The following is a 113357-nucleotide window of genomic DNA, read 5'->3' on the forward strand; positions in this document are numbered from 1 at the left end:
CATTTAACACCCACCACCAACACTGCCCCCCGCACCTGATACAGGCACCCGGACGAACCCTCCACCACTTAACGCAGGCACCCGGGCGAACGCTCCACCACTTAACGCAGGCACCCGGGCGGACGCTCTTCCACTTACCACGGGAAAATGGGCGCCACCACCCCCGCGCCACCCCGACAGCAGAACAACCCAGAAAGCGTCCCAGGAAACCCCGCACCCGGTGAGAGAGCGTCACAGGAAACCCCGCACCAGGTGAAGGAGCGTCACAGGAAACCCCGCATCAAGTGAGAGAGCGTCACAGGGGGAGGGCCGGCAAATGAGTCCAAGGGCGTCCGCTGGTGGCTGAATCCGGGGCAGAAAACCTCTAAAACGCGGTGATTAACCTCAAAAAGTGCCGGAAACACGCGGAATTTGCGGAACCGGGGGGCCCAAGCTGGTAAGTTTTCGAACAGTGGCTTGTGCGCATGCCGCGTTCAGGCTCCAGAATCATGACCGTCCAGGAGGACATAAATGGCTAAGAACCGTAGTGAACTTGTTGCAGAGGTAGCAGGCAAGGCCGGCACCAGCCAGGCAGCCGTCAACTCCGTCCTCGACGCACTGTTCGAGGTTTTCGAGACTTCTGTCGCCGCGGGCGAGAAGATCACCATCCCGGGCTGGCTCGCCGTCGAGCGCACCGACCGTGCAGCACGTACCGGCCGCAACCCGCAGACCGGCGAGACCATCCAGATCGCGGCAGGCCACAGCGTCAAGCTGACCGCCGGCTCCAAGCTGAAGGCTGCAGTCTCCAACAAGAAGTAAGCTTCTTCCTCCCCGGCACGTAGCCGGCGCAGGAAAAGGAGCGGCAACCACCCGGTTGCCGCTCCTTTTGCTTTTAAGGCCGATTCGCGGGCCGGGCAGGCGTAGCGGACAATGGAATGGTGTCTTCTGCCGCAAAACCACGTTCCACCAACCCCCAGTCCGTTTCCGTCAAGGGAGCGCGGGGCAACGGTGCGCCGGGTCAAGACAGCCGCGCCCTGGGGATCCCCCGGGGCTGGCAGCTGGCCGGGCTGGCCGCCCTGTTCCTGGGCCTTGCAGCGGCGCTGATTTTCTCCGGTGCGGCCGGCGCCCGGGCGGTCTCTGACCCTGGAGCGTTTGTCCGCTGGGGCCTCCCCGTCAGCAAGGCCATCCATAACGTCTCGTTGGCGACTGTTATCGGCGGCCTGATCTTCGCCGTCGGTATCCTTCCCCGGAGTGCCGGGCCCCGCAGCCGCGCCAAAGAGGCTGCCGGCAGTGAAGCGCTGGAGCATCCCGCCTTCAGCCGCGCCCTGGCCGTGGCGTCCGCAGCAGGTGCCGCGTGGACGCTGTCCGCCATCGCCGTCCTGGTCCTGACCTACTCTGACGTTGCAGGGCAGGGACTCTCCGGGGACGCGGAGTTCACGCAGGCCCTGGTCTTCTTCATGACGGACATCGAGACGGGGCGGGCCTGGCTGGCCGTGACCATCATCGCGGCAATTGTGACGACGGCGCTCTTCGGGGTGAGGTCCCTCGGGGGACTTGCGCTGACGCTGGTCCTGGCCTTGGTGGGGCTGGTACCCACCGCACTGATTGGCCACTCCTCGAGCTCCGCCGACCATGAAGGTGCCATCAATTCGCTGGGCCTGCACCTGGTGGGTGTCAGCACCTGGGTGGGCGGCATCATCATGCTGGCCCTGCTGTCCGGAATCCTGACGGGCCCCAAAGCCGCAGCCTCCGCCGACATCACGGAACCCACGCTCCGCCGGTTCTCCTCGCTCGCGGGCTTCGCCTTCGTGCTGGTGCTCGCCTCGGGCATCATCAACGCGAGCATCAGGATCACCAACTGGGCAGACCTCTTTGGTTCTCCTTACGGCCAGCTGATCCTGGCCAAGTCAGCGGCCACCCTTGTCCTGGGCGGAATCGGGTTCATGCACCGGCAGTGGGTGATCCCGCAGCTGGGCCGCAAGGGCTCCACAATGTCTTCACGGCGCGTGCTCTGGCAGCTGGTCCTGGCGGAATTCCTGGTGATGGGCGCAACGTCCGGCGTCGCCGTCGCCCTGGGCCGTTCCGCCCCACCGGAGCCCACCACCTTCGCCCCTGACGCCTCGCCCGCCTTCATCCTCACGGGCTACGAGCTTCCCGCTGAACTGACGCCGGAGCGGTGGCTCACCGAGTGGCGCCTGGACTGGCTCTGGATCGCCGCGGCGCTGTTCGGGCTTGTGGCCTATTTCCTGGGCGTGGCCAAGGTCCACCGGCGTGGTGACACGTGGCAGTGGTTCCGTTCCGTGAACTGGATCATCGGCCTCCTGGTCCTGACCTACATCACTTCCGGCCCGCCGTCGGTCTATGGCCGCATACTGTTCTCGGCACACATGGTGGACCATATGGCACTGACCATGGTGGCTCCCATCTTCCTGGTACTGGGTGCGCCGGTGACGCTCGCCCTGCGGGCCCTGCCCGCCCGGGGTGACGGCTCCAGAGGCGCCCGGGAATGGCTGCTGGTGTTCATCCACTCGAAGTTCTCCCAGCTGGTCACCCACCCGCTCTTTTCGGCAGCCAACTTTGCCGGCTCCATTGTGCTGTTCTACTACTCGGACCTGTTCGGCTTCGCCATGCGCGAGCACGTGGGCCACGAGCTGATGATTGTGCACTTCCTGCTCACCGGGTACATCTTTGTGCTGACCATGATCGGCACCGACCCGCTGCCGCGCAGGGCGCCGTACCCCATGCGGCTCCTCCTGCTCCTGGCCACCATGGGCTTCCACGCCTTCTTCGGCGTCGCCATCATGGGCGGGACCAACCTCCTTGCCGCGGACTACTTCGGAAACCTGGGCAGGGAGTGGGGCCCCTCGGCCCTCCTGGACCAGCAGAAGGGCGGCGCCGTGGCCTGGGGCATCGGCGAGGTCCCCACTCTGCTGGTGGCGCTCGGCGTCGCCATCATGTGGTCCCGGTCTGACCAGAGGGAGACCAAACGCGTGGACCGGGCGGCGGACAGGAATAACGACGCCGATCTCACCGCTTACAACGATATGTTTGCCAAATTGGCCGAACGCGACGCCAGGCTGGCTGAACGCAACAAGCTGGAAGGACGCTGATGAGCGAAACCGTACGCACGCATGCCCGGGTCCGGGCCTCCGAACTGGTGGGCCGCAACTGGTTGAACACTGGCGGGAAGTCCCTGGACCTTGAGGCCCTGCGCGGCAAGATCGTGCTGCTGGATTTCTGGACCTTCTGCTGCATCAATTGCCTGCATGTCCTGGACGAACTCCGGCCGCTGGAGGAACAGTACTCCGACGTCCTGGTCACGGTGGGCGTCCACTCGCCCAAGTTCGAGCACGAGGCCGATCCGGTGGCGCTGGCCGCCGCCGTTGAGCGCTACGAGATCCACCACCCCGTCCTGGACGATCCCGAGCTGGAGACCTGGAAGGCCTACACTGCCCGCGCCTGGCCCACCCTGGTGGTCATCGACCCCGAGGGCTACATCGTGGCTCACCTCTCCGGCGAAGGCCACGCGGACGGCCTGGCGGTGCTGATTCCAGAGCTCATCGCCGAACATGAGGCCAAGGGCACGCTGCACCGCGGCTCCGGCCCGTACGTGGCCCCAGAGCCCACCTCCGGCACCCTGCGCTTCCCCGGCAAGGCACTGTTCCTTCCGCTGGGCCGCGGCTCCACCGCCGTGAATGGAACGTCCGACGACGGCGCAGCGGCGGGTGCCGCAGGAAACGGTGCCGCCGGCAAGGGTTCGTGGCTGGTCACCGACACGGGACACCACCGGCTGGTGGAGCTCGGCACGGACTTCCATACCGTTCTGGGCACCTTTGGCTCCGGCGTGAAGGGCCATGCGGACGGCCCCGCCGCCGGGGATTCCGCCGTGGCACAGTTCAACGAGCCCCAAGGCCTGGTCCTGCTGCCGGAAGACGTGGCAGCCAAGGCCGGGTACGACGTCGTGATTGCCGACTCCGTCAACCACCGGCTCCGTGGACTGTCCCTTGCGGACGGTAAGGCCTCCACCCTTGCCGGCAGCGGCGTCCAGCGGCTGCTGGAGGCCGGACCGGCACGCGTGGACGAGGACGCAGCGGGGTTCACCGGCCAGCTCGGCGGGCACCCGCTGGACGTGGCACTGAGCTCGCCCTGGGACGTCGTATGGTCCAGGAAGCTCAACGCCGTGGTGGTGGCCATGGCCGGCGTGCACCAGATCTTCAGTTTCGACCCCCTCACCGGGGCGGTGGCCATCGTGGCCGGCAACGGACTGGAAGGCCTGCTGGACGGTCCGGCCCACGAGGCCTGGTTCGCCCAGCCCTCCGGCCTGGCCGAGGACGCCGAGGGCAACATCTGGGTGGCCGACTCCGAAACGTCCGCCCTCCGCAAGCTGGCAATTGACGACGACGGCACGGTCACCGTGGAGTCCGCCATCGGCAAGGGGCTGTTCGACTTCGGCTTCCGGGACGGCGCGGCCGCCGAGGCACGCCTCCAGCACCCCTTGGGCGTCACCGTGCTCCCGGACGGCTCCGTGGCGGTGGCCGACACGTACAACGGCGCCGTGCGGCGGTACGACCCCGCCTCCGGCACAGTGTCCACCCTGGCGCGCGGCCTCCTTGAGCCGTCCGACGTGATTGTGGACCACACGCACTCGGCCGGGTCGGAACCGCTGCTGGTGGTGGTGGAGGCGAACAAGCACCAGGTGGTGTTCGTTCCCATCCCCAAGGAAGCCCAGCAGGTGGATGAGGGCGCGGTCCAGACGCACCGGCCCAAGAGCCCCGTGGCGCCGGGCCCCCTGGAGTTGACGGTCCGCTTCACCGCCCCCACCGGGCAGAAGCTGGATGACCGCTGGGGCGATCCCACCCAGCTGAAGATCTCCTCCACACCGCCGGAGCTGCTGGCCTCCGGCGGCGGAACGTCGGTGGGGCTGCTCCGCACCCTGGAGCTCTCACCGGATGTACCGGAGGGAATCCTGCACATCACCGCACGGGCCGCCGCCTGCGACGGCCCCGAGACCGAGGACGGCGAGATCCCGGACCACGCCGCCTGCCACCTCTACCAGCAGGACTGGGGCATCCCCGTGGTCCTGCAGGGCGACGGCGACACCGAACTGGTGCTTGACCTGCGCGGCATGGACTGACGCCCGCCGTCGTCCTGAGTCTGCTTAAGTGGCCCGGTTTTCCACCCCTTGAGGAGTGGGAACCGGGCCTTTTTGCTGCTGCTTCCCCCAAAAGGGGGCCAGCGTGGGCCCCCTTGTTCACATAGCACCGCTCGAGGCTGACGCCAGGCCAGGATGGCGGACATTGTGGCCTGATGGACCCAACAGAAATCCTTAGATCAGCTGGCGGAGTGTTGCTGCGACGGGATGTGCTGGCCGCCGGTGCCACGGATACGGAGCTTCGCCGTGCGGTCCGCACCGGCCAGGTGCTTCGGCTGCACCGGGGACTCCTGGCCGTGGCTGACGCAGACGCGGAACTGGTGGCGGCGGGACGCGCCCGCGGTCTGATTACATGCGTTTCTGCTGCTCCGGTATACGGCCTGTGGCAGCTCCGGCCCCCTGCCAGGCCCCACTACTGGCAGAGCAACGGCCGAAGCGCAGTTCCGTGTATCAGCCACCGTACCGACTTGACGCAGCCGCCCCGCCATCGGACGCTTGCAGCCCTACCTGATGTTCTGCTTCATGCCCTGCTCTGCCTGCCGGAACTCGAGTCCCTGGTAATGGTGGAGTGTGCGTACAACCGCGGAGACATCGATCCGCCATACCTGTTCCGCCACTTGGACGGACCCCGGTGCGGCAAAGCGCGGGATGTGGTGTCCAAGGTTGACCGGGGTGCGGATTCCCTGCTGGAGACCCTGGCCCGGGTGCTGTTCCGGGATGCAGGCATTCTTACCGAAACCCAAGTGTGGATCGATGGCATCGGTCGTGTTGACTTCCTCTTGGAGGGGTTCCTTATCGTGGAGATTGACGGGCTGGCCTTCCATCTTGAGGCCAGGCAGTTCAAGAGGGACCGCCGCAGGGACAACTCCGCAATACTGCAGGGCCTTCCCGTGCTGCGATTCTTCTACGACGACGTGGTTTATTCACCCGAAGCTGTCCTGGCGCAGGTCCGCGAGGTTCTTGCCCGTGGCTCGCTGCGGTGGCCGCAACCAAACCGGCCCGGTTATTCGCCCAGCCGGCGCCACAACGGCTGGTAAACCTGCTGTTTGGCCACCAATACTGGGCCAGTGTGGCGGGAGCAGGGCCTAGAAGCTGAGTACCGGGGTGACCTTGACCGTGTCCCCGGTGACGTCCAGGCGGGTGGTGAAGCTGAAGTCCACTTCCTCGTTGAGGGGGTACCAGGCGCCGGTGAACAGGTTCTGCTGGAGGGCCTCCACCTTGGCTTTGCCGTCGAGGGGAGCCACCACCCAGCGCCCGTCGAAGGGTTCAATGGACACGTTGGGGTATTCCGTCACGGTCCACTTGATGCTGCCGTCCTGCACCGTGTTGTTGCTGGCGTAGTAGAACGGGCAGTCCGGCTGGAGTTTCTGCTCCTTGGCGGCGACGGCAGCGCAGCCGTCCAGGAATTCCCTGACCTTCGCGGACACGTCCTTCTTCAGGTTGTCCGTGGCCTGGGTGAGGAGGTTGAGCGGCGCCACCGGGGCGTCCCGTGCCGTCACCGTGGCACGGGTGGGGGCTGCCGAAAAGTACTCCCCGTTCACGGAGGCTTCGTACTCGCCGGGGTAGAAGACCGCAAAGGAGTTCCGGCCGTTGGGCATGTTGACGGGCACGCCGTTGACGGTGGCCTCACTGGAATTGACCACCGTGATGTCCACCGTGGGCAGCCTGGACGGAACGAAAGCCCAGGTGTTGAAGAAGATCCACTCGGTCCCGGTTTTGCGCAGCAGGAATTCGGTGCGGAGCCGGCTGCCGTCAATGGTGTACTCCAGGGGCACCATGACCTGGTTGTCCGGGCGTTCCTCGGCGTCACCGATATCCACATTCGTGAAGCGGGACGTCGCGGTCTGCAGGGCCGTGCCGTCGAGCATGGCGGCGTTGCTGGGCGGGACAGTGGCGCGGAGCAGCCCCAGCGCCTTCCCGCCGTCGCCGCTCTGCAGCGCGTCCAGATATTCGCGCACGGGCTGCTGCGGGCTGGCCACGGTGTTGTTGACAAGGTTCACCGCCACCACGGCGCCGGCGATGGCAAGCATGAGTCCCAGCAGCCATCCGGCCGCGATCCTCACCAACGCTTGACTCATCTGCACGTTCCATACGTTACCTGCCATGCGTCCGACGGCGGCAGTTGAGTCAGCTGGATGCGGTACCTTTTAGCGGCGGCGGCGCCGGGACGACGTGCCGAACACGCCGCGCAGCAGCTCCCGTCCGAGCTGGGTGCCGATGGACCTGGCCATGCTCTTGAGCCCGCCGCCCAGGGCGCCGCCGAGCATCCCGCCGATGTCGCCCACCATCGAGTCTCCCGCACCCGGGCGCGGGGCCGGGGCGGTTTCGGCGGGCTTGCGGCGCCTTGTTTCGGCTGACGGGGCCGGCCTGCTGCTGGGCCGTCCAAGGATCTCCTCCTCGATCCGGCGTGCCTCGGCGTCAACGTCGTCCTGGCGTGCCCCGCCCGGAACGGTTCCGCCGGGCACAGGCGGCGCTCCAGCTGCTGCGGGTCCGGTGGGCGCGGCGGCCTTCCCTGCCAGTTTTTCGAAGGCCGAGTGGTTGTCCACGGCTGTCCCGTACTTCGCCAGCAGGGCCGACCCTGCCACGGTGCTCCGGACCAGGGCTTCGTCGCTGGGGCCCATCACGGACTCGGGGGCGCGGAGCCTGGTGAGCGCCACAGGTGTCGGGGCACCCTTCTCGTTCATGACCGTGATGACGGCCTCGCCAATGCCTGCGGAGGTGAGCGTCTCCTCGAGGTCGTAGTCGCTCATGGGGAACGTGGACACCGTGGCTTTGAGGGCCTTGGCGTCCTCGGGAGTAAACGCGCGGAGGGCGTGCTGCACGCGGTTGGCCAGCTGGCCGAGGACCTCCGCCGGGACGTCCTTGGGGGTCTGGGTGACGAAGAAAATCCCCACGCCCTTGGACCGGATGAGCCGGACCGTGGTGGTGATGGCCTCCAGGAAGGCTTTGGAGGCGTCGTTGAAGAGGAGGTGGGCTTCGTCGAGGAAGAACACCAGCTTGGGCTTGTCGAGGTCGCCGGCCTCGGGCAGGTCCTCGAAAAGATCGGCCAGCAGCCACATGAGGAAGGTAGAGAACAGCATGGGCTTGGTCTGCAGGGTGGGCAGCTCCAGGCAGGTGATCACCCCGCGTCCGTCCGGGGCGGTCCGCAGCAGCTCCGCGGTGTCGAATTCCGGCTCGCCGAAGAACTTCTCCAGGCCCTGCGCCTCAAGGCTCACCAGTTCCCGCAGGATAACGCCGGCAGTGGCCTTGGACAGCCCGCCGAGTTCCTCGAGCTGGTTCTTGCCTTCAGCCGAGGTGAGGAACTGGATCACCGCGCGGAGGTCCTTCAGGTCGATGAGCTCCAGGCCGTTCTTGTCCGCGAAGTAGAACACCAGCTGCAGGCTCGATTCCTGCGTGTCGTTCAGCTCCATGATCCGTGAGAGCAGGATGGGCCCGAACGAGGACACCGTGGCGCGTACCGGGACGCCGTTGCCGTCGCCGCCCAGGGCCAGGAACTCCACCGGAAACGTCCGGCCCTGCCAGGCCTGCCCGATGCCCTCGGTGCGTGCGGTGAGCTTTTCACTGCCGGTGGCGGCCGTGGCCAGGCCGGACAGGTCACCTTTGATGTCGGCCAGGAAGACCGGCACCCCGGCGGTGGAAAGCTGCTCGGCCATCATGTGCAGCGTGACGGTCTTGCCCGTGCCGGTGGCACCGGCCACCAGTCCGTGCCGGTTCATCATCGAGAGCGGCAACCGAACCGGCGCGTCCTTGTGGAGTTCGCCGTCGATGATGGCGGCCCCCAATTCGATGGTGGCGCCTTCCAGCGTGTAGCCCTTCTGGAGGGTGGCGAGCTTCTCTGCTGTGGTTTTGTTGGCCATGGCGTTAGCTTAGCGGCGCGTGCGCTTCCGGAGCGGGTATGCCGTCAGTTCCATCCCCGCGAGTAAGGTCGACGACGGCACTCAGGTGGGTGCCGCCGTCGACCTTTCCATGGGAACTGCCAGGGTGCAGCTGCCAGTCTGGGAGCGGTTGTTCTAGGACACTTTGGCGTCCGCCACGTCCTGTTCAGCAGGAGCGGCCTGCAGCACGGCACCCGATGATGGATGGGCCGCGACGGCCGCGGCATGCTCGGCGAGCACGCCCGTCTGGTGGCGGATCTTCAGCCGGTAGAGCAGGGCCCCGCCAACGGTGACGGCGGCAACGAAGATCACCCCGCCCCACTGCAGGTACCACTCGAACGGCGGCACCGAGTTGTAGATCTCCGGGCGCGGCCACACCAGGTTCAGCGTCATGGCACCGCCCCACAGGACTGCCAGGATGTTTACCGGCAGCCCCCACTTGCCCAGGGAAAAGCCGGGCTCGGAGCCGTCTGCGGCGAGCGGCCACTTTTTCAGGAGGCGGTTGCGCAGCATGGGCACGGTGACCAGGAGGTAGGAGAGGTAGATCAGGACGATGCTGATGCTGGACATGATCGTGAAAATCGCGGGCTGCGTGACGTTGATGAGCAGTGGCATCACGGCCAGGATGCCGATCACGATCGCCGCAACAGTCGGGGTCCTGCGGACCGGGTCCACTTTGCTCAGCTGCCGGCTGAACGGCAGGTTGTTGTCCCGGGCCATGGCGAACATCATGCGGATGGCGGCGGCATGGACGGCCAGGGTGCAGACCACCACGGCCACAACGATGCACGCAAGGAAGGCCTTGCCGAACGGTCCGCCCAGGACGGACAGCACGATGTATTGCAGACCGCCGTCGGCCGATCCCACCTTGGGGTCCGCCAGGTCCGGTGCGGCCAGGATGCCGAACAGCAGGATCAGCCCACCCAGCACGAACGAGGCCGTGATGGCCCGCAGGATGGCCTTGGGTGCCGTGCGCTTGGGGTCTTTCGTTTCCTCCCCCAGCGAGCTGGCCGTGTCAAAGCCGTACATGACGTAGCCCGATGCCATGGCGCCGATAAGGAAAACGCCGAAGAAGCCGAGGTCGTGGCCTTCGCCGAAGCCGGCCGTGTCAAAGAGAACCTCAGGCCCGCGCACCACGTGCCAGCCCAGCGCGAGGATGAGGAGCACGGCTGCGCTCAGCTCCACGAAAACGCCGATGCTGTTGATCCGGGTCATGAGCTTCACGCCGAACGCATTGATGAGGGTGGAGATGGTGATCATGATGCTGGCCAGCACCACGCCGTTCATGGCGAAATCGTAGGGGCGGGTGCCGTCACCGACGAACTGGAAGCCGGACCAGAGCTGGGGCAGGGTGAGCTGCAGGGCCAGTGCCACGGAGCCCAGCGCCACGATGGAGGAGAGCATCAGCAGCCACCCGGCCAGCCAGGCCGAGGTGCCCCGACGCGAGCCGTTTGGCCCAGTTGTACACCGATCCCGCCACCGGGTAGCGGCCCGCCAGTTCGGCAAAACACAGGGCCACCATCAGCTGGCCGGCGAAGACAAGGGGCCAGGACCACGCGTAGGCGGGGCCGGCCATGGAAAAACCAAAGTAGAACAGTTGGAAAACACCGGTGAGGATGGAGATGTAGCTGACACCAGCTGCGAAGCTGGCGAACTTGCCGATGCTCCGGTCCAGGGTCTGCGCGTAGCCAAACTCGTCCATGCCGCTTGAATCAATACTCTTGCTGGGTTCCGCCATGTGGACTCCTCAATCAAAAAAGCACGATAGTGATGACCGTCCGCACTGCGGCGTACGGAAGGTCGATGGCCTGAAACTCAGGCGAGGGAGGCGCTGAGCTCCAGGTCCGCCGTCAGGGTTTGGCCGTTTCCGCTGGCGCGGATGGGGTCCGCCCGGACTAAATCAGCACAGCGCTCGCCGATCATCATCACGGTGATGTTGGGGTTGACCGTGACGTGTTCCGGCATCACGGACGCATCGGCGACGCGCAGGCCGGTGACGCCCTTGACCCGCAGCTCGGGATCCAGTGGCGACATGTCGTCGTCGGCCGGTCCCATCCGGACGGTGCCCACGGGGTGGTACACGGTGTTGTGGGTCTTGCGGATGTAGTCCCGCAGTTCCTCGTCCGTCTGCGCCTCGACGCCGGGCGAGAGTTCCCGGCCGGTCCATTCGGCCAGGGCCGGCTGGGCCGCGATTTCCCGGGCCTTGCGGATGCCGGCCACCATAACGCGCATGTCGTGGCCTTCAGGATCAGTGAAGTAACGCGGATCCACCATGGGCTTGTCGCGGAAGTCGCGGCTCCGCAGCCTGACGGTGCCGCGGGAGCGGGCGTGCGTGACGTTCGGGGTGAGGCTGAAGCCGTTCTCCGTGGTGGGGTAACCGTGCCGCAGCGTGTTCATGTCGAACGGGACGGAGCCGTAGTGCATCATCAGGTCCGGGCGGTCCAGGCCGTCCACGGTGGGGGTGAAGATGCCGATCTCCCACCACTGGGTGGACGTTTGCACCATGGGCTGCCTGGCCTCGAACTGGACCACTCCTTCCGGGTGGTCCTGCAGGTTCTCACCCACGCCGGGGGAGTCCACCAGCACCTCGATGCCGTGCGCGGCAAGGTGCGCCGCCGGGCCGATGCCGGAGAGCATCAGCAGCTTGGGGGAGTCGATGGCGCCGGTGGACAGGATCACCTCGCGGTGCGCGGACAGCCGGTGGGTCCGGCCGAAGGCTGAGTCCACCACGTCCACGCCGGTGCAGCGCTTGTCCGCGTCGAACACCAGCTGGCGGGCGCGGAGGCCGGTCAGCAGGGTGAAGTTTTCGCGGTCGATGATCGGGTGGATGTAGGAGACCGAGCTGGAGGACCGGGTGCCGTCCGCGCGGCGGTTGATCTGGAAAAAGTTGGCGCCGTTGATCACGGTGTTGCCGCTATTGAACTTGGCACGGGGGATGCCGGCCTGTTCGCAGGCGTCCAGGAGTGCGACGCCGGCAGGATCCGCCGGGGGCACGTTCATCAAGTGCACCGGGCCTGAGTCCCCGTGGTGGGGCGCGTCGGGGCCGGCGTCCTGGTTGGTTTCCAGCTGCTTGAACAGCCGGAAGGCCAGGTCCGAGTTCCAGCCGGTGGCGCCGAACTTCTGCTCCCACTCGTCGATGTCCTCGCGGGGCGCCCAGAAGGCGATGCAGGAGTTGTGGCTGGAGCAGCCGCCCATGACCTTGGCGCGGGCGTGGCGCATAAACGAGTTGCCGTTTTCCTGCGGTTCCACCGGGTAGTCCCAGTCGTAGCCGGATTCGAGCAGTTCCATCCAGCGGTCCAGCTGCAGGATCTCGGGAAGGTTCCGGTCATCCGGGCCGGCTTCCACCAGGGCCACGGTCACGTCCGGGTCCTCGCTCAGGCGGGCGGCCACGGCGGCGCCGGCGGATCCGCCGCCGATCACAATGTAGTCGAAGGCGCGCCCGGTGAGGTCCTCGATGTTGTCGACGTGCATCTAGTTCTCCTTGCTGTGGTCAGCGAACCAGCCCGTTACCTGCGGGCTGGTGTTCTGGTAGATGTGCTTGGCTTCCTGGTACTCCGCCAGGCCGGTGGGGCCGAGTTCACGGCCGACGCCGGACTGCCCGAAGCCGCCCCATTCAGCCTGGGGGAGGTAGGGGTGGTAGTCGTTGATCCAGACTGTGCCGTGCCGCAGCCGGCCGGCCACACGCTGCGCCTTTCCGGCGTCCTGGGTCCAGACTGCGCCGGCCAGTCCGTAGACGGTGTCGTTGGCCGTGGCCACGGCCTCGTCCTCGGTGCGGAACGTCTCCACCGTCACCACCGGGCCGAAGGCCTCGTCCACCACCACGGACATGCCCCGCTGGACGCGGTCCAGGATGGTGGGCTGGTAGTAGAACCCGCCGTCGTACTTCTCCCCGGAAGGTGCCGCACCGCCGGTCCGCAGCCGCGCACCCTCCTGGATGCCGCGCTGGACGTAGGCGTGGACCTTGTCGCGGTGGGCCGCGGAAATCAGCGGCCCGGTTTCGGCGTCGTCATCGAAGGGGCCGCCGAGGCGGATGCCCTGCGCACGGCGGACCAGCTCGTCCACGAAGCGTTCGGCGATCGATTCCTCCACCACCAGCCGCGCCCCGGCGGAGCAGACCTGCCCGGAGTGGACGAAGGCACCGTTGAGGGCATTGTCGACGGCGGCATCGAAGTCGGCGTCGGCGAACACCACGTTGGGGTTCTTGCCGCCCAGTTCCAGCGCCACCTTCTTGACGGTGCCTGCGGCGGCCGCGGCAATGCGCTTGCCGGTTTCCAGCCCGCCGGTGAAGGAGACGAGGTCGACGGCGGGATGTTCCGAGAGCGGTGCGCCCGCCTCCGCACCCGGTCCGGTCACCAGGTTGGCCACGCCCGCCGGCAGGCCGAGGTCCTGCAGCAGCTGCATGGCCAGGATGGCGGTGGACGGCGTCAGCTCGGACGGTTTGAGGACGAAGGTGCAGCCGGCGGCCAGCGCCGGGGCGATCTTCCACGCGGCCTGGAGCAGGGGATAGTTCCAGGGCGTGATCAGGCCGCAGACGCCCACGGGTTCATAGACGATCCTGCTGGCGACGGCGGGGTTCCCGGCATCGACCACGCGGCCGGACTGCTGCCCGGCGAGCCTGCCGAAATACTCAAAGCAGGCGGCGACGTCGTCCATGTCAATGCGGCTTTCCACCATGCGCTTTCCGGTGTCCAGCGACTCGGCGCGGGCAAACTTTTCGCGGCGTTCGCGCAGTCCAGCAGCGACCTTGAGCAGGAAGGTTCCGCGCTCGGGGGCCGGGACCGAGGACCAGATGCCGGAGTCGAAGGCCGCGCGGGCTGCGGCGATGGCCCGCCCGGCATCTTCACGGCCGGCCTCGGACACTGTGGCCGCCAGCTCGCCGTCGGCCGGGTTGCGGATGTGGCGTACGGCGCCGGATGCCGCCGGCTCCCATGCGCCGTTGATGAAAAGGGTGGAGGCTGTTTCGGTCATGCTGTCTCCTGGGGTGTAGGACTGTGGCGGCCCTGGGGCGGGGCCGGGGGCCGCCGCGGGCGCTGGGCTGCAGTTTGTGCTGAGGCCCCGCAGCGCGGGGCAAGGCTTGGCGTGCGCGGAAACGGGCGGCACGGGGGCCGTGCGCTGTCCAGACGCTTTATCGGGGACCGGCGAGCGGAAGGGAAACCCAGGGGCTGGGAGTGACGCCGTGGCGTGGTGTGGCGTATGTCATACGAAGGAGAGTAACCGAGGTTGAACGGGCGTTCAATAGATTTCTTGAACAAGTGTTCAATGTGAAGCGCCCGGGATGCCCGGCTGGCCTGACGTGTGGTGCCTGGCGCCGGAGGCCCGGCCGGAAGTTAGTTGTCCCGCGGCGGGGCAAAGGCTATCTGCTCGGTGCGGGCGATGCTCCGCTCGATGGCTGCCTTGTCAATCCCAAGAAGGGCTGTCAGCCACATACCGTTTTGGACCACGACGATGTCCGCCGCACGATCCCTGCATTCCTCTGGCGGCAGCGCGGGGTGTGCAGCGGACACCAGCGCCGCCAGCCCGTCCAGGTACCGGTCGAAGGCAGCGGCGTTGATCAGGGCAAAATCCTCGTGGGCCTGCGCGAGGGCCCAAAGGTGCAGGCGGAGGGACAGGTACCGCGTGGTCAGCAGATCCGCGCCGGCAACCCGGTGCAGGGCTTTGCGGAGCTGCTCATCCGGGGCCAGCGACGGGTCCGGTGCCACCAGCCTCAGATCGTGCTCGTCTACGCTGTGCAGTGCCGCCCGGATCAGGCTCATCTTGTCGTCGAAGTAGTAGTTGACGAGGCCCAGCGCGACGCCGGCTTCACGGGCCACGGCCCGCATGCTGACGCCCGAGATACCGTGGCGCGAGAGCAGGTCCAGGGCCGCTTCGAGAATGCGCGACTGCCTGTCAACCTGTTCGCCGGAGTTCACGGTATTTGTCCCCATCCGGCCACACTATTGCCAAAGCAGGAGGAGCGCACTTTACGCAGGAGAATCCCGCCCTGCTGGAGCGGGGCGGGGGTTCCCCAGCGGTCCAGGTACACCAAGTAGTGGCGATGACGGCCGCCGTGGGAAAACGAGTACTTAAGCGGAAAGACGGGTGGGGGATTACGCGTGTGCTCCGCCCTGCCGCCGCCTACCGTTAGTCCAGGCAGCGGCCAGAGTGGGCCGCCCGATGGTCTCAACAGGAGCTCGCATGCGCACTTCCCCGTCCAAGTCTGTCCTCTCACGCCGGCTCGCGGCCGCCGTCGTCCTGCCGGGCCTGCTCACTAGCAGCCTCGTGCTGATCCAGCCGGCCGCCGCAGGTACCAGCGCCAACGCCGGGATCTGCAATGGGGTGGTGAACCAGCTGGCGCACCGCGGCCCCGTCCAGGAGAACCTGCTGAAGGCAGCGTCCAAGAGGAATGCTGATGCCATCGCCGTGCTGCAGGCGGAGAAGGAAAAGCTCCAAGGCCAGGCAGACGTGGTGTCCGGTGACATGGCGGCAGTTCAAGAGGCGCTGGACGGCCTTGCGGCCCAGGAAGAGCAACTCGATAAGGACATCGCCAGCACGAAGTCTGAGCTGGCCAGGGTGGAAGCGGAAGCGAAGCTCAAGTCGACCGCCATCGTCGAGGCAAAGGCTGAGCTGGTCAGGCTTGACGGCCAGCAGCTGGACGTGGCGAGCGAACTGGCCCCGCTGGAGGAAGAACTTGACGCAGCCGTGGCTGCGTTGGATGTGTTAAAGGTCGAGGCTGACAAGTTGATTACTGCTCGGGACACCAATGATGCAGCCATTGCCGTGGCACAGGGTCAACGTGAAGCCCTGCAACAGGCAGCTGTTGACGCGGCCAGCGCCGTGGCTGGCCAGGAAGCCCAAATTGTGCTGGCTCAGGAGGAACTGACCATACTGACGGGCAAGGCTGTTCAGGCCGCCGATGCCGTCACCGTGGCGGAGACGGCTGTTGTCGACGCCGAAGCGCAACTCGCCATACTCGAGGCCGCCGGTATCACCGCAGATGGGGCGGTGAAGGCGCAGGAGGTTCTGGTTACCGAGGCCCAGGAGACGCTTGCCGGCATGGTAGCCCAAGCACAAGAAGCGGACGAGGCTGTTACGGACAAGGCAACCCATATCGCTGCTGCCCAGGGCGAACTGACGGTACTGGAGTCAACTGCCGCCGATGCCCAAGCCGCCCTGGATGACAAAAACGCCGCGATCGAAGCCGCGCTCGTCGAACTGGCCACACTCCAGCAGACGGCAGCAGAAGCGGCTGCTGCAGTGACGGCGAACGATGACAGGATCGCTGCGGTCACCGCTGAAATCACAGTTCTGGAGGGCCAAGTTTCGGCCACCGGCGCTGCTATCACGGCCAAGCGGGCGGAGATCAGCAAGGCCAAGGAGGAGCTCACGGCGCTTCAGGGCCAGAAAGCGGCGCTGGATGCCGAAATTGCCGCCCTGACCTCCCAGATCAACGCGATCAACGGCAACTCGCAAAAGAAGCGCGATCTGATCGCGGAGCGTGACCGCAAGGTGGCGGAGCTCACCCCCATCAATACCGCGATCACCGACAAAGCAGCCCACATCTCGGGCCTGCAGGGTGACTTGGCGGCGCTCAACACCCAGATCAACACGTTGAATACCCAGCTGGCAGCCAAGCAGCAGGAAAGCAGCACGTTGCAGCAGAACGTTGCACCGCTTCAGGCGGCATTGACGGCAGCCAATGCCGGTATCACCTCCAAGGACGCCGACATTGCCGATCTTGAGGCCCAGGTTTCCGACCTTGAGGACGCGCTCAACAAGGCAGATTCGGCGGTCAGTGCCAAGCAGGCGGAGCTGTCAGTGTTGGAGGAACAGCGTGTCGTGGCTGAGCAGGCGGCCGCGGATGCAGCAGCTGCCGTTAGGGTTCAGCAGGAAGTGGTGACAGACCTGAGCGTCGCCCTCCAGGGGTTGGAGGGCGACGCTCAGGACGCCCAGCAGGCCATCACCGACCAGGAGGCGGCCTTGGCCGCCAGGAACCTGGAGTTGGCCCAGGCCCGGGATGACCTTGCGGCGGCGGACGCTGCAATTGATGGCAGGGAATCGGAGATCCGGGCGCTGCAGGACGAGCTTTCCGTGCTCCAGGCAGCCCTGGATGACGCCAACAAGGCTGCCGCGGCAAAGGAGGCCGAAGTTGCGTCGCTGAACACACTGGCGGAGAGCTTGGCCGCGCAAGTCACCGCCGCGAACGCCAAAATCACGGCCAAGGAGGCTGAAATCCTGTCCCTGCAGGAGCGGGTTGCACCACTGGCGGACCAGCTTGGCAAGCTGAACGGCGAGATCAGCGCCGTCGAGGCGAACCTTGCGTCGCTGCAGTTGCAGCTGACCGCCCTGGACAAGCAGGTCACCGACGCCCAGGCAACGCTGCGTACGCTGGAGGCCCAAAAGAAGCAGAACAAGGACGCGATCACTGCGCAGAAGTCTACGGTCACGGCCTTGACAGCCAAACTGGGCGAGATTCAGCTCCAGATAAAGGCCATCGACGGAACGATCGCCCTCGGAGGCTGCGCCGTCTGACGGGACAGCGGAGGGGCCAGGTCACCATGACCTGGCCCCTCCGTGTCAGCTTTGTGTGGCCAGGATCAGCCCAGTGCCTTGATGACTTCCTTGGCGACGTCCTCGCTGGACTGCGGGTTCTGCCCGGTGATGAGGTTGCCGTCGCGGACCACGTTGGAGTTCCAGGCGGCCCCGTTCTCAATCACCGCGCCCTTCTCCTTCAGCGCGTCCTCCACCAGCCACGGCGTGTTCTCGCCCGTGCCGCCGCCCAGCTCTTCCTCGTTGGTGAAAACGGTAAGGCGGCGTCCGGCGAAAACGAACGTGCCGTCGTCGTCCGTTGCGCTGAGCAGCCCGGCGGGACCGTGGCAGAAGGGGGCAATGATCTTGCCGTCCTTGTTGGCTGACACCAGCAGCCGGCCCAGGTCGGCGTCCTTGTACAGGTCGGCCATGGGTCCGTGCCCGCCCGGTATCACCACGGCGTCATAGGCGGAAGGGCCGACGTCGGCAAGCACCAGCGGGTTCGAGAGCTCGCCGTCGATGGACGCCAGGTAGTCCCGGAAGCCTTTCGCGCGGTCCTCGCCGCCCGCGGATTCCGCGGCCAGGCTGACCTGGTCCACTGTGGGTTTAGCCCCGCCGGGGGTGGCGAGGTGGACCGTGTGGCCGGCGTCGAGCAGCGTCTGGTGTGCCACCACCAGCTCCTCGGCCCAGAAACCGGTGGGGTGTTCGCTGCCGTCCTTCATGGTGAGGGAATCGGCTGCGGATACAACCATCAGAATGTTTGCCATGGTGTTGCTCCTGTCGTTGGGGACTGTTTTGCCGTGCTGCTTCTCCATCCGCCGCGGTTATCCGGCTGCGGCTTCAAGTTCAGCGTAGGTGTCCTCGTCCAACGTGACATTGGCCGCGGCCAGGTTTTCTTCCAGGTGCTTCACGGACCCGGTGCCGGGGATCGGCATCATCACGGGGGAGCGGCGCAGCAGCCACGCCAGCGCCACCTGCGAGGTGGTGGCACCAAGGCGATTCGCGGCCTCATCCAGCGGGCCGCCCGGCTGGGCAAGCTCGCCCGCTGAGATCGGGGCCCACGGGATGAAGCCGATGCCGTTTTCCTCCGAGTAACGCAGGACATCCTCGGAGCTGCGGTCCGTGAGGTTGTACCGGTTCTGGACGGTGGACACGGTGAAGTGCCTTCCGGCGGCTTCGAGTTCCTCAACGCTGACCTGCGAGAGGCCCAGCGCCCGGACCTTGCCCTCCTCCTGGAGCTCGCGAAGCACACCGAACTGCTCCTCAGCGTCCACCTTGGGGTCAATCCGGTGGAGCTGCAGCAGGTCCAAAGTGTCCACCTTGAGCTTCCGCAGGCTGAGTTCCGTCTGCTGGCGCAGGTACTCCGGCCGGCCCACGGGAATCCACTGGTTGGGGCCGGTGCGGGTGAAGCCCACCTTCGTGGCAATCTTCAGTCCGTCCTTGTAGGGGTGCAGCGCCTCAGCCAGGATCTCTTCACTGATGTTGGGGCCGTAGGAGTCGGCGGTGTCGATGAAGTCCACCCCGAGTTCGACGGCGCGGCGCACCACCTGGACCGCGGTGCTGCGGTCAGCGGGCTCACCCCACACACCGTCACCGACAATGCGCATGGCACCAAAGCCAAGCCGGTGAACGGTTCCCAGGTCCTTCAGGTCAATCGTTGCGGACAGTTCCAGCTGGTTCGACGTATTCAGGCTCATAGGGGCGGCAACATCATAAGTTTGCTGAGTATTCCTGGACGGGCTGAAATAAGCCGGCCCCCGCCGTCGTTATGCATGAAGTGCCTGCCGCGATCCGGCGGGCGCGAACCCAATGAACAGCTTTGAAAGGCCGGCACCCGACGTGACTCTCCCCCTCTCCATCCTTGACCTGGCAACCATCGGGAAGGGCCAGACGGCGGCGGAGAGCTTCGCGGGCAGCGTGGCCATGGCACAGAGCGCGGAAAAGCTGGGGTACCGCCGCGTCTGGTACGCCGAGCACCACAACATGTCCTCGATCGCCTCCTCCGCCACCAGCGTGCTCATAGCCCACGTCGCCGCCCACACCGAAAGCATCCGCCTCGGCGCCGGCGGCGTCATGCTGCCCAACCACTCGCCGCTGACCATCGCCGAGCAGTTCGGCACGCTGGAAACCCTGCATCCGGGCCGCATCGACCTTGGCCTGGGACGTGCGCCGGGAAGTGACCAGAACACCATGCGCGCGCTGCGGCGGGACCCGATGTCCGCCGACAGCTTTCCGCAGGACGTCCTGGAGCTCCAGGGCTATCTCACCGGGCCCACCCGGATCCAGGGCGTGGAAGCCACCCCCGGCAAGGGCACGAACGTGCCGCTGTACATCCTGGGCTCGTCGCTGTTCGGCGCGCGCCTCGCCGCCCAGCTGGGGCTGCCGTACGCGTTCGCCTCACACTTTGCCCCGAACGCCCTGCAGGACGCGGTGGCCCTTTACCGCCGCGAGTTCAAGCCCTCGCCGCAGCTGGACGCCCCGCATGTCATCGCCGGTGTGAACGTCATTGCCGCCGATTCGGCCTCCGAAGCGCAGGCCATGATGCAGGCCACCAAGCGTGCCCGGGTGTCGCTGTTCTTCGGCGGCGGCCGCGAGTTCACGGACGACGAGGCGGACATGATCCTCGATTCGCCGCAGGGGCAGCACGTCTCCCAAATGATGACGTATTCCGCGGTGGGAACGCCCGACGTCGTCATGGACTACCTGGACAGTTTCGGCCGGCACGCCGACGCCGACGAGCTCATCGTGGCGCACCAGAGCACCGGCACGGACGCCCGGCTGCGGTCCGTGGAGCTCCTGGCCGAAGCCGCGGGGCTGGCACGGGTTTGAGCGGGCAGTTATCGCCCGCCTGCGTGCAGCCGCAGGGACCGCAGACTTTTACACATACGCAATACAGGGGACTTTCGGGGGTAACCGCTGAGGCTGACGATGGGAGTGCCCCCTCCGGAGTTCCGGGAACCCCGGGGAGGGGCACCAACCGGTAGCCCGCAGGAGATCCAGCGGCTGTAGTCCCGGCCCGGTCCTGCCTCAAAGGGGTACATGGATGCCAACGCCGTTGAACCAAAGCGTCGCGGATTCCGCACTGCTCACCAGGTCCCTGCCGCTGGGCATGCTCCGGACATTCGTCCAGTCCGACGCCGCCAACGAAGGGCTCACGCCTGCGCTGCTGGCGGAACTGAAGGTGCTGGCCCGGGTACCGGGGCTGATTGTGGCCTGCAATTACGGCGGAACCCTGTGCGACGCCGAAGGCATCTCCACCGAGACGCTCCCGCTGGGAAGTGCCGCCATCGCGCTGCGCGCCCTGGCAGCGCTACCCAACACCCACGCCGCCGTCATCTCCGGGCGGTCGCTGCGTGACCTCGCCGCCGTATCACGCCTGCCGGCGGAGGTGCACCTGGTGGGCTCGCACGGCGCCGAATTCGACATGGGGTTCGCGCACCAGCAGACCCTCGCCACCGAGTCCGTCCTGCAAAAAGTCCACGCCGCGCTCAACGAGGCCGTGGGGTTCCAGAAGGGCATCTGGATAGAGCGCAAACCAGTGGCCGTTTCGGTGCACACCCGGCCCGCCGCCCCGGACATCGTGGCGGCCGTGACGGAAACCGCACGGGAGGTGGCCCGCGCCCACGGACTGCACTTCATTGTGGACGGCTCCGTGCTGGACCTGTCCGTGGTGGAGCCGTCCAAGGCGGAAGCCCTGGAAAGCCTGCGGTCCCGGCTGGGAGCCAGCGCGGCCATGTATGCGGGTGACGCTGACAGCGATGAACTGGCCATGGCCACCCTGCGCGGCCCGGACATGGGATTGCGGGTGGGCCCGGGGGAGACCTCCGCCTCCTTCCGGCTCCGCGACCCGGAATCCTTCGCCCGGGTGCTGGCGATCCTGTTCGAGCTGCGGCGTGCCTGGCTGTTCGGCGAGGACGCCGTGGGCCTGGAACGGCACAGCCTGATCGGCAACGGATCCTCTACCGCCCTGGTGACACCGGACGCGAAAATCTGTTGGATGAGCCACCCCCTGCCTGACTCCGGATCGCTGTTCGCGCACATCCTGGGCGGTGACGCCGCAGGCCATTTTTCGGTGGAGCCGGTCAAGACCTCCCAGGTGTTGGGGCAGCGCTACGTGGACAGCACCATGATTGTTGAAACCCGGTGGGCGGACGTCACGGTGACGGACTACCTGGAGCCGGCCCCGGACGGCATCACCAGCCTGGTCCGGGTGCTCTCCGGCAATGGCGCCGCCAGGATCACCTTTGCCCCCCGGCCGGACTACGCCAACGCCCCGTTCAGCATGGAGGCCCGCGGCGAGGAACTGCACGTGGTAGGAACCTCGGAGCCGTTCATCCTGCTGGCGCCGGGCGTGACCTTCAGCATAACTTCGGACGGGCGCCATGCCACGGCCACCGCCGCCGTCAACCTGCAGGACGGTCCGGTGGTGCTGAATCTGCGCTGTGGAGACACGGAGCACCAGCCCGCGGTACCCGAAAGTGAGGCGGACCGGCGCTCCGCGGTGGCGCTGCATGCCCGGCAGTGGGTGCAGGGGCTCGTCCTGCCGGGCGTCAAACCATCCCTGGTCCGGCGGTCGGCCCTGGTGCTGCGTGCCCTGGTGCATGAGCCCACGGGCGCGGTCCTGGCGGCTCCCACAACCTCGCTGCCCGAAGGGATCGGCGGGACGAGGAACTGGGATTACCGGTACTGCTGGCTGCGGGACGGTTCCATGACGGTCAACGCGCTGGTGGACCTGGGCTCCACCCGGGAGGCCGCGGGCTTCCTGTCCTGGCTGGGCCGGATCCTTGAGCACGCCCCCGGCCCCGAATGGTTGCACCCCCTCTATTCCGTAACGGGCGCACCCCTTTCCACGGAAGCCGTCATCGACAGCCTGCCCGGGTACGCCGGGTCCCGACCCGTGAGGATCGGCAACGCAGCTGACCACCAGGTCCAGCTGGATGTCTTTGGCCCCATCGCCGAGCTGATCCTAGCCTTGAGTGAACGGGAGGGGGCACTCGCCGACGAACACTGGGAACTGATGGTCCAGATGGCGTCAGCAGTCCTGGCCCGCTGGCACGAACCCGACCATGGCATCTGGGAGGCCCGCCGGGCACCGCGGCACCACATCTACACCAAAGTGATGTGCTGGGTGACCCTTGACCGCGCACTCCGCACGGCCTCCCGCCACGGTCGGGCTCCCGAGGCAGCCTGGGCGCCGGTGGCCGCCACCATCAGGGACGAAGTCCTGCGGGAGGGCTGGGACGAGTCCGCGAAGTCCTACACGGTGGCCTATGACAGCCCGGACCTGGATGCCGCCGTCCTGCACATCGGGCTCTCCGGGCTCCTGGACGTCACGGACCAGCGGTTCCTGGATACCGTCACCGCCGTGGAGCGGGAACTCCGGGTGGGTCCCACCGTGTTCAGGTACCGGTACGACGACGGCCTGCCGGGGCTGGAGGGCGGCTTCCACATCTGCACCACCTGGCTGATCGAGGCGTATGTTGCCACGGGCCGGATCGAGGAAGCCTGGGACCTCTTCGACCAGCTGGTGAACCTCTTCGGGCCCACCGGGCTGCTGCCGGAGGAGTACGATCCCGGCACCGAAACGCACCTGGGGAACCACCCCCAGGCCTACTCCCACCTCGGCTTCATCCGCTGCGCCCGGATCCTGGACGAACACCAGGACAAACGATAATCGGCGTTCTTCCTGGGTACCTAGAGTGGAGGTGACACCACCCGGAAACCGAAACGAGACCCATGTCCGCCACCCGCGCCCAGGGAGTGGGCTTCCGTTCTGAACGGGGCCCCATCCTCATTGCCCTGATGCTCGCCACCGGGTTGGTGGCCATCGATTCCACCATCGTGGCCACGGCCGTTCCGTCGATTGTCCGGGACATCGGCGGGTTCGAGTCGTTCCCCTGGCTCTTTTCGGCGTACCTGCTGGCACAAGCCGTCTCCGTGCCCATCTACGGAAAACTCTCGGACATGGTGGGCCGCAAACCGATCATCCTTGCGGGCATCGGGCTGTTCCTCCTCGGGTCCGTACTCTGCGGCATCGCCTGGAGCATGCCCGCGCTGATCGCCTTCCGTGCCCTGCAGGGACTCGGAGCCGGCGCAGTGCTGCCTGTCTCCATCACCATCGCAGGGGACATCTACTCGCTGGAGGAACGGGCCAAGGTCCAGGGCTACCTTGCGAGCGTGTGGGCGGTTTCCTCCGTGGTGGGACCAAGCCTGGGCGGCATATTTGCCGCAGTGGGCTTCTGGCGCGGAATCTTCCTGGTCAACATCCCGCTGTGCCTTCTGGCGGGATGGATGCTCGTCCGGACCCTGCACGAGAACGTGGAAAGAGCCAAACACCGCGTGGACTACGCCGGTGCGGGCCTGTTGGCGGCTTCGCTTGGCCTGTTGATCCTTGGCGCCCTCGAGGGCGGCCAGGGCTGGGCCTGGACTTCACCGGTGAGTCTTGGCATCTTTGCCGTGGGCGGGGTGCTGCTCGCCCTGTTCCTCGTGGTGGAACGGCGCGCGGCGGAACCGGTGCTGCCATCCTGGGTGGTATCCCGCCGGCTTCTTGGCACCACAGCCCTCGTGTCCTTCGGCGTCGGCGCCGTCATGATCGGGCTGACGTCCTACGTGCCCACGTTCCTGGAAGGTGCGCTGGCCAGCTCGCCACTGGTGGCCGGGCTGGCTTTGGCGGCACTCACCCTGGGCTGGCCGATCAGCGCCTCGCAGGCCGGACGCTTCTACCTGCGGATCGGGTTCAAGGCCACAGCGCTCATCGGCATCTCCATCACCGTGGCCGGCCTCGCGGTCCTTGCACTCACCGCTGCTGCTCCCAGTGTGGCGCTGGTCGCCGCCAGCTGCTTCATCGTCGGACTCGGCCTGGGGCTGGTGGCCACCCCCACCCTCATCGCTGCCCAGTCCAGCGTTTCCTGGAATGAGCGGGGCGTGGTCACCAGCACCAACATGTTCGCCCGGTCCATCGGGAGCGCACTGGGCGTGGCCGTCTTCGGCGCCGTGGCCAACGCCATCTATGGGCAAACGTCCGGAGGCGGCAGCAACGGCCCGGCGGTGGTGGCCGCTTCCGGTGCGGTCTTCGTGGCCGCCCTTGCGGCCGGGGTCCTGACGGTGGCAGCAGTCCTGGCAATGCCTGCCGTGCGGGCGGCCACAAAGGACGGCAGTGAAGACGGCGGGGGCAGCGGGGAGCCGGTCCTCACCGACGCGGAGGACAGCTCCCGATAGCCTGCCCCAAGCTAACTTTCGGAACCCAGCGGCGGCGATCAGCGGCCAGCGCGGAAGATCTCCGGAGCGGGCCGGGTGCCGGTGGCCAGGTCCGCAAGGACCCGGCCGATGACGGGGGTGAATTTGAAACCGTGGCCCGAGAATCCGGCGCCGATCACCACGGGGCCGATCCGGTCCAGGACGAAGTCCTCGTCCGGGGTGGTGGTGTAGGTGCAGCTGACCGCCTCGAAGGAGTCGGCGTCCACCCCGGGCAGCCATGTCCGGGCGTACTCCTGGAGGGCGGCGAGCTGCACCGGCTCCGGAAGGAAGGACCGCCGGTCCGGATCCACCACGGGGCCTACTCCGTGCCAGCCGGCCTTGATTCCCTCACCCGGGGTCTGCATCCCGTACACCGGGGAGTACCAGTTCCGGTACCCCGACCCGGTGCCCGGGTAGTGGTTGAAACCAGGCCACGCTGCTCCCGGGTCCTTGACCCGGAAGTGCGCCGGCTGCTCCTGGGTGACGCGCAGCTGAGGAATCCTCAGCCCGGAGCCGTTGGTGACCGCTCCGCCCAGGAGTTTTTCCGTCCAGCCGCCGGCCGTCACCACCACCTGCGCCGCGGCGAGCACCTCCGTTCCCGCAACGGACTCCACCACCAGCCGGACGCCGTCGTCCATGACCTGGAAGTCCACCACCCTGGTGTGGTGCCGCATCTCGGCGCCGCGGGCCACGGCGAGCCGCTGCATGGCGGGGAGCGCAGCGTCGGGGTTGAGCTGGCCGCCGTCGGGCAGATGGAGTACCTGCTGGTCGAAGCGGATGCCGCGCCAGCGTTCCGCCGCCTCTTCGGGGTGGAGGAATTCGGCGCGGATCCCGCCCTGCTCCAGGGCGGCGGCAACGTCGGCGAACAGCGGCTCCGGCCCGTGGTTGACCACCCCCGTGCGCGCCAGCAGCTGTTCGCCGCTTTCCTCCTCAAGCTCGTCCCAGAGGGCAAGCCCCTCGGCCAGCATGGCAACGTACTCGGGTTGGTGGTAGCCCGGGTTCAGGTTGCGGGTGGTGCCGTGGGAGGCGCCGATCCGGTGACCGGGCCCGAACTGCTCCACCAGCGTCACCTGCCGGCCGCGGCGCGAGAGCGCCCACGCGGCCGCCGAGCCCATCGCCCCGCCGCCGATCACCACGGTGTCCACAACAGTTTCCATCAGCCCTCCAGGGTCAGGTCAGCAGCAGCGCCACGCCGATCATGGCCGGCACTGCCACCACGGTGGTTATCAAAACGGTGTCCTTGGCCACGGTAAGGCCGGTCTTGTAGCGGCTGGCGGCCACAAAGACATTCTGCGCGGTTGGCAGCGCGGCGGTCACGACGACGGCGAACAGGATGTGGCCCTCCAGCCCCAGCAGGAAGCGGGCAAAGAGATAGGCAAGTGCCGGCTGGACGCCGAGCTTGAACGCGCTGGCAAGGAGCGTGTCTACGCGGCGGGCCGCGGAGGCCTGCAGCGGGCGGGTGCCGTTCAGGCTCATGCCGAACGCAATCAGCATGGCGGGAATCGCTGCGCCGCCGATCAGGTGGATCGGTTCCATGACCAGGTCAGGCACCTTCCATCCGGTGCCCGCCACCAGCAGGCCCAGCGCCGAGCCGACGATCATGGGGTTCCGCAGGATCATCACAGCGAAGTTCAGCGGCGTGGTGCGGTGGCTGCTGGTGCTCGAGTCCAGGAGCATCAGGAACAGCGGCGTGAAGAAGGCGAGCTGGAAGATCAGGAGCGGCGCCACGTAGCTGGCGTCGCCCAGCACGTAGACCGCGATGGGGATGCCCAGGTTGGCCGAGTTGACCAGCGACGCCGCCATGGAGGACATCAGCGACTCGGGAAGCGAACGTTTAAGCCAGAACTTGGCAATGGCAAAGAAGATCATGGCGGTGGCGGTGGCGGACACCGCCGCTACCAGCAGCGGAGCCGCGAAGACTTCGGCGAGGCGCGCCTTGCTGAGGGTTTCAAAGAGCAGTGCCGGGCTGGCCACGAAAAACGTGAGGGAGCTCAGCACCTGCCGGGCGTTGTCACCCAGGATCTTCTGCCGGCCCACGAACCAGCCCACCAGGATGATGCACCACACCACAAAGAAACCCGCCAGCACGCCTAGCATGGGACAGCCAGCAGGGCGCGGCGGAGCAGGGGACCGGGGCTCACGCTCCGGTTACAGTGCGGCGTTGTTAAGTGCGAAAGGGGGGCGCAGCAAGCCCGGGGTAAGGCCCTCGGCGGGGTCGTTCCCCAACTGGATCACGCGGTTGTTTTCGTCCACGTGGACCACCCTGGGCTCGTAGCTCTTCGCTTCCTCGGTGGTCATCTGCGCGTAGGTAATCAGGATGACAATGTCGTTTTCCTGCATCAGGTGGGCCGCAGCCCCGTTGATGCCGATGACGCCGGAGCCGCGCTCGCCGGCAATGGTGTAGGTCTCAAGGCGGGAGCCGTTGGTCACGTCCACGATGGACACCAGCTCACCCGGCAGGATGTCGGCGGCCTCGAGCAGGTCCAGGTCAACGGTGACCGAACCTACGTAGTGCAGGTCAGCGTGCGTGACGGTGGCCCGGTGGATTTTGGACTTGAACATTGTTCGATTCATAACGGCTTCAGTCTAGCGGCGGGGGCCCTGCCGCGCAGTGACGCAGGAAACACTTGCGCAGGGACGGTCCCGGCGCAGTGACCTCCCGCGTCATGGCGCAGGGAGGACCGGGGTTCCGGATTGCAAGGACACGTTCGACGGCGGCTGGTCACCCGCCACCGCTCCTGCCGTGGCCGCAAGGGTTTCCCGGGCAGCCAGGATGGCCGGGCGCTTTGCGCTGGAGCGGCGGACCGACGTGAAGACGGTGCGCCGCGGCTTCCCCGGCAGGTCCAGGAGCCGGGCCGTGGTGTCCCGGCCGGTCCACACCAGGTCCGGCATCAGCGCCACGGCGTTGCCTGACTCGATCAGCCGGATCTGGGCCTGGAGGTCAGCGGTCTCATAGCGCACGTCGGGTTCGAACCCCGCGCTCCGGCAGGCCTGCTCGGCCCAGTGCCTCGACGCTGCACCCCGCGGCTCCATCACCCAGGCGAGTTCCGCGGTGTCCTCGATCGAGGAGATGGCGGGGCCGCCGTCGGACGCCGGCGGAACGGCGAGCCGGATGGCATCGGTGGTCAGCCTGACCCTGTCCAGCTCGGGATAACGGGGGGCGGCATGGCCCGGATACTGCTCGGCAATGACGAGGTCAAAATCGCGGGCCCAGGTTTCGTGGAGGGCGGTCTCGGGCTCGCGCTGGATCATCTCGATCCGGACCTCGGGGTAGGTGCGGGACATGCGCGTGAGTGTTTCCGGCATGAGGGCAAGGGCTGCCGACTGGAAAACGGCAATCCGGACGGTGCCGGTGACTGTGGTCAACGATGCGGCCAGGTCCGCCTCGGCCTGCTCCATGGTTTCCAGCAGGCTTGCGGTATGCGCCACGAGGACTTCGGCCTGGGGTGTGAGCTGCACCCGGCGCCCCATCTTGCGGAGCAGCTCGACGCCCACTTCCTTTTCCAGCAGGGCAAGCTGCTGGGAGACCGACGACGGGCTGTACTGCAGTGCCTCCGCCACCTCCGCGAGGGTCCCCCTGATGCTGAGTTCACGGAGCAGACGGAGCCGGCGGACGTCAAGCATAGGGTAATCCTTACCGAAACTAACGAATATAGGTTAGAAGTAGTCACTTTATCTAACGCAATCCCGCTTGCATACTGTTGGGACCGAGTTACCCCCGTCACAAGCGATTCTTCGCGCGCGCCGTGACGGGGTCGCACCCCAAGCAGGAGTTCCTGATGAGCACTAGAGATATGACCCAGTCGATCATGCGGCGCAAGCCCATTGACGACATTGAAGAAGAGAACAAACATAGTGGCCTCTTTAAGTCACTCGGGCTTTGGCAGCTTACGGCGATCGGCGTAGGCGGCATCATCGGCGTCGGCATCTTCTCCCTCGCGGGACTGGTGGCCGCCGGCAGCGAGAGCACACCCGGGGTGGGGCCCGCGGTGCTGATCTCCTTCCTGGTGGCGGGCCTTGCGTCCGCCGCCGCTGCTTTGTCCTACGCGGAATTTGCGGGCATGATTCCCCGCGCCGGTTCCGCCTACACCTACGGATACGTTGCGCTTGGCGAGATCATCGGCTGGTTCATCGGCTGGGACCTTTTGCTGGAGTACATCGCCATCGTGGCGGTGGTTGCCATCGGTATCTCCGGCTACTTCGACGCCTTCCTTTCGGGAATCGGCATCAACATGCCCATCTGGATGACCTCCACCGCTGACGAGGGCAGGGGCGGCATCGTCAACATTCCGGCCATCGTGGTCTGCCTGATCGTGACCTGGATCCTGTCCCGCGGCACCAAGGCCTTCGGCCGGTTCGAACTCGTGGCCGTTGCCATCAAGGTCATCCTGATCCTCTTTATCATCGGACTGGGCGTCTTCTACATCGACACCAACAACTACAACCCGTTCATGCCCAGCGGCTTCGGCCCGGTCCTGGCCGGCGCGGCCACGGTCTTCTTCGCCGTCTTCGGCTACGACGCCATGAGCACCGCGGCGGAAGAGGCCAAGGACGGCAAGAAGCACATGCCCAAGGCCATCATTCTTTCCCTGATTATTGCGATGCTGCTCTACGTGGCAGCCACCCTGGTGCTGACCGGCATGCAGAACTACAAGGACATTGACCCCACGGCCGGTTTTGCCTCCGCCTTCACGGGTGTGGGCCTGCCGGTGATCGCCACCATCATCTCGGTGTTCGCCGTCCTGTCCATCCTGACGGTGATGCTGACCTTCCTCCTGGGCGTTACCCGCGTCTGGTTCTCCATGAGCCGCGACGGCCTGCTGCCCGGCTGGTTCTCCAAGACGGACCGCCACGGCACCCCGCAGCGCGTCACGTGGATTGCCGGCGTCGCCTCCGCCCTGCTGGCAGGCGTGTTCCCCATCAAGGCTGTTGCCGACCTGACCAACATCGGCATCCTGGCCGCGTTCGTCGTCGTCTGCTTCTCGGTGATCGTGTTCCGCTACAAGAAGCCGGACGCACCCCGGACCTTCCGCCTGCCGTTCATGCCGTTCATCCCGGCCTTCGGTGTCCTGGCATCGGCATTCCTGATGTTCCAGCTGCACTGGGAAACCTGGGCGCGGTTCGGCGTATGGCTCCTTGTTGGCCTGGCGATCTACTTCTTCTACGGAAAGAAGCACTCGCTGATGAACCCCAACAGCCCCCGGCATGAGGAGATCGTGGAGATGCACCGCCCCCTCGTCTGACCCGCCCCGGGGACGCTCTCTCACTTAATGCCGCTTAAACACGGACGCTCTATCACCTTCCTGTGGAGGGTGATAGAGCGTTTCCGTTTTTCCCGCATCAGGTGGGAGAGCGTCCGGAAATTTGCGGCGTTAAGTGAGAGAGCGTCAGGTGGGGGAAGGGGAGCTCGGCCGGGCTCGATGCTTCATCTTTTCTAACCTGTATTGCTTAGAAAAGATCGCTTTATCTTATGTGACTGGAAGCTCATACTGGTGGATAAGACCTCCTTGAACCCCAGGAAAGAACGAGAAAAAGCCATGACCCACATTGCAATGGAACCGGCAGTCGCCACCGGAACTGCGCCCCGGACTGTCGACGTCGACGTGCCCCAGGCCAAGGCATTGGCCAACGAAGCGGTGGCCCTGGTCCGCCACTGGCTGACGGAGGCGTCAAAGGTTCCCGTGGACGCTTCCGCCCAACAGCTCGCCGGCGTCTTGAAGGACCCCAACGGCCTGGAATTCACCGTTGGCTTCGTGGACGGCGTGGTCCGCCCCGAGGACCTGAACGTCGCCGCACGCAACCTCGCCGCGCTGGCCCCCAAAGTCCCCGCCTTCCTGCCCTGGTACATGCGGAGCGCCGTGGCACTTGGCGGAACCATGGCCCCGATCCTGCCGCAGGTTGTCATCCCCGTCGCGCGCAAAGTCCTGCGCGAGATGGTGGGCCACCTGATCGTTGACGCCACCGACGCCAAGCTGGGACCCGCCATCGCGAAGATCCGCAAGGACGGCATCAAGCTGAACGTCAACCTCCTGGGCGAAGCCGTCCTGGGCGAGCACGAGGCCTCCCGCCGGCTCGAGGGCACGCACACGCTGCTGGCGCGCCCCGACGTCGACTACGTCTCCATCAAGGTCTCCTCCACGGTGGCCCCGCACTCGCCGTGGGCCTTCGACGAAGCCGTTGCGCACGTCGTCGAGAAGCTCACCCCGCTGTTCGAGCGCGCAGCGTCATTTCCCAAGGCCAAGTTCATCAACCTGGACATGGAGGAGTACAAGGACCTGGACATGACCATCGCGGTCTTCACCAGGATCCTGGACAAGCCCCAGTTCAAGAACCTTGAAGCCGGCATCGTGCTCCAGGCCTACCTTCCGGACGCACTCTCGGCCATGATCCGCCTGCAGGACTGGGCCGCTGAGCGCCGCGCCAACGGCGGCGCCGCCATCAAGGTCCGCGTGGTGAAGGGCGCCAACCTGCCCATGGAACAGGTGGAAGCCTCCCTGCACGACTGGCCGCTGGCCACCTGGGGAACCAAGCAGGACTCGGACACCAGCTACAAGAGCGTCATCAACTACTCCCTGCACCCGGAGCGGATCAAGAACATCCGGATCGGCGTGGCCGGCCACAACCTGTTCGACATTGCCTTCGCCTGGCTCCTTGCCAAGCAGCGCGGCATTGCGGATACCGCACCGCAGAGTATCGAGTTTGAGATGCTGCTCGGCATGGCGCAGGGCCAGGCCGAGGCCGTCAAGAAGGACGTCGGCTCGCTTCTGCTCTACACCCCGGTGGTGCACCCGGCCGAGTTCGACGTCGCCATCGCCTACCTGATCCGACGCCTCGAAGAGGGCGCCAGCCAGGACAACTTCATGTCCGCCGTGTTTGAACTCAGCGAGAACGAATCGCTGTTCGAGCGCGAAAAGCAGCGTTTCCTGTCCTCCCTCGAGGCGCTGGACAACAGTGTCCCGCCGGCCAACCGCCAGCAGGACCGCAACCTCCCGCCGCAGCCCCTGCCGCATGACTCGTTCAAGGACACCCCGGATACGGATCCCTCACTGCCGGCCAACCGCGACTGGGGCCGCGCCATCCTGGAGCGCGTCCCGTCCTCCACGCTCGGCAACGCTGCCGTGGAAGCCGCCTTCATCAACGACGAAGCAACGCTGAACGACGCCATCACCACCGCCGTCGACAAGGGCAAGGCCTGGGGGCAACTCTCAGGCGCCGAACGTGCCGAGATCCTGCACCGCGCCGGCGACGTCCTGGAAGCCCGCCGCGCCGACCTGCTCGAGGTCATGGCCAGCGAGACCGGCAAGACCATCGATCAGGGCGATCCCGAAGTCAGCGAAGCGGTGGACTTCGCCCACTACTACGCCGAGTCCGCGCGGAAGCTGGACAAGGTCGACGGCGCCACGTTCGTCCCAGCCAAGCTCACCGTGGTCACGCCGCCGTGGAACTTCCCGGTCGCCATCCCGGCGGGGTCCACCCTCGCAGCACTCGCCGCCGGCTCCGCCGTCGTGATCAAGCCTGCCAAGCAGGCCGCCCGCAGCGGCGCCGTGATGGTCGAAGCACTGTGGGAGGCAGGTGTTCCGCGCGATGTGCTGACCATGGTGCAGCTGGGCGAGCGGGAACTCGGCAGGCAGCTGATCTCGCACCCGGCTGTCGACCGGGTGATCCTCACCGGCGGCTACGAGACCGCCGAACTGTTCCGGTCCTTCCGGCAGGACTTGCCGCTGCTGGCCGAGACCAGCGGCAAGAACGCCATCATCGTCACCCCCAGCGCGGACCTGGACCTGGCAGCCAAGGACGTGGCGTACTCCGCGTTCGGCCACGCCGGCCAGAAGTGCTCGGCCGCCTCACTGGTGATCCTGGTGGGTTCGGTGGCCAAGTCCAGGCGCTTCCACAACCAGCTGATCGATGCCGTCACCTCCCTGAAGGTGGGCTACCCGGAGGACCCCACCAGCCAGATGGGTCCGATCATCGAGCCCGCCCACGGCAAGCTCCTCAACGCGCTCACCACCCTGGGCGACGGAGAAAACTGGGCCGTTGAGCCCAGGAAGCTGGACGGCACCGGCCGGCTCTGGAGCCCGGGCGTGCGCTACGGCGTCAAGCGCGGCTCCTACTTCCACCTCACCGAATTCTTTGGCCCCGTCCTGGGCGTGATGACCGCCGACACCCTGGAAGAGGCCATCGCCCTCCAGAACCAGATCGAGTACGGGCTCACCGCCGGGCTGCACTCCCTGAACTCCGAGGAACTGGGCGTCTGGCTGGACAGTATCCAGGCCGGAAACCTCTACGTGAACCGCGGCATCACGGGCGCCATTGTGCAGCGGCAGCCGTTCGGCGGCTGGAAGAAGTCAGCCGTAGGTGCAGGCACCAAAGCCGGCGGACCCAACTACCTGGCAGGCCTGGGCGACTGGGCCCCTGCCACAAGCACCGCGGAGGCCGGCATCACCCACCCGGGCGTGCGCCGCATCCTCAACGCGGCCGGCTCCGCCCTGGAACCCGCTGAGCTCGAATCCGTCCAGCGTGCGCTCGCCTCCGATGCGCAGGCCTGGGCCGAGGAGTTCGGTACCGCCAAGGACGTCTCGGGACTCAGCGCGGAACGCAACATCTTCCGCTACCGCAGCCTTCCCGTGACGGTGCGCCTGTCCGAGGGTGCGCCGCTGGCGCACCTGGTCCGGACCGTGGCGGCCGGCGTGCTGGCGGGCTCGGAGCTGACCGTCTCCACCGCCGTCGAGCTTCCCGCCCAGCTGCGCCCGGTGCTGCTTGCCCTGGACATCGAGGTGACGGTGGAGTCCGACGCCGACTGGCTGGCTTCCGCGGGCAGGCTCGCCGCGGCGGGCAAGCTGTCCAATGGCCGCGTCCGCCTGATCGGCGGCACCGCAGCGGCCCTGGCGAAGGCCACCGGGGGACGTCCCGACCTGGCAATCTACGCACACCCGGTGACCGAAGCGGGCCGCGTTGAGCTGCTGCCCTTCCTGCACGAACAGGCCGTCAGCATCACCGCGCACCGGTTCGGCACCCCGAACCACCTCTCGGATGCCCTGATCTAGCAGCCCAGGCCCGCAGTAATCCCACACGCTGCAGGAGTACCGCACAGACAAAAGGCCGGGCGGCCACCTTTTAAGGTGACCGTCCGGCCTTCTGCAGTGTGCTGGTGTTATGTGCCTGTCAGCCGAGGTACCAGCCGGGCGGCGTCCAGGTCACCGGCACGCTGTGGGCGGAGAAATCCTCGCACCGGGTGCACGTGTATGCCACCTCGCCCAGGGAAGCGACCGTGCCGTCACGCCGGTACGTAGGCGGGATGTAGGACTCCAGATAGACGAATTCATCGGTACGGCAGGTGTCGCAGGTGGGTTTGCCTACGTAGCCGGTATCGGTTGTTGCGATCCCGGCGCCGAGGGTGGAGCGGCGGGTGGCCGGCGGCCGCGCAGTGTTGAGCGGGCGCGCATGGGCCGAGCTGGCATGGGTGTTCCTGGCTGTCGTCATTGGCTGCCTGTCCCGGGTGGAAATCCTGGCATGCAGGAGCCCCCCGTGCTTGAGAACCGGCCAGCTGCTTGACCCTAGAAAGTCAGCATAGGGGATGCTGCCTTCAGCAATCAATGGAAACTGCGGAATGGCTGCGCCCACCGGGGCGGCGCCGGCGTTATGCTTACCGGTTAATTGTCCTGCCCACAATGGACTGCGTCAGCGCGTCAATGACCTCCGCGTTGGCCAGCGGGTTGCGGATCAGGGTGAAGTCCACGTCGCCCACCGCCGGCAGGTCGAACCGCCGGGTGATGATTTTGAGGTCTTCCGGGACGAGCGATGACGGCATCACGGCCACGCCGATTCCTGCCCTGACGGCCGCCAGCACTCCGCTGATTTGGCGCGTGGTGCAGGTGATCCGCCAGGTCCTGCCATGGGACTCGAGGGCGTCGATGGCGAGTTTCCGGCTCAGGCTGGGTGACGGGTAGGCGATGAGCGGCACGGGAGACGCCGGGTCCAGCGTGGTCTGCTCCAGCCCCACCCAGGAAAAGGAATCATGCTGGACAACTGTTCCGTCCTTGGCTCCGGCCACCCACTTGACGAAGACAAGGTCCAGCTGCCCCGCGTTGAGTTTCCGGTACAGCTGGTCGCTTTGGCCCACCGTCAGCTCCAGGTTGATCTGCGGATAGATTTGCCGGAACTCCCGCAGGATCCGTGGCAGGCCCGTGATGGCCAGGTCATCGGCCGTGCCGAACCGCAGCCTCCCACGCATGGCAGAGCCGGAAAAGTAGCGGGAGGCGGAATCGTGGGCTGCCAGGATGTTCCGGGCGAAGCCCGCCATGGCGTCCCCGTTGTCCGTCAGCCGCACATCGCGGGTATCCCGGCTGACCAGGACCCTCTTGGCAGCCGCCTCGAGCTTGCGGACATGCTGGCTGACGGTGGGCTGGGCCAGGCCCAGCCGTTCCGCGGCCTTGGTGAAGCTCAGCGTCTCGGCGACGGCAAGGAAGGAGCGCAGCTGGGCGGGGTCAAACACAATGGACTCCGTGGGGCATCGGTGCGGACAGCGCGGACATTGCGGTTTGCAATACGAGTTATAGGGACGATACGTATCCATAATCCCAGGTCCCAGCCTAGCGTTAAGGGCATCCCGGACCGCACGCACTTGAGGACACACCTGTGGCACCCCCACCGCCGTCATCGGCAACCGTCACCCAATCCGTCATCGATACCGCCGGCTCCGCGCCGCCGGACCACCAGACCCAGCCGCTCGCCGTCGTCACTGAACGCCTGCCCTGGAAGCACACCTTTATCTCCCTGCGGGTCCCCAACTTCCGCATCTTCGCGGTAGGCCACTTCATCGCCGTCGTCGCCATCTGGATGCAGCGGATCGCCCAGGACTGGATGGTGCTGGAACTGTCCGGATCCGTCACTGCAGTGGGCATCACGGTGGCGCTGCAGTTCCTGCCGTCCCTGCTCCTGGGACCATGGGGCGGGATGGTCGCCGACCGGTTCGCCACGCGGAAGATCCTGATTCTCTGCCAGGGTATGGCGGCGGTCCTGGCGGCCGCGCTCGCGGCCCTCGCCCTGAGCGGGGCCGTTGAGGTGTGGCACGTCTACGTCATCGCGCTGGTGCTTGGCCTGGTGACGGTCCTTGACCAGCCGGCCCGCCAGGTGTTCGTCAATGAACTCGTTGGGCCCACGTACCTGCGCAACGCCATCAGCGTCAACTCCACCACCTTCCAGTTGGGGGGCCTGATTGGCCCCGCGCTGGCGGGGTGGATGCTCACTGCCGTGGGTGCGGGGTGGGCCTTCGCCGGCAACGCCGTGGCGTGCTGTTCCACCGTGGCCATGCTGCTTCTCCTGCGCAAGGACCAACTGTTCGTCAGCGAGCCCGCCCCCAAGAGCAAAGGGATGCTGCGCGAAGGACTGCGGTATGCGCTGGGCAAGCCCACCATTTACTGGCCCTGGCTGATGGCAGGTTTCATCGCGGTGTTCGCCATGAGCCTGCCCGTGGTGCTCGCCGCCTTCGCTGACAACGTGTTCAATGCCGGTGCCGCGGGCTACGGCCTCCTGAACGCCCTGGTGGCGCTGGGCGCGCTGGCCGGCGCGGTGGCATCCACGCGGCGCCGCCGGCTCCGGCTGCGCTCCGTGGTGTTCTGCGCGGGAATGTACGGGGTCATGCTGTGCCTTGCCGCGCTGGCGCCGTCCATGCCGGTGTTCGGCGCGGTCATGGTGCTCTCGGGATTCTGGTGCCTGATGTTCCTCACCGGGTCCAACCAGCTGGTCCAGGTCAGCTCCAACATGGGCATCCGGGGCAGGGTCATGAGCCTGTACATCATGGTCCTGATCGGCGGACAGGCAATCGGCGGGCCCATGCTGGGCTGGATCGCCGAGCACGCCGACCCGCACGTGGCGCTGTTGGTGTCCGGCGGCGTGCCTGCCCTCGCGGCCCTGACGGTCGCAGTGATCCTGGCGCGCAAGGGCTCGCTGTCGCTGAGGGTGGACCTCAAGGACCGGCGGCAGCCCGTGCGGATTGTCCGGCGGGCGGCCGCATAGTCCGGACTACAGCGCCAGGTGCGGGTAGGCTTCTTCGCGCTTCTGGAACTCCAGGACATCCTTATTGCGGATAACGCCGTCGCGGATCTCGATGGCACGGGCAATGGTTTCGTTGCCGTCCCACGCCCCGGGACCGCTGACGACGGTGTCCAGGAATGGCAGCAGGGCCTGGCTGATTTCCCAGCTGGCGGAGTTCCAGAGGTAGGACGGGCTGTGGTCCACGGCGTAGTAGTTGATGTGGTCGCCCACCGTAAACATGGGGTCGGCGAAGGTGGTAGACCGTGCCCAGCTGAAACCCATGCCCTCGTCGCACGAAACATCCACAATGAGGCTCCCGGGACTGAACGCCGCCAGGTCCTCCGTCCGCAGGTACGTCAGCGGGTTGTTGGGGTCCTGCAGGGTGCAGTTGACCACGATGTCGCTCTCGGCCAGGAACGGTGCCAGCGGTACCCTGCCGCGCTCGCTGATGACCTGGCTCAGGAAGGGGGCTTTGTCGTCGTGGTCGAACTGGACGATGTTCACGGAGTGGATCGGCGCCCCGACGGCGGCCACGCCCCGGTTGGTCAGCACCTGGACGTCATGGATCCCGTGGGCGTTCAGCGCGGTGACGGCACCGCGGGCTGTTGCGCCGAAGCCGATGACCGTGGCGCTGAGCCTCCGGCCGTAGTCGCCGGTGGACCCGGTCAGCGCGAGGGCGTGCAGCACGGAGCAGTACCCCGCGAGTTCGTTGTTCTTGTGGAAGACGTGCAGCCCGAAGCCGCCATCGCTGGCCCAGTGGTTCATGGCCTCGAAGGCAATCAGCGTGAGCTTCTTGTCGATGGCCAGCTGGGTGATGGCGCGGTCCTGGACGCAGTGCGGCCAGCCCCAGAGGACCTGGCCGTCCCGCATGTCGGCGAGGTCTTCCGGCTGCGGCTTGGGCAGGAGGACGACGTCGGCCTCCGCCAGCAGCGCCTCCCTGCCGGCCATCCTGCCCACCAAAGGCGAGAGGTGTTCGTCCGAGACGCCCAGCCGCTCGCCGTAGCCGGTTTCCAGGATGATGTGCTCGCGGATGTCGGGTGCGATGCGCTCGAAATGCAGCGGATGGATGGGGAGCCGGCGCTCATCGGGCTTCTTCGTTGAGGCCAGGACGCCGAGGGTCAGTCTTTTCTGCTGCCCTGTCACTTCTTTTTGGCGGCCTTGCTGGAGGTGATGTCCAGGGAGCTGGCCGGGGCGGAAGCGGCCTTCTTGTCGGCCCGCTTTTCCTTAATGGACTTGCCGGATTTTTTGGATGCTGTTTGACGCGGGGACTTGTCAGCCATGAATTGCTCCTGTAGCGGAACCGAAGAGGTTCCTGACTTCTGACGATACACGCCGGCACCTAATGGGCGCCGGGGTGGTTTATCTTCTGTCCCGCTGCAAGCAGTGGAGCGGCTGACGGGAATCGAACCCGCGTATCAAGCTTGGGAAGCTAGCGCTCTACCATTGAGCTACAGCCGCGCTGCCCCGCCGTGGAGGGGCAGAACATAGCTTAGCGCAGAACTTTGCCTGCCCTGCCCACACACGCTGCGCGCCGTTCGTGTCCCGGTCAGGGGCACGTCATCCAGTAACTCTTCAATAACGTCGCCTGCCGTGGCTAGGTGGGCCTGCGGAGCGCTGGCTAACCTGAACCGGGTAGCTGCGGGGCCGGGGGGATTGCAGCTGCTGCGGCAGTTGAACCTCAACCACAGGAAAATCCCCATGGCATTCGCAGAACACGAGCTCCTTATCCGGCGGGACGCCATGGCCGTGTATCTGTACCTGCTTGATGCGACCAACCTGCCCGCGTGGAACGACTCGGTTCGCAGCGTCAGGCTGCTGCAGGGCGCGTCGGCCTCCAAGGGAGCGGTGTACCGGAAGATGGTGGCCGGACGGTCCGGGCTGAGCATCCCCGCGGAGCTGGAAATCACCCACGCCCGGCCCGGAGCCGAAATCCAGTTCCGGGCCATTTCCGGGCCGGCCCACCGTTCGGGCGGGTACTACCTCAGCACGGAGGCTGCGGGAACTCGCGTCAGGTTTGCCCTTGAGGCCCGGGCAGAAGGGACGGCCGGCGTCCTGCACAGGCTCAGGTTCCTCAACCGGATCGGATTCCTGAACAGGATGCTTCAGCGGAGTGTCTCCACCGAGGTGGCCCAGCTCGAACGGCTCAAGGACGTCCTGGAGCTCCAGCCGGCCATCTAGGAGTGACGTCCCCCCAGCAGCGGCTGCCCTGCGTAAACCGCCTACTGCGGCTGCCCTGCGTAAGCCGCCTACTGCGGCTGCCCTGCGTAAGCCGCCTACTGCGGCGGGCCTCCTACGGTGCCGGGGCGCCTACTGCGCCAGCCGTTGCCCGGTCCACGGGCCCGGAATGTTCGACGGCGACGCGAGGCTTCCGGAGGTCAGGTCCCAGTACTGTACGACGTCGGACGCCCTTCGCAGGGCCAGTCCGGTGGAGTTCAGTCCGGTAACGTCCCGCAGCGGCCTGAGGCCCGTGACGTCTCCCCAACCGGTGGCGACGGTAGCCCTGCCTTCCGCGCGCAGTGCGGTGGTGCCCCAGCCGCGGTGCAGCTGGACGGAGCCGTCAGTCCGGAGTGCAAGGATGTCCTGGAACCCGTCGGCGTCGTAATCCACCATGGACAGCTTCCGTGCGGCGCCGATGGAGCCGACGAGCGCCCGCGCGGAGAGGTCGCCCAGGCCCTTGTTGGGATACAGGTAGAGGTTTCCCGCCCCGTCCAGGGCAAGAATCTGGGGAAGCCTGTTGTTGGCACACCATCCGCCGACGGCGAGGGTAAGGGTTTCCCACCCTCCGCTTCCCAGGGTGGCGGGCGGCTGGAATCCGCCGGCGGCAATGCCGCGGTGGAGGGTCAGGGTGCCGCTGTTCCACTGCGTGACGAGGTCATAGGCGCCGTCCCTGTCCCAGTCGGTGGTGAATACTTCCTTGGCGCCGGCAAAACCTGAGCCGATGACCTTGGCAGCGGCAAAGGTGCGCGCGCCGGTGGCTGCGCGTGCCAGGAGCTGGCCGGAGGAGTCGACGGTCACCAGGTCTCCGGGCCCCTTGATGGCCGCTGCGGAGAGGTCAAGCGTGGGCGGCATGTGCCGTACCGGGGCATCGCACACGGTGGGCGGCGGCGCCGGGAAGGGTGTGCTGGACCCGGTTCCGCCGGGGGAATTGGTGGTACCGGCGGGAAGGGTGGTGTAGCCGAAGAAGTTCACCACGCCCCAGATCTTGTACGTGCGGTCCGTAAAGCTGATCCCGGCCCCCATGACGTTGAAGCGCGGGTCGAGGAGCATGGCGTTGTGGCCGGGGGAGCCTTTCCACCATTCCACCAGCAGCGCCGCGTCCCGGTCCGTGCGGATGGCGATGACCTCGCCGGCGCCGTTGTTGGGACTTAGGGCGCGCTGGTCCGTCCAGAAACTGGCGCGGTGCTCGATGACCTCGCGGGTTGCGATGCTGTCCGACCATTCCTGTGCCAGCGCCGCCACTGTTGCGTTGTATTTCACTGGGTTCAGGCCCTTGGACGCCCGGTACTCGTTGATCCGGTTGAACACCGTGAGGATGGCGGCTGCGTTGCTGTCCGGAATGAGGGCTTCCGGTGCGGGAACGGCCGCAAGGGATTCCGGAGCCGCCTGGCGGGACGCCGGGGGGGAGGCGAGTTCGTCGTCCGGTGCCCAGAGGGGAGGTATGGACGGGACCTCGGGTGCCGGCTCCTCGGAGGCCGGAACGGGTGCCGGTGCTGCGGGCTCGGGGGAATCCTCAACGGTGCCGGCGGACGGACTGGTTGCCGGAGCGGATGCCAGGGGTTCCGCCGCCACAGGTCCTACCGCAACTGGTTCCGCCGCCAGGGGGTCCGTGGGTGATGCCGGCCGGATGTCCGGTTCAACCGCGGGGGCGAGCGGGGACCCGCCGGAGTCCGCGCCGGAGGATGACCCGGCGCTGTCGTTTATGGCCGAAGCGCCCAGGGTGACGCTGCTGGGCCCTGTTGCGCTCACTGGCGGCCCTGCGGCCGGGACCGGGGGCGTGCCCGCCGATGAGGAGAGCAGCGCTAACGCCAAGAACACGCCAATAAAAGAGGGCGCGGCCAATCTATTCACAACATCCCCAGCTCTGTTGGGCCATCCGGGAGACCATCCGGCGCCTGAATCACTGCTGTAACAGTAGCCCCACCAGGGCTCTGCAACAACGAAAAAATGTTGCTGTGGATAACTGCCCAGGAGTGGCCATACGGTAATTTGGGACGGTGCTGATCTCTGACCGCGATATTCGTGCCGAAATAGACTCCCAGCGGATCGTGCTCGAGCCGTACGATCCGGCGATGGTTCAGCCGTCGTCCGTGGATGTTCGGATCGACAAGTTCTTCCGCTTGTTTGATAACCACAAGTACGCCCACATCGACCCCGCCGAGGAACAGCCGGAGCTTACGCGGCTTGTGGAGGTGGAACCGAACGAGCCTTTCATCCTGCACCCGGGCGAGTTCGTCCTGGGGTCCACGTATGAGACCGTCACGCTGCCGGACGACATCGCGGCGCGCCTGGAAGGCAAGTCCTCCCTGGGCCGGCTGGGCCTCCTGACCCACTCCACGGCCGGGTTTATCGACCCGGGATTCTCAGGCCACGTAACCCTGGAACTGTCCAACATGGCCACCCTGCCCATCAAGCTGTGGCCGGGCATGAAGATTGGCCAGCTGTGTTTCTTCAGGCTGACGTCCTCTGCGGAGCATCCCTATGGTTCGGGCGAATACGGCAACCGGTACCAGGGCCAGCGCGGCCCTACCGCGAGCCGCAGCCACCTGAACTTCCACCGCACGGAGATTTAGCAGGCAGCGAAGCGCCCGCGCCGGGCCCACGCAGGGGCAACGGCGGCCTCAGGCGTTGGCGGCCACGCCAGCGGGCGGCTGGGCGGCCCTGACAGGCCCCACAAACCGGGCGGCCAGCGGACCCACAACCGCCATCAGCAGGACATACGCGGTGGCAAGCGCCGCCAGTTCGCCGGGGACCGCCCCGGAAGCAACCGCCAGCCCCGCAATGACGATGGAAAATTCACCGCGTGCGATCAGCGTGGCTCCGGCGCGCAGGCGGCCGGGCCGGGCAATGCCGGCGCGCTTGGCCGCCCAGATGCCCGTCGCCATTTTGGTGGCGGCCGTGATGACGGCCAGCACCAGGGCCCAGCCAAGGACCGGCGGGATGGATGCGGGATCCGTATTGAGCCCGAACGCCACAAAGAAGATGGCGGCAAACAGGTCCCGCAGCGGCTCGAGGATGCGCGTCGCGTTGTGCGCCGTCGCGCCTGAAATTGCGATGCCGAGCAGGAACGCACCCACCGCGGCGGAAACCTGCATGGCCGAGGCTATCCCGGCCACCAGCAGCGCGGCGCCCAGCACGTTAAGGAGGAATACTTCCGAGTTCTCGCTGTGGACGGCCTTGGACACGTGGTGCCCGTGCCGCAGCGCCACCATCAGCACCACACTCACCACTGCCAGGGCGATGCCAACGCTGGTGAGTCCGCCGAGGAAGCTGACGCCGGCCAGGATGGTGGTCAGCACGGGAAGGTAGACGGCCATGGCCAGGTCCTCGAACACCAGGATGGACAGCACCACCGGTGTTTCCCGGTTGCCTATCCGGCCCAGGTCGGTGATGACCTTGGCTGCAATCCCCGATGAGGAGATGTAGGTGACGCCGCCCAGCACCATGGCGCCCACCCCGCCCCAGCCCAGCACATAGGCCAGGGCAGCACCGGGCAGGAAGTTCAGGACCAGGTCCAGCACGCCGCCCTGCCAGGAGCGGCGCAGTCCGGTGAAGAGTTCCGTCGCGGTATATTCCAGCCCGAGCATAAGCAGGAGCAGGATCACCCCGATCTCACCGGAGACGTGCGCAAATTCCTTCATGCCGTCGAGCTTGACGATGCCGCCGGCACCGAACGCGAGTCCGCCCAGGAGGTAGAGCGGGATGGGGGACATTCCGACCCGTCCGGCCAGCCTGGCCAACAGGCCAAGGCAGAACACAACGGCCCCCAGTTCAATGAGGGTCAGGGCCAACGGGTCCATGGCGACCTATCCGTGACGCAGGATATCGGCCGCCGCGTCGAGGCCTTCCTGGGTACCCACTGCCACCAGCAGGTCGCCGGTATGGAGGACGACGTCGGGTCCCGGCGACGGGAGCACCTCGCCTTCGCGCATGATCGCCACGATGGAGACGCCGCACCGGGTGCGGATGCACGCCTTGCCCATGGGCTGGTTCTGGAAGGGGGAGTCCGGAGCGATGGAGAACTGCCGGGTGACGATTCCCGGCACGTCCTTGTGCTCCTCTGTAAGTTTCATGGCCAGGTGCTGCCCGCCCAGGAGATTGCCGAGGGTGGCTGCTTCCTCGGTGGTGAGGGGAATGGATGCCTGGCAGGTGTCCGGATCATCCCAGGCCGAGACAATGAGTTCGGTCTGGCCCTCTCGCCGCTCCACCACGCCGATCCGGCGGCCTGAGGCGGTCATGAAATCCTTGCGCCGGCCCAGACCGGGAAGGTTGGTTTCGTCCACGTTCATGGTTCCAGACTAGTCTGCCTGGCCATGGTTGGGCGCGGGCCCCGAGGATTCCCGCAGGACCAGCCGCATGCCCGGAGGACCGGGCTCCGGAGCGGGCGCGCTTCCCGGGTTCAACGCTGCGAGCAGCTGTTCCATGGCCCGGCTGCCTTGGGCCTCCAGGTCCATGTGGACGGTGGTCAGGGACGGGACCAGGAAAGCGGATTCGGGATGGTCGTCCCAGCCGACGACGCTGATATCGGCGGGAACCCTGAGGCCATGATCGTGCAGGGCACGGATGGCCCCGATGGCCAGGTGGTCGTTCGCGGCGAAGATGGCAGTGAAGGAGGGTTTGGCCAGGAGGATTTGCGCGGCGGCGTATCCGGAGGCGGCGCTCCACTCCGCTTCGGCCACCCCGCCGTCTTCAAGCCCGGCGTCGTGCACCGCCTTGCGGTAAACGGCCAGGCGGTTGCGGGCTGCGGGCCATTCCTGCGGGCCCGCGATATGGGCGATCCGCCGGTGGCCGAGGCCGGCAAGGTGCTCCACAATGGCCTGCGCCGCAGAGCCGTCCGAAATGCGGCCCTGGCCGCGCATCTTGTCGTCATACTCGCCGGCCACCACCACGGGGATGCGTTCCTGCGCCTGCAGGAGGTCCGTCCCGGGAATGGGCACGAAGGACAGCGCCCCCGCGAAAGGCCCGCCGTCCAGGATGCGGCGGAGCCGCTCCGTCCGCTCCGGACCGGCCCCTTCCAGGGCGACGACGTCCAGGTGGTATCCGGCTTCCCGGGCGGTTGCGGCCGCGCCGTTGAGCATCCGGGATGGAAAGTATGGCGAGGATCCGGGCACCAGTGCCAGGAGCCGGTAGGCAGCCTTGGTCCGCAGCGATCGGGCGGTGAGGTTGGGCGAGTAGTTCAGTTCCGCCATGGCCCGTTCCACCTTCTCCGACGTGGAGGCCTTCAGCTTGGAGCGGTCAGCCATGTACCGGGAGACAGTCTGGTGCGAGACGCCGGCCAGCCTCGCCACTTCGTAGATCGTTGCTGCACGGGCAGGCGGCCGGGTTTCGGCGGGGGACGGCGTCACAGCCTGGAATCCTCCCACGTGGTGAGGCGCCCGCACATACCGAACCCCTCACCCGCGCGCTGTTCGGAACTGGCTACCGCTGCCCCGGCCAGGGACACGGCCGAGCCGTCTGCCAGTTCGCGGAGTGCCTGCTCCGTTGCCAGGACCTGGCTTTGGACGTTCGCTGCCCAGAGTTCCTTCCACTGCCCGACGCGCGGACGGACCAGGCGGGCGGCCGCACGGTGGAACTCCTGGAGCGCCGGAGTGCCCTCCCGGAGCACGGATGTATGCAGTTCGGCGTATCCTTCCAGGGCGAGGTCGCGCCGCCTCCGCGCTGCCGCGGCAACGTCGCTTTCCTCCGCATCCCGGGGCAGCAGGGCGTGCGCCGCGTACAGGTCCGGGTCCTGGAGGATGCGGCGTGGAAACGTCAGGACGGCGTCTCCGGCCTCAGGCAGGCCCGCGTTGGACATGATCACGTTGAGCGTGAGGCCGCCCCTGTTCACCAGCCGGTGGATGGTGCCGGGGCTGAACCACACCAGCGATCCTGCCGCCAGCCCATGTTCCTGGACGCCTCCCATCGAAAGGGTGTGCACCTCTCCCGTGCCGGCCGTGACCACGTACGCCTCGGAAGACACCGTGTGGAGGTGCGGGGATCCGCCGCACAAGCCGTCGGCGGATTCCCAGTCGTACACCCGAAGCCCGGTAACTGCAGTGCCGCCGGGAAAGCCCGGCGCCGGGGGGAGCTGGTCCATCCGGTCCACCGGCCAGCCGTTCATGTCACTGCCGGGGACGCCGGGGCAGCCACCAGGATGCCGCGGGCGGCCGTTGCCAGTGCTTCCGCCCTGTCCTGGTCCGATGCGCCGTCCGCAACCACAACGCCGTACCGGAAACGCAGTGTGGCTCCTGCCTGGAACAGGACTTCCTTGCTGAAGAACGGGGCAGGGCCCATGCAGGCAAACGGCTCGGACCGGGCGAACCACTCAGGCTCCGGATGCACGCTGCCGGGATCGTCAACCATCACCAGCGTTGAATAGCGGCAGGTTTCATCGTGCTGCCCCACGAAGGAAAGCCAGGGGGCCCGCTGGCCGCGGAGCTCCTCGCCGGTGGCGCCGCCGGGTCCCATGATGGTCCCGCCCGCGAAGGAGCGGGGGCCGCGCCAGAACAGCCCGCCGTATCCTGCGTTCCCACGGCCCTCCGTGGTGGGGGAACCGATGTGGATGTCCTCGCCGGACACGTTGGTCATGGCGGTGTCGAAGACGAGGGTGTAGCTGGCGTCCGTCCCCGGCACTACCCGGAAGGACCGCTCCTCCTCGACCACGAGCGAGTCCTGCTGGGTCATCCACTGCAGCCTGTGCGCAAAACTGAACGTGCCGTCGTCGTCCGCTGCCTTGGTGGTTTCCAGGTGCCGCATGGCGCCGTTGTTGGGCAGCCACTGGTAGTCCTGGCCGCGCCGGTAGCTGGGGCCGCCCCAGAAGTTGTCCGGGCCAAGGTGCGGCAGGGACCAGGCGATGCCTTTGTGCCACACATGGTCGTGCGGGCGGTAGGCGCTCACCAGGTCGCCTCCCCTGGTGCGGACCGGATGGAAGTACGGCCGGGGCGATTCCGCGTGGGGATCGTCGGCGGCGTAGGTGTAGGTAAGGACGGGCACACCGTCCAGCGAGATTTCGACGGCGGCGCCATTGTCCGTCCAGCCGAGCTGGTGGGCGGGGGCTGGGGCGGCAGTTGTTCCGGGGGCGGTGCTCATGCGTGGCTCTTTTCCAGTTTCCAGGGTTCCAGCCGGCCGTCGGCACGGTCGAAGAACGGGTTTCCTTCAGTGATGTCGCCGCGGCGGACGGTTTTGCCGGTGATCGCGGAAGCGTAGATTGCGGCGGCGAGCTCCATGGTGGGGTAGGCGTCAGCGAGCGTGACCGGTGGAACGGTCCCGGTGCTGACGGCTTCGATGATCCGGGCATATTGCGCGGAGTGGCCGCTGGGTGCGCTGGCCGGGCCGTCCGCCCACGCAGCGGTGAGGTGCTCCTGGCCGGGTGCCGGGGTGAAGCGCCAGTTCGAGTCGTCGTAGCCATAGAGGTGTTCGAGTTCCACGGTGGCATGCTCGTAGTCGAACCGCAGCTGGGAGGTTTCCCGGGGCGAGATCACGGAGTTGATGACGGTGGTCAGCGCGCCTGATTCGAACCGCACGATGGCGGTGGAGACGTCCTCTGTCTCCGTCCGGCGGGCCAGCTTTCCGGCGAATGCCGTCACTTCCTGCCAGGGTCCCCACAGGTGGAGAAGGAGATCGAACTGGTGGATGCCGTGCCCCATGGTGGGTCCGCCGCCCTCAACGTCCCACTGGCCGCGCCACGGAACGTCAAAGTACGCCTGGTCCCGGAACCAGAGAGTGTTGCAGAACCCGGTGAGCGGGCTGCCCAGGGCTCCGGACTCCTGCAGGTCCGCCAGCTTGCGGGCGCCCGTACCAAAGCGGTGCTGGAAGATGCAGCTCACCCGCCTGCCCGTGGCGCGTTCCGCTTCCTGGAGCTCCCGCAGCTGCCGGAGCGACAGGGCGGGCGGCTTCTCCAACACCACGTCCATGCCCAGCGCCATGGCTTCCAGGGCCACGGGGGCGTGCGACGACGGCGGCGTGCAGACGGCGACCAGGTCCAGTCCGGTTTCCGCTGCGGCGGCCAGGGTGGGGGCGGTCTGGCCGACACCCACCTTTTCCGCAAATTCTGTTGCCCTGTGGGGGTCGATATCCACCGCCACCACGAGCTCCGCGCCCGCCAGCTTCAGGGCCTCCGCATGGGCATGGGCAATGCCGCCCGTGCCGATGATTCCAACGCGGGGGCGATGTTGGGCCTGTGTCATGGTGCTCCTCGTCATTGAAAGGATTCATGTTATCGATCACAATTATGTGATCGATAACATCAGGCGTCAAGAGGTCAGCGGGGAGCCCCACGCAGAGCCTGCGGGATGTCAGGCGGCAGGCACGACGGCGATGGGCGCCTGGTCCGGCGACTTGACGGGCAGCAGGACGAGCAGTCCGGCCAGCAGCACTACCATGATGCCCAGGATGCCCCAGCGCTGCGCCTCGCCCGGCGCCACCAGCGGAGCCGCCAGGGTGATGCTGAGGGAGAAGAGCGCTGGTGCCAGGAAACTGACGGCGCGGCCGGTGGTGGCGTAGAGGCCGAAGAGTTCGCCGGACTCGCCGTGCGGGGCCAGCCTGGCCAGGTAGGCGCGTGATGACGCCTGGGCGGGCCCCACGAACAGGCACAGGAATAGCCCGAACACCCAGAAGGTGGTGCTGCCGGCCCAGGCCATGCCCAGGAAGGTGTAGTCGCCGTTGCCGAGCACCAGGATGACGCTGCCCGCAACCAGGAGGCCCACCAGCGAGCCGATGATCACCCGCTTGGGGCCGATCCGGTCGTCCAGCAGGCCGCCAAGCACTGCACCCACTGCGGCCACGACGTTGCCGAAGATGGCGAAGAAAATGACCTCGGACAGCTCAAAGCCAAAGGTTCCCGCAGCGATGATTCCGCCGAAGGTAAAGACGGCGGCCAGTCCGTCCCGGAAGACTGCGCTGGCCAGCAGGAAGTAGATGGTGTGGGGGCTGGTGGCGTAGATGGCCTTGATCCGGCGGAAAAGCAGCCCGTAGCTGGCTGGCAGGCCCAGCCGCTTCGCCTGGGCGGCGCGGGGAAGCTCCGGAACGGCGAACAGCACGGGAAGGGCGAAAACGAAGAACCAGAGGGCCGAGAAAACAGCCACCAGCCGGATGTTCAGGCTGTCCTCGGTGGACGCGCCGAACCAGTCGAAGCTGGGCTGGACGAACAGTTGGAGGACGATCAGCAGGGCAACGATCCCGCCCAGGTAGCCCGCGCCCCAGCCGAATCCGCTGACCTTGCCGATGTTCCGCGGCGTGGAGATCTGGGCGAGCATGGCGTTGTAATTGACACCCGCGAACTCGAAGAACACGTTGCCCAGGGCTATTAGGGATACTCCGAGCAGCAGGAATTCCGGCCGCGGGAAGACGAAGAAGCACAGGGCAGTGAGGATGGCGACGGCGGCCGTGTTGACTCCCAGCCACAGCTTGCGCCGGCCGCCTGCGTCGGAGCGCTGGCCGGTGACAGGAGCAAGCAGGGCAATCGCCAGGCCGGCAACTGCCAGCGCACCTCCCAGGACCGCCGAGGCCTGGTCTTCCCCGCCGAAGGCGTTGGAGGTGAGGTAGACGGTGAAGACGAACGTTGTCATCACGGCGTTGAAGGCTGCGGATCCCCAGTCCCATGAGGCCCACGCCAGGATGCGGCCTGTGCTGGTGCGCTGGTTCCCGGACTCAAGTTCCGAGGACGGCTGCGTTGCCCCTGGAGCGCTGGCGCTGTTCATAGGATGCATCGTATCCGCCCGTGGCGAACAGGAGGCGGAGCGAACCCCCGGGGATACCGGGCTCCGCGCCGGGCGGGGCATCGTGCGGGGCGGGTCGGGTGCCGGGGCCTTGATAAACTGGACCCTCCCGGACCCAACGAATGAACCGCCTGCTCCAACTTTGACAATCGAATCCCTGACGTTGCGGAGATACCAGTGATAACAGTCCTTGCCGTGCACTTTTCGGTGGCTGTGCTGGCTCCGTTCCTCTTCAGGGCCTGGGGCCGCAACGCGTTCTATGCACTGGCAGCTGTTCCTGCCGCGTCCTTCATTTGGCTGCTGCTGCAGCACGGTCCGGTCTACGCCGGAACGGGGTCCATCAGCGAAACGGTCCCCTGGATTCCCGGGCTCCAACTCGAACTCGCCTTCCGCATGGACGCGCTGGCCTGGGTCATGTCCCTGCTGGTGCTGGGCGTCGGGTCGCTGGTGCTGGTTTATTGCGCCAGGTACTTCAAGAAAAAAGACCAGGACCTCGGTGCCTTCGGTGCGCAGCTGCTGGCCTTTGCCGGCGCCATGTTCGGCCTGGTTGCCGCGGATGACCTGCTGCTGCTGTTCATTTTCTGGGAACTGACCACCATCCTGTCCTACCTCCTGATCGGATTCGCCCGCACCAGGTTGGCGGCGCGGCGGTCCGCCCTGCAGGCACTCATGGTCACCACTGCCGGCGGGCTGGCCATGCTGGTGGGACTCATCATGCTGGGCCACACGGCCGGCACCTACCGCATTTCAAGCATCCTGGAGCAGGCGCCCGCCCTCACAAGCGGAGCCTCCGGCGCCATGGTGAGCGCCGCCGTCGTACTGATCCTGGTGGGCGCCATTACCAAGTCCGCCCTGGTCCCGTTCCACTTCTGGCTCCCCGGCGCCATGGCGGCGCCCACGCCGGTCAGCGCCTACCTGCACGCCGCTGCGATGGTGAAGGCGGGAATCTACCTGGTTGCCAGGCTTGCGCCCGGGTTCTCCGAAACGGCGTACTGGCAGCCGGTGGTGCTGGGCCTGGGCCTGGCCACCATGCTGGTGGGCGGCTACCGGGCGCTGCGCCAGACCGACATCAAGCTCATCCTCGCCTACGGCACCGTCAGCCAGCTGGGCTTCCTCACCATGGTGGTGGGCCTGGGCACGCCGGACGCGGCGCTCGCAGGGCTCGCAATGCTCCTGGCCCACGGGCTGTTCAAGGCCACCCTGTTCCTGGTGGTGGGCATTATCGACCACCAGTCAGGAACGCGCGACGTCCGGAAGCTGTCCGGCGTGTTCCGGTCCTCCCGCGCGCTCGGAGTGGTGGCCGCCATTGGCGCTGCTTCCATGGCCGGAGTTCCCCCGCTGGCCGGGTTCGTGGCCAAGGAATCGGTGCTGGAGTCCTTCGTCCACCACGCCGGAGACGAAGCAGCCGGGCCGTGGGGCACGGTGGTCCTGGCCGGCCTGGTCCTGGGATCCATCCTTACCTTCGCCTACAGCGCTCGCTTCATGTGGGGCGCATTTGCCGTCAAGCCCGGCGTGGAGCCCACGCCCTTCAAGGCCATCAGGCCCGCTTTCCTCGCAGCGCCGGCCATCCTCAGCCTGTTGACCATCGTCTACGGGCTGTGGCCGGCACCAGTTGACTCCTGGATCCAGCCGTACGCCGCCCTGTTTGCCTCCACCGCTCCCGACGCCGGAACGGCCGCTGAACAGGCCGGGTACCTTGCGCTGTGGCACGGCTTCACGCCGGCGCTCGGCCTGACGGCCCTCACGTTCGCGCTGGGCCTGGCGATGTACTTTGGCCGCGACGCAGTCTCGCGGGCACAGTCCCTGGTCCCGCCGTGGGTGGACGGGGACAAGGCGTACCAATACACCATCGGCGGGCTGGATGACGCAGCGGTGTGGATCACCGGACGCACGCAGCGCGGTTCGCTGTACTACTACCTGGCCGTCATCCTCAGCGTCGCCTTCGTCCTGCCCCTGTCAGTGATCCTGGTGACCGGAAAGCCGCTTCCGGACGGCATCTACCTGGTTGACCCCGGCTCCCCACTCCAGCTCGTGGTGGGTGCGGGCATCGTGATCGGCGCCCTGGCAGCCGTCAAGGCCAACAAGCGGTTCCTGGCTGTCCTGATGGTTTCCGTCACGGGTTACGGCATCGCCCTGATGTTCGCGCTCCAGGGTGCCCCGGACCTGGCACTGACGCAGATGCTGGTGGAAACCATCATCCTGGTGGCTTTCGTGCTGGCGATGCGAAGCCTGCCCCCCGAGCTCCGCGACCGGACCGGCGGCAAGTACCGGGTGGTGCGCGTGATCATCGGCCTGGGCTTCGGCGTCACCATGGTGTTCGCCGCGATTTACGCCATGGGAGCACGGATAGCAACACCCGTGTCCCTGGAATTTCCGCGGCTCGCGTACGAGGGCGGCGGCGGATTGAACATCGTCAACGTGACGCTCGTGGACATCCGCGCCTGGGACACCTTCGGTGAAATCACCGTTCTGGCGCTGGCAGCCACCGGCGTAGCGAGCCTCATCTTCGTCCGCGGCCGCGGCGACAGGATCCTCAACTCCGCCACCGTTGCGGAAGGAACCGTGGGCCGCCATCGGGGGGTTGACCCGGGAAGCCGGGACGCGGCGGCGCTGGCCGTCAGCCGGAAGTTCGCGGCGTCTGCCCGGGATGCGTGGATCGTGGCCGGCCGGACCCTGGCCCCCGAACGCCGGTCCATCATTTTCGAGGTGGTCACCCGGCTGATCTTCCACTCCATGATCATGTTCTCGCTGTACCTCCTGCTGGCCGGCCACAACCTTCCCGGCGGCGGCTTCGCAGGCGGGCTGACAGCCGGCCTGGCCCTGACCATCCGGTACCTGGCCGGAGGACGGTTTGAACTCCGCGAGGCCACCCCGGTGAGCGCCGGTGCCCTGCTGGGAATCGGGCTGGCCGTGGCTGCAGCCTCCGGCGCAGTGCCGCTGCTGCTGGGCGGCCAGGTGTTCCAGACCGCCATCATCGAGCTGTGGCTTCCGGTGTTCGGCGACATCAAATTCGTCACCTCCACCATTTTCGATATCGGCGTATACATCGTGGTGGTGGGCCTGGTGCTGGACGTCCTGCGGAGCCTGGGCGCCGAAATCGATGAACACTTTGAACAGCGTTCCGCTGTGGGTGGCCGAACTCCCGGCGAGGAGCAGGAATTCGCGGGCGACGACTCCGCCTCACCGTCCGCACGGGAGCAGGGGCCTGACGGCGTCGCCTCCGAGACCACCGCAAAGGGCCAACCATGAGCGTAAACCTGACCCTCCTGATCGTGATGGGGGCCCTGTACGCCTGCGGGATCTACCTGGTGCTGGAACGCAGCCTCACGCGTGTCCTGCTGGGGCTGATGCTCCTGGCCAATTCCACCAACCTGCTGATTCTGGCCACCGGCGGATATTCAGGGCTCGCGCCCTTGTACTCAAAGGACACTGCCGCCGGGGAATACAACGATCCCCTTCCGCAGGCCCTGATCCTGACGTCCATCGTCATTTCCTTTGCCGTCACCTCTTTTATGCTGGGCATCATTTACCGCACGTGGGTGCTGGCACGCCGTGACGAGATCCAGGACGACGTGGAAGACCTCCGCGTTGCCGAGACTCCGAGCTTCGATGCAGAGGACGACGCCGAGGTCCCTGCCGAGACCTCAGAGTTCCCGCTCACCATGCTGGGCACCGACGGCCACAGCGTCTCCAACCACAGCGTTTCCGACGACGGCGCCTCCGGCCAGGGTTCCTTGAGCGGCGGCACCTCGCAGGACGGCGCTGCCGGGCATGCCACGTCCGACGACGGCGCTGCCGGGACAACGCTGCTGGCCGGCGGCCGCGAGATGGCGGCCGAGCAGGCAGCCTCCGAAGAAAAACCCGGCTCCACCAATGTGGCCCCTGGCCCGGAAGGAGGCGGAAAGTGAACCTCGCAAGCCTTGCCCCGCTCGCCGTCGTACTTCCCATCCTGGGCGCCGCCCTGACCTTCATGCTGATCCGCCATTCACGGGCCCAGCGCGCGATGAGCATCGCCCTGCTCTCCCTCACGCTTCTGCTGGAATGCCTCCTGCTGGCCTCCGTCTGGGACGGCGGCACGTTTGCCGTAACGCTGGGCGGCTGGCTGCCGCCGTGGGGCATCGTGCTGGTGGTGGACCAGTTCTCGTCGCTGATGCTGGTGGTCTCCTCGGCGGTGAGCCTTGCCGTGCTGGTGTACGCCACCGGGCAGGGCATGGCCGACGGCGACCAGGATGCGCCCGTCTCGATCTTCCACCCCACCTACCTGATCCTGGTGGCGGGCGTCTCCAATGCGTTCCTTTCCGGGGACCTCTTCAACCTTTACGTCGGGTTCGAGATCCTGCTGACGGCAAGCTACGTGCTGATGACGCTGGGCGGCACCGGACCCCGCATCCGGGCAGGCGTCACCTATGTGGTGGTGTCCGTGGTGTCCTCGGTGCTGTTCCTCATCTCGATCGCCATGGTCTACGGCGCCACCGGAACCATCACCATGGCGGACCTGGCCATCAAGCTCGGTGAGCTGGACCAGGGCACCAGGACGCTGCTGCACGTGATGCTGCTGGTGGCGTTCGGCATCAAGGCCGCCGTTTTTCCGCTGTCCTTCTGGCTGCCGGACTCCTACCCCACGGCGCCGGCTCCGGTCACTGCCGTGTTCGCGGGCCTGCTCACCAAGGTGGGTGTCTACGCCATGGTGCGCACCGAGACGCTGCTGTTCCCCGGGGACTCACTGAACACCCCGCTGATGGTTGCCGCATTACTGACCATGGTGGTGGGAATTTTGGGCGCCCTGGCGCAGAGCGACATCAAACGTCTGCTCTCGTTCACCCTGGTGAGCCACATCGGCTACATGGTTTTTGGCCTGGCCATGTCCTCCGTGGCGGGGCTTGGCGCGGCCGTCTTCTACGTGGTGCACCACATCACCATCCAGACTTCCCTCTTCCTGGTCACAGGGCTGATCGAACGCCGGGGCGGCAGCTCCTCCGTGGACCGGCTGGGCGGGCTCGCCAAGCTGTCCCCGCTGCTGGCACTGCTCTTCTTCGTGCCCGCCATGAACCTGGCCGGGATCCCGCCATTCTCCGGATTCCTGGGGAAGGTGGGGCTCATGCAGGCCGGCGTTGAACTGGGAACACCGCTGGCATACGTGCTGGTGATCGGCGGGGTGCTGACCAGCCTGCTGACCCTGCTGGCCGTAGCAAGGGTGTGGAACCGTGCGTTCTGGCGCAGGCCTTCCGACGCCGAACACCCGGATCCTGTGCTGCTGGCCACGCCTGCCGCCCGCGTTACCGGGCCGGGAGCCAAACCGAACACCGTCACCCTGCTGCCGCGCACCATGGTGGGCTCCACCATCGGGCTGGTGGTCCTGGGCGTCGGACTGACTGTGTTCGCGGGGCCGCTGTTCATGGTCTCTGACCAGGCCGCGCACGACATGCTGGACAGGTCCTCCTACATCCAGGCAGTCCTGGGCGAGGACACCGACGTCCCACTGGTCCTTACCGCAGGGGGAGGGAAATGAGCCGCCGGCGCATTTCACTGCGCCAGGAGCTTCCGCTCCTGGTGTGGCTGGTCATTGTCTGGGGGGCCCTGTGGCAGGACTTCAGCCCGGGCAACCTCCTGTTCGGGGCCCTGCTGTCAGTTGCCGTGGCACGGCTGTTCTACCTTCCCCCGGTGGAGCTCAGCGGACGCTTCAACATCCTGTATGCCATTCCCTTTGCGCTGATGTTCCTGGCCAAGGTGGTGATGGCCAGCATGCAGCTCCTGTACCTTGCCGTGCGGCGGGGTCCCAGGGTGAAGAATGCTGTTGTGGCGGTGACCCTGCGCAGCCACCAGGACCTCCTGGTCACAGCCACGGGCCACGTGATTTCACTGATACCCGGATCACTGGTGGTTGAGGTGGACCGGTCAACATCCACCCTCTACCTGCACGCGCTGAACATCAGCTCCCCGCAGGAAGTCGAAAACCTGAAGAACGAGGTGCTGTCCATCGAAGCGGGACTGATCAGGATCATGGGTACCAGGGATGAGCTTGAGATTTTGCGAACGGAGGCGGCCGCATGATGCAGGTTGTCCTGGCAGTGACCGCCGTGATCTTCTCGCTCGCAGCCGTCGGCGCCATCATCAGGATCTCCCGCGGCCCGTCGCTGCTGGACCGGGTGCTGGCCACGGATGTCCTGCTGGCCATCCTGGGTGGGGCCCTGTGCGTGGACATGGCCGTCAACCGGCACCTGAACAACCTGATGCTGGTGGTGGCCATCTCGATCATCGGCTTCATCGGGTCCGTGACGGTGGCCAGGTTTGTGGCAGACCGGAGGGAGCAGCCCAATGAGTCCTGATTCCACTGGCCTGGATGCCTGGGTGGACGTGCTGTCCGCGGTGTTCATGATTGTTGGGGCCACCATGTCACTGGGGGCGGCCATCGGCCTGCTGCGGTTCCCCGACCTCCTGAGCCGCATGCATGCCGCCACCAAGCCCCAGGTACTGGGGCTGTTCCTGCTCCTGGCATCCATCGGACTGCAGATGCGCACCTGGTGGGTGTGGCCCGTGCTGCTGGTGGCCTGGATCTTCCAGCTGCTCACCGTGCCGGTCTCTGCGCACATGGTGGGCCGTGCGGGTTACCGTACCAAGCACCTGCACCGCGAACTCCTCACCTCCGACGAGCTGGAGGCCGTGGTGCAAAAAGCCGCCGCCAAAGCCGCCCGTGAGGACGGTTCCGGCGACGGCTGAGTGCTGGTGAGGGTGGCCCCGCGAGCGGGAGCGGTAGAAACAGCCCGGTTGGCCGGGGCTATTGGGGCTGGACTGCGTGCTAGACGATGTCCTGGCTCTTGGCGAACCTGGTGATGGCCCGCTGGGTGCCGCGGTTGGCCAGGACCTGGATGATGGTGCTGACAGAGGCCGAGATCAGCGCGAACGTCAGCGCGGACTGCAGGCTCGTGGGGACGTCCTCGTCCTTGCCGGTAGGCGGCTTGCGCCCGGTGGACTTTTCCCAGATGGTGTTGACCAGCTTGGTGCCGACGAAGCCGGCGCCGAGGCTCACGCCGGTGCCGAGCAGCTTGATGAAAAGGTTCATTCCTTAGTACTCCTTGCGGGCGGAAAACGGGCTGTTCCTAGCCTATCTGGCGTTTGCCGGGTCCCTTGCCCAGCGTGCCGCGTCGCTTGTTCAGTCTGACGGGGGTTCGGTGCGGAACTTGATCATCTTGTGGGTGCCGTCGCAATAGGGCTTGATGGCTGAGGCGCCGCACCGGCACAGCGCCACGGTTTTGCGGTCACGGGGAACCGGTTCGCCGGAGGGCGTGACGAGCTCAAAGTCGCCGCGCACAATAAGGGGCCCGTCGGGGCAAACCACAATGGAGCTCTCGGTGGGTTCCTGGTTCATCTTTGCTCCTGCTGCGGATTGCTGGGAAATTTGGTGGAAGTCTTTGTTGCTGCCTGCGTAGGGCCTTCAGTGGTGTTCATGGCCTGATGCTCAGGCCGCAGCAGGCAATGCCTGCCTCAGCGAGGTCCCGCCGTTTTCCCAGGACTGCAGGATGTGCGCGGACAGCCTGCCGTCCACGGCCATGACCGCGGTGGCTCCGAACAGGACGTCCGCCAGCAGGTGGGGTTCGGCCTCAACCAGCCCGCCCGCAAGGTCCCGGCCGGCAATCTGCTCGTGGACGGCGTCGGCCTCCACGTGCTCGTCGAAGTAGTGGGTGACGTCCGTATCGAATCCATGCCGTCGGAAGCCCCTGCCGTACAGGCGGTTGGGCTGGGAGGACGTCATCTCATAGATGGCCAGATGCCCCGTGATGGCTCCCCGCAACCGGCGGTTCAGGCCGAACAGGGACATCAGGTTCACAGCAGCGAGGGAGACCGCGGGGACGGCGTCCACGTATGCCCCGTACCGGTCCTCCATTCCCAGGCCCCGCATGGTGCGGGCAAAAAGGGCGCTGTGCATCCGCTCGGGCCGTCCACCGCCGTACTCGTCCGCCTGGATTTCCACCAGTGCCGCTTTCGGCCTGCCGGAGAGCCGCGGGATGGCGAAGGTGTGCGGGTCGGCTTCCTTCAGCTGGTAGATGGACTTGTGGATCAGGAATTCCTTGAGCTGGCCCAGGCTGGCCTTCCGGGCCACATACCGGGAGAGGCTGGGGCCGGTGTCGCGTGCAGCCAGGCCGAACAGGATGTCTGCCACTGCGTCGCTGGTGACACCGGGTCCGGCGGGAAGGTCCAGGTCACCGGCGGCGGCCGCGGCAGCCTCCCGGAGCGCGGCTTCGAACGGTTTTTCCAGCAGCTGGCGCACCCGGATCAGTTCCGGGGCCCACTCCCATTCGTCACCCACGCCCTCAAGGCCCGAGTAGTGGAGCTCGTAGAGGCAGAAGAGCGTCAGCTGGAGGTCGTCGTCGCCAATGATGTCCAGGGTTTCGGGAAGATGGCCGGCCACCGTCCGGTGCAGGGCCTCAAGGGCGCCCCCGTCCGTGCGCGGCAGCTCCGCGAGGGTGCTGAATAATGCGGCGCTGACGGGACCCCGTGCTGCTGGGATTTTCATGGTGCTCCTTCAGGTCTGGCGTGTGCCGGTTCCGTGCCCCCTGCACTGGGGGCCGGAAGATGGTGGTCAGCGGCCGCTGGTGCCGGGCGCTGGAGACGAGGCGATGCTGGAGGTGCCGGCGTCGGAGCCGTCTCCCGCAGCGGCCGGGTCTGGTCCACGGGCGAGCATGATGGCCAGGGCAATCATGGCCAGGCCAAGAACCAGGTGGAGCCAGTTGTCGGCATCGTTTGCGGGGAGGAAGTTCGCCGGAGTGGTGTCACCGACCAGGAGGCCGTACAGCCAGAGGATTAGGTAGATGACGCCTCCGTAGATGAGGAAGTTCCGTGCCTGCGGGTGCGAGCGCGACATGAGGACGCCGGTAAGTCCAAAGAGCAGGTGCACGGCGTTGTGGAGGACGGACACCTGGAAGATCCCGAGCAGCAGCGCTCCTGATCCGTGCCCGGCCAGGTGGAGCGCGTCATAGTGTGAGGTGACGCCGGGAATGAATCCCAGGATGCCGGCCAGGCAGAACACGGCGCCCGTTGCGAGCGCAGCCTTCTGCAGGCCTGTTCGGGCGCCTACCCGGCGGATGCTGGCTGACATGTGCTGTACTCCTCAAACCCTGGAGACAACATAGTAAGCATGATTACTAAATAATTGCTAAGCAGGCTTTGTATTCTGCCGGTGTTTGTGCGCCGGCCACTAGCCTTCCGGGCCGGCCCATGAGTAGGGGTTTGTGTACGGACCTCCGCGGCGGCCGTGGTCGTAGCCTTGCTGCCAGGACTTCCCGACGGCGGACACCAGTTCCGCCAGCAGGGAATAGTAGGGGTGGTCCGGGCCGATGAAAATCATCTCGTCCCAGGCTTTGTCCAGCGCCGCCCGGACCTGGTTCTCGGTTGCTGGACCGGTCACGACGCCCTCCTGGATTGATCACCCGCCACTGCGCTCGAATGTACTCCCGGCCTTGCAGGGGTGTCCATGCCAGGAAAAACCTGTCATCCCTGGCCGGCAGGGCGCCGCGCGGTGCAGGCTTTCAGGGCGTCACTCCGCGCCAGCCGACCGGAGGATGTCGCGGAGTGCCTCGACCACCAGGTCATGGTCCTGCACCTGCGGCAATCCGGACACGGTGACGGTTGCTACGGCGCCCACCCCGGTGACGTACACGGGGAAAGAGCCGCCGTGCGCGGCGTAGAGGGCCTGGTCGAACCAGGCGTTGTCTTCAATACGTCCGCCGCCGCGCCGGGCGCGCAGCCCCACCAGCAGGGAAGGAACCTCGTACCGGGCGGCGGTCCGCTTCTTTGCCCGGATCCAGTGCCCGTTGTCCGGCGTTGCCCCCGGCAGGGCCACGTGGAAGAGGACCTGCTCGCCCTTGGTGATGTCGATGGCGATGGGGAGCCCGCGCTCCTTGCCCAGCTCCACCAGGAGCAGTCCCAAGTTCAGGGAGTCGTCCAGGGAGAAGCCGGGAAATTGGAGCTCCCGGATCTCCGCCTCGATCCGGGCGATCAAGGCTTCAAGGGATCCCTCCGGCTGGGCATCGCGGGAATCCGGATCGTACTCGGTCACATCTGGTGGATTCGCAGTCATGGCCCACAATCTACCCCTCCCTGCGGTAAACTGGACCACGCCCAACAGGGCGGATATTTCACCAAACAGAATCATTCAACGACAGGGGAGCGCCGCCGTCGGCATCACTGGCCATGCCAGGGACCGCAGGTGGGCGCTGAGAGTGCGGACAGCCGCAGACCCTCGAACCTGATCCGGTTAGTACCGGCGCAAGGGAGTCGAGTTCTCGAAGTGCGCGCAGCGGCAGCAGTGCCGGTAGCCGCGTCCACTTTCCCCTCCTGTTCCTCAGGAGGATCACATGGCAACAACAGCAGTCAAGAAGCCCGCCCGCAAGTCCTGGCGCGTCGTGGACATCGTGGTGGCGGCCCTTATTGCCGTTGCCGGCGGCGTCATTTTTTGGGCCTGGTCCCAGGGGGCGGCCGCAGTCTCGGGACCCATGAACGCCGTCTACCCGCCCCTGACCGGCCTGATCGCCGGCGGCTGGATGATCCCGGCCGTCCTGGGCATGCTCATCATCCGCAAGCCAGGCGCCGCGCTCTTCTGCGAGACGGTGGCCGCCACAGGTGAACTGTTCATGGGCTCCCAGTACGGGGCGTCCGTTCTGTTCTCAGGATTCGTCCAGGGCCTGGGTGCCGAGATCATCTTCGCCATCTTCGTGTACCGGAAGTTCAACCTGCCCGTGGCACTGCTTGCCGGCGCCGCCGCCGGCCTTTTCTGCGGCCTGAACGACTCCTTCGCGCCGTGGGGCTGGAACATCGCCTACGCCGCCGGCGACAAGCTGGCCTACATCATCTTCACCGCCATCTCCGGCGCCATCATCGCCGGAGCACTGTCCTGGATGGCCACCCGCGGCCTGGCCAGGACAGGGGTCCTGAGCTCCTTTGCATCACGCAAGGCGGCAACGGAGCCCGTCTTCTCCTGATGGGCGCCCCTTCGCGGCACGAGGCATCCGTCGCGGTGCGTCCGGCTGCCGTCACAGCCCGCGGCTGGGGCTGGCGCCATGCGGGGCGCGCCAAGCCGGCCGTCCGTGGCCTCGACCTGGAGATCCGCCCGGGGGAGCGCGTGCTCCTCCTGGGGCCATCCGGCGCGGGCAAGTCCACGCTCCTGCATGCCCTGGCAGGGGTACTGGGGGACATAGACGACGGCGGCGACGCCAGCGAGTCCGACGAGACGGGTTCGCTGCTGGTTGACGGTGCCGTGCCCCGCGAGCAGCGCGGCCGGGCCGGACTGATGCAGCAGGACCCGGAGACGCAGGTTGTCCTCTCCCGCGTTGGCGACGACGTCGCCTTCGGCGCCGAGAACCTCGCCGTGCCCCGCGAAGCCATCTGGGCCCGCATGCACGAGGCGCTGGACGACGTCGGACTTTCCCACCTGCCGCTGGACCACCCGACGTCGGCCCTGTCCGGCGGGCAAAAACAGCGCTTGGCGCTGGCAGGAATCCTCGCCATGCGGCCTGGCCTGATTCTGCTCGACGAGCCCACGGCGAACCTGGACCCTGCCGGTGTGCTGGAAGTCCGCGACGCCGTGGGCCGCTGCCTGGACAAAACCGGTGCCACGCTGGTTGTGGTGGAGCACCGGGTGTCCGTGTGGAAGGACCTGGTGGACCGAATCGTGGTGCTGCAGCCGGGCAGCGCCACTGATGATGCCGTGCTGCTTGACGGTCCTCCGGACCGGGTGCTCGCGGACGCGCGGACCATGCTGGCGGCGGCCGGTGTGTGGGTGCCCGGGTATGTTCCTGAGACGCGTGCAAGGTCGGGCAACCCGGCTGCCGGCTCCGGCGGCCTCCTGCTGGCGGCCGAACACCTTGCGGTTTCCCGGGAACGTCCGCGCCGCAGCGGCTTTCGGAAGGTGCCCCCAGCGCCCGTCCAGCACGATATTTCCGCGCAGGTCCGGGCAGGGCAGGCGCTGGCCATCACAGGCGCCAACGGCGCGGGCAAGTCAACGTTTGCGCTGACCCTTGCGGGACTCCTGGAGCCCGTGGCTGGAAAGGTGTCCGCCACCCTGGACCTCAGCCGTGGCGCCGGGATAGACCCTTATAAGTGGAAAGCCGAGCAGCTCATCGAGCGGATTGGCACCGTGTTCCAGGAGCCAGAGCACCAGTTCGTCACCGGGAAGGTGCTGGACGAACTCCTGTTCGGTCCGCGGCACCTGGGGCACGGTGAGGAGCGCGTGGACGAGCTGCTGGAGCGGTTGCGGCTGACCCACCTCGTGGACGCGAACCCCTATACGCTGTCCGGCGGCGAGAAGCGGCGCCTCTCCGTGGCCACGGTCCTGGCGGCACATCCCCGCGTGCTCGTGCTGGACGAGCCGACGTTCGGCCAGGACGCCAACACCTGGGCGGAGCTGGCCTCGTTCCTGTCCGAGCTCCTGGATGGCGGCACCGCCGTGGTGTCCGTGACGCACGACGCCGAGTTCACCGCCGCGCTGGGTGGAACCGAGCTGCGGATGGCTGCCGGGGAACCGGTGGCGCCATGAGGCAGGAACTGAACCTGCGGGGCAACCAGGCCCTGCTGACCCGCGCCAATCCCCTGAGCAAGTTCGCCGCCGTCTTCCTCATCACGGCAGTGCTGGCGCTTTCGATCGACTGGGTTTCCGCGTCGGTGGCGCTGGCCTTCGAATTCCTGCTGTTCCCGCTCGCAGGCCTGACGCTGACGCTGCTGTGGCAACGCGGCTGGCCGCTGATCCTCGCAGCGGCCGTGGGGGGCTGGAGTACCTCAATCCTGGCTCCGGACAGCGGAAGGACGCTGATCGACGTCGGCATCTGGACCATGAGCGAAGGCTCGCTGGAACTGGGGATCGGCTTCATGCTGCGCGGGCTGGCCATCGCCCTTCCGGCGGTGCTGCTCATGAGCTGCACCGACCCCACGGACCTGGCCGATGCCCTGGCACAGAAGGCCCGCCTGCCGCACCGCTTTGTGCTGGGGACCCTTGCCGCCATGAGGCTGGTGGGCCTGATGGCGGAAGAGTGGCAGACCATCGGCATGGCGCGCAGGGCCCGGGGCGTGGGTTCGCGCGGCAACGCCGTGCAGCGGTTGAAAGCGACGCTGGGGCAGAGCTTCGGGCTCCTGGTGCAGGCAATCCGCCGGGCGTCACGGCTGGCAGTGACCATGGAAGCGCGCGGTTTCGGCGGCGGACGCCGGACGTGGGCGCGCGAATCCACCTTCAGCGCGCTGGATGCCTGGGTGCTTGCCGGGGGCGTCGTGATGGCGGGAACAGCGGTGGTTGCAGCAGTGTCCTTGGGGACATGGAACATGGTGTGGCTGGGAAGCTGATACCTGGGCCGGCCTAGGGGCAGGCATAGTTGTAGTCGAAACCCTTGGACACGAACTGGGCCAGCACCACCCTGCCGCCGCCCGTCAGCGGCTCCTGTGAACAGGAGCTCGCCGCCCCGGAGGCGTTGAGGGACCCGGCCAGCCAGCTGGGAAGCGAATAAAGGTTGCTCGAGCTGCTGACTCTTCCGACAATCCGGTCCCACTGCTGGCCGGTAGAGTAGATCCCCACCTCGGCTCCGATGCTGTGGAAGAAATCAGTCATGCCTTCGAGGACGGTCCGGTTGGCATCCTTGTCGGTGCGGGACCAGCTGTTCTCCGTCTCAACGTCCAGCCACCAGAAGTACGAGGAGGGGTTGCTGATCCCGCGGAAGTACGCGTCGTCGTACGCCTTGGCGAAGCCGTACATATAAGCGCAGGCCTTGCCGTAGTCCCCGGCCTTGCAGGGGCCGTAAGGGTTGTGGACTTCCTTGCCGGGCGGGTACTCGTCGTTTTCCGGCCACCAGGAGCCGGCGGCGCCGGGATTGGCGGTGTTGACGTACAGGGAGACTGTGGGCTGGCCGGGATGGCCAGCGGAATCTTCCGCCCACCTGAGCTGCTCGGACAGGCAGGGATTCGTGGTGTTGGCCAGGCCATTGTTGACGCCCACAATGGCAAACGCCTGTTCCGAGGGAAAATCTCCGTTGCACTGCGGCCACGAGATGTCGTTACCCAGAAATGACTGCTGCCCCTCCCCGGGTGAGGGAACGGCGTAGGCGGGGGCGCCGGTGACCAGGAGCAGCGCGGCAAGAAGCAGGCCGAACATTCCCGGCACGGCCCGTGGGTTTCCGGCGGGCAGTACCCGGTGTGACTGCGCCCTGCCCCGCTTTGTGGTGCTTGGCGGCGCCTCGCTGGCTGGTATGCGGCGCATGCTGCCTCCGTTGCCGCTGGACGAAGAGGTCCTCATCCAGTGTCCCGCCGTTGGCACGAAGAGGTCAAGGTGCCTCGATTACCGGTTATATCGCATGGGATGGGTAACGAATCGTTATATCGGCCCGCTAGGGAGGTCGGCCACTGTCGAATAGCTCATCTGTGATATAAATTTGATTATGACGCAGGAAACCGCCGAACACGTTGCCGCCATGTTGAGGGACGCCCGCAGTGAGAAGGGCTGGACCCAGGGCCAGCTGGCTTCCGAGCTGGGTACGAGCCAAAGCGCCGTTGCCCGGATGGAGCAGGGCAAGCAAAACCTGAGCCTCAGAATGATCCAGCGCCTTGAAGCGATCTTTGGCAGGAGCATCGTGAACGTGGGCAAGCCGCAGATGACGCACCTGCGGGTTGAGGGCGGACACACCCTTTCGGGTTCTGTGGACGTCAACAGCAGCAAGAACGCCGGAGTGGCACTGCTCTGTGCCAGCCTGATCAACCGGGGGACTACTATCCTTCGCCGCCTGGCGCGCATCGAAGAGGTAAACCGGATTGTTGAAGTCCTGACCAGCATCGGCGTGGAGTGCACCTGGCTTAACGACACCGATCTGCAGCTTCGGCGTCCGGCTGTGCTGGACCTGGACGCCATGGACGTTGACGCCGCACGCCGCACGCGGAGCGTCATCATGCTTCTGGGACCCCTGCTGGACGAATCGGCACAATACCGGCTCCCCTATGCCGGCGGCTGCGACCTCGGGACCCGCACGGTTGAACCGCATATGCAGGCACTCCGCCAATTCGGACTCTCCGTGGAGGCCACCGCAGGTTTCTACAGCGTCCAGGCCCCGCCCGCGGACACCCGGGACCGCTCGTTCGTCCTCACCGAACGCGGCGATACTGTCACCGAGAACGCCATCATGGCAGCCGCCCACCGCAAGGGCACAACCGTGATCCGGAACGCCAGTCCCAACTACATGGTGCAGGATCTTTGCTTCTACCTGCAGATGCTGGGCGTGGAGATCGAGGGCGTAGGCACCACCACCCTGAAGATCACGGGGCGCCTGTCCATCGACGCCGACATCGAGTACTTCCCGTCGGAGGACCCCATCGAGGCGATGAGCCTGATCACCGCGGGCATTGTCACCAACTCCGAGGTGACCATCCGGCGCGTGCCCATCGAGTTTATGGAAATTGAGCTGGCAACGCTGGGCCAGATGGGCCAGCAGCTGGAGATCTCGGGCGAGTACATGGCCCGGAACGGCCGGACGCGCCTGGTGGACGTCACCACCAAGCCTTCGGAGCTGCATGCTCCGGAGGACAAGATCCATCCCATGCCGTTTCCGGGGCTCAATATAGACAACCTGCCCTTCTTCGCCGTCATTGCCGCGAATGCCCAGGGCCAGACCATGATCCACGACTGGGTCTACGAAAACCGGGCGATCTACCTGACGGAACTCAACCGGCTGGGCGCCCAGGTGCAACTGCTGGATCCGCACCGGATCTATGTCAACGGGCCCACGAAATGGCGTGCCGCGGAGGTGGGTTGCCCGCCTGCACTGCGCCCTGCGGCCTGCCTGCTGCTGGCGATGCTTGCCGCACGGGGAGTGTCAGAGCTGCGGAACATCTACGTCATTGAGCGCGGCTACGAGGACCTGGCGGAGCGGTTGAACGCCATCGGCGCGAAGGTGGAGTACTTCCAGGACTGACCATTCACGGTTCGTCATGAATGGCGGAGCCCCTCCAAAATCTTCCTGCCTGCCGCAGAATGACAGTATGCGTACATTCGGCGTCGAGGAAGAGCTCCTGATTGTTGACCCCACAACGGGGGAGCCGCTTGCGCTGGCCGATGCCCTGTTGTCCGGGCACAGGATGGCGGCCGATGATGCACCCGATGCCCGCTCGCTGGAAACCGAAGACAAGACCGTTTACGACGACGACGAGATGGGCTTGAGTGCCGAGCTTAAGCTTGAGCAGATCGAGACCCAGACGCGGCCCTGCCTGGAGTACGGCGTCCTTCTGGACCAGATCCGTGCCGGCCGGACGCTTGCTGACCGGGCTGCCCAAAAGAACGGCGCCAGGGTGGCGGCGCTGGCCACCTCGCCCTTGGCCTCCACCAGCCATACGACGCCGGACCCCCGGTATGCCCGGATGCTGGAACGCTTCGGCCTCACGGCGCAGGAGCAGCTCACGTGCGGCTTCCATGTGCACACCTATATCGAATCGCCGGAGGAAGGCGTGGCGGTCCTGGACCGGATCCGGGACAAGCTTGCCGTGCTTACCGCGTTGAGCGCGAACTCCCCGTTCTGGAACGGTGTGCCGACCGGCTTCGAGAGTTACCGGACCCAAGCCTGGAACCGCTGGCCCACCTCAGGACCCGCGGGGATCTACGGGACCTACCCCGCGTACCGGCGGGTGGTCACGCGGTTGCTGGACAGCGGAGTGATGCTGGACGAGGGGATGCTCTACTTCGACGCCAGGCTTTCGCGGAACCATCCCACTGTGGAAGTTCGGGTGGCCGATGTCTGCCTCCGTGCCGAGGATGCCGCGCTCATCGCACTCCTGGTGCGTGCACTGGTGGAGTCGGCCAGCCGGGAGTGGCGGGACGGGGTGGACCCTGCGCCGGTGCCCACTGTGCTGTTGCGCATGGCTGCATGGCAGGCGAGCAGCAGCGGGCTTAGTGGGGAGCTGTTGGATTTCGGCACCTTCCGGCCGGCCCGGGCCGCGGATGTGGTGCGTTCGCTGGTGGACTACCTGGCGCCGGTTTTGGACGAACAGGGGGAGCTCGCCATCGTGCGGCAGGGGGTGGAGGACATCATCGCCCGCGGCACCGGGGCAGCTGAGCAGCGCCGGGTCCGCGACAAGGCCATGGAAGGTTCCCCGCCCGAGGACCTCGGCCTGGGCGCCGTGGTTAACCACGCGGTGAATATCACCATGCGTGGTGCCATGGACCTCTCGGAAGTGGAAGCGGCCCCGGACCTGCTGCGCGTCCGGCAGTCATAGGCAGTCCTGGGTAGACGAGGATCCTGCGCGTACGGCAAGTCATACGCTTCGGGAACCTCGTCAATTTTGGTGTTCGGTGGCGCTGGGCAGACCGCGGTATCCGGCGATCCTGCTCTGTCCTAAAGAGGCGATGTTTGCTCTCTCCTAAAGGACAGAAAGGGACGCTTCCAGCAGTAGGTGCCACTCAGGGAACGGGTCCTTGGGGAGTTCATCCTCGGTGGGTCCGGGGTCTTCCGGCACGTCCACGTCTGGCGGATCGAAGTCATCGGGCAGGTCCAGGTCCTGGGGCATCCCAAAGTGCTCAACAAAGCCCTGGAGAGGCATGCCTTCGAGCGCCAAAATCGGTTGTCCTTCCGGTTTCGTTGCCGCACTCCACGTTTCAGTAACCCAGTCTGGCCAGTGGGGTGGTTGCCAGTCCTGGTGTTCGCTTTTGTAGTGGCGTCCGGTGGGTGAGGTCCAGCCGGGTGGTTGGTTTTTGGTGGCTGGTGTTGGTGTCCAGCCGGTGGTGTGCCGGAGTTTGTGGTGTTTGGGGCAGGGTTGTCCGAGGTTGCTGATTCCGGTGGTTCCGCCGTTGTGCCATGCGAGGAGGTGGTCTGCCTCGTTGTCCAAAGACGGGTTGCTGCAGCCGGGGAAGGGGCAGGTGCCGTCGCGCAGCCGGAGCCAGTTCCGCATGGCTTTGGTGACCCGGTAGCTGGTCCGGCCGATTTCCAGCGGGGCGCCGTCCCGCGGATCGATCAGGACGCGGTGGAACGCGTCGGCGCCGTTGGCGACCAGGTCCCTCGCCATGGAGGCTGGGATGGGTCCGTATCCGTCGAGCATTGCGGGCTCGTCGGTCAGGCCCATGAGGGTGACGACCGGCACGGTGACGAGAACTTGCGCCCGGATCGGCGACGACAGCCCGGCGGGATCCGTTCCGGCACCTGCACCGGCGCTGGTGTCTGCAGGGACGCAGGGACTGTCGGCTCTCCCGTGGGTGGAGTCTGTGTGTCCGGTGCCGCTGGTGAGGATGGCTTCGGCGAAGGTATCGGCCCGGATCTGGGTGAGGGTGCGGGCCTCGTGGGGTCCTTGTGCGGCGCGGGCGAGGGCGTTGAGCCGGTTCCAGCCTGCCATGGCCTGGTGGGCGGGGAGGTAGGCCGAGAGCCAGGCCATCCCGTCCTGGTCAGGTGCGTATTCGACCCGCCGGTCCGCCACCCCCTTGGCGTGGCGTTTCTCCAGCGATTCGGGATGGTGGCGTTCCCGCCAGGTCCTGGCTTTGGCCTTGAACCGGTACGCGGGCATCTCCCCGATCGTCGCCGCACCGTCAGGTCTCGGTGTATCCGGATCGAGGAAATACTCCTCCAAAGCGGCGGCCCCGGCCCGGTCAAGGCCCACGGTCTGGTTCACCATTTCCCGGGCATGGGCCCAGGAAATCGTCCCGGACCCCAACGCGGCAAGGGTCCGGGGCAGGGCCGTGGTCAGGGCGTGGGACTCGGCCAACAAGGCGCCGGCGGCGCGGTCACCGATGGCCAGTGCACAGCTGACCTCGGCCACTAGGCTCCGGCCCTTGGCTGTGGCCTCCTGCGGGGAGGACGGCGGACCGTTCAGCACACTCGTGGCGGCAGCCAACACCTGAACCGCCTGCGCCTTCACCGCCGCCAGCTTCGCCTCCGACCGGGCCACCCCGGCAAGGACATCCAAAGCCCCATCAGCAACCCGCTGCAACGGATCATCATCAACCCCGCCAGCAAGACCGGAAGCAGGCGACCCGGGAACAGCAGTTCCAGAACCAGGCGACCCGGCAACAGCAGCGCCAGAACCGGGCGGGCCGGAAACAGCCGCACCGCCGCCCGCGAGCACGGCCGTATAGGCAGCCACAGAAGCGTCAACCGCTGCCTCCGCCTCCACCACCACCGGATTGCTTTCCATACAGACATCATCCTGCGGGGGTCTGACAAAAAGAGCCGTGCAGCAGGGGCTATGGATAACTAGTGGACTGCTAAATATCCACATCCCTGGCGGCACCACCGCAGGCGTGCCATACTCGGCGCGTGACGTCGTCGTACTCCTTTACAGCCGAACTGTGGCTGTACCCGGGCGAGGCCGGCTGGCATTTCCTTACCCTGCCGCCGGACGTGGCGGACGATATCCAAGCACGAAACGCAGGGCACAAAAAAGCATTCGGCTCAATCCGGGTGACAGCGGAAATTTCCGGTCACACCTGGCAGACTTCACTGTTCCCGGATGCCCACAAGGGGACGTACCTCCTGCCGGTCAAGAAGGCCGTCAGGGCCAAGTCCCGGATCAGTGAAGGCGACGCCGTGGAAGTCCGCCTCTCCGTTATCAGCGCCTGAAGCCCACAGAATTCCTGCCCACACAGCCCCTTCCCACAGAATGCCTGCCCACACAGCCTCTTCCCACATAGCGCGGCACCGCCCGCCGGTACTCAGCGAACGCCCCACCGAAGGAAGCGGCGAGGCTGGCCTCCTCCCGCAAAACCTGGCGATGGACGGCAGCGGCCGCCACCGGAAGTGCGGCCAGGGTCCATGCGTTGTGCCGCACCAGCCCAGTGCCCAGATGCAGCAGCGTCCAGCCCACATACATAGGGTTGCGCGAGAATGAGTACGGGCCGGACGTCACCAGCTCAGCCGGTCGGGCGAGGAAAGTGCGGCGGGCTGCCCACCATGACCAGGCGACGAGGACGCCACCGGCGGCGAGCGATGCGCCGCCCGTTATCCGCAGAAGCCTCTGCCGGCGGCCGGTTACCCGCGAAAGCCGGATAGGAACCAGGCGCTGAAGGGCCGCGCCGGCGGCGATGCCCAGCAGGTTCTGCTCAGGCAGGGGGATGTTGGACAGCAGCAGCTGCCAGCCGGGAGCAGCGACCGTTCCAGGCATGCCCACCACCGTCCGGAGTGCTAGATCTGCTTGAGCGCCTGCTCCAGGTCGCCGATCAGGTCGTCCACGTCTTCCAGGCCGACGGAAAGCCGCACCACGCCGTCGCTCAGGCCGATCGCCGCCCTGCCCTCGCCCCCCATGGCGCGGTGCGTGGTGGTGGCCGGGTGGGTGATGAGGGACTTGGCGTCGCCCAGGTTGTTGGAGATGTCGATGATCCGCAGCCCGTCCAGCAGCGCGAACGCTGCTTCCTTCCCGGAACGGCCCCTGGATGGCGCAAGCTCGAGGGTGAGGACGGTGCCTCCGGCGCCCATCTGCTTCGCGGCCAGCTCGTATTGCGGGTGCGACTTCAGGAGCGGGTACTTCACCCAGCTGACGGCGGGCTGCTCCTCCAGCCATTCCGCGAGCCGCAGGGCGGTGGCCGAGGAATGGTTGACCCTGAGCGACATGGTCTCAAGGCCCTTGGTCAGGACCCAGGCATTGAACGCGGACAACGCCGGTCCGGTGTGGCGCATCAGCTGCTTCACCGGTCCGTCGATGAACTCCTTGGTGCCCAGGATGGCGCCGCCGAGCACCCTGCCCTGGCCGTCGATGTGCTTGGTGCCGGAGTACACAATGACGTCCGCGCCAAGCTGCCCGCAGCGTTGCAGCAGGGGAGTGGCAAAGACATTGTCGACGACGACGGTCGCCCCGGCCGCGTGCGCCAGTTCGCTGACCGCGGCGATGTCCACGATCTCCTGCATCGGGTTGGACGGCGATTCAAAGAAGACGGCGGTGGTGGGCTTGGACAGGGCCTCGCGCCACTGCTCCAGGTCAGGCCCGTCCACGAAGACGGTTTCCACGCCCCACCGCGGCAGGATCTCGTTGAGGATCACAAAGCAGGATCCGAACAGCGAGCGGGCGGCAACCACGCGGTCGCCGGCTGCCAGCAGGGCACCCAGGGCGGTGAACACGGCGGACATCCCGGACGCCGTCGCAAAGCACGCCTCGGTTCCTTCCAGCAGGCGGAGACGCTCCTGGAACGTGGCCACGGAGGGGTTGCCGTAACGGGAGTAGACAAAGCGCTCGTCCTCGCCCGTGAAGGCACGCTCGGCGGCAGCCGCGGATTCGTAGACAAAGCCCGAGTTCAGGAAGATGGCTTCGCTGGTTTCCTGGAAGTTGGTGCGGTCCAGCCCGCCGCGCACGGCCTGGGTATCGGGGCTCCAGCCGGCGGCGTCTTCGTTGAAGGTCACTTAGATCTTTCCCAGGTTGGTTGGCAGGCCGCGGTTCTTCCAGCCGTTGACGGTGCGTTCGCCGAAGCGGTCCGGGTCGCCTTCAAAGCCCTCCAGCACGTTGTAGGAGGTGAAGCCGGCCTGGGTGGCCGCTCTGGCTGCCGCGATGGACCGCTGGCCGGAGCGGCACAGGAACACCAGTTCGGTTGAACGGTCTTCGGGCGCCTGCTGGTTGAGGTCGTTGATGAAGTCAGGGTTGGGGATGCCGCCGGGGAAGGTCCACTGGATGAACAACGGATCGTTCTCAGTTGCCTTGGTGTCGGGAATACCAATGTGGGCCCACTCGCCCTCGGTGCGTACATCCACCAGGATGGCACCCTGTTCCAGCTTGTCCCAGGCCTCCTGCGGCGTCAGGTCCCCTGCGTAGCTCATGCGTGGCCCTCGCCGTCGAACTCAAGGTCGTCGCCCGTGGACTCAAGGCTGTCCACGGCGTCCGCCACTGCGGCATCCGCGGAAGCGATCGCCTCCGGAAGGACCACCGCCTGGGCCACGATGACGCTGCTGCCGTTGAAGGTCGCTGCCGGGCTGCCATGCAGCACATAGCCCTCTGCCAGGGCGGCCGAGATCCGCTCGCAGAATTCACGGTTGTCCGGGCCGCTGATGAGGCGGTAGGACAGCTTTTCTTCAGGGGCAGGTGCGTCAGACACGACGGATCTCCTTCTCTCACGCTTGCAGCTCGAATGGTCGATATGCCGAGTATTCACCTGAGGCACCCCGCCGTGGAAGGAGGGTTGCCGACCGGCCAGTCAGGGCTTGGCGCCGGTACTCATTACTCCCCAAAAACGTAACACTTGCCGCCCGGCGCCGCACCGCCGTCGTCGTCATGTTGCGTAACTGAAGGATGCAGGGCGGGCCGCGGCGCAAAAGAAACGTCCGTCACCGCTCTTGAACGTACGACGGCGACACCACCTTGGGTGCGCGGGCGCCAGGTGCCTGCCGCCGGCGTCAGGCCGATAAAGTTTCTGCAGGGGCCGCCGCCCCGTTACTGGAGAAATCAGTCCCTGGGGGGTCTTCATCAGCACGCCATCCGCCGCCGCGCCCACACGTCCCGCCCGGAGCCGCCGGCTGCGGCACCTCCACAAAGTGGCTTCGCTCCTCGCCGCCGTGATGATGGCCGTCCTGGCGGTGGTGGTACCCGCCGGCTCAGCGCAGGCCGCCCGAAACTTCCCGGAGGAAGGCAAACCGCTGCTGGGCGCAGTCCTCGAATGGGGAGAGGACACCGCCGGCGGCTTCTCCGAAAGGCTCGGGGCATCCCCCGCAATCTTCGGACACGACATCGCCTTCCCGTTCCGTGCCTCGGAGGAGGACGATATCCGGGAGTTCCTGGAGCAGTCCGCCGGGCAGGGCGCCCATGCGATGCTGACGGTGAGGCCTGCTGTCCCGCTGGACCAGGTCACCGCTGACGCTGCCGCAGCCTTTGCCGGGGAAGTGCGCCGGATGCAGGGGAATTTCAAGGGCCAGCTGCTCATCCGCTTTGCTCCGGACATGAATGCCAGCTGGGTGGAATGGGGCCAGCAGCCGGGCGACTACCGGCAGGCATTCCGGGCGGTGACGGCCGCGTTTCGGGATGCCGGCGCCAGTGGCAGCCATGCCATGGTGTGGGAACCGTACCTGGGCAAGGACTACCCCTTTGACCGGAACCGGAATGCGCCCGGGCCCGGCAGCGAAGGCTTTACCCTGTTGGATACCAATGGCGACGGCACCTGGAATGGCTCCGACAAAGCCTACGAACCCTACTATCCGGGAGACGACGCCGTGGACTGGGTGGGCCTGACGGCCTACCACGATGACACCGCAGGGGGCTCCGCCGTCAATACCGTGCCCCGAGCCGGTGAGCTGCAGGAGATGCTGACGGCCTCCGGCGGGGAGAACTTCTACGGGACATATGCCGCGGGGCGGGACAAGCCCTTCATGCTGCAGACGTCAGCCTTCTACAGCCCGTCCTCCGGAGGCGCCGCGGAAGCGGAGATCAAGAACGGCTGGTGGGACCAGGTCCTGGGCGTTGCCGCATCACCCGACTTCGCACTGACCGGGGCAGTGCTCTGGGACGAACGCACCAGCACACGGGACACGGGGGTGGCCAGCATCGACTGGCGGCTCACCGGAAACGCCGGTATTGCGGACGCTGCCCACACCCGGCTTGAGGAGGCGCCTGTGCAGACGGGGCCCGTTACCGATGTCAGCTCGGGTCCCGGGTTCGTCAGGTCCAACACGCTTTCGGGGGCTGCCGCCTGGACCGTTGGGGCCGCGCTCATCATCCTCCTGGTGGCGCTGTGGCAGCTCCCCGCCAGGTTGAGTGCGGTCACGGCGTGGGGCTACAGCGATCCGTCCGGCAGGGACTCACGCGTGGACCTGCTCCGTGGCCTGGCCATCGTGTTCGTGGTGGTGAACCACCTGGGCATGGTGTCGCTGTTCCAGCTCCTGACCCAGGAAGCGGTGGGCTTCGTTTCGGGTGCCGAGCTGTTCGTTCTGTTCTCCGGCCTGGTGGTTGGCATGGTGTACGGGCCCAGGGCGAAGGACGATTTTGGAACGGTGGTGGACCTCACCTCGCGCCGGGCAGGCAAGCTCTATGTAACGGCACTGGTGGTGCTGGTGGGCGTCTTCCTCCTGTCTCTGCTGCCTTTCTTCCGGACCGAGGCGCTTACAACCTTCGTGGACCAGGGCACCGGCGGGGCAGGGCACGAAGGCGCCGGACGCACTTACGATCTTTACGCGGGCATGGAAACACTGTTCCAGTTCCCTGTGCCGGCGCAGGTGCTTCCCGCCATCCTGCTGCTCCAGTTCGGGCCCTGGCAGTTCAACGTGATGGGCCTCTACGTGGTGCTGCTGCTGGCCAGCCCGCTGATCCTGGCCGCCCTCAACCGCGGCAAGGCTGTCTGGGTGCTGGCGGCATCGCTGGCCGTGTACGCGGTGGGAACGGTGACGCGCTTCAGGATCCTGCCGTCGCAGTTCGAGGATTCCTTCCCTTTGCTGGTGTGGCAGGTGCTGTTCGTCATCGGCCTGGCGGCCGGGTTCCACCGGCGGAGCATCGTGGCCTGGCTTTCATCGCACACCGGGGTGGTGGTGGCCTGCACTGCGCTGGCCTTCGCGTTCGCCTTCGTATCCTGGGGCAACCCGTACCTCGCCAACGGGTTTGACGTCCGCCTGGCGATCATCCCGGACACCGCCTACCGGGCCATGTACGACCTCTTCTTCGGGCGCACCTACCTTGCCCCGGGCCGGCTGCTTAACGTCCTGGTCCTGGTGGTGGCGGCCTATGCCTTCCTCACCGCCTACTGGAAACCGGTACAGCGAGCCCTGGGCTGGTTCCTGGTCCCGGTGGGGCGCGCCACCCTCTACGTGTTCATCATGCATGTGGTCCTCATCGCCGTCATCGCCAACATCCCGGCTCTCCAGCAAGAGAACATCCTCATTAACACCCTGGCCTACGCCGTGGTGCTGGGGCTCCTCTGGCTGATGGTGCGGACGCGCTTCCTCTTCAAGATCATCCCCACCTGAGGACGCGCCCCGGCGGAGCCCATGCGCTCTTGCCTGGAGGCCGACGCGCAGGGCTCAGGGGTGCGGCAAGATCAGCTGGTGGAGCAGGTGGTCCTGCCACTGCCCTGCGATCTTCAGGTATTCCGGCGCAACCCCGATCTCCCGGAACCCCGCCCGCTGCAGGATCCGCCGCGATGCTGTGTTGTGGAGCAGGGTTGCCGCCTGGATACGGTGCAGCCCAAGCGACGTCCGGGCGTAGTTGGCTGCGTGGCGAACCGCGGCAGTGCCGATCCCCTGCCCGGTGAGTTCGTGATCCACCCAGTAGCCCAGGTTGGCGCTGAGGAAGGGGCCGTGCACGATTCCCGTCAGCGTGACCGCCCCAACCACGCGCCCGGCTCGGTGGCCGGCGCACACTGTGCCTCCGCCGTCGTCCTCTTCTTCGACCAGGACCCAAGGGACTTCGGTGCCCAACGCGTGCTGGGCGAGCTTGGTGCGGATGATGTCCGCCTGGTGCCCGCTGGTGAAGAACCTGTCAGTGCGTTTCGGCTCCCAAGGAGCCAGGTGCTCCCGATTGCGCTGAAAGGCCCCGGCAAGGGCGGCCGCATCCGAGTCCTCGAGCAACCGGATGAGGAGCCGTTCGCGCAGGTAGGCACTGCTGCCAGTCATGTACCAGGCACCTTTCAGGGGGGCGCTCCATGGGCGGGAGCAGGGTTTACGTGACCGAAACGCAAACGCCACAACACCGATACCGTCACAGCATTTGACGAAACATTTCATCCCTACGCTCACCATGTAACACTCCGGTGAAAGGGAACAACATGACAGATGCTACTCGCAGGAACTTCCTCCGCTATGTGGGAATGGTGGGGGGAGCCGGGGTGATGTACCAGACGATGGCAGCCATGGGCCTTGCCCCTGATACAGCAGCTCCTGCGTTTGCCGCTCCCCGTGCCGACGACCTGCAGGGCAAGGGCAAGAGCGTGGCAATCCTGGGCGGGGGAATCGCAGGCCTGACGACGGCGTACGAACTGGGCAAAGCCGGCTACAAGGTCACGATCCTCGAGGCACGGATGCGTCCGGGCGGGCGCAACTGGACCGTGCGCGGCGGGACCGAAGAGACGGACATGCGCGGGATCACCCAGCGGGCCACGTTCTCGAAGGACCAGTACATGAACGCGGGGCCGGGCCGCATCCCGCAGCACCACATCGCCCTGGACTACTGCAAGGAACTCGGGGTGGCCATCGAGCCCTTCACCAACCAGAACGCGGACGGCTACCTTTTCCGCGAAGGCAGCAGCAAGCTCTCCAACACGCCCGTCCGGCACCGCGCTGCCAAGGCTGACGTCTACGGCTACGTCTCCGAGCTGCTGGCCAAAGCCACTGACCAGGGTGCCCTGGACAGCTACATGAGCGCAGCGGACAAGGAGAACCTGATTTCCTTCCTGAAGAACTTCGGCGCCATTGGCAATAAGGTGCCCGGAGATGCCGCGGCGAGCTTCAAGTACACCGGCACGGGCCGTAAGGGGTACTCCGTCGCCCCGGGGGCCGGCCTGGAAGTCGGCACGCCCCTGGCACCGGATGCCCTGTCCGATGTTTTCGCCAGCGGTGTGGGCAACTACTTCTCCTTCGAATTCGGCTGGGACCAGGCCATGATGATGTTCCAGCCCGTGGGCGGCATGGACCGCATCCCGTATGCGTTCGAGGCCGCCATCGGCAAGGACAAATTCGTGTACGGCGCCCAGGTTCTCTCCATGAACAACACCGCCGCCGGCGTTTCGGTGGAGTACACCAACCCGGGCGGCCAGGCCAAGATGATCGAAGCAGACTTTGCCGTCTGCACCCTTCCGCCGCATATCGCAGCCAAGGTCCCGGGCAACCTCCCCGCGGACGTCATCGATGCCCTGAAGTTCGCCAGCCCCAGCGACGCCGGCAAGATCGGCATCGAGTACTCCCGCCGCTGGTGGGAAGAGGACCACCGGATCTACGGCGGCATCACCAACACCAACATCGACCTCGGCAACATGTGGTACCCGTCCACCGGGTTCCATGGGCAGCGCGGCACCATGGTGGGCTACTACAACACAGGTGCCAGCGCGCGCGTCTACAAGGAACTCAGCCCGGAGAAGCGCCTGGGCCGCGCCCTCGACCAGGGTGCACGGATCCATGGTGACGTGTACCGGAAGGACGTTGCGGCGTCGTTCTCGGTGGACTGGGGCAGCACCGCCTTCTCCGAGGGCGCCTGGGTGGGCTGGCCCTCACAGACCGATGCCAGATACGCCAAGCTGCTGGAGCCGTCCGGCAACATCTACTTCGCCGGCGACCACCTCAGCCACGCCATCGCCTGGCAGCACGGTGCCATGACCTCCGCCCGCGCCGCCGTCACCTCCCTGCACACTCGGGCAGCGGCGATGGTGGCCGGATGAGCGCCGCAACCCCCGCCAGCCCCCGCACCTCGACAGAAAAGAAGACCATGCTCCGCCGCAGACTCGCCCTGATCGGTGCCGGTATCGCCGGCATAAGCCTCACCGCAACCGCCGCCTTCGCCGCGCCGGCAGTGTTCCAGGACCTCACCGCACCAAAACCCGGAACCACAGTGTCCAACCTCCCAGCCGGCCAGGACAACCCAATGATCGCCAGCGGAGTGGCCATCGGTGCGAACACCGCCATCTACAAGAGCAGTGGACTGGGGCCGTCCGCCTTGAATACAGCCGCGCCCGCCGGAAGCGAGCAGCGCTACGTGGACCCGGGCGTCTTCCCGGGAGGCGTCCTTCCGCCCGGCGTCACCATCACCGAAGCGCAGGGCATCAACGCCCTCCGCCGGATCGGCGAGAACCTGGCCCAGGCCGGATTGGATTACGACGACGTCATCACCATGCGCGTTTTCCTCCAGAACCCTGCGGGTACGGAAAAGGCCGACTTTGACGGCTGGAACCGGGCGTACCGGCAGTACTTTGCGAACACCAGCCTCGCCGACGGTTCTGCAGTGAAGGTTCCGCTGGGCTCCGCGGCACCCGCAGAACCCTTTGTGGTGAACCCTGCAAGGCCTTCACGCTTCGCCCTGGAAATTGAGAACCTGCCGGTCAACGGCTGGCTGGTGGAAGTGGAGGTGGACGCGGCCTACCCGGCTTCCGGCGGCAGGTAGGAGTCCGCGGATGCAGGAACGGCGTGGACCCCGTGCCGAAAGCACGTGGTCCACGCCGTTACCCGTCTACTGCGGCTTGCTATACGAGTCCTGGGTAGCTTGCCAGGATGTAATCGGCGGCAGCGGGGCCCTTCATGCGCAGCCCGTTGTGGCCGGAAGCAATCCTGCGGTGGCTCATGGCGGCCCAGAACTCGGATTCCGGTCCGGGCTTCTGCTGGTTGATAAAGCACCAGCTGGTGTACAGGCCGTACAGGCGGTCGCGGTCCAGCGTGGATTCCGAGGCCTGGTCGAGATAGGTGGCTTCTTTGAGAAAGAGGTCGAACTGCGAATGTGCCAAGACGGCTTCCCTTCGCTAAGTGCGGTGGTACTGCCGTTCGGCTACAGCAGCTAACCTCAATGCCGTGCACGGGGCAATGGAGTGTGGATGAAGGTGTCACTGCCGCATCTACAATGTAGACTTTACCCGTAGACAACCAATCAGGCAAGCGTCTGGATTATCCATTCCCGCGGCCCCCGAACTGCCCATCCGGCGTCGGAAATTTCCTGCCGCCGGGGAGCCTTGGACGCCACTATTCGAAGGAAGCGCGGCGCCTGTCCTGCGCCCGGGTGGCCCAGACGTCCGGGCGGTTCACCTTGAAGCGGCGGCCCGTCAGCGCGCGGGCTGAGAGCCGGATGTAGTTCGCCTTTTCGCCCGGCTGCCACGGCTCAAGACCCAGGCTGTCCACGGCATCTTTGTCCGCCTGGTCCTCGATGACCTGGGTGTCTCCGCGCAGCACCACGCTCCACGCCTCTTCGGTGTGGGGATCGTAACCGTCGATTTCCAGGGCGGCGGGCCGTTCGGACAGGGCGCTCCACAGCTTGGTGACGCCGGCCGTCCTGAAGGCGATGCTCCTGCGGTGCACCACGTAGTTGATCGGGAAGATCTCCGGATGGCCATCAACCACCACGGCAAGGCGGCCGACGGTGTCATTGGCCAGGAGTTCCCAGCATTCGTCAAAGGTCAGGGTGCCATCCGGCTGCGTCTGCGAGTCCATGAACCACACCTTACGGCCACTGTCCCTGCGGAACCTAGAGTGCAACGGCCCGAATCACAGGCCGGCCTACTGGATGCCCGCGAACAGCTCGTTCAGTTCCGCCGTGAGCTCCTTCTGCACCGACGGCGTCCCGACCTGCTTGCCGTCGATGTGGTTGACCGGTGCCAGCAGGCGGACGCTGGAGATCAGCCACACAGCATCGGCGTCCAGCAAATCCTGGGGCTCCAGCGGGCCGTAGCCCAGTTCCCAGCCCGCTGCCTTGGCTGCGGTGAACAGCGCCCCCTGCGATGTTCCGGGCAGGATGCCGCTGTCCAGCTGCGGTGTGATCAGGCGCTTCACGGACGTGCCGTCGTCGGCCTTTTCCACGTGGGCCAGCAGCACGGTGGACGTGGGACCCTCCAGGACCCTGCCGTCCGAGGAGATGAAGATGACGTCGTCCGCGCCCTGTTTGTGCGCGTGGCGCAGTGCGGCCATGTTGACGGCGTAGGAGAGTGTTTTGGCGCCGAGCAGCAGCCAGGGTGCGCGCTCGGCGGCGTCGCTGTCATAGCCGCGGTCCAGGAGGATCACGTCGATCCCGGTTTCGCGCTGGCGCCGGGCGCCGGCGCCTACGGGCGAGACCTGGACCCAGCAGTTGGGGGCAGTTGCGCCCTCGACGCCGCGGGTCACCACGAGTTTCACCACCAGTTCGTCCCGGTCCCCGGCCCCGGCCTCGGGAGGGTTCTGGACCCGGTGCTCGGACAGCGCGGTGGCAATGGCGCGGCGCCACTCGTCCTGGCCCGGAATAACGAGGTCAAGCGCGTCTGCGGAGCCGGCAAGGCGGTCCAGGTGGGCCTGGACCTTGCGGACGTTTCCGCCCACCGCCAGCATGGTCTCGAAGACGCCGTCGCCCCGGGTGGCGCCCTGGTCCGTCACCATCAGCTGAGGCTGCGAGGCGTCGGCCAGCCGGCCGCCAGGGAAGGTGGGGTCGAGGAAAACGAGAACCACGGGCGCAGGAGAGGTCATGGGTCCAGCTTAGTGCGGTGCCCCACCGATAAGCTGGGCGGAGTGCCCCGGCTGGAAACCGTCCGCCGGAGCTCATTTTTCCGGGGGTTATTGCACGTGTTGTGGCCATTTTCGCTTGCCGGCACCGCTCCAGGGTGGGTGGTTGTGGTGCTGGGTATCGCCGACCTGGTGATCAGGGTGCTGGCTGTGGGCATCATTCCGGGCAACAGGCGGCCCACCACGGCCATGGCCTGGCTGCTGGGCATCTTCTTCGTCCCGTTCGTGGGCATCATCCTGTTCCTCCTGTTCGGCAACTTCAAACTGTCCAGCCGCCGGCGGGAGCAGCAGCAGCAGGTCAACGAAAGGGTGCGGGCCGGGATCTCGTCCCTTGCCGACGTCGAAAGCGACTACCCGGGACCGGAGTGGGTCAAGTCCGCCGGGGAATTGAACCGCAGGCTGGGGTCCCTGCCCATGGTGGACGGAAACTCGGTGGACCTCATCCCCGGCTACCCGGATTCCCTGCTTGAAATGACGAAGGCCGTCCGCAAGGCGAAGAAGTTCGTCAACGCCGAGTTCTACATCATGAGCACGGACCACATCACCGACGAGCTCCTGGAAGCCATGGAGGAAGCCGCGGAACGGGGCGTGGAAGTCCGCGTGCTGTTCGACCACATCGGCACGCTCCGGGTACAGGGCTACCGGAAGCTGCTGAAGCGGCTGCGCGCGGGCAAGATCCAGTGGAAGCGGATGCTGCCGCTGCTGCCCATCCACGGCCAGTGGCGCCGGCCGGACCTCCGCAACCACCGGAAGATCATGGTGATCGACGGCGAAATCGCCTTCACGGGGTCACAGAACCTGATTGAGCCCTCCTACAACAGCCCCCGCCACCGCAAGGCAGGCCGGGAATGGGTGGAGCTGATGGCTTGCCTGCGCGGGCCCATCGTCACCACGCTGAACGTTGTTTTTGCCACCGACTGGCTCAGCGAGACCGACGAATCGCTGGAGCACCAGCTGCAGCTCCCGGCCAACACGGAGCCGGGGAACGTCACCGCCCAGGTGGTTCCCAGCGGCCCGGGGTTCATCACCGAGAACAACCTGCGCCTGTTCAACACCCTGATCTACTCGGCCCAGCACCGGATTTCCATCTGCAGCCCCTACTTTGTGCCGGACGACTCCCTGCTCTATGCCATCACCACGGCTGCCCAGCGCGGCGTGGAGGTGGAGCTGTTCGTGTCCGAGAAGGGCGACCAGTTCCTGGTGCACCACGCCCAGCGGTCCTACTACGAGGCCCTGCTGGAGGCTGGCGTCCGGATCTACCTCTACAAGGCCCCGTTTGTGCTCCATGCCAAGCACTTCACCATCGACGACGAGGTGGCGGTCCTCGGCTCCAGCAACATGGACATGCGCTCCTTCTCCCTGAACATGGAGGTTTCCGTGATGCTGCTGGGCGAGGACATCGTCACCAAGATGCGGGCGGTGGAGGACACCTACCGGGACATCTCCCACGAGCTCAAACTGACGGACTGGATCAACCGGCCCCTGGCGGCCCGCTACGTGGACAACGTGGCGAGGCTGACCGCCACCGTCCAGTAGAACCTGGGAGTTTCCGGGGTTCAGGCGTCCGGGAAGTCCGCTCCCAGCGTGGAGAGGACGCCGAACGCCTTGGTGCGGATTTCCTCGTATTCGTCCTCCGGATCTGAGTCCGCGGTGATGGCACCGCCGACGCCGAGCGTCAGTTCCGCCGTTCCTTTGCCCCCGGCGTTGATCACCAGGGTCCGGATCGCGACGGCAAGGTCCGTGGCCCCGTTCAAGGAAAAGTAGCCGATCGCTCCCGAGTAGACCCCGCGGGCGCCCGCTTCCAGGTCATCCAGGATGGCCATGGTGCTGATCTTGGGTGCGCCGGTCATGGATCCGGCGGGGAAGCAGGCGGCCACGGCCTCGGCCCGGGAGGAACCCGGCTTCAGCTGCGCGTCAATGGTGCTCACCATCTGGTGGACGGTGGCGTAGCTTTCAATGGCGCAGAGCCTGCTGACGGTCACCGATCCGGGGACGGCGAAGTGGCTGAGGTCATTGCGGAGCAGGTCCACGATCATGATGTTTTCGGCGCGGTCCTTCAGCGCGGTGGCAAGGTCCGTGCGCAGCCGGGCGTCCTCTGCGGGGTCTGCAGCCCGGCGGCGGGTTCCCTTGATGGGCTCGGCGCGCATCCCGCCGTCGGCCGCGATCTTCAGGAACCGCTCGGGCGAGGTGCTGGCCACCGTGAGGCTGCCCAGGCGCAGGTAACTGGCAAAGGGCGCGGGATTCCTGCGGCGCAGCGCCAGGTACGTGGTCCATGGATCCAGGGCATCAGCCGGTATGTCCGCGGACAGGGCGGTGGTCAGGCAGACCTCGTAGGAGTTCCCCTCGCCGATCTGGTGCTGTGCCGCAGAGATTTTGGCCAGGTATTCCGCGCGGGTGTCCCGGCTGCGGAAGGCCGGCGCTGCCGGGAGGGCGACGCCGGTGCTGCCGCCGGCTTGCGCTGCCGGACCGGCGGTTTCCACGGCGGCCCGCGCCTGGACCAGCCAGTCATCGGCATCGGGGGCGTCGAGTGCCAGGAGCCAGGCGGCTCCTTCCGCGTGGTCCAGGACCACGGCCCTTCCGGCGAAGATGAGCGCGGCATCTGGGGTGGGGGAGGGGAGATCGGTCCCGCCGGTCTCGCGCTTGAGTTCGTAACCCAGGCAGCCTAGCCAGCCGAGCGCGAAGCCGCCGGGGTACGCATCGGGAATCTCGACGGCGGAAAGCCCCCACACGGTGTCCAGCCAACGGAAGAAGGGGCCTTGAACGGTGGCGGTGGCGCACCCCGCGCTGAGCAGGCTGTGGCCTGAACGGTGCGTTACCGACTGGCCGAATGTGCCGCCGTCGTCCGCCATGATGCTGAAGCGGCTGCGCTCCGCAGCTTCCCCGGCATCCGTGTCCGGGGCAGCTCCTGCGTTCGAGGAGTCCAGCCAGACGGCGTTGGGCGAGCGTCCGTAGAGGGCGCCGAAGAGTCCCGCGGCGTCCGGACGGACGTCCAGGCGTTCCGCGCGGAGGCGCAGTCCCCGGCGTGCTGACAACTCAGGTGCCAGGGCGGGGGCCAGCGCCGGAAGGTAGGGGAGGACCTGCAGCACGTCGGCCGGTGCCGAGCCGTCGGCGGGGTTACGCACGCGGATGTCGGCATCGAGGGGGACGTTGTCCGCCGCGAGCCACTCCTCTTCCTGCGCCGCCCACTGGTCCCAGAACGGCTCATAGGTTTCGCCGTCCCGGTCCAGCGCCCGGGTCCGGCGCACGTCGTCCGGGGCCTCGGCCCAGATCACCGCGCTCAGCCGGGGGCGGGCCGCTGCTGCTGCCGCCCCCACGCCCTCCACGATGACGATCTCTGCCGGAAGCGTCACCCGGGGTTCGCCGTCGTAATGTTTCTCCCAGTCCCAGCAGACCCAGGAGGCAGCCTCCCCGCGGCCCAGGGGGGTGAGCACCGTGGAAACATACCTCTCGATGCCCGCCGCCAGTCCATTCCATCCGGGGTATATGTCCTCGAGGTGGAACAGCGACACCTTGTGGTGGGCGCGCAGCCTGGCGGCCAGTTCGACGGCGAGCGTCGTCTTCCCAGCGCCGGAGCGTCCGTCAATGGCGATGATGACGGGGGCTGGGCTCATGGAGTAGAGCGTACCTTTATCCCTGCCGGGCTTTCATCCGCGGGTTCTTCTTGTTGATAACGAACGTCCGGCCGCGGCGCCGGACAATCTGGGCTCCCGGGATCTTCTTCAATGCGCGAAGTGAGTTGCGGACCTTCATGGTGTGCTCCTTGTGGGTTGATTGTTTGGTTGGTACCGGTTGCGGGATTGAAGCTCAGCTGGCCTGTTCGAGGCCGAAGGGGTCGTGCAGGCCCTTGCCGGACGCCAGTTCCTCGTCGGTGAGCTGGCAGGAAGTGAGGAGGTGCTCGAATTCCGCCGCGTCGAGGTCCTCGCCGGTGGCGGTGATGACCGTGGCGGCAGGCGCCGGCATTCCGCGGCCGGCAGGGACCTCCGTTGGAGGAACGTCGTCCCACGCCCCGGTATTCTCAAGCCAGATCCGGGGTCCGACGCCCTGGATGGCAATGCGGCATTCGGGCGCCGAGGCAATCCAGAGGTTGCCGCGCACCACGCAGCAGCCTTCCGCCAAAGTTGCCAGGGCTTGGCGGAAACGTCCGGGGTGCAGCGGCCGTTCAACGCGCTGTACCACAGTCATGAACGGTGAAGCATCGCTCGTTCCTGCGCCCCCGGGCCGTTCAGCGTCCGTCCGATGCACCGTTTCGGAGGGAACTTTATCGGAGGGCACTGTTCCGGGTGCCGTCCGGGCCAGCGACCCCAGGTAATGGTGACGTCCCGGGCGGACCTCACCTGCGCTGGACGCCAGGTCCGCGTGGGGTGCAAGCTGCCGGGCCAGGTGCAGACCCCGCTCCCGGGCCGCCGGATCCGGTGGCACGATGTCCGGTTCCGTCACCAGGACGGTGTCGGCAAAGGCCAGCTCGCCGATGAGGCATTCGCCGGGCGTCCGCTCATCCTCCACCATCGTAGTGAAGCCGGATTCGAACAGTGTGTGGGAGTCCCAGATATGGTCCTCCAGCGCATCCGGAGCCAGCGCGAGGATCACGGAAGAGACGGTGGCGCGGTCCGCCAGTTTTCCGTTCAGCGCGGTAACGGCCGCGTGCGCAGGGGTGGCCGGTGCCAGTCCGATGATGATGGGACCGGGGATTCGCTTTCCCCGGCTGTCCTGGATCAGCCGCTCAATACCGGGCACCAGGTCCAGGCGCACGGCGCAGCTCAGGCACCCGTGCTCCAGGAAGGACTCCCCGCGTTCAATCTCGCCGGCCCCGGTGAAAGTCCGCCGGACCACCACCCCGTTTTCCAGCAGATCGTGAAGGACCACGAGGCTTCCGGGGCGGGCGGCCGCCAGGTCCTCGCAGGCCTGCTGGCGGCAAAGGGCATCCAGGGAAGTGACAACGATGAGCTCCATATGCCCAGCCTAGTTGAGAATCATTCTCAACTACAAACCTAAGTGCGCCGAACCTCGGGTCAGCGGTTCTGCCGCTGCAGCTCCGCGCTGCGAAGCACGGCTGACTTGATGTGGTCCACGATGCCGGGGAGCGCTGCGTGGATTTGATGCCAGACGGCGTCAAAGTCCGCGTGTCCGCCGTACCAGGGGTCCTCGATGCCCTGGTCCAGGAGGTCCAGGCCCGCCACTGAGGGATCGAAGCTGCGGAACATGCGGATCTTTTCCAGTGACTCCTGATTCGGGGCGGCTTCGCTGAGCCAGGCATAGTGGTCGATGTCCAGCGCAAGGATCAGGTCCCTGGAGTGGAACCAGTCCGGCTCCCATTCGCGGGCGATGTGCTGCTCCGATAGAAGCTGGGTGGCGGCGAGCCTGCGGGCGGCCCGGGGATCGATGGGGCGGCCGGCCTCGTAGCCCGTGGTTCCTGCCGAGTCCACCGCCACGAGGTCGTCCAGACCCTCGCGTTCAAGGGCCGCAGCGAGCATGAGCTCAGCCATGGGGGACCGGCAGATGTTGCCGGTGCAGACGGCGATGACGCGGTATGGGCTCGACGCTGAGTTCATGAAACTAAGCATGCGCGCTATCGTCCCGATTGGCCAGAGAAGTGATTCATATTGCGTGACAGGCTTGTAAAGAAGTTTTCCCGTTAGTCACGGACGGTGGGGTGAGTGGGCCGCCTAGTGCATGACGGCCAGGAGGATGCCGACGCCTACGAAGAGCACGCCAAAGACCTTGCTGAGGACCATCTGTCCACGAGCTGAATGCGTAAACCGCTGGAAGGACCGGGCGGCTGCCGCGAAGAAGAACCACATCACCAGGATGTCGATGGCAATAATCGTGGCCGTCAGTACGGCGTATTGGGCGAGGAGCGGCTGTTCAGGCCTGATGAACTGGGGCATGAACGCCAGGAAGAAGATGATGGCCTTGGGGTTGAGCAGGTTTACCCACAGTCCCCGGCGGAAGATGGACCAGGCAGGTTCGTTCCGGAGGGAAGCGGTTTGTTGCTCTTCGAGATTCGGTTTGCTCAGGAATTGCCTGATGCCCAGGTATACGAGGTAGGCGGCGCCGGCAAAGCGGATGACGTTGAAGGCGACAGGAGAGCTTGCCACCAGCACTCCCACACCGAGCGCCACGATCACCACGTGGATCACCAGTGCTGCCTGTTGTCCCAGGATGCCCCAGATGGACCGGCGGAACCCGGCGTTCAGGGAATTGCTCATGGTGTTGATGGCTCCGGCGCCGGGCGTGAAGCTGATGAGGGTTCCGGCGCCCACCAGGGCGAGCCAAAGGGAGAATTGCACCATCCAAGTTTAGTGGCCGTTGACGCTACTTAATCACCCTGTTTGCCCTGCTTGCGGGCCACGGCTGCCGTACTGCGAGTACGGCCCCTGGGCATGTGCGGGCTCATGCCCGGGCAATGACCTCACCGTTGGGGATCAGGAACCACCCGTCGTCGGTGGAGCCCCAGCGGTGCCACCCGGCCGAGATCCGGGCAAGGTCCGCGGGATTGGCGAAGCCGTATTCCAGCGCCTGCTCCGCGAAGGCGGAATGAAGCACGCGTTCCCCCCACACGCGCGCCTGCCACCGGCGCTGCTGGCTTGTGGCATAAAGCCAGTTGCTGCTGGAGGGTGCCACATCGGTAAATCCGGCCGCCTGCGCCCAGCTGACCAGCCGCCGGCCGGCGTCGGGTTCCGCCCCGTTCCGCCGCGCGATGCGCTGGTAAAGCTCCATCCACTCGTCCAGTTCCGGAATGGCGGGGTACCAGCTCATGCCGTGGAAATCGGCGTCGCGCACGGCAACGATGCCGCCGGGCTTGGCAACGCGCCGCATCTCACGCAGCGCCTCCACCGGATCCGTAAGGTGCTGGAGCACCTGGTGGGCGTGGACGACGTCGAAAGTCTCATCCTCGAAGTCCAGGTCGTAGATATTCCCGGCCACGAACTCCACGTTGGACACCTCGCGTTCCATGGCGAGCGCCTTGGCCTGGGCGATGATGTCCGGTGACCGGTCCAGGCCCGTCACCTTCCCCGGCGCCACCAGGACGGCGAAGTCGCACGTGATGGTGCCCGGGCCGCAGCCGACGTCGAGCACGCTGGCTCCGGGTGGGAGGTGCGGCAGGACGAATGCTGCCGAATTCTCGGCGGTCCTGGCGGCATGGGCGCGGACCACGGACTCGTGGTGGCCGTGCGTGTAAACGTCGTCTTCAGGCTGCTGCGCACTCATAACCAAACGCTACCCCTAGTTGGGTGGGGCGGGTGTGTCCGGCAGGCCAGCGGAAGACTCTTCGCGCGCAGCAACCGTGGCCTCCACCATGGCGGTCATGAACCGGGTGACAGTATCGAGCTCGTCAGCCGAGAACCCGGCCATGGCGCTGCCCATCTGGCGGGCGAGCGGAGCGAAGATGGCGCCGCCCTCCTGGAACGCCTTGGGCGTCATCCTGAGCTGGACCTGCCGGCGGTCCGAGCTGTGCCGCTCACGGGTCACGTGTCCGGAATGGTCCAGCCGGTCGATCAGGGCGGTGGTGGCGGGGGAGCTGAGGTGCAGTTCCTTCCGCAGGAGCCCCGGAGTGACCACATTTCCCTTGGCCGTGTGGCGCATGATCACGGCCAGCGCGTTGAGGTCTGTCCGGTGCATGTCCTTGCGGCCGCCTGCTGTGTCCACGTAGCGGTTGGCCTCGAGCGTGAATTCCTGCAGGAGGCGGACCAGGGGATGGGGCCCTCCGGCAGTTCCGGGAGGGCCGCCCTGGGGTGCCGGGCTGGTGCCGTCTGCCATGTCCACCTCCTGGTCATCCCGATGCTTGGCCGCTTGCAGTGCAACCGCGCGTTGCGTACTGACGGATATTACTTCAGCGGCTGAGGCCCCTCAGTATCGGCGGCATAAAGAAAAAGCTAGCCTGACGCTTATCTCCATGATGGAGATACTCTAATATGGAGCCAATGTTACTCCCCGCCCGTCGTCCGGAAGGCATCATGAAACACAAATCCGCAGGAACGGAACGCGTCCCGTTCTGGCTGCGCTGGCTGCTCCCCGTCATCCTGGTCCTCACGTGGCTGGCGCTCGCCGGCGTAGGAGGCCCCACTTTCGGCCGCCTTGAAGAGGTATCGTCCAACGACCAGGCCTCCTTTCTTCCCGCCAGCGCGGAGGCCACTGCCGCCCAGGACTGGCAGGCGAAGTTCCGGGACTCGGACGAGGTGCCCGGCGTGATCGTGATCGAGAGCAATGAAGCCTTCACCCCGGCCCAGTTCGGCGAAGTGGCGGGCCTCAAGACGGAGCTGGAAGGGCTGCAGCTTGGCAGCGCCGTTGTGGGCCCGATTCCTTCCGAGGACGGCAAGGCGGTCCAGTTCATCGTGCCGATCGATTCGTCCGCGGAAGTCAAGGAGGCCGTCCAGGAGCTGCGGGACACCGTGTCCGAGTCCGCGCCGGCAGGAATGCAGACCTTTGTGACCGGCCCGGCCGGGCTCGCGGCGGACCTCACGGCCGCCTTCGCCGGGATTGACGGAATCCTCCTCCTGGTGGCCCTGGCCGCCGTGTTTGTGATCCTCCTGATCGTGTACCGTTCCCTCCTGCTGCCCATGATGGTGCTCCTGACTTCCGTCTTTGCGCTGTGCGCGGCCATCCTGCTGGTGTTCGGCATGGCCAAGGCCGGATGGATCCAGCTGAACGGCCAAAGCCAGGGCATCCTGTCCATCCTGGTCATTGGCGCCGCAACGGACTATGCACTCCTCTACGTGGCACGGTTCCGCGAGGCCCTGACCCACACCACCAACCGCACCGCGGCCGTGCTCACCGCCTGGAAGGCATCCTTCGAGCCGATCCTGGCCTCCGGTGCCACCGTGATCATCGCCCTGCTGTGCCTGCTTTTCTCCGACCTGAACTCCAACAAGGCCCTTGGCCCTGTGGCTGCTGCCGGCATTCTTTGCTCCCTGTTCGCGGCCCTCACACTGCTGCCGGCCCTGATGGCGCTCCTGGGCCGGGCGGCTTTCTGGCCGTTCCGCCCCAAGCTGGTCCCGGCGGAAGACCGCGAACCCGAACTGGTGACCGGGCTGGAGGGCCAGAAGGGTCTGTGGCGCGCCACCGGATCTCTGGTCTCCCGGCGTCCGCGTGCCGTGTGGATCGCCTCGGTCCTGCTGTTGCTGGTGGCCTCGGCCGGCGTCCTGCAGCTCAAGGCCAACGGCGTTCCGCAGACAGACGTCATCCTCACCGCCTCCAACGCCGTCGACGGCCAGGACGCCCTGGCGCGCCACTTCGACGCCGGCAGCGGCAGCCCCGCCGTCGTGGTTGCGGACCAGAGCAAGGCGCAGGAGGTGCTTGACACAGTCAAGGCGGCCGACGGCGTAGGGGACGCCTATCTGCTGGCCCAGGGCAGCGTGCCCATCACCGGAGCCCCCGGCGCTCCCAGCGCCCCCGACGTCCGCGACGGCAAGGTGCTCATCAACGCCACCCTGAACTCCGCCGCAGACTCCCTGGAGGCCGAGGAAGCGGTGAAAGCCCTGCGCGAGGACGTGAAGGCCGTGGACCCGGACGCCCTGGTGGGCGGCGTGACCGCGACCGCCCTGGATACCAACACCACCGCCCAGCGTGACCTGGTGATCATCATCCCCGTGGTCCTGGTGGTCATCCTCTTCATCCTGATGCTGCTGCTGCGCTCCGTCCTGGCGCCGGTGCTGCTGGTGCTCTCGGTGGTGCTCTCCTACGCGGCAGCCATGGGGGTCTCGGCCTTCGTGTTCAACAACATCCTGGGTTTCCCGGGCGCTGATGCCACCGTTCCGCTGTTCGGTTTCGTGTTCTTGGTGGCCCTCGGGGTGGACTACAACATCTTCCTGATGAGCCGGGTCCGTGAGGAATCGCTGAAGCACGGCACCCGTCCCGGCATCCTTCGCGGCCTGGGCGTCACCGGCGGCGTCATCACCTCCGCCGGCGTGGTCCTGGCTGCCACCTTCGCAGCCCTCGGTGTCATCCCCATCATGTTCCTGGTGCAGCTGGCATTCATTGTGGCCTTCGGTGTGCTGCTGGACACCGTGCTGGTGAGGTCCCTGCTGGTGCCCGCCCTGGCGTACGACATCGGCCCCCGTATCTGGTGGCCCAGCAAGCTCGGGCGGCAGGAGGTTGAGGAACGGCCGGACCGGGATGAAGCCCTGTTGGCCAAAACACCTGCTGGATAGACTGCACTTGCGCCCGCATGGACGCGGAACTCAAAGGAGAGATGCACCATGACCGAGAACCAGGAATCCCCGGCCGAGCAGCCCCGCAAGGGAAGCACAGCCCCCGGGCTGGAAGGCGAGGGCGGGCAGTACGTGGACGGCGACTACGGTGATGCCGGGACGGTGGGAGAGCCCGCCGGGAACCCTGAGGACGGCGAGTACCCGGACGGGGACTACGGTGACGCCGGCACCTCCGGCGCAGCCCGCGAAACCGATGCCCTCCAGGACGGGCTCGCGGACGGCCAGGTGAACACCACCTCGAAGGAGGGCGGTCCCCTGCACGGCGGCCGGGACAGCGACAGGTAGCGCGGCGGCAAGAGCAGCCCCGCAACGCGAAGCAGAACGGCGGCGGGTTCTCCAACAGCGAAAACGGAGAGCCGCCGTCGTCCGCGTTTAAGCGCTGTTAACCGCGCCAATGCTGACAGCCGGGCGGATCCATGGAGTTGCCCGGACGCAAAGTTGAGCGTACCTCGCTCAACTCCGTGTTGACATCAAAGGCGACCTGAGTAAAGTTGAGTGCAGAACGCTCAATAGCGGGCGCCAACCAGTTTCCAAGGAAAGAAGGAAGCAACACATGTCACGTGCAGTAGGTATCGACCTCGGAACCACCAACTCCGTCGTCTCCGTTCTCGAAGGTGGCGAGCCCACCGTTATTGCCAACGCCGAGGGTGGCCGCACCACGCCGTCCGTCGTTGCGTTCTCCAAGTCCGGCGAAGTCCTGGTGGGTGAAATCGCCAAGCGCCAGGCCGTCAACAACATCGATCGCACCATCGCCTCGGTCAAGCGCCACATGGGCACGGACTGGACCGTCAACATTGACGAGAAGAAGTACACCCCGCAGGAAATCTCCGCGCGTATCCTCATGAAGCTGAAGAACGACGCCGAGTCCTACCTGGGTGAAAAGGTCACAGACGCTGTGATCACCGTTCCGGCGTACTTCAACGACGCCGAGCGCCAGGCAACCAAGGAAGCCGGCGAGATTGCAGGCCTGAACGTCCTGCGCATCGTCAACGAGCCCACCGCGGCAGCGCTGGCCTACGGCCTGGACAAGGGCAAGGAAGACGAACTCATCCTGGTCTTCGACCTCGGCGGCGGCACCTTCGACGTCTCCCTGCTGGAAGTCGGCAAGGACGAAGACAACTTCTCCACCATCCAGGTCCGCGCCACCGCCGGTGACAACCGCCTGGGCGGCGACGACTGGGACCAGCGCGTCGTTGACTACCTGCTCAACCAGCTCAAGGTCAAGGGCATGGACCTGTCCAAGGACAAGATCGCCCTCCAGCGCCTCCGCGAAGCCGCTGAGCAGGCCAAGAAGGAACTCTCTTCCTCCACCAGCACCAACGTCTCCCTCCAGTACCTGTCCGTCACCCCCGACGGCCCGGTCCACCTGGACGAGCAGCTGACCCGCGCCAAGTTCCAGGACCTCACCAAGGACCTGCTGGAGCGCACCAAGAAGCCGTTCCACGACGTCATCAAGGAAGCCGGCATCAAGCTCTCCGACATCGACCACATCGTGCTGGTGGGCGGTTCCACCCGCATGCCCGCTGTCTCCGAGCTGGTCAAGGAACTGGCAGGCGGCAAGGAGCCGAACAAGGGCGTGAACCCGGACGAGGTTGTGGCTGTTGGCGCAGCCCTGCAGGCCGGTGTCCTGAAGGGCGAGCGCAAGGACGTCCTCCTGATCGACGTCACCCCGCTGTCCCTCGGCATCGAAACCAAGGGCGGTGTGATGACGCACCTGATCGAGCGCAACACGGCCATCCCCACCAAGCGGTCCGAGACCTTCACCACGGCTGACGACAACCAGCCGTCCGTGGCCATCCAGGTCTTCCAGGGCGAGCGCGAATTCACCCGCGACAACAAGCCGCTGGGCACATTCGAGCTGACCGGTATCGCTCCGGCTCCGCGCGGCGTCCCGCAGGTTGAGGTCACCTTCGACATCGACGCCAACGGCATCGTCCATGTCTCCGCGAAGGACAAGGGCACCGGCAAGGAACAGTCCATGACCATCACCGGCGGTTCCAGCCTCTCCAAGGAAGACATTGACCGCATGGTCAAGGATGCCGAGGAGCACGCAGCCGAGGACAAGGCCCGCCGCGAGGCAACCGACACCCGCAACACCGCCGAGCAGCTCGCCTACTCCGTGGACAAGCTGATCGCGGACAACGCCGACAAGCTGCCTGAAGAGGTCAAGACCGAGGTCCAGGCCGACGTCGACGACCTCAAGAAGGCACTCGAAGGCACCGACGACGCCGCCGTGAAGGCCGCCTTCGAGAAGCTCCAGGCTTCCCAGGGCAAGCTGGGCGAGGCCATCTACGCCCAGGCCGGTTCACCGGACGGTGCCACCGGCGCTGCAGGTGCTGAAGGCGCTGCGGGATCAGCTGCCGGTGACAAAGCTGGCGACGAGGACATCGTTGACGCCGAGATCATCGACGAAGACGAAGCGAAGAAGTAGCCATGCCCCATCACGGTAACGAGGAAGAACACAACACTTCCACCGACCACGACCGCGCGGGCCAGAAGGGTGACAGCCATGAGCCGGTCATCCGGGACAACCGCAAGGTTGACCCGGTGACCGGGCAGGCCCGGCACCCTGAAGGGGGCAGCACCTCCCACGGTGCAGGTGCGGCTTCCGGCACGGATTCCGACGGCGACGCCCTGGCCCAGGCTGAGGAGATCCTCAACGGCGTCGAGGTGCCGGCGGAAGAATCCGTGGCGCAGGGTGCCGCTGGAACGGGTTCGGCCAACGCTGAGGCGGCCGAGCTGCGGAACGACCTCCTCCGGCTGCAGGCCGAGTACGTCAACTACCGCAAGCGCGTTGAACGCGACCGCGCCGTGGCAGGGGAAATGGCCGTCATCGGCGTCCTGAACTCCCTGCTTCCGGTCCTGGACGACGTCGACGCAGCCCGCCAGCACGGCGACCTGGCCGACGGGCCGTTTGCCGCGATCGCCACCAAGCTGGAGAACGCACTGAAGACGTACGGCCTGGTCCGCATCGACGAGACCGGAGTGGAGTTCGATCCCACGATCCACGAGGCCCTGATCCAGCAGCCCGGCGAGGACATCGAGGTTGACACCGTCAGCCAGGTGCTCCGCTCAGGCTACAAGTCAGGCGAACGCGTCCTCCGGGCAGCACAGGTCATCGTCGCAGTACCTGCGTAGCATTACTTTCGGTGGTTGAGCCGGCCAGTTTCCGGTTGGCTCAACCACCGACCCATAACTTTTTGAAAGGAAACGCCATTGGCTAGCCAGGATTGGGTGGACAAGGACTTTTACGCGATCCTTGGTATCGCCAAGGACGCTTCCGACGCCGACATCAAGAAGGCATACCGGAAGCTCGCCAGGCAGCACCACCCGGACACGAATGCGGGGAACGCTGCTTCGGAGAAGAAGTTCAAGGACATCTCCGAGGCCTATTCCGTGCTCTCGGATCCCGATGAGCGCCAGCAGTATGACGCCATCCGGGCCATGGGCGGCGGCGCCCGGTTCGCGCCGGGCGGAGCCGGGGCGGGCAGCGCCGGGTTCGAGGACATGTTCGGTGGCCTGTTCACGGGCAACACCGGCCGGCACGCGGGCGGGTTCAACCCCTCCGCGGGCGGCATCCCGCCGGAGTTCGCTGACCTCTTCGGCGGCGGCTTCGGCCAGACCGGATTCCAGCGGACCCCGCAGAAGGGCGCGGACCGCACGGCCTCCACGAGCATTTCCTTCGCCGGAGCCATCCGCGGCACCACCATCGGCTTGCGGGAACCCAGCGGCGAAGTGATCGACGTCCGGGTGCCCGCCGGCATCAAGGACGGCCAGAAGGTCCGCGTCCGGGGGAAGGGCCAGCCTGGCGCCGCCGGTTACGGAGACCTGGTGGTGTCCGTCGCCGTCCAGCCGCATGCGTTCTACACGCGCGACGGCGACAACCTCCGCATCCACGTCCCCGTCACCTTCCCCGAGGCTGCTTTGGGAGCGGACATCGAGGTGCCCACCATCGACGGCGAAAAGGTGCGGGTCCGTGTGCCGGCCGGTACGCCGTCGGGCCGCACCCTGCGGGTCAAGGGCAAAGGCGTGAAGACGTCCAAGGGAACCGGCGACCTGCTGGTGACCATCGACGTCGCCGTTCCCAAGAACCTGAACAAGGAAGCCGAAGCCGCGGTCAAGGCGTTTGCCGAGGCCACGGCCGGAGCCGATGTCCGTGAGGGCCTGGCCGCCAAGGCCCGGTTGTAGCAGGGGAGGTGTGCTGTGGACGTCAGTGCTGACCAGCCTATCTTCGTGATTTCGGTCGCGGCTGAACTCGCGGACATGCACCCCCAGACGCTCCGGCAGTACGACCGGCTGGGCATCGTCTCGCCCAGCCGTGCGCCCGGCAAGTCCCGCCGCTACTCGCAGCGGGATATCAACATGCTCCGTGAAGTGCAGCGGTTGTCGCAGGAAGGCGTCTCGCTGGAAGGAATCAAGCGGATCCTGGAACTGGAGAACCAGGTGGCCGCCCTGCAGAGCAGGGTCTCGGAACTGACCGAGGAACTTGGCCGGCGGCGGCAGCCGCTGGACGCCCGGATCTTCGCGGCGGGCGCTGCCGGCGACGTGGTGAGCCTGGCGCGCGGCCAGCGCCCGCGCCCGCGGTCCCAGGCCGTGGTGCTGTGGCGGCCGCGTGCCATCGGCAGGTAGGTGCTGCGCCTGAAGGAACCGCCGGTGGACCCTGGCCATCAACGGTCCGCTGGTTTATGTCCGCCCAGCGGGCCAAGATTACGGCCCGGAACGTTTCCCCCACGTTAACTTTCATTCCATCCCTTCCCTGCAATCAGGCCGCTTTTCCCGCAGACACCCTGCATCTGGCGGCAACCATGAGCCGGGACGAAACGGTTCAGAAACCAACCGCCGCGAAACCGAAACAATCCGCTCCTACATTCATCGCAAGGGGTCTCTTCCCGGGACCTCGGAGGCGAGCCGCTGCCCCAGGCAGCGGCGGAGTGAGAAGCAGGTACACATGAAGGTTTCGGTTCACAAGCGCGCTTTCCTTCCCCTTGCGGCGGCCGCCGTGGCCACAGCTTTGGCGGGCTGCGGCAGTCAAATTGCGGATCCGGCATCCGCGGGCTCCACAGCCAGCACCGGCACGTCCTGTGTGGACACGTCGGGCGACAGCATCAAAGTGGGCTTCATCAATTCCTTGTCCGGCACCATGGCCATCAGCGAGAGCACAGTGTTCGACTCCCTGACCCTGGCTGCCGAGGAAATAAACGCGTCCGGCGGCGTCCTGGGCAAACAGCTCCAAGTGGTCAGTGAGGATGGCGCCAGCGAACCGACGAAGTTTGCCGAGCGCGCCGGAAAACTGATCCAGCAGGATTGCACCGCGGCCGTATTCGGCGGCTGGACCTCGTCAAGCCGCAAGGCCATGCTTCCCGTCTTCGAAGCCAACGACGCACTGCTGTTTTATCCGGTGCAGTATGAAGGCCTGGAGTCATCGAAGAACATCTTCTACACCGGGGCCACCACCAACCAGCAGATCATTCCGGCCCTTGACTACCTGGCCGAGCAGGGAACAACGTCGCTTTTCCTGGTAGGCAGCGATTACGTCTTCCCGCGGACGGCCAACAAGATCATCCAGGCCTATGCCGCCGCCAAGGGCATCGAAATCCTTGGGGAAGAGTACACCCCGCTTGGTTCCACGGAATTTTCCACCATTGTCAACAAAGTCCGGGATTCGAAGGCCGATGCAGTCTTCAATACCCTCAATGGCGACAGCAATGTGGCGTTCTTCCGCCAGTACAAGAGCGTTGGCCTGACAGCGGACACCATGCCCGTCGTCTCGGTTTCCATTGCCGAGGAGGAAGTCCCCGGCGTCGGCCTGGACAACGTGGAAGGGCAGTTGACCGCGTGGGACTACTACCAGACCCTGGACACCCCGGCCAACAAAAAATTCGTCGCCGCCTTCAAAGCGAAGTTCGGCGCTGAGCGGGTGACGAGTGACCCCATGGAGGCTGCTTACACCTCGCTGTACCTCTGGAAAGCCATGGTGGAGAAGGCCGGGTCATTTGAGGTGGACCAGGTGCAGGCTGCGGCGGACGGCGTCACCTTCGAAGCACCCGAAGGCCTTGTGACGGTAAACGGGGAGAACAACCACATCACCAAGACCCCCCGGATCGGAAAGATCAATTCTGAGGGCCTCATCGACACGGTCTGGTCCTCGCCCGAGGCCGTTGAACCGGATCCGTTCCTGGCCACCTACGACTGGGCCAAGGACCTGGCCAAGTAGCAACTGGGGACATAGCGAAGAAAGGCCTGCTGGAATGGAACTCCTGATAGGGCAGATGTTCGCCGGGCTCAGCCTCGGTTCCGTGTTGCTCCTCGCGGCACTGGGACTGTCGCTGACGTTCGGCCAGATGGGGGTCATCAACATGGCCCATGGCGAGTTCATGATGGCCGGGGCCTACACGGCCTTCGTGGTCCAGCAGGCCATCGCCGACGCCGGCGTATCACTGCTGGTTTCCATTCCCGCGGGTTTCCTGGTGGGTGGTGTCCTGGGACTGGTTCTGGAAGCGGTGCTGTTGCGCCGCATGTATCACCGGCCCCTGGACACGCTCCTGGTCACCTTCGGGGTGGCGCTCGTCCTGCAGCAGGCAGCACGGGACATCTTCGGCGCACCCAGCGTTGATGTGCGCGCACCAGCCTGGCTGCAGGGAAACATCGAGGTGCTGGGCGCGCCGATCCCGCTGACCCGGCTCTTTATCCTGGCGCTCTCACTGTTGTGCCTGGCCGGACTGGTCCTTCTCCTCAGGGGCACGCCGCTGGGCCGCCGCATCCGGGCTGTGGTGCTGAACAGGGACCTGGCAGAAACCAGCGGCATCTCAACCCGGCGAAGCGACCAGCTGACGTTCTTCATCGGCTCCGGCCTGGCCGGAGTAGCCGGCGTGGCCGTTACCCTCATAGGTTCAACCAGCCCCTACCTCGGCACCAGCTACATCGTGGATGCCTTCCTGGTGGTGGTGGCCGGCGGCATAGGCCAGGTCAAGGGGGCTGTCATCGCGGCGTTCGCCCTGGGAGTGCTGCAGTCCGTCTTCGAGTATTCGACGACAGCAAGCATTGGCAAGGTCCTCATCCTGATAGTGATCGTGGTGTTCCTCCAGCTTCGGCCGCAGGGCATCTTCAGCCTCAAGACGAGGAGCCTGGCATGATGGGCCTGCTGCGCGGACGGTTGGGTACCACAGCCGGATTCACTCTCGGCGCGCTCCTGCTGCTGGGAGTTGCCCCCGCGGTGCTTCCGGTGTTCAGCCTGGGCCTGCTGGGGAAGTTCCTCTGCTTCGCGATCGTGGCAGTGGGGATAGGCCTGGCGTGGGGACGGGGCGGCATGCTGACCCTGGGCCAGGGGGTGTTTTTCGGGCTTGGCGCCTACATCATGGCCATGCACATGAAGCTCGCAGACGCTTCGCTCTTCGGCGGGTCCGGAGTGCCGGACTTCATGTCCCTGTACGGCAGCGGCGAGGTGCCGGGCTGGTGGGAACCGTTCCGGAGTCCCGTTGTGACGCTGATGGCGGTGGTGCTGGTACCGGGGCTCGTAGCCCTCGTCCTGGGCCTGGCAGTCTTCAAGCGCCGCGTCAAAGGCGCCTATTTCGCAATCCTCAGCCAGGCCCTTGCGGCCGCTTTCGCGGTGTTCCTGATCGGCCAGCAAGCCACCACCGGTGGTTCAAACGGGCTCAGCGGGTTCCGGTCGTTTTTCGGCTTTGACCTGAAGGACCCGAACAACAAGGTAATGCTGTACCTGATCGCGGCAATTGTCCTCCTGCTGTCCATTGCCCTTGCACGGCAACTCATGCACAGCAGGTTCGGGGAGTTGCTCGTTGCAGTCCGGGACCAGGAGGAACGTGTCCGCTTCCTGGGCTATGACCCGGCCACCATCAAAACGGTCACCTACGTGGTTGCCGCTGTCCTGGCAGGCATTGCGGGCGCGTTGTTCGTACCGCTCGTCGGCATCATCTCCCCGGCGGATGTAGGCGTGATTCCTTCCATCGCATTCCTCATCGGCGTGGCAATCGGCGGCAGGGCCACGCTCCTCGGACCGGTGCTTGGTGCCGTGAGCGTCGCCGCCGCCCAGTCCGCCCTGTCCTCTACCTTTCCCTCCTTCTGGGTGTACTTCCAGGGCCTGCTGTTCATCCTGGTCATCGGCTTCATGCCGGGCGGGCTGGCCTCGTTGCCGTCGCTGATCGGCAGGCGGGGCAAGCTCAGCACGGCAGCATCAACGCCGGCGCTGCCGGCTGCCCCGGTGCCGGCGTCCCTGGCAACACCACCTAAACCCGAAGAGGAAGCCGCCATGCCTGAGGAGGCCCGCAGATGACCATGCCCACCCTGCTCCCTGACGGTGAGCCGCGCGCCGGAGGGCTTCGCCATGGCCGGCCGAAGTACCTGGAAGTCCGCGATCTGTCCGTTTCCTTTGACGGATTCCTCGCCGTGGACAAGGTCAGCCTGGACGTAACCCAGGGCGACCTGCGGTTCCTGATCGGTCCGAACGGCGCCGGGAAGACCACCGTGATCGATGCGATCACAGGGCTGGTCCCCGCCACGGGATCAGTGAACCACACGGGCACGGAGATTCTCGGACGCAAGGTGCATCAAGTCGCCCGGCTGGGCGTAGGGCGCACGTTTCAGACCGCCAGCGTGTTCGAGAACCTTTCCGTCCTCCAAAACCTGGACATCGCTGCCGGTTCCGGCCGCGGGCCGCTTCGAATGCTCCGGCGCCGCAAGACCGTGGACGCGGCCGTGGAAGAAGCGCTGGAGATCATTGGACTCGAAGGTGCGGCCGGGAAAATGGCGGGTATCCTCGCCCACGGACAAAAGCAATGGCTGGAGATCGGGATGCTTCTGGTCCAGAATTCGGACGTCCTCCTGCTGGACGAGCCAATCGCGGGGATGAGCCAGGATGAGCGCGGGGAAACCGGGGAGCTGCTGCGCCGGATCGCCGCCAGCCGAATCACCGTAGTGGTTGAACACGACATGGACTTCGTCAGGGAGTACGCAACGTCGGTTACCGTCCTCGCAGCGGGCAAGGTTCTCAGTGAAGGAAGCGTGGCGCAGGTGCAGGCTGACAAGAAGGTTCAGGATGTCTATCTGGGGTCCTCTGGAGTGGAGGCCTCCGATGCTTGAGATTGAAAATCTGCAGACCGGGTACGGCCGAACCCAGGTGATCTCCGGGGTCAGCCTGACCATCCCGGACGGTGCCGTTGTCTCTGTCCTGGGGCACAACGGCGCCGGCAAGACAACGCTGCTGCGCGCCGTCGTCGGGCTTCTCAAACCTATGGCGGGGCGCATCTGCCTTGACGGCGAGGACATCTCAGCGCTCCCCCCGCACCGGCGGGTAGACCGTGGAATGGCCTATGTGCCGCAGGGCCAGCAGTCGTTCGGGCAGCTGTCCGTCATGGAAAACCTGCAGCTCGTGGCAGACGGGCGCAGGAACGGCGCCGAGCGTGTTGCTGAGGCCCTGGACATGTTTCCGGCGCTCCGGCCATTGCTGGCCCGGCGGGCAGGGCTGCTCTCGGGCGGTCAGCGGCAGCAACTTGCCATCGCCCGGGCACTCATCACAGACCCGCGCCTGCTGATCCTTGACGAACCCACCGAGGGCATCCAGCCCAACATCGTGGCCGAGATCGAAGCGACCATTATCCAGCTGTCCCAACGCAACAGAATGAGTATCCTTCTGGTGGAGCAGCACATCGGCTTTGCCTTGCAGGCCGCGGACAGCTACTACGTCCTCTCAGCCGGAAGGGTCTCCTCTTCAGGGGCTGGCGGTGCCGGATCGGCGGCTGACGTCCGGAAGGCGATGCTTATTTGAGTACCGGACACTGTGGGCCGGCCGGAAATAGAGTACCCACTACTCGTGACCACCGGAGCCCCCGGAAACTTCAATGGAACCACTGCTGGATCAGCAGCAGTGGTCCAAGTTTCTGGGGGTTTTTCCATGTGTGGTTTCATTTTTTGCCGCCCTGCCGTTGAGGGGCGCCGGTGAGCCCGGGGATGGAGTCGGTGGCAGCGTTCAGCGGCTCGATTCCCGGCCAGATGCTGCTGGCCATCGGACAGACGGTAGTGGTGGTGTGTGTCTGCTTCGATATGGTGCGCGCATTGTCCGTCCCCAGGTCCCACCGGCGCTACCTGGCCAGCACGGTCTTCCGCACCCTCGCGATTCCGTCCATCATCGTCAACGGCCTGACGGTACTCATCGCCCTGGTGCTGTGGTCTTGGATCGACGTGGTCATGGGCATGTTCGTGCTGGTAGCCATCATCTTCCGCCTGCACCACGACAAGGACGAGGACAACTGGTGGAAGGGCAAGGGCAAGAAGCTGGCCCGCTGGGCACGCCGCCAGTCTGCCGGACGGACCGCCGCCGCACCCGCGATGGGGTAGCGCGGGAGGCTGCAGCCGCTCGGGCCCTGGCTGCCGGAAGGCTCTGCTGCTAGCCGGCAGTCAGCTCTTCATAGAGGTTTAGGACGCGGGACCTGATGTCGTCGCGCACCAGGCGCATGCGCTCCATCCCCTCGACGCCGCGCTCCGACGGCTCGTCGGTCTCCCACACTTCGAAACGGGTACCCTCGCGGGGCTCCAGTTTCGCTTCCGTCCCCAGCACGATCACAGCGTCCACGGCGTCCAGGACTTCCCCGGTAACAGGCTTGGGGTGTTCGCCGCTGATGTCGATGCCCAGCTCGGTGAGTGACTCCACGGCCTGGGGGTTCAGGGACTTTCCCGGTGTGGTGCCGGCCGAGTACACGGTGACGCTCCCGTTGGCCACCTGGTTCATCAGGCCGGCGGCGAGCTGGGATTTGCCGCCGTTCTTGCTGCAGACAAAAAGGACGGCGGGTTTGTTGGACGTGGGTGCCTGGTGGCTCGGGTTGGACATGGCGCTGCTCCGGAGGTCGATGGTCAGGGATCTAGTTGCCGCCGGAGCGGCCGTGGGAAAGTCCGGTGGGAAAGCCCACCAGGACGGGCTCGGGGGCTGAGCAGCAGCCGGCATCTGGCCCGGCTGCCGTTGCTGGGGACGGGATGTCGCAGCTGCTACCCGCGTCCGTGGAGCAGACGCCGGTCTCGGGAAGCTCCAGCTGGACGGTGTCGGCGGCCTCGCGGTCCCCGGCCAGCGCGGCCACCACCGAGCGGACCTGCTCGTACCCGGTGGCGAGGAGGAAGGTGGGTGCCCGGCCGTAGGACTTCATGCCCACGATATAGAAGTCCTTGTCCGGGTGGGCGAGGAGCCTGGCGCCGTGCGGAGGGACGGTGCCGCAGGAGTGGAATTCCGGGTCGATCAGGGGGCCGAGCTCACGGGGAGCCTCGACGGCGGGATCGAGTTCCAGCCGGATTTCGCGGAGGATGTCCAGGTCGGGGCGGAAACCGGTGCAGGGGACCACGACGTCGGCTTCAAGGGTCCGGCCATCTGCGGCTTCCACCGTCACATGGGAGTCGAGGGACTTCAATGAGCTGATGCCGAAGCCGGTGTGGAGTTCGATTTTTCCTGCCTCCACCAGGCGCCGGACGCGGCCGCCGAGCTGCCCACGGGCGGGAAGGCCGTCGGCGTCGCGGCCGCCGTAGACTTTCGCCGCCGAGGCGCCACGGACGGTCCAGAGGATCCGGGTCTCCGGCTCTTCCCTGGTGAGGTCGGCGAGGCTGGTCAGCGTGTTGGCGGCGGAGTGGCCAGCGCCCACCACCAGGACGCGGCGTCCGGCGAACGCCGCCCGGTCCCGGCCTGTAACGTCCGGCAGCGGAGCGGAGATCCGGTCCGCTGCAGTGTTTTCGCCGATGGCGGGAAGGCCGGAGGTGCCCAACGGGTTGCGGCGGGACCAGGTTCCGGACGCGTCGATGACGGCGGCGACGGTGTGGTCACGTGTTTCGCCGTCCGCGTGCTCCACCCGGACGGTGAAGGGTGTGGTGTCCCGGTTGCGGGTGTGGGTCTTGTCCATCCCCGCCCGGGTCACGGCGACCACGCGGGCTCCGGTCTGCAGCCGGGATGCAATCTCCGGCAGCCCAGCCAGCGGTGCCAGGTAGTTGTCCACGAGTTCCCCGCCGTACGGCAGCGCGGTGGGGCGGGGGGCTTCCCATCCGGCGGATTCCAGCAGGCGCACCGCGGCGGCATCGAGGTTGAACCGCCAAGGCGAGAACAGGCGGATGTGCCGCCACTGGTCAATGGCCGCTCCCGCCGTCGTGCCTGCCTCAAGGATGAGCGGCTCAAGGCCGCGCTCCAGCAGGTGGGCCGCCGCGGCCAGGCCCACGGGTCCGGCGCCGATCACGGCAACGGGAAGGTTCTGTGCTGCGTCCATGGTGTCCTCTGTTTCATCCGTAGGTTTGCGCGGTGGGCGGCCCAACTAGGTAGCAGTAGGTGTCGTTTTGAGGGCTCATAACGACACCTGCTGCTACCTAGTTGGGGGGAGGGGGCGTGCTGGGTTTAGCAGCAGTCCTGGTCAGTGCAGGAATCGTCGTCGCAGGAATCGTCGTCGCAGCAGCATCCTGTACGCATTCAGCTCACCCCCTCCCTTGAGAGTGCTTCTAGGCGTGGGTTGGTTCTTCCACCAGGGCGGTGGCGATGCTGTCCGCGTCCTTGAGCGCTGCGAGGTAGCGTTCCGCGTCGAGGGCAGCGGCGCAGCCGGTGCCGGCGGCGGTGATGGCCTGCCGGTAGCGGTGGTCCACGGCATCCCCGCAGGCAAAGACGCCTGAGAGGTTGGTGACCGTGGTGGGGGAGTCCACCTTGATGTACCCCTCCTCGTCCAGGTCCACCTGCCCGGCCACCAGTTCGGTGCGGGGGACGTGGCCAATCGCGACGAAAATGCCCGTGGCGGCCTGTTCCCGCGTTTCCCCGGTGCGGGTGTCAGTGAGCGTGACGCCGGTGACCTTGCTGTCACCGTGGATGGCGGTGATGGCCGAATTCCACGCGAAGCTGATCTTGGGGTTGTCCTTGGCCCGCTGCGCCATGATGCGGGAGGCGCGGAGTTCACCCTTGCGGACGACGACGGTGACGGACTTGCCGAACCGGGTCAGGAACATCGCCTCCTCCATGGCGGAATCCCCGCCGCCCACCACAATGATGTCCTGCTCGCGGAAGAAGAACCCGTCGCAGGTGGCGCACCAGGACACACCGTGGCCGCTGAGCTTCTTCTCCTCGGGCAGTCCGAGCTCCTTGTAGGCGGAACCCGTGGCGAGGATGACGGCGGGCGCCTCGTGCACGTCGCCGCCGCCGGTGACCACGCGCTTGAGGTGGCCTGACAGCGCAACCTCCGTGACGTCGTCGAACACTACCTTTGCGCCGAACTTTTCCGCCTGCTGCTGCAGCCCGTCCATCAGTTCGGGGCCCTGGATGCCGCCCGGGAAGCCGGGGAAGTTCTCTACTTCCGTGGTGTTCATCAGTGCCCCGCCGGCGGTGACCGAGCCGGCCAGGACCAGGGGCTCCAGCCCGGCGCGGGCGGCGTAGATGGCGGCGGTGTAGCCGGCAGGGCCGGAACCGATGATGATCAGCTGTTCTGTGGTCACGGTCTCTGCGTTCGCGGTCTCGCTCACGGGAATCTCCTGGGGTCCGGAATCTTGGGGATCTACTTGGCGGCTGGGGTCAGGGACGCGATCAGGTCCTCGATCCGGCCCCTGATCTCGTCGCGGATGGGGCGGACGGACTCCACGCCCTTGCCGGCCGGGTCCTCCAGGACCCAGTCCTCGTAGCGCTTGCCCGGGAAGTACGGGCATTCGTCGCCGCAGCCCATGGTAATGACGACGTCGGATTCCTTCACGGCCTCGGTGGTCAGGACTTTGGGGACCTCCGCGGACATGTCGATGCCCACCTCCGCCATCGCCTCGACGGCGGAGGGGTTGATCCTGTCCGCAGGCTGGGAGCCTGCGGAGCGCACCTCGATGGCGCCCTTGGAGAGGCTGGTGAGGAAGGCGGCGGCCATCTGGGAGCGGCCGGCGTTGTGGACGCAGACGAACAGGACGGAGGGCTTCTTGGCGGATTCGGTGGTCATGGTGTTCTCCCGGGGTGTGGCGGTGGTCAAAGGGAAGCGGTGGCGGGGGTGAAGAAACGCTTTCGCGCCCACAGTGCGGCGTATACAAGTGCAACAAGTGCCGGCACTTCAATCAAGGGGCCGACGACGCCGGCCAGGGCTTGCCCGGACGTCACGCCGAAGGTGCCAATCGCCACGGCGATGGCCAGCTCGAAGTTGTTTCCCGCGGCAGTGAAGGCGAGCGTGGTGGTTTTGGCGTAGCCGAGGTCCAGCCATTTGCCGATCAGCATGCCGGCACCGAACACCACCACGAAGTAGACCAGCAGCGGAAGGGCGATCCGGGCAACGTCCAGCGGGCGGGCGGTGATGGTTTCGCCCTGCAGGGCGAAGAGGAGGGTGATGGTGAACAGCAGCCCGTAGAGCGCCCACGGGCCGAGCTTGGGAAGGAAGGTGCCCTCGTACCAGTCGCGGCCCTTGGCTTTTTCGCCGAGGGTGCGGGTGAGGAACCCGGCGAGCAGCGGGATGCCCAGGAAGATCAGCACCGAGAGGGTGATGGCCCAGAAGGAAAAGTCCGCGCTGGTGGTGGGCAGGCCAAGCCAGGATGGCAGGAGCTGCAGGTAGAACCAGCCGAGTGCACCGAAGGCCACCACCTGGAAAACGGAGTTGATGGCCACCAGGACCGCGGCGGATTCCCTGTCCCCGCAGGCGAGGTCGTTCCAGATCATCACCATGGCAATGCAGCGGGCCAGGCCCACGATGATCAGGCCCGTCCGGTACTCGGGAAGGTCCGCGAGGAAGACCCAGGCCAGGACGAACATAAACGCCGGGGCCAGGAGCCAGTTGATCACCAGGGAGGAGATCATGAGCTTCCTGTCACCGATCACGCGGCGGGTCTGGTCGTAGCGGACCTTCGCCAGGACCGGGTACATCATGACCAGCAGGCCTGCGGCGATGGGCAGCGACACTTCGCCCACCTTGACGGCTTCCAGGGCTGTGTTGAGGCCGGGGACCAGGTTTCCGAGCAGGAGGCCGAGGGCCATAGCGGCGATGATCCATACGGGGAGGAAGCGATCGAGGGTGGAGAGTTTGCCGACGACGGCCTCTTCCCCTTGGGTGGGCGGTATCTCGGTCCGGGTGCTCACGGGTCTCCTGCGCTGCTCGGTAATAGATTGATGAAAGTCGATATAGGAAGTATTGCCAGCTATATCGATGAATGTCAATCTATGTGCATAATGGGTGTCATGAACCTCCTCCACACTGCTGCTCCCGCCGTCGACGCTTCATGCTGCGTTCCCTCGGACAAGCCGGTGCTGGGCAGCGAAGAGGCCCAGCGGAAAGCCCTGGTCTTCAAGGCCCTGGCCGATCCCAACCGCCTGCGTTTGCTGTCCATCGTTAGGGCGGAGGAATCGGGGGAGTCCTGCGTCTGCGATCTGACGGAGCCCCTGGACCTGGGGCAGCCCACCGTTTCCCACCACCTGAAGATCCTGGTGGAAGCCGGGATCCTGCACCGGGAAAAGCGCGGCACCTGGGCCTACTACTCACTGGTGCCCGGCGTGATGGACGACATCGCCGGCATTCTTTCAGCGCTGTAACGGCGCCTCCGGATGAACTGCGCTGAACTCAGCCGCGCCGGTGGTGGTCCGTCCGGCGCATTCGCACGGCCACCAGCACGCCGGAGGCCGCGGTGATGGCAGCAACCGCAAGCACAGCCGCCGGGATGCCGTAAGCATCGGCAAGCACCCCGGAAAGCAGGGCCCCCACAGCGAAGCCGCCGTCGCGCCACAGCCGGTAGATTCCCACGGAACGTGCCCGCCAGAGTGGATGGGCGACGTCGCCAATCGCCGCGAGGAGCGTGGGATAGACCATGGCCAGTGCCGCGGCTTGGACCAGCATGCCTCCGGCGATGAGCGGTTTGCGGCCGATGCGGTCCGAGAGGGGGCCCGTGACCATTTGCCCCGCACCCCACACGGCCGGGTAGGCCGCGGCGAGGATGCCGATGTGTTCAATACCGAGTCCCGCCGCGGCGAAAAGGACAGGAAACAGCCCCCAGGTCAGGCCGTCGTTGAGGTTGTTCACCAGGCCGGCCTGGCTGATGGAGGACAAGGACCTGTCCCGGAAGCTGGTGAGCGTAAAGACTTCCCGGGTGCCCAGGCCGGCCCCTGCTTCCGCATGGATGGAGACATGGCCCGCGGCCTCGGCCTTGGCGTGGTGGTGTGTCTCGCGCACTGTCAGTACGGACAGCCCCAACCCTATGGCGATGAAGGCTGCGCCAAGCAGGAACGGCCAGGGCCGCAGGCCGAAGCTTGAGGCGATGTAGCCGGTGGCCAGCGCAGTGCCGGCAACGCCGAGGTAGCCGGCGGCTTCGTTGAGTCCCATGGCCAGTCCCCGGCGTTCGGGGCCCACAAGGTCCATCTTCATCATCACCGTGGTGGACCACGTGAGGCCCTGGCTGATGCCCAGCACCACGTTGGCCGCGACGATCAGGCCCCAGGAATCACCAAAGATCAGCAGGAGCGGGACCGGGAGTGCAATGAGCCAGCCCGCCACAAGCACAGGTTTCCGGCCGTAGCGGTCCGAGAGTGTTCCGGCGAAGTAGTTGGTGGCAGCTTTGGCCACACCGAACGCAACGATGTACGTCAGGGCTGCCGTGTACTGGCCCAGGCCAAAGACCTGGTCTGCAAGCAGTGGCAGCACAGTGCGCTCTTGGCCCAGCGTGCCGCCCACCAGGGCGTTGACTGCCACCAGGAGCATGAACTGGGCCAGGTTTTGCCTAAGCCCCAGCACGGTACCGGCCGATCCCCGGCCATGGCGCGGGAGGATGCTGCCCTCCATGCGGAGTGCTCCGTTCGTCGTGGGGACAGAATTCGGGGGGACATAAGGTTGCCCGGGTGCGCGCGGGGGCGCGCACCCGGGCTGCCCGGGCCGGAGGGGGGACCAGCCCGGGCGGTCTTAGGGGTTTACTTAGCTGAGACGGCGTTCTGTCGCGTCTGCTGCCAGGCGTTCCAGGCGGCGTAGCTGCCGTCGAGTTCGACGACGTCGTACCCGGCCCGGCGCAGGGCGCTGGCTGCCACGGAGTTCCGGACGCCGGACTGGCAGTAGGTGACGATTGTTCCGTTGGCCGGCAGTTCGTCCAGGTGCCACATGACGCGGCCGCCGCTGAGCTGGTGGGAGCCGGGGATGTGCCCGGCGGTGTGCTCGGTTTTGTTGCGGACGTCCAGGACCATGGCGGCGTCAAATCCGTCGAGTTCCTCGGGCTGGATGAGCTTGGGGGTTGCCGTGGGGAGCCCGTCGATGCTGGTGAGGTAGCCGGCCACGTTGTCGATGCCGATGCGGACCAGGTGGTCCCACATGTCCATGGCGGCTTCCTGGTCCGGTGCCAGCAGTACCAGCGGGTTCTTGTCCGTCTCGGGGTTCACCACCCAGGCGCCGTAGCTGGCCACGGACTTGCCTGCCGGCACGTTCAGGGAGCGGGCTACCGTGCCTTCGTGGACCTCGCTGTTGGAGCGGGTGTCGATGAAGGTCAGGGTGTCCTCCGCCAGGCCTGCAGCAACGATTCCGGGTGCGAGCTCGGGCAGCGGGGTGCGTTCGCCCATGATGGCCGGGCCTTCACGGTTCTCGCGCTTCATCCGGCCGAAGTAGGCGTGGGCGTCGGGCTGGCCGTCGAGGAGTTCGTTGATGAAGCCCTGTTCGTCGTTGGCGGCGAGGTAGGGGCCCCACCAGGCGTAGAGGCGCTCGTAGCCCACGGTGGAGGAGGGGATGGCGCCCAGGGCCTTGCCGCAGGCGCTGCCGGCGCCGTGGGCGGGGTGGACCTGGACGTAGTCGGGGAGGGTGAGGAACTTGTCCCGCAGGCTGGCGAAGAGCTGCTTGGCCCCTTCGAAGCGGGTGTCGATGCCGCCGGCTGCCTCGTCCAGCAGGTCCGGCCGGCCCAGGTCGCCGGAGAAGACGAAGTCGCCCGAGAGCAGGTAGCCGGGCTGGTCGCTGAAGGCGCCGTCGGTCACCAGGAAGGACAGGTGCTCGGGGGTGTGGCCGGGGGTGTGGAGGGCCTTGATGGTGATGTTGCCCAGGGTGATGGCGTCGCCGTCGTAGAGGCGTTCGCCGTCGAATTCGTACTGCCAGTCCGGTCCGCCCTCGCCGGAGACGTAGATCTTCGCGCCGGTGGCGGCGGCCAGTTCACGGGTGCCGGAAAGGTAGTCGGCGTGGATGTGGGTTTCGGTGACGGCAACGATCTTCATGCCGTTCTTTGCGGCAAGATCCTGGTACACCGCGATGTCGCGGCGGCCGTCCACCACGATGGCTTCACCCTTGGCCTGGCAGCCAATCAGGTAGCTGGCCTGGGCGAGGTCTTCATCGTAAATACGCTCGATAAGCATCTGGTGCTCTCCTTCGTGGAGTAGGTGTTTGGGGGAGGTGTTGATTCAAGTGTAATACCCCTGGGGGTATACCGCAACGAGGGATATGCGCGGGCAATCCGTGCCTGGGTCAGGCGGGCTGCTGGGCTGTATCAGCCCGGAGTTTGTCCATATCCAGGTTCTTGACGGCCTGGATGACTTTTTCCAGGCCGGTGGCGTTGAGGGCTCCGGGCTGGGAGAAGACCAGTGTCTTGTCCTTGAAGGCCATCAGCGTGGGGATGGAGGTGATCTTCGCTGCTGCGGCAAGCGCCTGTTCGGCTTCTGTGTCCACCTTGGCGAAGGTGATGTCCGGGTGCCGTTCGGCGGCCTTCCCGTAAGTGGGGGCGAACATGCGGCAGGGGCCGCACCAGGCTGCCCAGAAGTCAACGAAGACGATCTCGCTGTTCTCCAGGGTCTCGGCGAAGCTCTGTTCGGTGACGTCGATGGTTGCCATCGTCTTTCGTGTCCTTTCGGGCGTTGTGGTGGCGGGAGGTTGCAGAATTGCAGGGGTCAGGCGGTGGGGAGGCCGGCGCGGGTCCAGGCGATCATTCCGCCGGCCATGGTGTCCGCGGTGAAGCCAGCTCCGTTGAGGGCGTCGGCCACGCGGGCTGAACGGTTGCCGCTGCGGCAGACCGTAATGACGGGGACGGCGGGGTCCAGTTCGGACAGGCGTGCCTGCAGCTGGCCCATGGGGATGTGCAGGGCGCCGGGGATCATGCCTTCCTCGACCTCGAAGTCCTCGCGGACATCGAGGATGCGGGCGGTGGAGCGACGCTGTTCTGCTTCGGTGATGGTGATTTCAGCCATGGTGTTTCTCCTTTGGCGGGGTCAGGCGGGTGAGGGGACGTTGCTGCGCCGGCCGGTGCGGTTGCGCAGGGGGCACGAGCTGATGAAGAACCAGCAGACGCCCGCGGTTGCTGCCGTCAGGGCTGCGACTCCGGCGGCGATGAACCACCGCAGGTCGGCAGGGGCCTGCTGGATGAGGACGAAGGTTCCCATCGCCAGGACGAACCAGCCGAACGCCTTGCGCAGGGCGGCTTCGGGGATGCGGCCGGCGAGTTTGGAGCCGGCCAGGGTGCCAACGATGGCAGCCGCGGTCACGCCGAGGGTGATGCCCCAATCGAGCTGGACCGTGGTGAGGTATCCGGCGAGCCCGGCGAAGGACTTCATGGCGATGACCACCAGGGAGGTGCCCACGGCAACGGACATCGGCAGGCCGCCCAGGAGTGCAAGGGCCGGGACCACCAGGAACCCGCCGCCCGCGCCCACCAGGCCGGTGACGAGCCCGACCACGGCGCCGTCCAGCAGCACCCTGCCCAGGGGCAGTTCGTGCTTGACCGGCGGCGCGCCGTCGTCGTTCTTCTTTTTCCGGCCGCGGAGCATGGCCACGGACGTGGCCACCATCATGATGGCGAAGGCGATGAGCAGGATCTGGCCGGGGATGTGCCCGCCCAGCAGCCCGCCGACGAACGCGCCGGCCATGCCGGCGGCGCCGAAGATCAGTCCGGTCCGCCACATCACCCTGCCGCCGCGGGCGTGGCTGAACACGCTCACCGCGGAGGTGACGCCGACGACGAACAGCGAGGCTGCGATGGCTTCCTTGGCCTCGAACCCGGCCACGTAGACCAGGATCGGGACTGTCAGGATCGATCCGCCGCCGCCCAGCACGCCGAGCGAGAGTCCGATGACCACCGAGAGGGCCAGGACCAGGATGAGGGTGAGGGTCATGATGCCTTGGCCTCGGCATTCACCTCGGTGTTGACGGGCAGGGCAAGGATGGCGCTTTCGCGGGTGGGCTCCTTGGCGGCCTTATTCCACGGCATGGCCGAGATGGCCTGGCCCATGGCGCAGGTGTTGGTGGCTGCGGAGAAGGTCAGGCCCGTGCCGATGACCCCGGCAAGCGTCCGGATCTTCGGGGAAACGAACTTGCCGCCGGCCAGGCCCAGGACCACCAGGGAGCCGGCCACAAGGCGGACCTGCCGCTCCAGGTCCCAGCGGTCCTTGCCCTTGACCACGTCACCGCCGGCAGCGGCGAAGCCGGGTGCGCCGCCGGTCAGGACGTAGGCGGTATCGATTCCGGCCTTGGCAAGGCGCTGGCGGGCCTGCTCGGCGCGCACGCCGGACTGGCAGACCAGGACCACGCGGGACCCCAGCCGGGCGGCGAGCTCATCCGTGTGCTCGGACAGCAACGGCAGCGGCACGTTGTAAGAGCCGCGGATATGCATGGACTCGAACTCCGCAGCCGAACGCACGTCGATCACCACGAGGTCCTGGTGCTCTTTGAACCAGGACTGGAGGGTTTCAGGGGCTAGTGCGGTAACGGCGGGTGCGGTGGAAGGGGAAGTCATTGCTGGCCTCTCGTTGGGGGAAGGTGAATACCCCACCGAGTATTACAGATACCCCGGGGGGTAGTCAAAACACCCCGAGGGGTATATAGTTGGAGGCACGAACCCACCTACGGAGACCTCATGGAACTCGACTCGACTGAACTGGCCCCAGTGGTCAACCGCCTCAAGCGCGCCCAGGGCCAGCTCGCCGCTGTGACGCGGATGCTGGAGGAGGGCAGGGACTGCAAGGACATCGTCACGCAGCTCGCCGCCGTATCCAAGGCGCTGGACAGGGCTGGCTTCGCGATCATCGCCAGCGGCCTGGAGCAGTGCATTGTCCGCGAGGACAGCACCATGGACAGGAAAGAGCTGGAGAAGCTCTTCCTTTCCCTGGCGTAACCACACTGGCCCCGGCCCGGGCCTTTAGGCTGGCTGATCCCCGCCACCGCGGGCAAACGCAAGAGGGGCACTGCACGCGTCGGCGTGCAGTGCCCCTCTTGCCGTGTCAGGTTTCAGCCGTTGATGACCTGCGGTACACCGAGGGCTTTGAGGCCCTCGACGCCGAACTCCAGTCCGTACCCGGACTGCTTCGCGCCGCCAAAGGGGATCCGCGGGTCCACGGCGCCGTGCCTGTTGATCCAGACGGTGCCGGCCTGGATCCGGCTTGCGACCCCGCGGGCTGCTGAAACATCCGAAGACCAGACGGAGGCGCCGAGTCCGACCTCCAGGGCGTTGGCCTTTTCCACCGCTTCATCGATGGTGCTGTAGCGGATGATGGGCAGTGCGGGGCCGAACTGTTCCTCGGCAACGAGCGGGTTGTCGTTGTCGATGTCCGCGACCAAGGTGGTGGGGTAGAAGTAGCCGGGCTGGTCCGGCTTTGGATTTCCGCCCAGCAGGACGCGTGCGCCGGAAGCCTTTGCTGCCTCCACGAGGCCTGCAACGACGTCGTACTGTGCCTTGTTCTGCAGGGGACCCAGGACGTTGTCCTCGTCGAGGCCGTTGCCCATGGGCATTGCGGCGGCGACGGCGGTGAGTTCTTCGCAGACGGCATCATAGATGTCGGTGTGGACGTAGAGGCGCTTGAGGGCCGCACAGGTCTGGCCGGTGTTCAGGAAGGCGCCCCAGAAAACATCTTCGGCGATGGCCTTGGGGTCGGCGTCGGGCAGGACGATGCCGGCGTCGTTCCCGCCAAGTTCCAGGGTGAGGCGCTTGACGGTGTCGGCGGAGGATTTGATGATGGCGCGGCCGGCAGCAGTGGAGCCGGTGAACATGATCTTGCCGATGGCGGGGTGGTCCGTGAGCCGGGCTCCTACTTCCCGGCCGCAGGAGACCACTGAGAGGATGCCTTCCGGGAGTTCCTCGTTCAGGACGGTGGCCAGCGCCAGGACGGAGAGCGGGGTGTTGCCGGAGGGCTTGACCACCACGGCGTTGCCCATGCGCAGGGCGGGGGCGATCTGCCAGATGGCGATCATCATGGGCCAGTTCCACGGGCCGATCGCGGCCACGACCCCGATGGGCTTGTAGTGGAGTTCGGCGCGGGTCTGGCCGTCGTCCACGATCGTTTCGGGCTCAAGCGGCAGGTTGGCTGTGGCGCGCAGCCAGGCCACGCAGGCACCCACTTCGAACCGGGCGTTGGGGCCGTTCAGGGGTTTGCCCTGCTCGCGGGAGAGCAGCTGGGCGAGTTCCTCGGCGGAACGTTCGACGGCGTCGGCTGCTTTGAGGAGCGCGGCCGACCTCGCGCTGTGGCCCAGCGCCGCCCACGCCGGCTGCGCTTCCTGTGCGGCGGAGACTGCCGCCTCGAGGTACTCGAGGCTGTGGACGGGGGCTTCGCCTACGGGCTCTCCCGTGGCGGGGTCCAGGATGGTCCGGCCGGTACCGGGTTCGGCAGAAACGGACGCCAGAAGCGCATCGTAGGTTTCCATGGTGTACTCCACTTCGAGTAGGCAAGGACGCCGGCCGGTTGGCCTGGCGGGTTGCTTTCCAGTGTGCTGTACGCCCGATCCGGGCCTCTTGTGTTTGGGCGCAGGGCCCTTGACGTGGAGGGAACAGCCTAGAGCCGGCGTCAGCTCCTCCCCCCTGCCCCCGTCAGGAGCGGCGGCCCGGAGCGAAGTCCAGCAGGACCTTGCCGGAGCCTGCCGAGTTCCTGGCGGTCTCAAAGGCCTCGAGCCCGCGTTCCAGCGGGAACACGTGCGTGATGACCGGGTCCACGAAAAGTGACCCATCGCCCAGCGCGGAAATGACGCCATCGATCTCGTCGTTGAACCTGAATGATCCCAGAAGTTCGAGTTCCCGTGTGATGGCCAGTGAAATAAGTACAGGCTGGGGACCGGACGGCAACAGCCCCACCATCACCACTTTGCCACCACGAACCGTTCCCTTGATGGCCGTAGCCAGTCCATGGTGGGAGCCGGAGGACTCGATCACCACATCGGCTTGGACCTCTGCCAGTGCTTCGCTGTCTGTTGCTTCCAGGACTTCGTCAGCGCCAACTGCCTGTGCTATCTCCAGGGGTTTGCGGTGCAGGTCGGTGGCAACAATGCGGGCTGCACCAGCGCGCTTAAGCACGGCGACGGCCAGCGCTCCGATGGGACCGCACCCCACCACCAAGGCGGTCTTTCCCCTAACGTCACCGGCGCGGGCCACGGCGTGCCAGGCAACGCTGGCCGGTTCAATCAACGCCGCTGTCTTCAGATCCAGGCCAGGGGGCAGGGCCCGCAGCATCCGCGATGGCAAGGTGGCGTAGCGGCTGAAGGCACCGTCCGTATGCGGGTACCTTGCGGCGCTGCCCAGGTAGGTGCAGCCGGGGGACAGGTTCGGCCTGTCGTGGGGATACCTGGCAGGGTCCGGACCGGTTCCCGGGCCAGGGGTGGCCGGATGCACGGCCACAGCTGCCCCCTCGGGTGGACCTGAACCGTCCGCTGCCGCGCGTACCACCACGCCAACAATCTCGTGTCCCAGCACCATCGGTGCCTTCAGGACGGATTCTCCGGCGGCGCCGTGCAGCCAGTAGTGCAGGTCGGAGCCGCAGATGCCGCCGTAGGCAATCTCGACGACGGCCTGGTCCGGAGTGGGTGAAGGGAGCGGAATGTTGTCAATGCGAAGGTCGCCTGCCGCGTGGGCGACGACGGCGGGACTGGCCGCGGGAAGTCCGGACGGGTAGCGCCGGCCGGCTGCAGGAGCATCAGGAACGGCGTGCATCAGACCACCACCGTCATTCCGCCATCAATGAAGATTGTCTGTCCGTTCACGAAGTCCGAACCGCTGGAGGCCAGCCAGACTGCGGGTCCGGCGAGGTCGCGGACGGTGCCCCAGCGGTGCGCGGGGGTTCTCCCCAGGATCCAGGAGTTGAACTGTTCATCGTCCACCAGGTTCTGGGTCATTTCGGTATGGATGTACCCAGGGGCGATGGCATTGACCTGCAGGCCCGAAGCCGCCCATTCCGCCGTCATGGCGCGGGTGAGGTTTCGCAGGCCGCCCTTGGCGGCAATGTAGGGCGCGATAGTGGGCCGGGCCAGGTCGGCCTGGACGGAGCAGATGTTGATGATCTTGCCGCGGCCGCGGGGGATCATGAAGCGCGCGGCCGCCCGGCCCACGAGGAAGGCGCTGGTGAGGTCCGTGGTGATGACCCTTTCCCAGTCCTCGACGTCCAGGTCAAGCATGGCCACCCGGTGCTGGATTCCGGCATTGTTGACCAGGATCTCCAGCGGACCGACGTTCTCCTCCACCCACGCCACCGCACGGCCCACGTCTGCGTCCTTGGTCACGTCGAA

General features: G+C 66.4%; 103 protein-coding genes, 1 tRNA gene, 2 pseudogenes and 2 riboswitches (1 of these 108 running past the window's edge). Of the genes and pseudogenes, 44 read left to right on the plus strand and 62 right to left on the minus strand.

What is annotated here, in order from left to right; translation table 11 throughout:
- Window positions 1-510 precede the first annotated feature (510 nt).
- The 5 genes and pseudogenes from IEX33_RS13315 (at window position 511) to IEX33_RS19375 (ending at window position 6168) form a co-directional block, all read left to right on the plus strand.
- Window positions 511-798 carry an HU family DNA-binding protein gene (locus IEX33_RS13315; protein ID WP_009358243.1) on the plus strand — a complete coding sequence of 96 codons (288 nt, stop codon included), beginning with the start codon at window positions 511-513 and terminating at the stop codon, window positions 796-798.
- A gap of 116 nt (window positions 799-914) precedes the next feature.
- Window positions 915-3089, plus strand: a complete 2175-nt coding sequence (locus IEX33_RS13320; protein WP_188730939.1) for a cytochrome c oxidase assembly protein — start codon at window positions 915-917, stop codon at window positions 3087-3089.
- On the plus strand, window positions 3089-5113 hold the full coding sequence (locus IEX33_RS13325) for an NHL domain-containing thioredoxin family protein (protein WP_188730942.1): 2025 nt from the start codon (window positions 3089-3091) through the stop codon (window positions 5111-5113). The genes IEX33_RS13320 and IEX33_RS13325 overlap by 1 nt, the downstream gene beginning before the upstream one ends.
- A gap of 173 nt (window positions 5114-5286) precedes the next feature.
- Window positions 5287-5370 (plus strand): annotated as a pseudogene (locus IEX33_RS19370) (hypothetical protein); the annotation flags it as partial.
- A 228-nt stretch (window positions 5371-5598) separates the two neighbouring features.
- Window positions 5599-6168, plus strand: coding sequence for an endonuclease domain-containing protein (locus IEX33_RS19375; protein ID WP_229675411.1), 570 nt, complete (start codon window positions 5599-5601; stop codon window positions 6166-6168).
- Window positions 6169-6216: 48 nt separating this feature from the next.
- Here IEX33_RS19375 and IEX33_RS13335 read toward each other — a convergent pair whose 3' ends face one another.
- From IEX33_RS13335 to IEX33_RS13360, 6 genes and pseudogenes are all read right to left on the minus strand, one after another.
- Window positions 6217-7209, minus strand: coding sequence for a hypothetical protein (locus IEX33_RS13335; RefSeq protein ID WP_188730945.1), 993 nt, complete (start codon window positions 7207-7209; stop codon window positions 6217-6219).
- Window positions 7210-7278: 69 nt separating this feature from the next.
- The gene (locus IEX33_RS13340; protein WP_188730948.1) at window positions 7279-8988 is read right to left on the minus strand and encodes a helicase HerA-like domain-containing protein; all 1710 of its coding nucleotides are present in this window, start codon (window positions 8986-8988) and stop codon (window positions 7279-7281) included.
- Window positions 8989-9141: 153 nt separating this feature from the next.
- Window positions 9142-10744: pseudogene (locus IEX33_RS13345) on the minus strand (APC family permease).
- Window positions 10745-10821: 77 nt separating this feature from the next.
- Window positions 10822-12477 (minus strand): GMC family oxidoreductase, encoded by a 1656-nt coding sequence (locus tag IEX33_RS13350; protein ID WP_188730950.1) that lies wholly within the window; start codon window positions 12475-12477, stop codon window positions 10822-10824.
- The gene (locus tag IEX33_RS13355; RefSeq protein ID WP_188730951.1) at window positions 12478-13974 is read right to left on the minus strand and encodes an aldehyde dehydrogenase family protein; all 1497 of its coding nucleotides are present in this window, start codon (window positions 13972-13974) and stop codon (window positions 12478-12480) included.
- 359 nt (window positions 13975-14333) lie between these two features.
- On the minus strand, window positions 14334-14930 hold the full coding sequence (locus IEX33_RS13360; protein WP_188730954.1) for a TetR/AcrR family transcriptional regulator: 597 nt from the start codon (window positions 14928-14930) through the stop codon (window positions 14334-14336).
- A gap of 475 nt (window positions 14931-15405) precedes the next feature.
- Here IEX33_RS13360 and IEX33_RS13365 point away from each other — a divergent pair, with 475 nt between their 5' ends.
- Complete coding sequence (locus tag IEX33_RS13365) at window positions 15406-17514, plus strand: coiled-coil domain-containing protein (RefSeq protein WP_229675381.1); 2109 nt, start codon at window positions 15406-15408, stop codon at window positions 17512-17514.
- Window positions 17515-17579: 65 nt separating this feature from the next.
- Here the strand turns inward: IEX33_RS13365 and IEX33_RS13370 are convergent, their stop codons facing one another.
- Window positions 17580-18278, minus strand: a complete 699-nt coding sequence (locus tag IEX33_RS13370) for a type 1 glutamine amidotransferase domain-containing protein (RefSeq protein WP_188730958.1) — start codon at window positions 18276-18278, stop codon at window positions 17580-17582.
- A 57-nt stretch (window positions 18279-18335) separates the two neighbouring features.
- A complete protein-coding gene (locus IEX33_RS13375; protein ID WP_188730960.1) occupies window positions 18336-19208 on the minus strand; it encodes an aldo/keto reductase in 873 nt (290 codons plus the stop codon).
- Between the two features lie 142 nt (window positions 19209-19350).
- Here IEX33_RS13375 and IEX33_RS13380 point away from each other — a divergent pair, with 142 nt between their 5' ends.
- The 3 genes from IEX33_RS13380 (at window position 19351) to IEX33_RS13390 (ending at window position 24729) form a co-directional block, all read left to right on the plus strand.
- Complete coding sequence (locus tag IEX33_RS13380) at window positions 19351-20340, plus strand: LLM class flavin-dependent oxidoreductase (protein WP_188730962.1); 990 nt, start codon at window positions 19351-19353, stop codon at window positions 20338-20340.
- A 214-nt stretch (window positions 20341-20554) separates the two neighbouring features.
- Complete coding sequence (locus IEX33_RS13385; protein ID WP_188730964.1) at window positions 20555-23185, plus strand: trehalase-like domain-containing protein; 2631 nt, start codon at window positions 20555-20557, stop codon at window positions 23183-23185.
- A 62-nt stretch (window positions 23186-23247) separates the two neighbouring features.
- The gene (locus IEX33_RS13390; protein ID WP_188730966.1) at window positions 23248-24729 is read left to right on the plus strand and encodes an MFS transporter; all 1482 of its coding nucleotides are present in this window, start codon (window positions 23248-23250) and stop codon (window positions 24727-24729) included.
- Between the two features lie 38 nt (window positions 24730-24767).
- Here IEX33_RS13390 and IEX33_RS13395 read toward each other — a convergent pair whose 3' ends face one another.
- The 4 genes from IEX33_RS13395 to IEX33_RS13410 form a co-directional block, all read right to left on the minus strand.
- A complete protein-coding gene (locus IEX33_RS13395) occupies window positions 24768-25904 on the minus strand; it encodes an FAD-dependent oxidoreductase (RefSeq protein WP_188730968.1) in 1137 nt (378 codons plus the stop codon).
- A 13-nt stretch (window positions 25905-25917) separates the two neighbouring features.
- The gene (locus IEX33_RS13400) at window positions 25918-26844 is read right to left on the minus strand and encodes an AEC family transporter (RefSeq protein ID WP_188730971.1); all 927 of its coding nucleotides are present in this window, start codon (window positions 26842-26844) and stop codon (window positions 25918-25920) included.
- A gap of 51 nt (window positions 26845-26895) precedes the next feature.
- Window positions 26896-27321, minus strand: coding sequence for an aspartate 1-decarboxylase (panD, locus tag IEX33_RS13405; RefSeq protein WP_172801470.1), 426 nt, complete (start codon window positions 27319-27321; stop codon window positions 26896-26898).
- A 90-nt stretch (window positions 27322-27411) separates the two neighbouring features.
- Window positions 27412-28371, minus strand: a complete 960-nt coding sequence (locus IEX33_RS13410) for a LysR substrate-binding domain-containing protein (RefSeq protein WP_188730973.1) — start codon at window positions 28369-28371, stop codon at window positions 27412-27414.
- A 155-nt stretch (window positions 28372-28526) separates the two neighbouring features.
- Between IEX33_RS13410 and IEX33_RS13415 the strand changes: the two genes are divergently transcribed.
- Window positions 28527-29990 carry an amino acid permease gene (locus tag IEX33_RS13415; protein ID WP_188730975.1) on the plus strand — a complete coding sequence of 488 codons (1464 nt, stop codon included), beginning with the start codon at window positions 28527-28529 and terminating at the stop codon, window positions 29988-29990.
- A 294-nt stretch (window positions 29991-30284) separates the two neighbouring features.
- Window positions 30285-33791, plus strand: a complete 3507-nt coding sequence (locus tag IEX33_RS13420) for a bifunctional proline dehydrogenase/L-glutamate gamma-semialdehyde dehydrogenase (protein ID WP_188730976.1) — start codon at window positions 30285-30287, stop codon at window positions 33789-33791.
- Between the two features lie 118 nt (window positions 33792-33909).
- Here IEX33_RS13420 and IEX33_RS13425 read toward each other — a convergent pair whose 3' ends face one another.
- Window positions 33910-34227, minus strand: coding sequence for a hypothetical protein (locus IEX33_RS13425; protein WP_188730978.1), 318 nt, complete (start codon window positions 34225-34227; stop codon window positions 33910-33912).
- Between the two features lie 163 nt (window positions 34228-34390).
- Window positions 34391-35239, minus strand: coding sequence for a LysR family transcriptional regulator (locus IEX33_RS13430; protein ID WP_188730980.1), 849 nt, complete (start codon window positions 35237-35239; stop codon window positions 34391-34393).
- 143 nt (window positions 35240-35382) lie between these two features.
- Here IEX33_RS13430 and IEX33_RS13435 point away from each other — a divergent pair, with 143 nt between their 5' ends.
- Window positions 35383-36762: an MFS transporter gene (locus IEX33_RS13435; protein WP_188730982.1), complete on the plus strand. Its 1380-nt coding sequence runs from the start codon at window positions 35383-35385 to the stop codon at window positions 36760-36762.
- Window positions 36763-36768: 6 nt separating this feature from the next.
- On the opposite strand, the gene IEX33_RS13440 is transcribed toward IEX33_RS13435, so the two are convergent.
- The 3 genes from IEX33_RS13440 to IEX33_RS13450 form a co-directional block, all read right to left on the minus strand.
- A complete protein-coding gene (locus tag IEX33_RS13440) occupies window positions 36769-37923 on the minus strand; it encodes a N(5)-(carboxyethyl)ornithine synthase (RefSeq protein ID WP_104188480.1) in 1155 nt (384 codons plus the stop codon).
- Window positions 37920-38060 carry a hypothetical protein gene (locus IEX33_RS13445; RefSeq protein WP_172801468.1) on the minus strand — a complete coding sequence of 47 codons (141 nt, stop codon included), beginning with the start codon at window positions 38058-38060 and terminating at the stop codon, window positions 37920-37922. Before IEX33_RS13445 ends, IEX33_RS13440 begins: the two co-directional genes overlap by 4 nt.
- Before the next feature lie 104 nt (window positions 38061-38164).
- Window positions 38165-38238, minus strand: a tRNA-Gly gene (locus IEX33_RS13450).
- 240 nt (window positions 38239-38478) lie between these two features.
- On the opposite strand from IEX33_RS13450, the gene IEX33_RS13455 reads away from it, so the two are divergent.
- Complete coding sequence (locus IEX33_RS13455; RefSeq protein WP_188730983.1) at window positions 38479-38958, plus strand: SRPBCC family protein; 480 nt, start codon at window positions 38479-38481, stop codon at window positions 38956-38958.
- Between the two features lie 129 nt (window positions 38959-39087).
- Here the strand turns inward: IEX33_RS13455 and IEX33_RS13460 are convergent, their stop codons facing one another.
- A complete protein-coding gene (locus IEX33_RS13460; RefSeq protein WP_188730985.1) occupies window positions 39088-40815 on the minus strand; it encodes a CAP domain-containing protein in 1728 nt (575 codons plus the stop codon).
- A 179-nt stretch (window positions 40816-40994) separates the two neighbouring features.
- Between IEX33_RS13460 and dcd the strand changes: the two genes are divergently transcribed.
- Entirely contained in the window at window positions 40995-41570 is a 576-nt protein-coding gene (gene dcd, locus IEX33_RS13465) for a dCTP deaminase (protein ID WP_104188486.1), read from the plus strand.
- A 48-nt stretch (window positions 41571-41618) separates the two neighbouring features.
- Here the strand turns inward: dcd and IEX33_RS13470 are convergent, their stop codons facing one another.
- From IEX33_RS13470 to IEX33_RS13500, 7 genes are all read right to left on the minus strand, one after another.
- A complete protein-coding gene (locus IEX33_RS13470) occupies window positions 41619-42797 on the minus strand; it encodes a cation:proton antiporter (protein WP_188730987.1) in 1179 nt (392 codons plus the stop codon).
- Window positions 42798-42803: 6 nt separating this feature from the next.
- Window positions 42804-43286, minus strand: a complete 483-nt coding sequence (locus IEX33_RS13475; protein ID WP_104188492.1) for a cation:proton antiporter regulatory subunit — start codon at window positions 43284-43286, stop codon at window positions 42804-42806.
- 9 nt (window positions 43287-43295) lie between these two features.
- Window positions 43296-44342 carry a LacI family DNA-binding transcriptional regulator gene (locus IEX33_RS13480; protein ID WP_188730990.1) on the minus strand — a complete coding sequence of 349 codons (1047 nt, stop codon included), beginning with the start codon at window positions 44340-44342 and terminating at the stop codon, window positions 43296-43298.
- Complete coding sequence (locus IEX33_RS13485; protein WP_229675382.1) at window positions 44339-45097, minus strand: cupin domain-containing protein; 759 nt, start codon at window positions 45095-45097, stop codon at window positions 44339-44341. The genes IEX33_RS13480 and IEX33_RS13485 overlap by 4 nt, the downstream gene beginning before the upstream one ends.
- Complete coding sequence (locus IEX33_RS13490) at window positions 45094-46065, minus strand: DUF6807 domain-containing protein (protein ID WP_188730994.1); 972 nt, start codon at window positions 46063-46065, stop codon at window positions 45094-45096. The genes IEX33_RS13485 and IEX33_RS13490 overlap by 4 nt, the downstream gene beginning before the upstream one ends.
- Complete coding sequence (locus IEX33_RS13495; RefSeq protein ID WP_188730995.1) at window positions 46062-47162, minus strand: Gfo/Idh/MocA family protein; 1101 nt, start codon at window positions 47160-47162, stop codon at window positions 46062-46064. The genes IEX33_RS13490 and IEX33_RS13495 overlap by 4 nt, the downstream gene beginning before the upstream one ends.
- A gap of 108 nt (window positions 47163-47270) precedes the next feature.
- Window positions 47271-48674 (minus strand): MFS transporter, encoded by a 1404-nt coding sequence (locus tag IEX33_RS13500; RefSeq protein ID WP_188730998.1) that lies wholly within the window; start codon window positions 48672-48674, stop codon window positions 47271-47273.
- Window positions 48675-48869: 195 nt separating this feature from the next.
- Between IEX33_RS13500 and IEX33_RS13505 the strand changes: the two genes are divergently transcribed.
- The 6 genes from IEX33_RS13505 to mnhG are packed head-to-tail and all read left to right on the plus strand — an operon-like array spanning window position 48870 to window position 55409.
- Complete coding sequence (locus tag IEX33_RS13505) at window positions 48870-51941, plus strand: Na+/H+ antiporter subunit A (protein WP_188730999.1); 3072 nt, start codon at window positions 48870-48872, stop codon at window positions 51939-51941.
- Window positions 51938-52600, plus strand: coding sequence for a Na(+)/H(+) antiporter subunit C (locus tag IEX33_RS13510; RefSeq protein WP_188731001.1), 663 nt, complete (start codon window positions 51938-51940; stop codon window positions 52598-52600). Before IEX33_RS13505 ends, IEX33_RS13510 begins: the two co-directional genes overlap by 4 nt.
- The gene (locus tag IEX33_RS13515) at window positions 52597-54201 is read left to right on the plus strand and encodes a Na+/H+ antiporter subunit D (protein WP_188731004.1); all 1605 of its coding nucleotides are present in this window, start codon (window positions 52597-52599) and stop codon (window positions 54199-54201) included. The genes IEX33_RS13510 and IEX33_RS13515 overlap by 4 nt, the downstream gene beginning before the upstream one ends.
- Window positions 54198-54743, plus strand: coding sequence for a Na+/H+ antiporter subunit E (locus IEX33_RS13520; protein WP_188731006.1), 546 nt, complete (start codon window positions 54198-54200; stop codon window positions 54741-54743). Before IEX33_RS13515 ends, IEX33_RS13520 begins: the two co-directional genes overlap by 4 nt.
- Window positions 54740-55018, plus strand: coding sequence for a monovalent cation/H+ antiporter complex subunit F (locus IEX33_RS13525; protein WP_104188512.1), 279 nt, complete (start codon window positions 54740-54742; stop codon window positions 55016-55018). The genes IEX33_RS13520 and IEX33_RS13525 overlap by 4 nt, the downstream gene beginning before the upstream one ends.
- Complete coding sequence (mnhG, locus tag IEX33_RS13530) at window positions 55008-55409, plus strand: monovalent cation/H(+) antiporter subunit G (protein WP_104188514.1); 402 nt, start codon at window positions 55008-55010, stop codon at window positions 55407-55409. Before IEX33_RS13525 ends, mnhG begins: the two co-directional genes overlap by 11 nt.
- Window positions 55410-55488: 79 nt before the next feature.
- Here mnhG and IEX33_RS13535 read toward each other — a convergent pair whose 3' ends face one another.
- The 6 genes from IEX33_RS13535 to IEX33_RS13560 all read right to left on the minus strand — a co-directional run bounded on the left by IEX33_RS13535 (window position 55489) and on the right by IEX33_RS13560 (window position 58767).
- The gene (locus IEX33_RS13535; protein WP_066279890.1) at window positions 55489-55752 is read right to left on the minus strand and encodes a DUF4235 domain-containing protein; all 264 of its coding nucleotides are present in this window, start codon (window positions 55750-55752) and stop codon (window positions 55489-55491) included.
- 90 nt (window positions 55753-55842) lie between these two features.
- The gene (locus IEX33_RS13540; RefSeq protein ID WP_104188623.1) at window positions 55843-56058 is read right to left on the minus strand and encodes a CDGSH iron-sulfur domain-containing protein; all 216 of its coding nucleotides are present in this window, start codon (window positions 56056-56058) and stop codon (window positions 55843-55845) included.
- Between the two features lie 90 nt (window positions 56059-56148).
- Window positions 56149-57204, minus strand: coding sequence for an iron-containing redox enzyme family protein (locus tag IEX33_RS13545; RefSeq protein WP_188731008.1), 1056 nt, complete (start codon window positions 57202-57204; stop codon window positions 56149-56151).
- Between the two features lie 66 nt (window positions 57205-57270).
- Window positions 57271-57786, minus strand: a complete 516-nt coding sequence (locus IEX33_RS13550; RefSeq protein ID WP_188731010.1) for a DUF4383 domain-containing protein — start codon at window positions 57784-57786, stop codon at window positions 57271-57273.
- 99 nt (window positions 57787-57885) lie between these two features.
- Window positions 57886-58095 (minus strand): hypothetical protein, encoded by a 210-nt coding sequence (locus tag IEX33_RS13555; protein WP_104188520.1) that lies wholly within the window; start codon window positions 58093-58095, stop codon window positions 57886-57888.
- Between the two features lie 129 nt (window positions 58096-58224).
- Window positions 58225-58767, minus strand: coding sequence for a heme-degrading domain-containing protein (locus IEX33_RS13560; protein WP_188731012.1), 543 nt, complete (start codon window positions 58765-58767; stop codon window positions 58225-58227).
- 73 nt (window positions 58768-58840) lie between these two features.
- A riboswitch (TPP riboswitch) is annotated at window positions 58841-58980 on the plus strand.
- Window positions 58981-59044: 64 nt separating this feature from the next.
- Between IEX33_RS13560 and IEX33_RS13565 the strand changes: the two genes are divergently transcribed.
- From IEX33_RS13565 to IEX33_RS13575, 3 genes are read left to right on the plus strand one after another with little or no spacing between them, the layout of a single operon-like run.
- Window positions 59045-59668 (plus strand): ECF transporter S component, encoded by a 624-nt coding sequence (locus tag IEX33_RS13565; RefSeq protein WP_188731014.1) that lies wholly within the window; start codon window positions 59045-59047, stop codon window positions 59666-59668.
- On the plus strand, window positions 59668-61221 hold the full coding sequence (locus tag IEX33_RS13570; RefSeq protein ID WP_188731016.1) for an ABC transporter ATP-binding protein: 1554 nt from the start codon (window positions 59668-59670) through the stop codon (window positions 61219-61221). The genes IEX33_RS13565 and IEX33_RS13570 overlap by 1 nt, the downstream gene beginning before the upstream one ends.
- Window positions 61218-62018, plus strand: a complete 801-nt coding sequence (locus IEX33_RS13575; RefSeq protein ID WP_188731018.1) for an energy-coupling factor transporter transmembrane component T family protein — start codon at window positions 61218-61220, stop codon at window positions 62016-62018. Before IEX33_RS13570 ends, IEX33_RS13575 begins: the two co-directional genes overlap by 4 nt.
- Before the next feature lie 13 nt (window positions 62019-62031).
- On the opposite strand, the gene IEX33_RS13580 is transcribed toward IEX33_RS13575, so the two are convergent.
- Window positions 62032-62925 carry a glycoside hydrolase family 25 domain-containing protein gene (locus tag IEX33_RS13580; protein WP_229675383.1) on the minus strand — a complete coding sequence of 298 codons (894 nt, stop codon included), beginning with the start codon at window positions 62923-62925 and terminating at the stop codon, window positions 62032-62034.
- Between the two features lie 178 nt (window positions 62926-63103).
- Between IEX33_RS13580 and IEX33_RS13585 the strand changes: the two genes are divergently transcribed.
- Both IEX33_RS13585 and IEX33_RS13590 read left to right on the plus strand, forming a co-directional pair.
- Window positions 63104-64627 carry a UDP-N-acetylglucosamine 1-carboxyvinyltransferase gene (locus IEX33_RS13585; RefSeq protein WP_188731021.1) on the plus strand — a complete coding sequence of 508 codons (1524 nt, stop codon included), beginning with the start codon at window positions 63104-63106 and terminating at the stop codon, window positions 64625-64627.
- Window positions 64628-64694: 67 nt separating this feature from the next.
- Entirely contained in the window at window positions 64695-65921 is a 1227-nt protein-coding gene (locus IEX33_RS13590; protein WP_188731023.1) for a glutamate--cysteine ligase 2, read from the plus strand.
- Window positions 65922-66065: 144 nt separating this feature from the next.
- Here IEX33_RS13590 and IEX33_RS13595 read toward each other — a convergent pair whose 3' ends face one another.
- The gene (locus IEX33_RS13595) at window positions 66066-67826 is read right to left on the minus strand and encodes a DUF222 domain-containing protein (RefSeq protein WP_188731025.1); all 1761 of its coding nucleotides are present in this window, start codon (window positions 67824-67826) and stop codon (window positions 66066-66068) included.
- A 122-nt stretch (window positions 67827-67948) separates the two neighbouring features.
- Here IEX33_RS13595 and IEX33_RS13600 point away from each other — a divergent pair, with 122 nt between their 5' ends.
- Complete coding sequence (locus IEX33_RS13600) at window positions 67949-68251, plus strand: DUF1905 domain-containing protein (protein WP_188731027.1); 303 nt, start codon at window positions 67949-67951, stop codon at window positions 68249-68251.
- Here the strand turns inward: IEX33_RS13600 and IEX33_RS13605 are convergent.
- Genes IEX33_RS13605 through IEX33_RS13620 form a run of 4 tightly spaced genes read right to left on the minus strand, consistent with a single transcriptional unit; the run spans window position 68241 to window position 70707 of the window.
- Window positions 68241-68792 (minus strand): methyltransferase family protein, encoded by a 552-nt coding sequence (locus IEX33_RS13605; protein WP_188731028.1) that lies wholly within the window; start codon window positions 68790-68792, stop codon window positions 68241-68243. The two genes, IEX33_RS13600 and IEX33_RS13605, sit on opposite strands and share 11 nt — an antisense overlap.
- 20 nt (window positions 68793-68812) lie before the next feature.
- On the minus strand, window positions 68813-70021 hold the full coding sequence (locus IEX33_RS13610; RefSeq protein WP_188731031.1) for an O-succinylhomoserine sulfhydrylase: 1209 nt from the start codon (window positions 70019-70021) through the stop codon (window positions 68813-68815).
- On the minus strand, window positions 70022-70432 hold the full coding sequence (locus tag IEX33_RS13615; RefSeq protein WP_188731033.1) for a rhodanese-like domain-containing protein: 411 nt from the start codon (window positions 70430-70432) through the stop codon (window positions 70022-70024).
- Complete coding sequence (locus tag IEX33_RS13620; RefSeq protein ID WP_104188547.1) at window positions 70429-70707, minus strand: DUF1737 domain-containing protein; 279 nt, start codon at window positions 70705-70707, stop codon at window positions 70429-70431. Before IEX33_RS13620 ends, IEX33_RS13615 begins: the two co-directional genes overlap by 4 nt.
- Window positions 70708-70720: 13 nt before the next feature.
- A riboswitch (SAM riboswitch) is annotated at window positions 70721-70834 on the minus strand.
- 333 nt (window positions 70835-71167) lie between these two features.
- Here IEX33_RS13620 and opgC point away from each other — a divergent pair.
- Complete coding sequence (gene opgC, locus IEX33_RS13625; protein ID WP_188731699.1) at window positions 71168-73558, plus strand: OpgC domain-containing protein; 2391 nt, start codon at window positions 71168-71170, stop codon at window positions 73556-73558.
- 54 nt (window positions 73559-73612) lie between these two features.
- Here the strand turns inward: opgC and IEX33_RS13630 are convergent, their stop codons facing one another.
- Entirely contained in the window at window positions 73613-74203 is a 591-nt protein-coding gene (locus IEX33_RS13630; protein ID WP_188731034.1) for a GNAT family N-acetyltransferase, read from the minus strand.
- Between the two features lie 152 nt (window positions 74204-74355).
- Here IEX33_RS13630 and IEX33_RS13635 point away from each other — a divergent pair, with 152 nt between their 5' ends.
- Both IEX33_RS13635 and IEX33_RS13640 read left to right on the plus strand, forming a co-directional pair.
- Window positions 74356-75960, plus strand: a complete 1605-nt coding sequence (locus IEX33_RS13635) for a flavin monoamine oxidase family protein (RefSeq protein ID WP_188731036.1) — start codon at window positions 74356-74358, stop codon at window positions 75958-75960.
- Window positions 75957-76679, plus strand: coding sequence for a Rid family hydrolase (locus tag IEX33_RS13640; RefSeq protein ID WP_229675384.1), 723 nt, complete (start codon window positions 75957-75959; stop codon window positions 76677-76679). The genes IEX33_RS13635 and IEX33_RS13640 overlap by 4 nt, the downstream gene beginning before the upstream one ends.
- A 79-nt stretch (window positions 76680-76758) precedes the next feature.
- Here IEX33_RS13640 and IEX33_RS13645 read toward each other — a convergent pair whose 3' ends face one another.
- The 3 genes from IEX33_RS13645 to IEX33_RS13655 all read right to left on the minus strand — a co-directional run bounded on the left by IEX33_RS13645 (window position 76759) and on the right by IEX33_RS13655 (window position 78715).
- On the minus strand, window positions 76759-77016 hold the full coding sequence (locus IEX33_RS13645) for a hypothetical protein (protein WP_104188556.1): 258 nt from the start codon (window positions 77014-77016) through the stop codon (window positions 76759-76761).
- Between the two features lie 232 nt (window positions 77017-77248).
- Window positions 77249-77713, minus strand: a complete 465-nt coding sequence (locus tag IEX33_RS13650; protein ID WP_104188559.1) for a pyridoxamine 5'-phosphate oxidase family protein — start codon at window positions 77711-77713, stop codon at window positions 77249-77251.
- A gap of 66 nt (window positions 77714-77779) precedes the next feature.
- Window positions 77780-78715 (minus strand): aminodeoxychorismate lyase, encoded by a 936-nt coding sequence (locus tag IEX33_RS13655; RefSeq protein WP_188731037.1) that lies wholly within the window; start codon window positions 78713-78715, stop codon window positions 77780-77782.
- A 99-nt stretch (window positions 78716-78814) separates the two neighbouring features.
- Between IEX33_RS13655 and cls the strand changes: the two genes are divergently transcribed.
- Window positions 78815-80287, plus strand: a complete 1473-nt coding sequence (gene cls / locus IEX33_RS13660; RefSeq protein WP_188731702.1) for a cardiolipin synthase — start codon at window positions 78815-78817, stop codon at window positions 80285-80287.
- A gap of 20 nt (window positions 80288-80307) precedes the next feature.
- Here cls and pabB read toward each other — a convergent pair whose 3' ends face one another.
- From pabB to IEX33_RS13695, 7 genes are all read right to left on the minus strand, one after another.
- Window positions 80308-82362 (minus strand): aminodeoxychorismate synthase component I, encoded by a 2055-nt coding sequence (pabB, locus tag IEX33_RS13665; protein ID WP_188731039.1) that lies wholly within the window; start codon window positions 82360-82362, stop codon window positions 80308-80310.
- Window positions 82363-82378: 16 nt separating this feature from the next.
- The gene (ykgO, locus tag IEX33_RS13670) at window positions 82379-82501 is read right to left on the minus strand and encodes a type B 50S ribosomal protein L36 (RefSeq protein ID WP_011693081.1); all 123 of its coding nucleotides are present in this window, start codon (window positions 82499-82501) and stop codon (window positions 82379-82381) included.
- A 54-nt stretch (window positions 82502-82555) separates the two neighbouring features.
- Window positions 82556-83701 (minus strand): GTP-binding protein, encoded by a 1146-nt coding sequence (locus tag IEX33_RS13675; protein ID WP_188731041.1) that lies wholly within the window; start codon window positions 83699-83701, stop codon window positions 82556-82558.
- Window positions 83702-83760: 59 nt separating this feature from the next.
- Window positions 83761-84300: a low molecular weight protein-tyrosine-phosphatase gene (locus IEX33_RS13680; RefSeq protein WP_188731043.1), complete on the minus strand. Its 540-nt coding sequence runs from the start codon at window positions 84298-84300 to the stop codon at window positions 83761-83763.
- A 114-nt stretch (window positions 84301-84414) separates the two neighbouring features.
- Entirely contained in the window at window positions 84415-85038 is a 624-nt protein-coding gene (locus IEX33_RS13685) for a LysE family transporter (RefSeq protein WP_181038179.1), read from the minus strand.
- Window positions 85039-85141: 103 nt separating this feature from the next.
- Window positions 85142-85960: a methyltransferase domain-containing protein gene (locus tag IEX33_RS13690; RefSeq protein ID WP_188731046.1), complete on the minus strand. Its 819-nt coding sequence runs from the start codon at window positions 85958-85960 to the stop codon at window positions 85142-85144.
- 15 nt (window positions 85961-85975) lie between these two features.
- Window positions 85976-86509, minus strand: coding sequence for a MarR family winged helix-turn-helix transcriptional regulator (locus IEX33_RS13695; protein WP_188731048.1), 534 nt, complete (start codon window positions 86507-86509; stop codon window positions 85976-85978).
- Window positions 86510-86706: 197 nt separating this feature from the next.
- Here IEX33_RS13695 and IEX33_RS13700 point away from each other — a divergent pair, with 197 nt between their 5' ends.
- From IEX33_RS13700 to IEX33_RS13755, 12 genes are all read left to right on the plus strand, one after another.
- Window positions 86707-88899 (plus strand): MMPL family transporter, encoded by a 2193-nt coding sequence (locus tag IEX33_RS13700; RefSeq protein ID WP_188731050.1) that lies wholly within the window; start codon window positions 86707-86709, stop codon window positions 88897-88899.
- A gap of 48 nt (window positions 88900-88947) precedes the next feature.
- The gene (locus IEX33_RS13705; protein WP_188731052.1) at window positions 88948-89244 is read left to right on the plus strand and encodes a hypothetical protein; all 297 of its coding nucleotides are present in this window, start codon (window positions 88948-88950) and stop codon (window positions 89242-89244) included.
- A 268-nt stretch (window positions 89245-89512) separates the two neighbouring features.
- Window positions 89513-91390 (plus strand): molecular chaperone DnaK, encoded by a 1878-nt coding sequence (gene dnaK, locus IEX33_RS13710; protein WP_188731054.1) that lies wholly within the window; start codon window positions 89513-89515, stop codon window positions 91388-91390.
- A 2-nt stretch (window positions 91391-91392) separates the two neighbouring features.
- On the plus strand, window positions 91393-92097 hold the full coding sequence (locus IEX33_RS13715; protein ID WP_188731056.1) for a nucleotide exchange factor GrpE: 705 nt from the start codon (window positions 91393-91395) through the stop codon (window positions 92095-92097).
- 78 nt (window positions 92098-92175) lie between these two features.
- Complete coding sequence (locus IEX33_RS13720) at window positions 92176-93147, plus strand: DnaJ C-terminal domain-containing protein (RefSeq protein ID WP_188731058.1); 972 nt, start codon at window positions 92176-92178, stop codon at window positions 93145-93147.
- Window positions 93148-93162: 15 nt separating this feature from the next.
- Window positions 93163-93588, plus strand: coding sequence for a heat shock protein transcriptional repressor HspR (locus IEX33_RS13725; protein ID WP_066279799.1), 426 nt, complete (start codon window positions 93163-93165; stop codon window positions 93586-93588).
- Between the two features lie 319 nt (window positions 93589-93907).
- On the plus strand, window positions 93908-95173 hold the full coding sequence (urtA, locus tag IEX33_RS13730) for an urea ABC transporter substrate-binding protein (RefSeq protein ID WP_104188591.1): 1266 nt from the start codon (window positions 93908-93910) through the stop codon (window positions 95171-95173).
- Window positions 95174-95207: 34 nt separating this feature from the next.
- On the plus strand, window positions 95208-96092 hold the full coding sequence (urtB, locus tag IEX33_RS13735; protein ID WP_188731060.1) for an urea ABC transporter permease subunit UrtB: 885 nt from the start codon (window positions 95208-95210) through the stop codon (window positions 96090-96092).
- On the plus strand, window positions 96089-97249 hold the full coding sequence (gene urtC, locus IEX33_RS13740; RefSeq protein ID WP_188731062.1) for an urea ABC transporter permease subunit UrtC: 1161 nt from the start codon (window positions 96089-96091) through the stop codon (window positions 97247-97249). The genes urtB and urtC overlap by 4 nt, the downstream gene beginning before the upstream one ends.
- Window positions 97246-98055 carry an urea ABC transporter ATP-binding protein UrtD gene (gene urtD, locus IEX33_RS13745; protein ID WP_229675385.1) on the plus strand — a complete coding sequence of 270 codons (810 nt, stop codon included), beginning with the start codon at window positions 97246-97248 and terminating at the stop codon, window positions 98053-98055. Before urtC ends, urtD begins: the two co-directional genes overlap by 4 nt.
- Window positions 98048-98740 (plus strand): urea ABC transporter ATP-binding subunit UrtE, encoded by a 693-nt coding sequence (urtE, locus tag IEX33_RS13750; RefSeq protein WP_188731064.1) that lies wholly within the window; start codon window positions 98048-98050, stop codon window positions 98738-98740. The genes urtD and urtE overlap by 8 nt, the downstream gene beginning before the upstream one ends.
- A gap of 182 nt (window positions 98741-98922) precedes the next feature.
- Window positions 98923-99309, plus strand: a complete 387-nt coding sequence (locus IEX33_RS13755; protein WP_188731705.1) for a hypothetical protein — start codon at window positions 98923-98925, stop codon at window positions 99307-99309.
- Between the two features lie 49 nt (window positions 99310-99358).
- Here IEX33_RS13755 and IEX33_RS13760 read toward each other — a convergent pair whose 3' ends face one another.
- The 5 genes from IEX33_RS13760 to arsB form a co-directional block, all read right to left on the minus strand.
- Window positions 99359-99799: an arsenate-mycothiol transferase ArsC gene (locus IEX33_RS13760; protein WP_188731066.1), complete on the minus strand. Its 441-nt coding sequence runs from the start codon at window positions 99797-99799 to the stop codon at window positions 99359-99361.
- A gap of 31 nt (window positions 99800-99830) precedes the next feature.
- A complete protein-coding gene (locus IEX33_RS13765; RefSeq protein WP_188731068.1) occupies window positions 99831-101207 on the minus strand; it encodes an FAD-dependent oxidoreductase in 1377 nt (458 codons plus the stop codon).
- 226 nt (window positions 101208-101433) lie between these two features.
- Complete coding sequence (gene trxB, locus IEX33_RS13770; RefSeq protein WP_188731707.1) at window positions 101434-102411, minus strand: thioredoxin-disulfide reductase; 978 nt, start codon at window positions 102409-102411, stop codon at window positions 101434-101436.
- Window positions 102412-102470: 59 nt separating this feature from the next.
- Window positions 102471-102893 carry an arsenate reductase ArsC gene (locus IEX33_RS13775; RefSeq protein WP_188731069.1) on the minus strand — a complete coding sequence of 141 codons (423 nt, stop codon included), beginning with the start codon at window positions 102891-102893 and terminating at the stop codon, window positions 102471-102473.
- Between the two features lie 26 nt (window positions 102894-102919).
- Window positions 102920-104014: an ACR3 family arsenite efflux transporter gene (gene arsB / locus IEX33_RS13780; RefSeq protein ID WP_188731071.1), complete on the minus strand. Its 1095-nt coding sequence runs from the start codon at window positions 104012-104014 to the stop codon at window positions 102920-102922.
- A gap of 99 nt (window positions 104015-104113) precedes the next feature.
- Between arsB and IEX33_RS13785 the strand changes: the two genes are divergently transcribed.
- Window positions 104114-104464, plus strand: a complete 351-nt coding sequence (locus tag IEX33_RS13785; protein WP_188731073.1) for an ArsR/SmtB family transcription factor — start codon at window positions 104114-104116, stop codon at window positions 104462-104464.
- A 28-nt stretch (window positions 104465-104492) separates the two neighbouring features.
- Here IEX33_RS13785 and IEX33_RS13790 read toward each other — a convergent pair whose 3' ends face one another.
- The 6 genes from IEX33_RS13790 to IEX33_RS13815 all read right to left on the minus strand — a co-directional run bounded on the left by IEX33_RS13790 (window position 104493) and on the right by IEX33_RS13815 (window position 109608).
- A complete protein-coding gene (locus tag IEX33_RS13790; RefSeq protein ID WP_188731075.1) occupies window positions 104493-105704 on the minus strand; it encodes an MFS transporter in 1212 nt (403 codons plus the stop codon).
- A gap of 125 nt (window positions 105705-105829) precedes the next feature.
- Window positions 105830-107242: an MBL fold metallo-hydrolase gene (locus tag IEX33_RS13795; protein ID WP_188731077.1), complete on the minus strand. Its 1413-nt coding sequence runs from the start codon at window positions 107240-107242 to the stop codon at window positions 105830-105832.
- Between the two features lie 109 nt (window positions 107243-107351).
- Window positions 107352-107714, minus strand: a complete 363-nt coding sequence (gene trxA / locus IEX33_RS13800; RefSeq protein WP_188731080.1) for a thioredoxin — start codon at window positions 107712-107714, stop codon at window positions 107352-107354.
- Between the two features lie 56 nt (window positions 107715-107770).
- Window positions 107771-108067, minus strand: a complete 297-nt coding sequence (locus IEX33_RS13805) for a rhodanese-like domain-containing protein (RefSeq protein WP_188731082.1) — start codon at window positions 108065-108067, stop codon at window positions 107771-107773.
- Window positions 108068-108088: 21 nt separating this feature from the next.
- Window positions 108089-108988 (minus strand): sulfite exporter TauE/SafE family protein, encoded by a 900-nt coding sequence (locus tag IEX33_RS13810; RefSeq protein ID WP_188731084.1) that lies wholly within the window; start codon window positions 108986-108988, stop codon window positions 108089-108091.
- On the minus strand, window positions 108985-109608 hold the full coding sequence (locus IEX33_RS13815; RefSeq protein ID WP_188731086.1) for a rhodanese-like domain-containing protein: 624 nt from the start codon (window positions 109606-109608) through the stop codon (window positions 108985-108987). Before IEX33_RS13815 ends, IEX33_RS13810 begins: the two co-directional genes overlap by 4 nt.
- A 120-nt stretch (window positions 109609-109728) precedes the next feature.
- Between IEX33_RS13815 and IEX33_RS13820 the strand changes: the two genes are divergently transcribed.
- The gene (locus IEX33_RS13820) at window positions 109729-109986 is read left to right on the plus strand and encodes a metal-sensitive transcriptional regulator (RefSeq protein ID WP_066279770.1); all 258 of its coding nucleotides are present in this window, start codon (window positions 109729-109731) and stop codon (window positions 109984-109986) included.
- 113 nt (window positions 109987-110099) lie between these two features.
- Here IEX33_RS13820 and IEX33_RS13825 read toward each other — a convergent pair whose 3' ends face one another.
- The 3 genes from IEX33_RS13825 to IEX33_RS13835 form a co-directional block, all read right to left on the minus strand.
- Window positions 110100-111509 (minus strand): aldehyde dehydrogenase family protein, encoded by a 1410-nt coding sequence (locus IEX33_RS13825; RefSeq protein WP_188731088.1) that lies wholly within the window; start codon window positions 111507-111509, stop codon window positions 110100-110102.
- Window positions 111510-111672: 163 nt separating this feature from the next.
- On the minus strand, window positions 111673-112785 hold the full coding sequence (locus IEX33_RS13830) for an L-idonate 5-dehydrogenase (RefSeq protein ID WP_188731090.1): 1113 nt from the start codon (window positions 112783-112785) through the stop codon (window positions 111673-111675).
- Window positions 112785-113357, minus strand: partial view of an SDR family oxidoreductase gene (locus tag IEX33_RS13835; protein ID WP_188731092.1) — the 3' portion only. 198 nt of this gene lie beyond the right edge of the window; 573 of the gene's 771 nt are visible here — the last part of the coding sequence; its start codon lies beyond the right edge, outside the window; it ends in the stop codon at window positions 112785-112787. The genes IEX33_RS13830 and IEX33_RS13835 overlap by 1 nt, the downstream gene beginning before the upstream one ends.

This window comes from Pseudarthrobacter scleromae (genome assembly GCF_014644515.1).
GTDB lineage: Bacteria > Actinomycetota > Actinomycetes > Actinomycetales > Micrococcaceae > Arthrobacter > Arthrobacter scleromae.

Bases quoted from the DNA above. Each gene is read 5' to 3' on its own strand.
- IEX33_RS13525 (WP_104188512.1), top strand. From the start codon at position 54,740: ATGATGCAGGTTGTCCTGGCAGTGACCGCCGTGATCTTCTCGCTCGCA.
- urtA (WP_104188591.1), top strand. From the start codon at position 93,908: ATGAAGGTTTCGGTTCACAAGCGCGCTTTCCTTCCCCTTGCGGCGGCC.
- IEX33_RS13540 (WP_104188623.1), bottom strand. From the start codon at position 56,058: ATGAACCAGGAACCCACCGAGAGCTCCATTGTGGTTTGCCCCGACGGG.
- IEX33_RS13420 (WP_188730976.1), top strand. From the start codon at position 30,285: ATGACCCACATTGCAATGGAACCGGCAGTCGCCACCGGAACTGCGCCC.
- urtC (WP_188731062.1), top strand. From the start codon at position 96,089: ATGATGGGCCTGCTGCGCGGACGGTTGGGTACCACAGCCGGATTCACT.
- IEX33_RS13615 (WP_188731033.1), bottom strand. From the start codon at position 70,432: ATGAGCTACGCAGGGGACCTGACGCCGCAGGAGGCCTGGGACAAGCTG.
- IEX33_RS13320 (WP_188730939.1), top strand. From the start codon at position 915: ATGGTGTCTTCTGCCGCAAAACCACGTTCCACCAACCCCCAGTCCGTT.
- IEX33_RS13765 (WP_188731068.1), bottom strand. From the start codon at position 101,207: ATGGACGCAGCACAGAACCTTCCCGTTGCCGTGATCGGCGCCGGACCC.
- IEX33_RS13350 (WP_188730950.1), bottom strand. From the start codon at position 12,477: ATGCACGTCGACAACATCGAGGACCTCACCGGGCGCGCCTTCGACTAC.
- dnaK (WP_188731054.1), top strand. From the start codon at position 89,513: ATGTCACGTGCAGTAGGTATCGACCTCGGAACCACCAACTCCGTCGTC.
- IEX33_RS13705 (WP_188731052.1), top strand. From the start codon at position 88,948: ATGACCGAGAACCAGGAATCCCCGGCCGAGCAGCCCCGCAAGGGAAGC.
- IEX33_RS13445 (WP_172801468.1), bottom strand. From the start codon at position 38,060: ATGGCTGACAAGTCCCCGCGTCAAACAGCATCCAAAAAATCCGGCAAG.
- urtD (WP_229675385.1), top strand. From the start codon at position 97,246: ATGACCATGCCCACCCTGCTCCCTGACGGTGAGCCGCGCGCCGGAGGG.
- IEX33_RS13755 (WP_188731705.1), top strand. From the start codon at position 98,923: ATGGAGTCGGTGGCAGCGTTCAGCGGCTCGATTCCCGGCCAGATGCTG.
- IEX33_RS13580 (WP_229675383.1), bottom strand. From the start codon at position 62,925: ATGCGCCGCATACCAGCCAGCGAGGCGCCGCCAAGCACCACAAAGCGG.
- IEX33_RS13545 (WP_188731008.1), bottom strand. From the start codon at position 57,204: ATGAAAATCCCAGCAGCACGGGGTCCCGTCAGCGCCGCATTATTCAGC.
- IEX33_RS13400 (WP_188730971.1), bottom strand. From the start codon at position 26,844: ATGCTAGGCGTGCTGGCGGGTTTCTTTGTGGTGTGGTGCATCATCCTG.
- IEX33_RS13630 (WP_188731034.1), bottom strand. From the start codon at position 74,203: ATGACTGGCAGCAGTGCCTACCTGCGCGAACGGCTCCTCATCCGGTTG.
- IEX33_RS13700 (WP_188731050.1), top strand. From the start codon at position 86,707: ATGAAACACAAATCCGCAGGAACGGAACGCGTCCCGTTCTGGCTGCGC.
- mnhG (WP_104188514.1), top strand. From the start codon at position 55,008: ATGAGTCCTGATTCCACTGGCCTGGATGCCTGGGTGGACGTGCTGTCC.
- IEX33_RS13455 (WP_188730983.1), top strand. From the start codon at position 38,479: ATGGCATTCGCAGAACACGAGCTCCTTATCCGGCGGGACGCCATGGCC.
- urtB (WP_188731060.1), top strand. From the start codon at position 95,208: ATGGAACTCCTGATAGGGCAGATGTTCGCCGGGCTCAGCCTCGGTTCC.
- IEX33_RS13690 (WP_188731046.1), bottom strand. From the start codon at position 85,960: ATGAGTGCGCAGCAGCCTGAAGACGACGTTTACACGCACGGCCACCAC.
- panD (WP_172801470.1), bottom strand. From the start codon at position 27,321: ATGAATCGAACAATGTTCAAGTCCAAAATCCACCGGGCCACCGTCACG.
- IEX33_RS13590 (WP_188731023.1), top strand. From the start codon at position 64,695: ATGCGTACATTCGGCGTCGAGGAAGAGCTCCTGATTGTTGACCCCACA.
- IEX33_RS13550 (WP_188731010.1), bottom strand. From the start codon at position 57,786: ATGTCAGCCAGCATCCGCCGGGTAGGCGCCCGAACAGGCCTGCAGAAG.
- IEX33_RS13375 (WP_188730960.1), bottom strand. From the start codon at position 19,208: ATGAGCCTGAATACGTCGAACCAGCTGGAACTGTCCGCAACGATTGAC.
- IEX33_RS13815 (WP_188731086.1), bottom strand. From the start codon at position 109,608: ATGACTTCCCCTTCCACCGCACCCGCCGTTACCGCACTAGCCCCTGAA.
- IEX33_RS13495 (WP_188730995.1), bottom strand. From the start codon at position 47,162: ATGACACAGGCCCAACATCGCCCCCGCGTTGGAATCATCGGCACGGGC.
- IEX33_RS13605 (WP_188731028.1), bottom strand. From the start codon at position 68,792: ATGCCTGGAACGGTCGCTGCTCCCGGCTGGCAGCTGCTGCTGTCCAAC.
- IEX33_RS13410 (WP_188730973.1), bottom strand. From the start codon at position 28,371: ATGCTTGACGTCCGCCGGCTCCGTCTGCTCCGTGAACTCAGCATCAGG.
- IEX33_RS13520 (WP_188731006.1), top strand. From the start codon at position 54,198: ATGAGCCGCCGGCGCATTTCACTGCGCCAGGAGCTTCCGCTCCTGGTG.
- IEX33_RS13510 (WP_188731001.1), top strand. From the start codon at position 51,938: ATGAGCGTAAACCTGACCCTCCTGATCGTGATGGGGGCCCTGTACGCC.
- IEX33_RS13760 (WP_188731066.1), bottom strand. From the start codon at position 99,799: ATGTCCAACCCGAGCCACCAGGCACCCACGTCCAACAAACCCGCCGTC.
- IEX33_RS13560 (WP_188731012.1), bottom strand. From the start codon at position 58,767: ATGACTGCGAATCCACCAGATGTGACCGAGTACGATCCGGATTCCCGC.
- IEX33_RS13425 (WP_188730978.1), bottom strand. From the start codon at position 34,227: ATGACGACAGCCAGGAACACCCATGCCAGCTCGGCCCATGCGCGCCCG.
- IEX33_RS13565 (WP_188731014.1), top strand. From the start codon at position 59,045: ATGGCAACAACAGCAGTCAAGAAGCCCGCCCGCAAGTCCTGGCGCGTC.
- IEX33_RS13390 (WP_188730966.1), top strand. From the start codon at position 23,248: ATGTCCGCCACCCGCGCCCAGGGAGTGGGCTTCCGTTCTGAACGGGGC.
- IEX33_RS13805 (WP_188731082.1), bottom strand. From the start codon at position 108,067: ATGGCTGAAATCACCATCACCGAAGCAGAACAGCGTCGCTCCACCGCC.
- IEX33_RS13575 (WP_188731018.1), top strand. From the start codon at position 61,218: ATGAGGCAGGAACTGAACCTGCGGGGCAACCAGGCCCTGCTGACCCGC.
- IEX33_RS13370 (WP_188730958.1), bottom strand. From the start codon at position 18,278: ATGGCAAACATTCTGATGGTTGTATCCGCAGCCGATTCCCTCACCATG.
- ykgO (WP_011693081.1), bottom strand. From the start codon at position 82,501: ATGAAGGTCCGCAACTCACTTCGCGCATTGAAGAAGATCCCGGGAGCC.
- IEX33_RS13795 (WP_188731077.1), bottom strand. From the start codon at position 107,242: ATGCTTATCGAGCGTATTTACGATGAAGACCTCGCCCAGGCCAGCTAC.
- IEX33_RS13785 (WP_188731073.1), top strand. From the start codon at position 104,114: ATGAACCTCCTCCACACTGCTGCTCCCGCCGTCGACGCTTCATGCTGC.
- IEX33_RS13790 (WP_188731075.1), bottom strand. From the start codon at position 105,704: ATGGAGGGCAGCATCCTCCCGCGCCATGGCCGGGGATCGGCCGGTACC.
- IEX33_RS13570 (WP_188731016.1), top strand. From the start codon at position 59,668: ATGGGCGCCCCTTCGCGGCACGAGGCATCCGTCGCGGTGCGTCCGGCT.
- IEX33_RS13820 (WP_066279770.1), top strand. From the start codon at position 109,729: ATGGAACTCGACTCGACTGAACTGGCCCCAGTGGTCAACCGCCTCAAG.
- IEX33_RS13360 (WP_188730954.1), bottom strand. From the start codon at position 14,930: ATGGGGACAAATACCGTGAACTCCGGCGAACAGGTTGACAGGCAGTCG.
- IEX33_RS13490 (WP_188730994.1), bottom strand. From the start codon at position 46,065: ATGAGCACCGCCCCCGGAACAACTGCCGCCCCAGCCCCCGCCCACCAG.
- IEX33_RS13775 (WP_188731069.1), bottom strand. From the start codon at position 102,893: ATGACCACCGAATCCGCCAAGAAGCCCTCCGTCCTGTTCGTCTGCGTC.
- IEX33_RS13340 (WP_188730948.1), bottom strand. From the start codon at position 8,988: ATGGCCAACAAAACCACAGCAGAGAAGCTCGCCACCCTCCAGAAGGGC.
- IEX33_RS13535 (WP_066279890.1), bottom strand. From the start codon at position 55,752: ATGAACCTTTTCATCAAGCTGCTCGGCACCGGCGTGAGCCTCGGCGCC.
- IEX33_RS13680 (WP_188731043.1), bottom strand. From the start codon at position 84,300: ATGAACTCAGCGTCGAGCCCATACCGCGTCATCGCCGTCTGCACCGGC.
- opgC (WP_188731699.1), top strand. From the start codon at position 71,168: ATGATGGCCGTCCTGGCGGTGGTGGTACCCGCCGGCTCAGCGCAGGCC.
- IEX33_RS13810 (WP_188731084.1), bottom strand. From the start codon at position 108,988: ATGACCCTCACCCTCATCCTGGTCCTGGCCCTCTCGGTGGTCATCGGA.
- IEX33_RS13655 (WP_188731037.1), bottom strand. From the start codon at position 78,715: ATGACCTCTCCTGCGCCCGTGGTTCTCGTTTTCCTCGACCCCACCTTC.
- IEX33_RS13500 (WP_188730998.1), bottom strand. From the start codon at position 48,674: ATGAACAGCGCCAGCGCTCCAGGGGCAACGCAGCCGTCCTCGGAACTT.
- IEX33_RS13695 (WP_188731048.1), bottom strand. From the start codon at position 86,509: ATGGCAGACGGCACCAGCCCGGCACCCCAGGGCGGCCCTCCCGGAACT.
- IEX33_RS13395 (WP_188730968.1), bottom strand. From the start codon at position 25,904: ATGGAAACTGTTGTGGACACCGTGGTGATCGGCGGCGGGGCGATGGGC.
- IEX33_RS13315 (WP_009358243.1), top strand. From the start codon at position 511: ATGGCTAAGAACCGTAGTGAACTTGTTGCAGAGGTAGCAGGCAAGGCC.
- IEX33_RS13825 (WP_188731088.1), bottom strand. From the start codon at position 111,509: ATGGAAACCTACGATGCGCTTCTGGCGTCCGTTTCTGCCGAACCCGGT.
- trxA (WP_188731080.1), bottom strand. From the start codon at position 107,714: ATGGCAACCATCGACGTCACCGAACAGAGCTTCGCCGAGACCCTGGAG.
- IEX33_RS13475 (WP_104188492.1), bottom strand. From the start codon at position 43,286: ATGAACGTGGACGAAACCAACCTTCCCGGTCTGGGCCGGCGCAAGGAT.
- IEX33_RS13635 (WP_188731036.1), top strand. From the start codon at position 74,356: ATGACAGATGCTACTCGCAGGAACTTCCTCCGCTATGTGGGAATGGTG.
- IEX33_RS13415 (WP_188730975.1), top strand. From the start codon at position 28,527: ATGAGCACTAGAGATATGACCCAGTCGATCATGCGGCGCAAGCCCATT.
- IEX33_RS13470 (WP_188730987.1), bottom strand. From the start codon at position 42,797: ATGGACCCGTTGGCCCTGACCCTCATTGAACTGGGGGCCGTTGTGTTC.
- IEX33_RS13650 (WP_104188559.1), bottom strand. From the start codon at position 77,713: ATGGACTCGCAGACGCAGCCGGATGGCACCCTGACCTTTGACGAATGC.
- pabB (WP_188731039.1), bottom strand. From the start codon at position 82,362: ATGAGCCCAGCCCCCGTCATCATCGCCATTGACGGACGCTCCGGCGCT.
- IEX33_RS13640 (WP_229675384.1), top strand. From the start codon at position 75,957: ATGAGCGCCGCAACCCCCGCCAGCCCCCGCACCTCGACAGAAAAGAAG.
- IEX33_RS13485 (WP_229675382.1), bottom strand. From the start codon at position 45,097: ATGAACGGCTGGCCGGTGGACCGGATGGACCAGCTCCCCCCGGCGCCG.
- IEX33_RS13675 (WP_188731041.1), bottom strand. From the start codon at position 83,701: ATGGAGCTCATCGTTGTCACTTCCCTGGATGCCCTTTGCCGCCAGCAG.
- IEX33_RS13830 (WP_188731090.1), bottom strand. From the start codon at position 112,785: ATGCACGCCGTTCCTGATGCTCCTGCAGCCGGCCGGCGCTACCCGTCC.
- IEX33_RS13595 (WP_188731025.1), bottom strand. From the start codon at position 67,826: ATGGAAAGCAATCCGGTGGTGGTGGAGGCGGAGGCAGCGGTTGACGCT.
- IEX33_RS13585 (WP_188731021.1), top strand. From the start codon at position 63,104: ATGACGCAGGAAACCGCCGAACACGTTGCCGCCATGTTGAGGGACGCC.
- IEX33_RS13715 (WP_188731056.1), top strand. From the start codon at position 91,393: ATGCCCCATCACGGTAACGAGGAAGAACACAACACTTCCACCGACCAC.
- IEX33_RS13355 (WP_188730951.1), bottom strand. From the start codon at position 13,974: ATGACCGAAACAGCCTCCACCCTTTTCATCAACGGCGCATGGGAGCCG.
- IEX33_RS13385 (WP_188730964.1), top strand. From the start codon at position 20,555: ATGCCAACGCCGTTGAACCAAAGCGTCGCGGATTCCGCACTGCTCACC.
- IEX33_RS13325 (WP_188730942.1), top strand. From the start codon at position 3,089: ATGAGCGAAACCGTACGCACGCATGCCCGGGTCCGGGCCTCCGAACTG.
- IEX33_RS13335 (WP_188730945.1), bottom strand. From the start codon at position 7,209: ATGAGTCAAGCGTTGGTGAGGATCGCGGCCGGATGGCTGCTGGGACTC.
- urtE (WP_188731064.1), top strand. From the start codon at position 98,048: ATGCTTGAGATTGAAAATCTGCAGACCGGGTACGGCCGAACCCAGGTG.